We start from the raw sequence: 105,459 nt of genomic DNA on the forward strand, positions 1-105,459 counted from the left end.
GAGGACATCCGCTGCCGAGTCTCCCTCGATTTCGCTGTCGAACATCGTCCGGAACGGGACGTTCGCCAGCAACACCGTATCCTCCGGATCGAGTACTGCGACGGGCTCGTCGAAAGCGTTGATCAGTCGCTCGGAATCGACGGGTTGCTCGCCCGATTCCGTGCGGATCAACCAGAGGCCGAGCGCTGCACCGATGATGAGAAGCACCAGAACGAACGCTGCCAGATAGTACGCAAGTGAGAATTCTCCGGGTGCAAGTTGCAACGCTGACGCCCAGCCCAACCGACTCATTACCCGATGTAGGTGCCACAGACTCATATATGTTCAGCAACCGCGCCGAGCGCTATACAGTGGAGTACCCACGAGGGAACTGCTGTTTCCGTCGACCGGAGTGTTTACCAGTTCCTTGCTATTACGGGTCGGTATGCCCATCGACAGAGAGTCAGCCGATGATTTGCGCTCGCTCGAATTCCGGGACCCCGAGGAGGTCCTCGACCCGGACAAACTGTACACTGTCTACGAGATTGGTCGACTGCTGCAGGGACTTGACCCAGAGGAGGAACTCGACGTCGAGACCGAAAACGTCCTGCTCGACTGGGCGATTCCGTGGATGATGAACCACTCCGAGCAGTTCGTCTTCGCGGAACCGACCGACGACACTGACCCCGGCTACTACGGACTCGCCCAATGACACTGCTGGTCGTCGGCTCGGACCGGGTCGATGCCGGGAAGACGACCTTCTCGACCGGGCTGGTCGCCCGGACGACGGCAGTCGGATTCAAGCCACGGGCCGGCAACGACTACTGGTATCACCACGACGATTACCGCAGCGCCATCGAACAGGGCGGGATCTACGGCAAGGATGCCCGCCGACTCGCAAAGGCCAGCCCCGGCAGTCTCGATCCGGCCGATATCAACCCTGTCCACCGCCTCTGGCGACCCGCCGACGGCAGCGGACTGCTCGGCCAAGAGGGTCGGGAGTTTCTGCTCGACCGCGCTGGTGAACAGTATATTCTCAACGCACAGGCCGACCTTCCCGACTCGGCGCGGGAGCATCTCCCGCTGTCGGATGCAGTCGTCGTCGACTCGGTCGGGCAACTCAATCAGGTGATGGAACGGGCGCACGTGCCGGCGTTAACTGCGCTCGGCCAATCCATCGAGGCGACCGACCGGGCCGTCGTCGAATCCTACAGCGATGTCGCCCGGCCAGTTCAGGGGATCGACCCCGACGCCGTGGCGGTCGTCGACCCGGGCCGCGCCCGGATTTTCGACGGCTCGCGCTTTATCAAAGCCTGTTCGGTCGCCTCTGGTGCGGAGGGATCCTTCCACGGCCAACTCGAAGAACGCGTCTCGTCGGTGATCGATCTCGCCGACCCGGTCGACACTGTGACACTGCCTCCACTCACCTCCGAGCAACGCCACGACTCCGATACCGTGGCGACCGAGTACGGCGACGCCTACGACGCACTGCTGGCAGTAGCAGACGAGTGGTAAGCAGCGTCGTCCCTGACTGACCGAACCTGACAATCAAAACTGACGGCACGCTTTTTACTGATCCGTCCGATCATTCGCTGCATGAAGACAATCGACCTCGACGGTCTCGATCCGCAGTCGAACCCGATGAACAGCGAGAGCGTCACCGACCCGCTCGATGCGACCGACTTCGCGATGAACTACTATGTCCTCGATCCTGGTGAGGAGTTCACCGGCGGGTTACACGCCCATCTCGACCAGGAGGAAGCGTTCGTCATTCTCGAAGGCGAGGCAACCTTCGAGGTCCAGGAGTCCCCGACTGCGGACAGCGAGACGGTCACCGTCGGCGAGGAGGAGATGATCCGGTTCCCGCCGGGCGAGTACCAGCAGGGTCGCAACGAGTCCGACGAGCAGGTGCGCGCACTCGCGCTCGGCGCGCCGCAGGAATCGACCGATATTCGGGTCGCGGCCCCCTGTCGGGCCTGTGGCGACAGCGAATATCTCGAATTCGTCATGACCGAGGAGGGCGCGATGATGGAGTGTCCCGAGTGCGGGAAGTCCTTCGAGGCCTGATTACTGCATCTGAGCGGCCTGAAAGGCGAGTTCGATATCCTGGACCGGATTCGTCGTCACGCTCGGGCCGTGGCCGGTGTACATCTCCGAACAGTTCTCGTCGACAGCGTCGAGGAGTCGCTGGATGCTGTCGATCAGCACCTCCCGGTTTCCCTCCTCCAGATCCGTCCGGCCGAATCCACCGTTGGCGAAGACGAGATCGCCAGCGAAGAGCACGCCAGACGCCGGGGAATACAGACAGATGTGGTCGTTTTTGTGTCCCGGCGTGTGGATTGCTTCGTAGCTGTGGTCGCCGAGCTTGACCTGCTCGTTGTCTCCGATTTCGTAGTCGACACCTGGCTGGCCGGGATCGAAGCCCCACACGTCGACGCCGAAGGTGTCGGTCACGTCGCCGAGATTCCCGATGTGGTCGGGGTGGGTGTGTGTCAGGACGACGGCGTCGATATCGTCGACGTACTCTCTGGTCTCGCTGACGACATCGAACTGCATGCCGACATCGACCAGCACTGTGCGCTCGCCGTCGACCAGGAAGACGTTGCTCGTCATTCCGGCCTGTCCCGCCGCAAGATTCTGAATCATACCCGCAGGTATGATCGGCGCTGGTTTGGGTATATCGGTCGATATCTGCTCGTTCGTCCCGAAACTCAGTCCGCTCGCTCGCCAACCGTGGGGTTCGTCGTCGGATCGTCGTCGCCGGACTCCGTATACCACAGCGCCCACGCCACGAGCACGGCCTGCAACGGCAGTCGACCCCACTGGACGAGTTCGCTGCCCATGACATCCCCGACGGCCATGTAGATGTTCGCGGGGTAGACCGCGACCAGTAGCGCGACTGTCGCCAGCGCGGCGTAGTGTCGCGTCTGCGGAATCAGGACGCCGACGCCAACGACAATCTCGGCGACTCCGGAGAGATAGACCAGCGCCAGCGGCGCCGGGAGAAATGGCGGTACGATCTGGAGGAACCACTCGGGACTGAGGAAATGTGTCACGCCCGCGGTGATGTAGAACAGCCCCATCACGTAGAGCAACGGCATCTTGAGTCGGCGGAGGTGAGTGCGCATTGGCAACCAATAGCTCCTGCCGAAATAAAATCCGACCGGTTACCAGAAACCCCGGCGTCGATCCTCGATCTCTTCGAGGACCGTCGAGAGGACATCCCGCCAGTCCGCCGGATGTGATGCGTCGTCGCCCGGCGTCGGTGCGTCCGGCCCCGGATGGACGTGGTCGCGCGTGTTGTGTTCCGATGGATGTCGGTCCCATCGGTGATCGAAGGTCCCGGAATCGTGTTCCTCGTGGTAGTGAATCGAGAAATCCCCGTTCTGGAACCACGTGATCTCGATTCGAGCATCCTGCACACGCTGTGGATACAGGCCTGGCTCGTAAACACAGACAACCCGATCCGGGGCGAATTCCGGCTCTGACTCCACTCGCTGGAATCGCTCGCTCGACGCGAGTCGGTCTGCGATGAGATCGAGTCGATCCCAGTCGACGGGCGCGCCGCTGTCTGTCATACCGCCGGTTGACTTCCGCTCGCTTTGCCGCCAGTTCCGGTCAGCGCCCGTTCGAGCAGTGCGATCCGCCGACGGGTCGTCTGCCACGCCGTCACGTCTTCCCAGACTGCCGCGACCGACTGACTCGTTTCGGACGCGTACTCGGTGATCGACAGCGCGTCGGGAGAGTCGACACCGAACGTCTCGGCGAACTCCTCATCTTGCTCAGCGGCCCGTTCGAGCATCTCGACAAGCTCGTCGTCGGTGTATTCTTCTCGAAGGCGCTGGACTCGACGCCAGTCCAGATACTCCTGGTTTCGTCTGTACGTGGCTGGCGACTCTCCGACCTGTGTGACGATTCCCATCCGCTCGAACCACTCCAGATACTCCCGCGCGGCATCCACACCGTGGCCCGCTCGGTCGGCGACCTCACTGGCCGTCTGTGGGCTATCGAGCGTGAGCACCGCATCGAAAAAATCGTCCCGGGTCCGCTCGCCGCGGACGAGTTCGTCGGCTGGCGATAGCTCGAAGTCCGGTGGCTCTGCCCCCTCGTCTGCCTGTACCTCCGGGCGTGGCTCTTTCATACACAACGTTACGTCTCCAGACGGAATAAATCCTCGTACAAACGGATTATTCACGATACACTACAGCTACAATCCACAGTATCGGCTCGCACTACTCACGAAACAATCTGAATCCACAAAGCCGCGAGCGTGCAGTAGCGCGCTCGCGGAACTACTGATAATCGACTTCGCCTTCCCCTTCACTGACCCACCACCTTTTTTCCGTTCGGGATGCTCGCTCCGCTCGCACCACTCACGCAAAAAATCTGGACCAAAAAAGGCCGCGAGCGTGCAGTGGCGCGCTCGCGGAACTACTGATAGTCGACTTCGCCTTCCCCTTCACCGACCCACCACCTTTTTCCCGGTCGCAGTGCTCCCTGTGGGAACCCTCCCGGCAAAAACGTGGGCGAAAAAGGCCGGACGCTCGCTATGCTCGCGTCCGGTTGAGTAACTCACCGGTGCGAGTAGTTTTACTGATAATCGACTTCGCCTTCCCCTTCACCGACCCACGCCTCCCGATCAGGCTCACGGGTCTGCACGGGGTCGATATCGTTGTACCACGGCACGTTTTTCAGTTCCTCCTTGTTGAGTGCGAACTCGTCTTTCGTGTCGGCGACGAACTCGAAGTTCTGTGTGAGGACGATGGCCTCGACGGGACAGACTTCCTCGCAGAGTCGACAGTAGATACACTGGCCGATGTGGAGGTTGTACTGCTCGCCGTTGCGCTTGTCGTCCATCACGATCTGGATGGTATCGTTCGGACAGACGTTCTCACACTGGCGACACCAGATACAGCGCTCCTGGCTGAACTTGTGGACGCCGCGGAAGCGCGGCGAGACTTCCGGCTCGTCTTTCGGGTAGGCGACGGTGAACGTCTCCCCGTCGAGGGCGTGTTTCATCGTCGTCGCCATTCCTTTCAGGATCCCGATCATGGCTCGATACCTCCGTCTACGGAGTCAGTCGTTGAATAGTTCACGCTCATGATGGGAGCACCCCCACGATGATCGCGGTGAGGAACAGATTCGCAATCGAGAGGACGAGCATCCCCTTCCAGCCGATGGTGATCAACTGGTCGATCCGAACCCGCGGCAGCGCTGAGCGCAGCCACTGGGTGAAGAGGAACACGCCCCAGATCTTGATCAGGAACCAGATGAAGCCGGGAACGACACTCAGCGCGGCGATCGGCGCCGCCGGGCCACCGAGGAAAATCGTCGCGATCAGCGCACCGCCGAGGAAGATGTGGACGAACTCCCCGAGGTACAGCAGGACGAAATAGACCGAGGAGTACTCGGTCTGGAACCCGGCGACAATCTCCGTCGGTGCCTCCGGAATGTCGAAGGGATTTCGCCCGACCTCTGCGACGTTCGCGATCATAAAGAGTACGAACGCGAAGGGATTGACCAGCGCGAACCACGCCGGGATGCCGAGTGCCCCGACGAGTGGTTCCTGCTGAGCGGCGACGATTTCGCTCATCTGCAGCGATCCGGCGAACAGAACGACCGACAGGCCGGTCAAGATGAGCGGAATCTCGTAGGCGAGATTCTGCGCGACGGCGCGCAGTCCGCCGAGGAAAGAGTACTTGTTGTTCGAGGAGTAGCCTGCCATCACCAGACTGACCGAGGCGATGGAGGCGACGGCGAAGACGAAGATCAGTCCGACCGAAGGATCCGCGAGATGGATCCCGCTGCCCATCGGGATGACCGCGAAGCCAAGCAGTGCCGAGAAGACCAGCACCACCGGCGCGATGTCCCACGCCGGGCGGTCGACGCCCTCGGGGACGATCAGTTCCTTCGAGAGCAACCGGACCGCGTCGGGGATGATGATCCCGATGCCACCGGGGCCGAACTTGTTGACCGAGATTCGGTCGGTGAAGGCGGCCGTGATCTTTCGTTTGGCCCACGGTCCCGCAAGGGCGGCGTTGGCGAGCATGATCGTTCCGATCAGTGCCGCGCCGAGAAACGAACCGATGACGGTCCCGAGTAGCCCCTCGATGCCGAGCAGGCCGCTGATGGTGTCCGGCAGTGTCATCGGTCCACCTCCCCGAGGACGATGTCGAGACTACCCAGCGCCGCGACCATATCGGGGACGTACTCGCCTTCGGCCATGACTTCGAGCGATTGGAGGTTACAGAACGCGGGACTGCGGATCTTGAACCGGGCCGGCTTGTCCGTCCCGTCTGCGCGCATGTAGATCCCGAGTTCACCTTTCGCGGCCTCGACGGCCTTGTAAATCTCCGTGTCCGGTTCGGGTTTGAGCGTCCGCGGAACGTTGGCCTGAATCTCGCGTTCCTCTTCCGGATACGCTTCGAGCGCGTCGACACACTGTTCGATGATCCGGGCCGACTGGCGCATCTCTTCGAGTCGAACGAGCGCCCGCGAGAAGTTATCACAGCCGTCGTCGGTGATCACGTCGAAATCGACCTCCGGATAGTAGCCGTACGGATCGTCCCGGCGCAGGTCGTAATCGATGCCCGACCCGCGTGCGACCGGTCCCGTACAGCCGTAGCTTTTGGCCTCCTCCGGTGGGAGAATGCCCGTGTCCATCACGCGCATCTGGAACAGTTCGTTCGACGAGAGCAGGTTGTGGTACTCCTCCAGGCGCTCTGGGATGTACTCACAGAAGTCCCGTACTTTCTCGAAGTATTCATCGCGGGGTTCCGGCAGATCCCACGCTGTACCGCCCAGTCGGAGGTAGTTGAACATCAGCCGCTGGCCGGTCAGATCCTCCAAGAGGTTCTGGAGCTTCTCGCGATCGGTGATGGCGTACATGAAGATTGCCGTAAAGTCACCGTAGATGTCCAGCGCGAAGGTCCCGACGGCGAGGAGGTGTGCGGCGATTCGGCACATCTCTGAGGACATCGTCCGCAGGATCTGTGCGTATTCGGGCACCTCGATATCGGCCATCTCTTCGGCCGTGCGGGCGTAGGCCCACTCGTTGAGGATCCCGGCCGAAATGTAGTCCCACCGGTCGGGGTAGGGCATGATCTGGTGGCGGTAGGTCGACTGCTGGCACATCTGCTCCTCACACCGATGGAGATAACCGATATCCGGATCCACGTCGACGACCTGCTCGCCGTCCAGCACGGTCTTCAGGTGGAGCACGCCGTGGGTTGCGGGGTGGTGCGGACCGATGTTGATGAACATCGTATCGGACTCGCCCGGCACCTGGGTCTTCTCCTCGACCGGGTTGGCGTGTTCTCGCAGCGGCACGACCTGCGGTTTGTTCTGGTTGTAATCCAGCCCCATCGGGTGGCCCTGCCACGTTTCGGGCAGGAGAATCCGGCGCAGGTCGGGATGGTCGTCGTACTCGATGCCGACCAGGTCGTACGCCTCTCGTTCGTGCCAGATCGCAGTGTCGTAGACCTCCGCTCCGGTCTGGCTCAGCGGGGCATCCGACGGCGTCGGCACGATCACCGACAGCTCTTGTGTCGGGTCCTTGTACTTCTTGAGGTGGTAGATCGATTCGTAGCGGTCCTGATACTGCTGAGCCGTGACGCAGGAACAGTGGTCGAAGCCAGCCTCACGCTTCAGCGTTGCCAGCACCGTCTCGACTTCGTCTGGACGGACGACGAAGCCCTCGGCGTGGACGTGCTGTTCGCGTTCGAGGACATGGTCGCCGAGTAAGTCGGCGAGTTCGCCGTAATCTAACTCGCCGTCGGGTGTCTCACCGAGATCGAGGTCGGCAGCGGGTTCCTGCAGGCTCATGGCGAATCAACCCAGTTGTACCGCATCACGAGGTCGTTTTCGTCGATCTCGCCGGCGAGTTCCTGGACGAGTTCGTCGCGGTCGAGATCGCCGAACTGTTCGAGTTCGTACGGCTTGACCGTCACCGGTGCGCTCTCTCCGTTGCGGATCTGCTCTTGCAGTTTGAGGACGCCGTAGACGAGCGCTTCGGGTCGCGGCGGACAGCCCGGTACGTGGATGTCGACCGGAATGATCTCCTCGACGCCCTTGATGACGTTGTAGCCCTCTTGGAACGGCCCCCCCGAAATCGTACACGAGCCCATCGAAACGACGAATTTGGGCTCGGGCATCTGGTCGTAGACGCGTTTCATCCGCGGGCCGAACTTCGAGACGATGGTCCCCGGGACGATGATCACGTCCGCCTGTCGCGGCGAGGCCCGCGGAACGCCGGCCCCGAACCGGTCGAGGTCGTGTTTCGTCGCGTAGGTGTGCATCATCTCGATGGAACAGCAGGCGATTCCAAAGAGTAGCATGAACATCGAGTTCCCCCGCACCCAGTTCATGAACTTGTCGAACTTGGTGAGAATGAAGGGCGTACTCCCGAAGGCCTGCCGGAGCTTCGAGTTGAACCGCTCGTCTGCCCCCGATCCCATCCGGTCGGTCTGGGTCGACTGTCCGTTCGACTGTGCCTGTTCCAGCGTGTCGTGAAGTTCCTGTTCCTTGCTCATGGTTACTCTACCCGCTGGCGTTCGGCTCGCGCGCTGCGAACCCATTGCACTGCGCCGTTGCGCCACGCCCACGCGAGGCCGACGACGAGCAGTCCGATGAACACTGCCATCGGAACGAACGCCTGCACGAAGCCGACTTCCTCGACCGCGCCGTCGAAGATGACCGTCCACGGGACGATGAACGCGGTCTCGATGTCGAAGATGACGAAAAGCAGTGCGACCATGTAGTACTGGATGTTGAATTTGACACGGCGACTGCTCCCCGTCGGCACCTCGCCACTCTCGTAGGTGGCGCGTTTCCCCTGTTCGGGCACGCTCGGCCGGATCAGCCACGACACGACCATCATCGACATCGGAATCGCCACTGCGACGACCGCGAGCGCCCCGATTGCGATCCAATCACTCATTCGAGTCTCTGTTGGGGAGTTTGAAGCGGGCGCACATAAGGGTTCAGTGTTTCCGTTTTCTGCCCGCCACGCGTCCCCGATTTTCCCATGAATATCCGTGATCGTTCACTCTCCGCTCGGATTCTGTCCGAATACCCGGCTTTGGCTGTCGCGGCGGAGTCCGGCAGCAAATTCGAGTAACGAGCTGTGAACCTGTGTTGCTGGAGGGCCGAAGACACTCTTCGTTTGGCCTTGTGGTGCCTTGTTCCGTCGGTGGCTCAAATCACGGTTTCACCGACCGCAATCGTTCATACTCTCGTTCTCATACGCCCCGTCGATCCGTGCCGACCGACGCCATTTTCACAGGGGCACCCATAGCCCGTGGTGTGACTGCGGTCGATGACTGGGAACGACGGCTGGCCGACGCGGGGACGCTCACTCCCGAGGCTGTCGACCAGATCATGCAACTGCACGGCGACCGCGGCGACCGAGCCATCGAGGCCGTCTCCGAGAATCGTGTCAAAGAGTACCGCGATTTTACCGTCGTCGTCGGCCGCGCCGAGGAGTACATCGTCGAAGACGACGGCTGTGACTGCAAGGACGCGGAGTACAACCTCGATCCCGACGATCCCGAGGAACTTTGCTGGCACGCCATCGCCGTCAGGATCGCTCGCGCCATCGGCGAAACCGACGAACACGACATGTGGTACTCGGACGTTCGCGAGTTTCTCTGAGTCCGAACGGAGTCGCTTATGGACATTCGACCCAAACCGTGAGCTATGGCTGCCGAAGCTGGCGAGGGTGAGTCCGCGGATGGGCCAATCTGCCCGGAGTGTGGCGAGGAGATAATCGAGGGCAGCGACAAGTGTTACAATTGCGGTGCCGCCGTCGACTCCGGTGAGGGTATCTCTCTGGCGATGTGGGAGTACGGCGGTGGACTCATCGCCGCCTTCGGCTTCTTTCTGACGCCGATTCTCACCGCGCTACCGGCGCTGTACTGCGCCTACCGCATCTACGACCGAAAACCGACCTCTACGTACGGGATTCTCGCAGTCGTTCTCGGGACGGCCATCTTCTGGATCATCCTGCCGACTGTGATCCTCCCTGGCTGACTCAATCTGTCGCAAAGACGTTGATGATCTCCTCCAGTTCCGGTGCGGCCTGATCGACCAGATCAGTCGTCGTCACGATCCCGACGTATTCCTCGCCCTCAGTGACGAGGAGTTTCTTGATGTCGTGTTCAGTCATCAACTCTGCAGCATCCAGTAAATCCGCCTTTGCCTCCACGGTGACGACCGGACTGCTTCTGAGTTCCGCAACGGTTGCCGTTTCGGGATTACGTCCCTCCTTGACTGCTCGAACGATATCGGTGTCGGTGAGGATCCCATCTGGCGTTCCCCGAACGAGGATAGAACCGATCCGCTCCTCACAGAGTATACGGGCGGCCTCCGTCGCCGGCACTGTCCCCGCCGTCTCCCGAACCGGCGTCGACATCACCTCCCGGACTGGTATGTCTTCCCAATCCATGACACGTATTTGTTGGGAGTACGGCATATAATCTCTTTTCACGTTTCTCACCCAACTGGGCCCGATGGTGCGCAGTCGTTGCCTCCTATCTCTCTACGATGAATATAATCAAACCAATATTAGGAATTAATGGCCATACATCCAAAAGAATTTAATAGTATTGTCGACTTCACAGTGATATGGCGCGAAATACTGACCGAAGTTGGCTCGCTCCCCACACCGAATACGCCCGGACGCACCGTTCGACCGAACCCGAGTGCGACGACGAGGAGTCACGGACCTGATTCACAGATGTCGATACAGGAACAGCCAGCAGTAGACGAACAGCTCGATGCCGAACCGGAGTTCGAGCTCGAATGTCTGTTCGACGATATGGAGGAACCGACGGAACTGACAATCTTCACGCCGGAGGGAAGCGCAACGGTCTCCGAGTGGATCACCATCGACCGCCCGAGTGCGGTGTCGGTGACAGAGATCCGCTGAGGCTACTCTGTCTGCAGCAGTCCGGAACGGATGGTTTCAAGTCCGACCGGCGGATACTCCGGAGTATGAACGAAGGCGATAGGGTTCACGTCGAACGCGGCAGCCAGGAGTTCGAGGGTGTGCTGCTGCCCTCCTCGACGCCCGAGCAACTGGTCGTGAAGCTTGAAAGTGGGTACAACGTCGGCATCGACCGCGAGGACGCGACAGTCGAAGTCCTCGAATCCGATGTCTACGACGTCGAGAGCGCACAGGACGAAGACGGCCAGTCAAGCATCGAGTTCGAGGAGGATCTGCCGACGGTTTCGCTCATCTCGACCGGCGGCACCATCGCCTCGACGGTCGATTACCGGACCGGTGCGGTGACCGCCCAGTTCGACGCCGAGGACGTGCTGCGAGCAGTCCCGGATCTGGCTGGCCGGGCGAACTACCGCGGCCGCGTCGTCGCGAACATCCTCTCGGAGAACATGACGCCGGACGTCTGGCAGGATCTGGCCCACGCGATTCACGAGGAAATCGAGGCCGGCGCGGACGGCGTCGTCGTGATGCACGGGACGGACACGATGCAGTTTTCTGCCAGCGCCATGGCCTTCATGCTCGATACCCCGGTCCCTATCGTCTTCACCGGCAGCCAGCGCTCGGCTGACCGACCCTCCTCCGATAACGTGATGAACGCGGTCTGTGCGGTCGAGGCAGCGAAAAGCGACTGCGCCGAAGTGCTGATCTGCATGCACGCGAGCCAGTCCGACGATCACTGCGCCTTGCACCGCGGCACGCGCGCACGGAAGAATCACACCTCCCGGCGCGATGCCTTCGAGACGATTGGACAGCGACCGCTCGGCACCGTCGAGTACGGTGCCGGCGACACCGAGGTTACGTTCCGCCGTGAGTACCAGCAACGCGACGACGCCGACCTCGATATCGCGCCCGAACTGGAAACCGAGGTCGACCTCGTCAAGTTCACGCCCGGCACCGACCCGTCGCTGCTCGACGCCGTCACAGACAGCGCCGGTCTCGTCATCGAGGGCACGGGGCTGGGCCACGTGAACACGTCCTGGATCGACAACATCGAAGAACTCACTGACTCCGGCACCGACATCGTCATGACCAGCCAGTGTCTCGACGGCCGCGTCTGTGACCGGGTCTACGACACCGGCCGTGATCTGCTCGACGCCGGCGTCGTCGAGGGCGAAGATATGCTCCCTGGCACCGCGAAAGTCAAACTCATGTGGGCGCTGGCAAACGCAGAATCCATCGCCGAGACGATGCGCACGCCGATTGCCGGCGAGATTACCGAGCGCTCCGTCTCCGATCCGGAGTAGCACGAACGCTCTTTACTTCTCAGTCCAACGTCGCACTGTGACAGTCCGGTACCGCGACGGGATCGAGATCGAACTCTCTGACGGAACCCGAATCGTCTGTGACGCCGACGATCCAGACGGCGACGTGACGGTCGTCTCCCACGCCCACGGCGACCATCTTCCCGACGGCGAGACGACAGCCGTCTGCTCTGCACTCACTGCGGCGCTCGGTACCGCCCGCCGCGACGAGGCACTCCACAGGACGACCGACGACCGCGTCGAACTGCTCCCGGCGGGCCACGTCGCTGGCTCGCGGGCCGCGGTCGTCACCGACCCGGACGGCACTCGCTACTGCTATACCGGCGATATCTGCACCCGGTCGCGCTTCTACCTCTCTGGATTCGAGGCCCCGGATGTGGACGTACTGATTACCGAGGCGACCTACGGCGAACCGGAATACCAGTTCCCCGACCACGACGATATCGTGGATCAGATTCTCGACTGGCTGGCCGACACCGACGCTCCCGTCGTGCTCTTTGGGTACGCCCTCGGCCGCGCGCAGAAACTCCAACTACTTGCCGAGCAGGCGGGCCGAACCGTCTACACGACCGACGCGGTCCAGCGAGTCAACGAACCCATCGCCGAGCATCTCGGTGTCGAGTTCCCCGCCGCGAACTTCGACGAGTCGGTCGAACTCGACGTGGGCGATGCACTCGTCCTTCCGATGACGACCGCTCGCATCGGCTGGATCGAGGACCTCGCCGAGGAAGCCGACGCGAAGACAGCCGGCTTCTCGGGGTGGGCGGTCGACTCCGCCTACCGATTCCGCGGAAACTTCGACACTGCCTTTCCGCTCTCGGATCACGGCGATTTCGCGGAACTCTGTGCGCTCGTCGAGACGGCCGACCCGGACCGGATCTACACGCAACACGGCTCCGGTGATGCCTTCGCCGAGCATCTCACGAGCGAGGGCTACGACGCGACGACAATCAAGCAGAATCAGACGAGTCTCAGTGAGTTCTGAGCCACTCACTCACCCGCCACAACCGACAGGTGTTCGTCGACGGTGAGTGTTAGCTCGTCCCCGTTGACGGTGAAGGTCGTACTGGCTCTGAGTGGCTCTTCGCTCTCGATGCGTTCAGATTCGCCGGCAAAGACGGGAAATTCCCAGACTGAGCGCTCGCGAATGTCGATACCGTGGTCGTGATAGAAGGCGACGACCGCCGGGTGAGAAAACAGCGCGAGCGTCAGCCCGCTGGTCGGCTCGGTGATGCACTGCTGGCAGTCGTATCGAACGATCGGAAACGATTCGTCAACCCCGGATAGCGACTCACCAGGCGGCGGTGAGGGGAGGCCGACGCGGCACTCGATGTGGCCGCCACAGTATGGACAGAAGCCGTTCTCTAGGCGGGCGAGTTCTGCCCGGAGATACCGGCCCGCAACAGCAGGAATCTCTTCGCGCGCTCGCCCGGCGAACACTGCTGGCGGGACGCCAAAGGCCGCAACCACGTCACAGGAGTCACACTCGACCCGGAGGCGTTCGTCCTCGTAGGTGAGTGTACGCTGCCCGCCGCAGGTCGGACAGGGTGGATCGAGCTGAATCGGCTCCATCGAGCCCGCGGCAGTGTAGGTGCCGCCGTCGATTGCGCCGTTGATTTGCCGACCCGGTTCGGTGAGGCTGTAGCCCCCCGCAGTTTTCTGGACGAACTGTCCGGCAAGCTTGTCCAGATGGTAATTGAACTGTCCCGAGTCCTTGATATCAACCGCGCTGTGTAACTCCGAAAAGCTGAGCGGGTCCTCTGTCTGCCAGAGTGCACGAAGAATCCCGACGCGATTCTCGTCGGCGAGCAACGAAAAGACCGACCCCGGTTCTGCCTGTTCGACGAACGATGGCATCGTTCCGGGTTCGGAGAGACGACACTAAAAGTCCCCGCTGACTCACTCCTCCATCCCGACCAGCGTCAGAATCTCTCGCAGGTCGTCGACGTGATAATCGACTGCGGGGCCGTCCTCGGCACCGTAGGAAATAGTCGTCATTCCGACTGCGTCTGCCCCCTCGATATCGTTGGCGTAGCGGTCACCGATCATCACGGCCTGCTCGGCCTCGACACCCGCCTTTTCGAGTGCTGTCTCGAACATCCGCCGGTCGGGTTTCTTGTATCCGACTGCCTCGGAACTCGTGTAGGAGTCGAAATGCTGCCGGACGCCGAAGGTCTTCAGTAGTCGTTCGCCCTCCTCGTCGTCCACGTCGCTGATCACGCCGAGATGGAACTCACCCTCCGAGAGCCGTCGGATCGTTTCGACTGCACCGTCGTTCGGTTCGGCATGGTCGTCGTGGATTCGCTGGAAGAGCGGTTCCCAGTCGGCCTCGTCGGCGCTTCCGGACAGAATCTCGTCGATGGCGACGTGATACCCTTCTCGTGCCGTGCGATACTCGGTGCCCTCGCCGCCGCGGAAGTACTCGCCGAGGGCGCTGCGCCACGTCTCCAGCGCCTCCGCCGGCGGGAGCGGGGACTGATACTCCTCCAGTAGCGACTCGACAAAACTGCGGTGGCCCGACTGGATACTCTCCAGATTGACGATCACGCCGCCGATATCCCAGAAAACCGCGTCCGGATCGATTGCTGCCATGCAGGGGCGTTCCGGACGGTCAGACATGAAGCTACCGGCCCGTCTCCTTCCCGGTCGGGATGCTCGCTTCGCTCGGCGGTGGAACCCGCCCATAGCGCCGAAGCGACACGACCGATATACTGTATCAGTATATTTATTACTTTTATCTGTCTGTCTTCGCTATGGATCGACGGAACGTGTTACGCGCGGCCGGTGGCTCACTCGCCGCGTTCGCTGCGGGCTGCCTCGGTGGCGGGCAGCCAGACGGGTCAGATTCTTCTGGTAGCAACGGAGATGGCGGTATGCCCGAACTTACGGACTCGTGGCGGACATTTCAGGGCGACACCGCCAACACGGGGACCGGAACGGGGACGGTGACAGGCCCGGCCGAGGAACCGTCCGTCGAGTGGTCAGTGACAACGGACGACGAACTCCAGGGTGATCCAGTCATCGTCGACGGAACAGTACTCGCGACCAGTTGGGACGACCAGTTGTACGCAATCTCGCTGTCGTCCGGAGACCAACTGTGGCGCTACGAGACCGGCGGCGCGACGGCCCCGGTCGCGGTGGCGTCAGATACCGTCTTCGTCGCAGGCAGCAAGGGGGCCGCGGCACTCGACTTGGAATCTGGGAAACCGTACTGGACGACCGACATCCGCGTGTTCACCGACGGCGGTCCGGTGATTGCGGACGAGACACTCTATGTTCCGAGCAACGAACACCTCGTTGCACTGTCGGCGACAAACGGCGGGGAGCGATGGCGGGTCAGAACCGCCGCCGGAGTCGGATCGACACCGCACGTCACCGAGACAGCTGTCTATTTCGCGAGCAAAGACGACAACCTCTACGCCGCCTCGACCGACGGCGAAAAACTGTGGCAGGAGCGCATCTCCAGTCAGGGTGGGATTCCGTCGCCAACTGTCGTCGACGGAGTCGTCTACTTCGCCTGGGGCGATGGGGTGTTGTACGCACTGGATGCCGAGGACGGCACCGAACTGTGGACGAGCCAGGTGGGCGGCAAAGAGACCATTGCGATCACAGACGGAATTGCCTACCTCGCTGGCTACCCGCTCAGAGCAGTCGACCTCGACACCCGGGAACCACTCTGGACGGCCCAACGGCCCGAGGAGATTCCGACGAACTTCACCGTCGGGACCGAGCGAGCGTACCTTGGGACCTGGGGCGCGCAACTGTTCGCTCACGACCGGGAGACCGGTGAGCTGGTGTGGAACTATCAGGACAACTACCAGGTGACGACCTCCGTCGCAATCGCAGACGACCGACTCGTCTACGGCGACGAATTCGGCAATCTCACCTGTCTCTCGTAACGACCAGCCCTCGTGCAAGCCGGTGAAGCAGAGTCTGCGTCTCCAGTTGGCTTGTGTCCTGAATATCTGCCCGTATAAATACTACCCCCCATTACGGGGTATGTTGATTTACATTGTACAATACATAGTGGTATAGACACACCGATGTTCGAGTTTAACGATTCAGATAAAGCAGAGGAACTGGCCGAGCGCGCCGAGGCCCTGATGGAAGAGGTCGTCATTCCGAAAGAGCGAGAGCTAGAGGGGGGGACGACAGTCTCGGACGGGACGATTTCGGAACTGCAGGCCGCGGCAAAGGAGTACGGCGTCTACGCCCCACAGATCGACGAGGAGTACGGCGGGATGGGCTACGATTTCAACGACTGTCTGCCGACCTTCGAGCAGGCCGGGCGGAGTCTCCTCGGCCCGCCGGCGATGCGCGTCGACGCCCCCGACGAGGGGAACATGCACCTGCTCGAACTCCACGGGAGCGACCTCCAGAAAGAGGAGTATCTCGAACCGCTCGTCGAGGGCGAGATTCACTCCGGCTTCTCGATGACCGAACCGATGCAGGGCGCGGGATCGGACCCGAAGATGATCCAGACCACAGCAGAGAAGGACGGCGACGAGTGGGTCATCAACGGCCACAAGTGGTGGACCTCTAACGGTATCCGCGCGGACGTGCTGCTCGTGCTCGCCCGGACCGATCCCGACGCACACCCCTACGAGGCCTGTACGGTCTTCGTCGTGCCCGTCGAGGCCGACGGCGTCGAAATCGTTCGCAACGTCCCGCATCTGGGCAGTGAACTCCACGGCACCGGCCACGCCGAAATCAAATACCACGACGTGCGCGTCTCCGAGGAGAACGTCCTCGGCGAAGTCGGCGAAGGATTCACCCACGTCCAGGAACGACTCGGCCCGGCCCGACTCACTCACTGCATGCGATTCTCGGGGATGGCCGAGCGCGCACTGACGGTCACCCGGAGCTATCTCGAAGAACGCGAGGGCTTCGGCAGTTCGCTCGCCGAGAAACAGAGCGCCCGCTTCGAGATTGCCCGCCGCGAGGCAGAGGTGAACGCTGCCCGATCGCTGGTTCGGCACACCGCCGACAAAATTGCCGCCGGCGAGGAGGCTCGCATCGGCGTCTCGATGAGCAAAGTCTACGCCGCGCAGGCGACACAGGACGCCATCGACACCGCGCTGCAGTATCTCGGCGGCAACGGGATCGGCAAGGATCTCCCGATCGCGGACTTCTACGAGTCGATCCGACCGTTCCGTATCGTCGACGGGGCTGACGAGGTTCACCTCCGGACCATCGCCCGCGAAGCCTTCGACGAGAACACCGATCCTGCGGAACTCGACCCGATCACGCGGTTCGGGGAGTAACGCCGCGCTAGCTCTGGCGGTCGGCGACAGCGTCGGCAATCTCTTCGACCGCCTCGATAGACACGTCGTGTTCTTCGGCCAGCGTCTGTGCCGTTGCGGCCGAGAGGTGTCCATTTTGCCGCACTTGTGCTGAGCCGTCTTTCGCCCGAGCGGGTTCGAGCGTCTCGTCGCTGATCGACAGCGAAACGGCGTCCCACCGCGTGTAGTGGCCCATCGCGTCGAAGTAGGCCTTCGTCGCGCGGCGCTCGTCGCGCTCGAAGTCTGCGGTCAGCAGCCCTTCCTCGCCGATCAGCGGCCCGGCCTTGACGATTCCGGCGGGATTGATGAGCATGCTCCCGCCGGCGGCGACGTTGAATCCCAGTTCCTCCTCGGTGAACCCCTCGGGCACGTCCTCGCTCATATACGCTGAACAGGCCGCGACAAAGGACTGCGTCTCGAAGGCGTATTCGCGCATTGCCGGATAAATGTCACACGTATCGACGGCCTCGGCTGTCTCCGCTCTGCTCTTGTCGCCCGGATGGCCGTGCTGTTCCCAGAAGCCTGGCCAGACGGCCGCGTGGATCTCCTCACCCATCGCCGTCAGCGCAGCCTTCGAGAGGGTCATGTGGTTCTCGAAGCAGATCAGTCCCCCCAGTGTGCCGATATCTGTGTCGTAGGTCTGTAGGCTGGAGGGATCGCCTCGCCCCCAGATGGCTCGTTCTTCTTGGGTCGGCATCAATTTCCGGTGTCGCCCCACGAGGTCGCCGCTGCGGTCGAAGTAGAAGATGCTGTTGTAGATGGTCTCGCTACCGCTTCGGTCGCTCAACTCGTTCGTGCCCAGCGCGACGTGGACATCCGCTTCGGCGGCGGCCTCGCCCAGAACCTCGACGGCCTCGTCCTCGACGTGGAGGCTGTTCTTCTGGAGGTCGACCATCAGATCGGTCCAGCGGGGAATCGAGACGCTGCCTCGCCAGTAGGGGTAGCCCGGGAAGTACGTCTCCGGGAAGACGAGCAGGTCGACGCCCTCCGCGCCCGCCTGTTCGATATACCGGCAGGTCTTGTCGAGGGTCCCCTCCTTGTCGTGATAGACTGGTTCGATCTGTGCCGCCCCGAGTGTGAACGATTCGGCTGGCATACGCCGGAGTTCGCTGGCCTGTTACTTAATCCCAACCGGTGGTAACATGTCACAGAAAAATCTGCTATCGATTCACTGTTCGCCCATCGCCTCGCCGGCGACCTTCCGACCCTGCGGCGTCAGCGAAACTTCCTTGCGCTCGCGGACGACCCGAATTACGTCAAGTTCGATCAACTGATCGTAGATTTCCTCGACGCGCTCGACATCGACACCGACGAAGTCGCTGATTGCAAACGGCGAGACGCCCGAATACAGTGCCATCACGACCCGCTGCTCGGTCGCGGTGAGATCGAGATCGGCGCGGTTGCGCTCGGCACCCTCTTCCAACAACTGCTTGAGCACGGAGATGTGATACTGCCGGCCGGAGAGGTAGGTTTCGACGCTGGTTCCCTCTTCGTCGGTGTGTTCGACTTCGACCACGCCGCGTTCCTCGCCAGCGACTTCTCGTTCGTCGACTTCCATCTCACCGATATCGTCCCGTTCGATGATGAACTTCTGCCCATCTTCGAGCACCATCCGCACCGTCTCTTTGGTGAGTTTCAGGCGACCGCGCTGCCACTCACTTGATTTGACGACGCCGCCGACGACCGCGGGATGCTTGACGTAGATGACGGCCTCGTCGAGAATCGCTCGGAAGAAGTTCGTCCGAAAGCCCTCGTAATCGGCTGTCGTGATGAGTAACACGTCCTCGCCGACATCAAGAGCGGTGTAGTAGGATTCAGAGGCCGCGTTCCGGTTGACGTCGACCCGTTCGTCGAGGACATCGATCTCTTCGAGCGGGACCGAGATTTTCGAGTCCGTGATGATCATCACCCGCTGGTTCGTCAGGACGATTCGGCAGTTCTCCCACTCGGCGTCGGTCAGTTCCCGACCCCCCTTGATCGCGTGGAGATATTTGCCCTGCGTGTCCTCGATTTTCTTTTCTGTGTCACTCATGACAGCAACGCTGTTGTCGAGCGTACGGCACAGGGGCAATTATAGGTTTTGTCCGGCTATCGGGGATTTCGCCCGCAAAACCGCCTCACTTCTCGTTCATCGCCTCGCTCGCGAGATTGCGCCCTTTCGCGTTCAGGCTGACCTCGGTCCGTTCGCGGACCTTGTCGACGGCCCCGGCGTCCAGCAACTTCTGGTAGATCTCTTCGACTTCCTCGACATCCGTCCCGACGAAGTCGGCCATCTCGAACGGCGAGACGCCGGAGTACAGCGCCATCAACACCTGACTGTCCAGATCGTCGAGTTCGTACTCGTTCTGGCGGTTCTCGATGGTGTTGCGCAGGAGTGTCGCCAGCGCCCGGGGATGCCACGTCACGCCCGAGAAGTGTGTCTCGACGCTGCGATCCTCTTCGTCGGTGTGTTCGACTTTGACGACCTCGCGCTGCTCGCCGGCGACCTGCTCGGTCGCGGTTTCGACGGTCCCCACGTCGTCGATGGGGAAGGTGACGGTCTCGTTGTCGGGTAGACCGAGGACGATTTCGTCGTCATCCAGGCGAAAGCGAGCCTTCGACCAGGAGGCATCCTCCTGGACGACGCCGCCGACGATGGCCGGATACTTGACGAGAATGACCTCGTCGTGCAGCGCGGCCCGGCAGTATTCGGACTCGAAGTCCCCCATCTCCTGGGCGTCGACGAGAATGACGTTGTTGCCAATCTGGAGTGCTGTCGCGCCCGGTGCGGTCATTCCGTCGGGGACGAGATCTTCGTCTTTCTCGGGGACGAGAATCTTCGAGTGGGGAATCGCCTGCTTGTTGCTACTCGTCGAGAGCACCAGTCGCTCGCTGCTGATCACGATCCGGCAGGAGCGCCACTGTGCGTCTGGCAGTGGCTCGCCGTTTTTGACGGCGTAGAGGTAATCCCCCTGTGTGTCGACGAGTTTTTCTTCCCCTTCGCTCATGGACGACTGTTCTGTGAGAAGCTAACGCGTCCACCTACATAACTCTCCATATCTGCTAGGGGTTGTTGTTTGCTGGTGAGTTGTTGGGGAGTCGGTGACTGCGAACAGCCAGAAAGCCCCGGTGGGCTACGCTCCCGCGACTCGCTGCGCGCCGTGGGTGCTTGCGTCACCGGGAGACACCGTCTCCCGAGGCCGCGGCGAAGCCGCGACCGTCGGGGTTCGCGTAGCCCACCGCCCCTTTCAGTCCCACCCCACGTGGCCTGTGACACAATCTACGGGGCTTTCTGGCTGTTCTAACCTGCAACATCTGGATTTCAATGAACGTGTTCCCATACAAATCATCGCTCCGAAACTGAATTACGGACCGGGGACAACCTTCGGGTAATGGACGTTCTTTCGCTTACACGCCGCGCGCTGGAGACAGGGCCGCTCTGTGATCCCTGTCTCGGCCGCCTCGTCGCCGACCGGAGCTTCGGACTCACCAACCGCGAACGGGGCCGCGGCCTCCGCACCGCCGTCGCGCTCGCCGACGACGACGATTTCGAGGCCGGCGACGACTGCTGGGTCTGTGAAAACGAATGCGAACGCTACGACTGGTGGGCCAGACAGGCCGCAAGCGCCGTCCGCGGCTACCAGTTCGAGGGCTACCAGATCGGGACCCGCGTCCCGCCGCTGATCGAGGAAAACGACCGTCTGCTCCGTGAGGATGTCGGGCTCGACCCCGAAGCAGGTGAACTGCTCAAAAGCGAGTTCAACCGCGAGGTCGGCAAGCGATTCGGACAGGAGACCGACACCGAGGTCGATTTCGGCCGGCCGGACGTGCTCGTGCTCTGTGACCTCGCCACCGACGATGTCGAGGTGCAGGTCAACTCCGCGTTCGTCTACGGCCGCTATCGAAAGATCAAGCGGGATATCCCACAGACTGAGTGGCCCTGCCGGGAGTGCAACGGCACCGGAATCAACCGCGACGAGGAGTGTTCCGGGTGCGATGGCACCGGTTATCGCTACGACGAGAGCGTCGAACAGCTCACCGTCCCGCCCGTCGAGGAGGCGATGAACGGCGAGGACAGCACCTTTCACGGCGCGGGTCGGGAAGATGTCGACGCGAAGATGCTCGGCACCGGCCGCCCGTTCGTGATCGAAATCGACGAACCCCGCAAGCGCAACGTCGATACCGATGCTCTGGAGGAGGAGATCAACGAGTTCGCCGACGGAAAGGTCGAGGTCGAGGGACTCCGACTCGCGACCCACGAGATGGTCGAACGCGTCAAGGAACACGACGCGAGCAAGACCTACCGGATGGACGTGGAGTTCGGTGAACCAGTCGATGCCGAGGCGTTCGAGGCGGCTCTCGACGCGCTGGAGGGCGCAACCATCGAGCAGGACACGCCACAGCGAGTCTCACATCGCCGGGCCGCGAAGACGCGAATTCGCGATGTCTACGAAACTTCGGGTGAACTCGACGACGGGACGACTGCGACCGTCGAAGTCCACGGCGAGGGAGGGCTGTACGTCAAGGAACTCGTCAGCAGCGACGAGGGCCGGACGGAGCCAAGTCTGGCTGGCGAACTCGGCGTCGAGGCCGAGGTGACCGCGCTGGACGTGCTCCGCGTCGAGGGCGAGGACGAACCGTTCGCCAAACCCGAGTTTTTCCGCGAGGAGTGAGCCAGACGCCGCGGGGATCGGCCGGCCATTAGGTCTATTTTACTCGATGGTTGAGTAGGGGTGTGCGCAGTCGAACTATTCACGTCGTCGTCGTTGTGCTCGCAGTGGCGGGACTGCTGACCGTCGGGGTCGGCAGCGTCGCCGCTTCCCATGGCGAGGATGTCGACGACAAGGAGATTGTCGAGGTCCAGACCGTTTCTGACGACCCCGAGCAGGGAATCGTTCAGGTCGAATTACGGTATCATATCGGCTCTGACGTGGCCGGGATGCAGACCGAACCTGCCGGGTCGAACTACGAAGTCGTCGGGACGAACGGATTCGAGATTACCGACGGAGCCGGCCCGAAATACGAGTGGGACAAAGAGACCAGCGATCCCACGATCGATTTCCGAGTGCCGATCAACGAGACCGCGGGCGATGCGTACGATTACGTCGACGCCGGTGACTGGGTACTGACGAAACGTCCACTCCGTACGGACATTCTCCGCGGGGCCATCGGATACGATCCGGCGCAGATCGAAATTAACCGACTCACCACCGCCGGTGAGGAAGGCGTCGCCGCCGACGGTATGATCTACCTTGGAGCCTACGAGTCCTACGAGTTCAGTTCTGCCGACGAGCAATTCGAACTCGTCGTCAGCGATGCCGCAGATCCCGACTGGACGGTCGCGGAGATCCGCGAGCGACTGATCGCAACATCGGATCGGTTCGACGTGGGCGCGAAATCCGACCGAGTGACTGTCTTCGCCGTCACCGATCCGCTCCGAGAGGGCGGGTTAGCGACGAGCACGAACGCAGCCTTTTGGGTTCACCAGGCAGGCCTCACCGAGTCGCAGACGACCCTCTTTCACGAGTACGTCCACAGCAGACAGGACTACGACCGCACCGAGGCTGTCGAGTGGACGATCGAGGGCAGCGCTGACTACTACGGGAAACTGCTCGCGCTGAAAGACGGCACCATCGAGTATCACCGCTTCCACCACCTGCTGGAGCAGGGCAACGAGTACGACGACGCGATTCTCGCCGACCGAGACTCCTGGGCGGGGACGAGAGCCAACTACGAACTCGGCGCACTGACCATCGCCACGATGGACGAACGCCTCCGCGACGACGGCGCAACCTACGCCGACATCTTCCGCGAAAAAAACGCCGTCGACAGCCAGATCACCGACAGCGACTTCGAGTCGCTGGCAGTCGACCGTGACGGCGACATGGCTGACTTTTTCGACCAGCATATCCGCTCGACACCACCCGAAATGTCCGTCCCGGACCCGACGGTCTACGACGGACCGAACACCGGTGCAACGCTCGCTCTGTCGGTCCCGGAACTCGATCTGGCGACCGGTGAGACCGAGCGGGTGACCGTCACGCTCGCAAATACTGGCTCGGAGTCGAGTCTCGCTCCGCAACTGTCGGCCGATGCGTCCGACGCTGTGACCGTCTCACTCGCCGATTCTGATGGCTCCGGCGTCACCGAGACAGACGAGGGCTGGGTGTTCGATCATCTTCCGGCCGGCGAACGCTACGAACTGACGCTGACTGTCGAGGCCGAGGCGACCGACGGCGAGCAGATCCAGTTCTCAGCCGGCGATCTCAGCAAGCAGCGCGATTCGGTGAGCGTCACACTCGATTCGTCCGAATCGATCGCCGCGACGCTGGACACGCCAGCAGAGGGGACGGCAGGAGAGACGATCAATGCGACAGCAGCGACGACACCTGCGGATGCCGATATCGCCGACTACTCCTTTACGATTACCGGGCCCGGTGGCGAGCAGACGCTCGACACCAGCGTTCCGACGGTGACGTTCACTCCCGAGGAGTCCGGCGAGTACACCGTCTCGGTCACGGCGACGGCCGCTGATGGCCGAACTGCTACTGCGAATCGTTTCGTCGACGTTGCGCCTGCGGAGACAGACGACGAGAGTACCGGTGAGGAGTCTACTGACGACGGGACGACGGACGACAATTCGACCGATGACAGCACTGACGGCGACTCGACCGATGACGATACTGGGGCCGACGGATCGGACGAGACCGCAGACGACGGGATGACCGAAACCGTCGACGGCGAACCAGACGAACCAGACGGAACCAGCGATGGCTTCGGCGACGGGTTCGGGCCGGCCGTCGTCGTCGGCGGTATCCTCGCGCTGACGCTTCTGGCCCGCCGTCGCTCTCACTGATCGACGACGGTTTCTCCCGACAGCGGGTCGTGTGCGCGTTCGACGGCATCGAGTAAATTCTCTCTGGTCGCCGCGTAGAAGAGATGCGTCTCACAGCCGCAATCTGAACAGCCGAACCCGGACACTGCAGGACCGTCGAGCGCTGCAGCGACCGAACACTCACCGTCGACGCCACTCGTTCGGACCACACCTGCCAGTCGACTCTCGGGGTGGCCCAGCAGATAATCGATATGCCAGTGTCGGGTCGCTCGCTCGCCGGCCGCGAGTTCGCGGTGACGGTCGATCCGTGAGAACCCACCCGATCCGAGTGCACTCCCGACGTAGGCGTACCAGCCAGCGTCGAAGGTCTCCGTACCAAGTGCTCCGACGCCGATATCGGCCGTCTCCGAGAGTTCGACGACGAGCGTATAGGTGCCGCCAGTCTGCTCGCTCATCAGGCGCAGTTTCGGTCTGATTCACTTAGGACCACTGTCTGGGAGAAAAGCCGCCGAGCCACAGAACAGAGCTATCCGAATTTGCCGGTGATGTAATCCTCGACGCGCTGGTGTTCGGGATTCTCGAAGATTTTCTGCGTGTGGTCGTACTCGACGAGTTCGCCGCCGGTCAGGAAGACAGCGGTCATATCCGAGATTCGGGCGGCCTGCTGCATGTTGTGCGTCACGACGACCACCGTGTAGTCCTTCGCCAGATCCTCGATCAGATCCTCGATTTTCGAGGTGGCGACGGGATCCAGCGCCGAGGCGGGTTCGTCCATCAGGAGGACCTCGGGGTCGGGTGCGATGGCGCGGGCGATACAGAGCCGCTGTTGCTGGCCGCCGGAGAGATCCAGTCCCGATGTGTGCAGTTGATCTTTCACTTCGTCCCACAGCGCCGCCCGCCGGAGCGCGTCCTCGACCTGTTCGTCGAGATTTTCGACTTTGTCCTGGACGCGCAGGCCGTAGGCGACGTTGTCGTAGATGCTTTTCGGGAAGGGGTTGGGTTCCTGGAAGACCATCCCGACGGTTCGGCGCAACGCGACCGGATCGACATCCTCGTCGTAGAGATTCTTGTCCCGGAAATGGAGTTCTCCCTCGACGCGAGCGCTCGTGATGAGGTCATTCATCCGGTTGACACACCGCAGAAACGTCGATTTCCCACAGCCAGACGGGCCGATTAGCGCGGTCACCTGCTGTTCGGGAATCGGGAGGTTGATATCCTTCAGCGCCTGCTCCTCGCCGTAGTAGACATCTAGGTTCTCCGCCTCGATGATCGTCTCACTCAGCGATTCCGTTCCGGCGTCGTCCGGGACCTCTGTCTGTGGCTGTGTGATCGATTCGGTTGTCTCTGTGGTCTCGTTCTGAAAGCTCATAGTTCAGGGATCTCCGTGTGTGACTGCCGTTGCTGACTGCGCTTGTGTTGTCGTGACCAGTCTGAACGCCGCGTGGGGAAAAAATCGAGTCCGGCTCTGCCATTCGAACGCTCGGTCAATCGGCGGTGTGCAAAATCGCCGCTTGCTGTTCTCACACCAGCACGATCTGCACGCGTTCCCATTGACGACACTTACCAGCGAATCGCATAAATACTGTGCTATTAATTATATTGAGGTGCCAGAAGTGGAATATAGAGCTATATAGAGTTCTCGGCAGTGCCCGTCGTCAACTGCTCGCCGGTTCGTCGTCGCCACGGTTCCGGAGTTGTCGAGCACCCGGAAGCCTGGCGACGAGTCCGGTCACCCAGCCGAGTTTGAACAGTCCGAACTGTGACAGCACGCCGAGAGCGAAGAGGACGAGGAAGATAGGCGCAGTCGCCTCGAAGATCAGCGGGTCGATCGTCAGATCGCTCTGAGCGGTCCGGAGACCGCTGATCGTCAGCTGTCGGGAGACGAGTGCAGCACCCATCGCGGAGGTGATGAAGACCATCATCGTCTTGGTCATCAGCGAACCCAGCACTGCCGCGGCCAGTCCGACGCCGACTGCGATTCCGGCCGCCGCCAGTCCCGTGTTTCCGAGTGCTGGCGCGACGGCGACCATCCCGAAGTAGCTCCCGACCAGAAAGCTGATCGCGGCGACGGCGAAAGACAGCAACAGATAGGTCAGGAGAATTCCCCCAATCGCGCCGATTGGGATCGCGATGATCGTCGCGATCAATCCCTCTACCCCGACGAAACCGCCGATCGTCGGTGCGACGAGATACCCCCCACCTGCACCAACGATGGCTCCGAGCAGGCCAACGCCGTACACCGAGAGCACCGCTCCGAAAAACAACAGTACAGAACCTCCTAACACGAATGCGACATCGAGTAGTTCGACCATACTCACGTTCTTTCCAACGAGACGAGAAAACCTTTGTGCCTCCCGGGGTCTCGGCGCTATAACTGCTCTGCCGCATCGCGGTCGATGAGTATGGAGGCGTTACTCTCCGGCAGTGTTACGATATCGTCTCGTTCGAGATCGTAATCGCGCTCGTCGGAGCCGACGAAGGTCCCGACATCGTCGGTGATCCGCACTGTCTGGCGCTGGATCGCCGGCGGCTCGCTGTCAGTCCCGGGGGATGTTCCCTCGGTACTGGCGGCGGTTGCCGGCTTCCCCCCGTCGTTTCTGACTGCATCCCCCTGGTGAGTCGGCGCCTCTGGGTGGCCCGGATCGGCCGTGTCCGGTGCTCTCTCTCCGACGTGGTCGGACTCCTGGGGAGGCATCTCTCGGTCGGCACCCTGCTCTGTCGGCGGCTGGTCACCGCCGGTTGGTGGCCGCTCTGCGGGCGGCTCTGGATCTGCGTCGGCCGGCGGCTCTGTCGGAGCCGAAATTTCTGCTGGTGGCTCCGAATCGGCCGCCGTCTCGTCGCCCGTCCCCATGAGATCGGCAGCCGACACGTCCGGCTCTGGAGCCGTCGTCCCCGCTGTCTCGTCCGTCGGCGGCTCCTCGCCGTCGAGTACCGCGAGGACGTGCTGGCGGTTGGCTTTGATGTTCTCGACCAGCGTGTCGAACAGATCCTGCTCTTCTTTGGTCATGCCCTCGGCCTCTGCGGGGAGGTCGGCCGCGGCGAAGGAGGCGGCCTTGACAATTTTGCCGACGCGTTTCTCGTAAATCGCCTCGACAGTCTGTTCGGCGGTGTTGATCTCGTCGGTGAGTTGGCTGACCTCGGGCGAGTCGAACGGATCGTCCGCGCGCTCAGCGGCGCGGTCGCGTTCGGTCTGGAGTTGCTGGATGAACTCGCCAGCGTCGGCGTAGAAACTCTCGCGCAGCTGCTGGAGCTTGTCGGTCTGGCGCTCGCGGTCGCGCGCGGCCTGTAGTTCTTCCAAGTTCATTCCTGTTCTCCGGTCATTCTTCCCCCTTCTCGGCCCGTCCCCGTGCCATCAGGAACACGCCGGCGTACTCCGGAACGGTATGAACTCCCTCCTCCAGTGTAAAACTATCGCCTGCCAACTCGACGGTCCCCGGATCGGCCACCTCGACGGTGATTTCGTGGTTCGTAAACGTCTCCGGGACGGCATTGACCAGCGGGTCGAACGCCTCGATATCATCCCGCTCGATCCGTCGAACGGCGAGACCGCTCCCGCCGTGGAGGCTCCCGGGAAGACGGATCAGTCGGTTCGTGTCCGTCGAGACAGGTTCGTCGATCTGGGCGTTCTCTTCGGCGACGACTTCGTCGGCGAATTTTCTTGCTAACTGTGCGAACACGGCGTGGGCCGAGAGATTACCCCGCTCGATCTCGACGAACCGATTCTGTGTGAGGTTGTAGGCGGCCTGTGCCCGCCCCTCGCCGATGCCGTCGTACTCTTGGAGGCGTTCGAGTGCCTCTTCCTCGGGCAGATCCCGAACTTCTGACAGCACCGCGATGAGTTTCTCGTGGATCCGCTGGCCCCACCCGCCTTCCGTCGGGAGATAGCGGTTCTCTGCGGGGGTCTTGCGGCCGAGTCCGGCGACAGTCTCCTCTTCGACGAGTTCGTCGAACTCCAGTCCGATCCCGCGGACGTAGTCGACGATTTCGCGGCGGGCGTCACTTTCGAGCTGTTGGATTCCCGGATCGCGGACGTGGACGTGATACCCGCGACTGCCCGAGAAGACGATCTGCATCTCCTCGAAGCCGAAGTCGTTCTCCAGAAAGTCGAGCAGTCGGAACAGCGCCTCCTTGCAGTCCGCGAGCATCTCCGCGTAGCTGTCGTCGGGCGTCGTCGAAGGGAGATGGTCGGCGTCGAGATCGAAGATGAGGTCGGACGAGCGCCAGCCTTTCTCGCTCATAGTCGTCGCGCCGGGGTCGTCGTAGCGGCCGGCGGAGTAGTAGACGTGTTTTGGGCGCTCGCGCGCGAGAAAATCGTCGAGATTGCCGAGGTCGATCATGGCGTTGTGCCGGCTGTAAGTCTCGCCGGGCCCCTCGGTCCAGGGGACGTAGCCCCACTCGCGCTCGTTGGCCTCCGGCGGCGGATCGATCGACTGGTTGCGGTAATGATCGCCGAACCGACCGCGGAGGTACGCCTGTGTCCGCTCGTGCACGACCACCACTTGCTGGAGTACTCAAATAGGCGTTGCGCTTGGCTCAACTATCGTGACAGCAAATTCGCAAGTCGGTCACGGATCCCGTCGCCATCTCCGAGTTTGAGATAGAAGGCGTCGCCGCCGTCCTCGTAGTAGTTGTCGATCCGTCGTTTCACGTGAAAGCCCAGCGAGCGGTAGAAATCGAGCGCTTCGCGGTTTGTCGTCCGCGCGTGACAGGTGACGGAGCCGTACTCGTCGGCGACGTTGGCGACGAGCCGTTTTCCGAAGCCTTGTCCGCGATACTCGTCGGCGACGGCGAGAAAGAGGATGTAGCCGTCCCGGCGGACCGCCGCGAACCCGACGAGGCGGTCGTTCGCCCGGTCGGCATAGAGGTAGACAGTCGAGCGCTGGTAGGCGTTCTCGAAGAAACTGCGTCGCTGCCTGAGCACGCCCTCGTTCTTCCGGATTTGCTCTTTTAGTTGCCAGGCTGCGTCGACGTGATCGTCACTCCCCGGCCCCACGACGTGTCGCTGGACGTTGACGCTCACTACATGTCTGTATGTGGTGGGGGAATAATAATTCTGCTGAGTGCGAGGCCGAGCAACGCGAGGCCTCGTTAATGCGAGCGGGGAACGAAGTGACCCGCGAGACGCGACGACCCGCGAGCCGGGGGACGCGACCAGCGGGAGCGTCCCAAACAAGCGAACGGGGAGCGGGAGACCGACCGCAGAGAGGTCTCCGAAGCGCGAGCGGCGACGGTAGGAGCCGCGAGATCGATCGAAGGGAGACCTCGAAAACGCGAGCGGGGAGTGTAACGATCCGCGAGCAGTGAGGCCGAGCAACGCGAGTCGCTTACCACGCCACTCTCGCCGACTCAGGACGAGCGGAGCAGCCAGTAGCGCGCCGAGAGATAGACGATGACGAGTCCGAGCGTCAGCGCACCCAGCATCTGTCCCGTTTGCGCTGCGATCACGAGCGCAACGAGATTGAGCGCGATGCCGGCGACGTAGACCCAGCGCAGCAGGCCGCTCGATATCGGCAGCGATCCCGTGGTCTCCTCAGCCATGTACGGACCAGTCCATACCACACCTTGGCCCGCGCAGGAAAAATCTCTGTCCTTCGATCAGCGGAAACAGAACCCATTAGCCCGTCGGTGACGGACCTCCGTACATGGGCTACGAACTTCGCGCGCACACCGCCGACGTCGCTGTCGAGGCGACTGGCGAGACACTCGGTGGGGCCTTCGGCGCGGCCGCCGACGGGATGGCTGCAGCGATGGCCGACGACTGGCCCGACGGCGGACAGCGCCATGAAATCACCGTCCGCGCGGAGGGCCGGGAAGCACTCCTGTTCGACTATCTCGACGAACTCATCTACGAACGGGACGTGCGCTCGGTGCTGCCGGTCGACAACGAGGGAACAGTTACCGAAGAGGAGTCAGGCTGGCAGTTCGAGGGTAGCTACCGCGGAGTCGATCTCTCGGCCGTGAACGGCCGGGATCTGAAGGCGATCACCTACTCCGAAATGGCCGTCGACCGGCGACCCGACGGCTGGCGAATCTACGTCGTCTTCGACGTATAGCTTCCGGATACGTTCCACACGATAACGACGTACCTTCATCTGAAACCAAAAAATGGTGTACAATGGTGTTTGCTGGCAACAGTTCTTTATTCGTACGCGATCAATTTTGTAGTAATGTCACTCATCCAGAGCTGCCTTCCCGTCGAGTTCAGCGAGACGGAGCAACCGTTGCACGAGCGGCGGAAGGCAGTACTCACCTGCCCCCGCTGCGCACACACGAGCCCTCCCGACGGTGACTGGAACTGGACGGCCCATACGCACGGAAGCGAGATTCACTGTCCCGACTGCGAGCATCTGCTGACCGTCCGCGAACAGTTTGACGACAGCGACACACCGAAGTAGATCTGCCCCAAAGAGATAGTCGTGAGCGAGGACCCGCCAGCCCGCCCCGAGCGATCAGAACGCGACGATGTCGTCCGCCCGGACGGCGGTGAACCCGACGGCGATCCCGTCCGGAAGTTCGAGCGCAAGCAGTTGCTCGAACGGATCGAACGCGAGAGCGCGACTGTCGGTGCTTCAATCCCCGACGAAATCACGATTCAGGGCGAAGAGATCAATCTACAGGAGTTTGTCTTCGAGATTCGCCGCCGCGAGACCATCCCGCAGGGTGAACGCGAGCGCGTCGAGCGAGCGAAGAAGAATCTCCGCCGCGAGCGACTCCAGCGCAAACAGCGGATCGAAGACGAGCCGATCACCTTCGAGGAAGGCGAACGCCTCGCCGAGGCAATCATCGGCATCGACCGCGCGCTGAACGAACTCGAATCGCTCGGCCCGGTCGATATCGAAGGCGAAGCACAGGCCCAAGAGGCTGCCGACCGCAAGCGCTGGATGAAATTTCTCAAGAAGGCGCTGGGTCACGCCGACGACGACAGCAGCCACGGTGTCTCCCGCGGCCGCGGACGCTGATTAGTCGACGAGCGAGCCGACCATCTCGCTGACGTACTCCAGTTCGTCCTGATTGACACCGTGACCCATTCCCTCGTAGATCCGTGTCTCGACATCGCCGTTTAGCTGTTCGAGCACCGTCGCTGTCGTGTGGACGCGCTCCTCTGGGATGTGGGGGTCGCGGTCGCTACAGCCGAGAAAGCCCGGTGTCCCCTCCAGTTCGCCTTCGTAGTCGTCGGTGTCGATGGTCTCGCCGATCAGGCCGCCGCTGAGTCCGACCACGCCGCCGTAACGGGTCGGGTTTCGCGCGACGAATTCGGTCGCGAGACAGGCTCCTTGCGAGAAGCCCAGCACGATGATCTTCTCGGTCGGAATCCCGGCGTCGTTCGCGCGGTCGATGGCTGACTGGATGGCCGCGAGTCCCGAACTGCGTCCGGGTTCGTTGCGCTCGACCGGGGCGGTGAAGGGATTCGGATACCAGGTGTTGCCCGCCGCCTGTGGGGCCAGCAGGGCGAGGCCATCCTGGTGAAACTCCATCCCGGTCTGTGCGATGCTTCGGGCGGTCGCACCGCGGCCGTGAAGCAAGATTGCGGCTGCCGAGGCGTCCGCGAGGTCCGTCCCGGCCGCGACGAGTTGCTGATCGCCGTGAGGGTCGTCCTGATTGCGGTGTGGATTACGCATTGACTCTCTGTACGTGCGCCCGCCTGATAAGCGCCGTCGCGTCGACGACCCAACCAGATGACACTGCTGTTATCGGCTGTGCTCAGGCTTTTCCGATGGCAGTCAGCAAGGAGAGAAAGAGAATCATCGGGAGTTGACAGAACAGGACGAGAATGAGCAACAGATCGAACGACAGCCCCACCTCGAACCGGAAGAGCAGTTCGGGAACGAGCCACCAGGCGGTCGCTGCGAACAGAAAGGAAAGCGCGACCAGCACGGACAGTAGATCCGTCGGTGCGGCCAGAAACCGGTTGTACCGGCTGACGCCTTCCCGTGCCAGCACCAGCGCAGTGAGTACGAGCAGTCCCACCGTTCCCGCCACCGCGACAGCGACCACGTCGACGGGCGCGAGCCGCTGTCGGACCTCCGAAAGGACCTCCTGATTGACGAGCAGAAACGGTGGCAGGGAGAGAAACAGATACAGGGTCGTGAACACCACGACATCTGTGATCTGACGACGCATGTGTCATCTTGAACTGATACGGTGATGTACCTTTTGTCGAATTTACAACAATCTGTGGTCGGATCCCGGCACTGATATCGTTCAGTCCCTTACTGGAGGTATGACCGACGATCAGCAGGCGGCGACCGACGGCGGCACCGAATCAGAGTACGTCGAGACGCTGCGGGAGAACCGCGCGGAGAAAGACGACTTCTTCGCCGAACATCCCCAGTCGCCGATCCCACCCGAAAAACGAGACGGGTTCGACGGACTGGCCTACTTCGATCCCGACCCGGCCTACCGCGTCGAGGCGACGGTGACGGTCTTGGACGATCCCGAGGAGATCGACTTCGAGACCTCGGACGGTCGAACTATTACCTACCGGCGGCCGTTCCGGTTCAGCTTCGAGATCGACGGCGACTCCTACGAACTGAGCGGCTATCGACAGGAGCCGACGGATCCGATCTTCGTTCCGTTCCGTGACAAGACGACCGGCCAGCAGAGCTACAAGGACGGTCGGTACATGGAATTGGAACCCGAAGAAACACTGTCCGACGGCACGACTATCGAGATCGATTTCAACCTCGCGTACTCGCCGTTCTGTGCCTACAGTGAGACCTTCTCCTGTCCGTTGCCACCCGAGGAGAACTGGCTCGAAACGACGATCCCAGCCGGCGAACGGAAACCGCCGCTGTGACGCCCGGACGGTCCCGAACTGTAACGCCTTTAGGCGTCCGACCGTATTGATAGCTAGATGGACGGAGTCCAGTTCCGGCCCGCCCGCTCGGCGGACGCCCGGACTGTGCTCGGGATCAAGCAGGCGGCAATCCGGGGGATCGACGACGCCGCATACACGGATCGACAGCTCACGGCCTGGCGACCTGACGAAGACGCTGTCTCGGATTTCCGTCGTGCGATCGAGAGCGATACGTTCGAGATATTGATTGCAGATGTCGACGACACGGCAGCGGGCTACGGCGTGGCTCACACCGACCACGACCGGATCGACGCGGTGTTCGTCGATCCTGGGTACGCCGACGGTGGCATCGCTTCCTCGCTCGTTCGACAGTTCGAGTCACGCGCCCGGATGCGCGCGGTCTCGGAGCTGAAAATCATCTCCTCGCTCAACGCCAAACCGTTCTACGAGTCGCTGGGTTACTGGGATTTCGGCCGGAAAGACCGAACCATCGACGGCGTCGAACTCGAGTTCGCGATCATGCGAAAACTGTTCGACGGCTGAGTGACCCAAAGATTCAGAACATCTCTCCCCGTTGTACTGATAATCGGATGGCAGAGCCTCCGCTCGACACTGTCTGTGTCCTGTATGTCGGCTGTGACGAGGAATCTGCCGACAAACTGGCGACAGAGCTGGAAGTAGCAGAGCCGTCTCTCGATTCCGCCGTGGTTCTGTCGACGGCGAGTGCAATCGAGTACATCGAGTCACACCACGTCGACTGTGTCGTCTCCCGGTACGACCTGCCGGGATCGGACGACGGCATCGCACTTCTCGAAACTCTTCGGGACCGGGATGTCCGGTTGCCGTTCGTACTCGTGCCGGACGGATCGGTCGACGTTGCGAGCCGTGCCGTCGAGGCGGGGGTCGACCGGTATCAGAAACGGACGACCGTCGAAGAGACGGCCGAATCGCTCGCGACAGAGGTCACCGCTGCTGTCGAAGAACAGCGACCCCAGACCGACCTGCTCGACCGGATGACCGACGCGCTTCTCGCCCTTGACGACCAGTGGCGGTTCACCTATCTCAACGAGCAGGCTCGTGAACTGCTGGTCGAGGCACTGGACGAGGATCGGACGCTCTCGGAACTCCGCGGCCGCTCGATCTGGGAGACTGCGCCCGGCGTTGCCGGCACCCAGTTCGAGCAGCACTGCCGGGAGGCGATGGCAACCCAGGAGTCTCGCTCGTTCGAGAGCTACTACGAGACGCTCGACTGCTGGTTCGACGTTCGGCTCTTTCCGTCTCCGAGTGGGCTTTCGGTGTACTTCTACGAAATCACCGACCGCCGGGGATACGAACGGACGCTCGAACACCGCGAACAGATGCTCCGGGATATCTACAGCATCATCTCCGACAAGGAGGTGCCGTTCGCACAGAAGGTCGAACAGTTGCTCGAAATCGGCCGCGAGGAACTCGGGATGGCCTACGGCAGCCTCTCCCAGATCGAAGGGCGGGAGTACACGCTCTCGGTCGTCGCGGGACCCGACCACGAAGTGATCGCCGAAGGGACGACGGTGGATCTCGGCGAGACGAACTGCCAGCGCGTCGTCGAGACGAGAGAACACCTCGCGCTCAGCGACACCGCCGAAGAGACGCCGGAACTCACGGATCGACTCGTCTACGAACTCGGCGTCGACAGCTATCTCGGCGCGCCGATTTTCGTCGACGACGATGTCGACGGCACGTTCTGTTTCTACGACTTCGAGCCACGCTCGGAGCCGTTCTCGCGGTGGGAACTCACTCTCGTCGATCTGATGGGTAGCTGGGTCAGCTACGAGCGCGAACGCGAGCGCCGGCAGGCAGACCTCGAACGCGAGCGCAACCGACTCGACTCCGTTGCCGGCACGCTCTCACACGACATCCGCAACCCGCTGACGACCGCGAACCTCCGGCTGGAACTGGCCGCCGAGGACTGCGAGAGCGAACATCTCGGAGCCATCGAGTCGGCGCTCGAACGGATCGACGAACTCATCGAGAACACCCTCTCGCTGGCCCGACTCGGTCCCGACGCACTCGATCCGACGCCGATCCAACTCGAAGTGCTCGCTAACCGAGCGTGGGAGACTGTGGCGGCCTCTGATGCGACACTCCAGATCGAGGACGACTTCGGCACGATTATCGCCGACGAGGCGACACTGACACAACTTCTCGAAAACCTGTTCGGCAACGCCGTGGAACATGGATCGACAGATGACGGTGAACTGGCCGTCCGCGTTGGCAGACTTCCAGACGACGACGGCTTCTACGTCGCCGACAACGGCACGGGAATCTCGCCAGAACACCAGGACGAAATCTTCGACCGGGGATACTCGACTCAGTCGGACGGAACCGGATTCGGACTGTCAATCGTCAAACGGATCGTCGACGCCCACGACGCCACCGTCACCGTCACAGACAGCGCCGACGGCGGCGCACGCTTCGAGATTCGCGGCCTGTCGATCCAGTAATCGGCCTTACTGGCCATACAGGGGTCTGACCGTCACGCCGTCGGGGAGGTCAGCCAGCACAGTTTCCGGCCAGCCGTCGTGGACGACGGTAAGTGATGTGTCCGGATTTGCCGCGGCGAGCCGCCGAATACCTCGGACTGCTGCCTCGTAGGCGGGCCGTTCGAGTGCGTCGGGGCGCTGTGCGGTGAGGGGATAGACATCCGACAGCGCGGGCGGAACCGGGCCAAAGGGCGGGATCAGTCGCCAGCCGTCGTCGCCGGGAGAACCGACGGTCAGCCGCAGGTCGTCGGGGGCGTCCAGTCGGCCCAGCCGTTCGTGATGCCGGCGCACCTCCGGCCGGCGGGCGCTCTCGCCGGAGACGTAGAAGAAGGCGTCTTTTGCGACCGGATCGGTCCGGCGCAGTTGGTCGGCGTAGTGCAAGAGTGTGCGGTAGCCATCGAGCATCGCTGGATGCCCGCGTGCCCGCGCGTCGACGAGTTCGAGCAGGTTGCCGCCGCGGATCGCCTGCCGAACCCGTCGGATCTCGCCGAAACTGACCGCGAGGTTGTGTTCGGCGAGCAGGCGGTGTCGCTCGGTTTCCTCGGCCGCACGCAGGTCCTCGGGCGTGTGGGCCATACAGACTGAACACTCACACGGGAAGTGATCGAGTTCGTCGAGATGCTGCGTCCCGCGAACAGTCAAGTATCGCTCGTCGCGGGCGTACAGCGCGTAGGCCGCGGAATCGAACAGATCACAGCCCATCGCCGCCGCCAGCGCGAACATCATCGGATGGCCCGCGCCGAACAGGTGGACCGGGGCGTTCTCGCCCAGGCCGCGCTTGGCCGCCGCGACGACGTGGACCAGGTCGTCGAAGCGGTACTCGTTCATCAGTGGCACCATCGCGCCGATTGGGAACAGATCGAGGTCTGTCTCGTCGGCCTCTCGTGCTGCTCGCTGGCGGATGTCCAGATGCGTCGAGCCCTGCACCGGCGCGGTGACGAGCATCTCGCCGGTGTCGACAGTCTCGGCGAGTTCGATGCGCTCCTGTGTCGTTCGCTGCTCCTCGTCGGCCTGCTCGCGCGACACGTCGGGCGGAGTCGGGATGTCGATTGGCGTGCCGATGTCGGAGCCGATCTCCTGTTGGAACTGCAGAATCTCCTCGGTCGTCACGTCGATCTCGCCGTACTCCGAGAGCTGGAAGGAGCCGGAGTCGGTCATGATCGCGCCCGAGAAGTCGAGCAGTTCGTGCAGTCCCTTCTCCAGTACTGGCTCGCGGAGTTCGTCGCTGCCGTGGAGCACGTAGCTGTTCGTGATCAGAATCTCCGCACCGAATCTCGATTCGAGTTCTGCCGGCGGCACCGTCTGGACGTGTGGATTGACGACGGGCAACAGTGCCGGCGTCTGGATGGTCGTGTCTGCTCGCGGAACGTCGAGCGTTCCCAGCCGACCAGCCCCGTCGTAGTCCTGCACCTCGAAAATCTCTCTCATCGTCGTCCCTCCATCTGTTGTTCTCGGACCATCACTCCTCCCCCGTGTCGATGACGATTCGGTCGCGCTCGATTGCCAGCCGGAAGGTCGGGACGGTCTTGCGCACCCGTTTGACCAATCCCTTGTCGGTCAGGCTGTGCAGGGCAGATCGAACGTCGTCCACCTCTGCGTCGGTTTCGCTCTCGACCGCGTGGAGGGTCGCGACGACACTTTGCGGTTCCTCGTCGGGACCAGGGAGGACGCCGACGATCTGTCGCTGCAACTCCGTCCCCGCGACCTGTCGTTCGCCGGTGTCGACATCGCCGCCGCCGACTATCTCTTCCGCTTCGGGCGTCGCACAGATCATCGAGTTCTCGTCGCGGTAGTAGTAATCACCGAGTTCAGATTCGAGATACTGGTGGACCTCGCTGCCGCCCTCCATCCCCCACTGATCCTGTAACTCCGCGTTCTTGGTGGGCTGGAGTTCGACCACGTCCGCGAGACGCTTTTGTGCCTCCTCGGAGAGACTCATTACCCTCTCTACTCGATAGCCTGTAAAGCGCGTTATGGATTCGAGTCGCCCGTGGCCGCTCCCACGATGGCAGTCACTCGCTCCCAGTGGCTGCCTTTCCAGAAGTGCTGGCCGCACTCTCGGCACTGCCAGATGGGCTCGATGCCGTCCGGCGCGTGCTCCGGCCGCGGGTCGCCCTCTCCCAACCTGTCGACCCGCCCGTTGCAGACGCTACAGCGCTTTGGCTCCTCGGGCAGTTCGATGGCGAACCCCTCCTCGGCGAGTTCGCGGAGTTGGTCGCCGACCTCGCGGGTGGTGAGCAGGACCGCCCCGTCGGTCTGGTCGGCGAGTTCTCGATCCCGCGTCACCAGCGTCCGCCCCTCTCGTTCGGCCAGTCGTCTGGTCGCATCGTCGGCCTCGACACCCTCCTCCTGTGCGTACAGCGTGTCGTAGCCGCACATTCGCAGGTAGGTGGCGAGTTTCCCGAGCATCACGTCGAGCAGCAGTCGGTCTTCGGTCATCAGTCCAGAAACGCCCGTACTTTGTCGACCGGTCGGGTATTGAGTACGTCCTCGGTTTCGGCCCATCCGCGCCGAGCAGTGTGGACACCGTATCGGATGTACTCGAGACTCGACGGTTCGTGGGCGTCGGTGTCGATGACGACCGTCGCACCCGCCTCCTGAGCCTGTTTCACCGCCTGACCCGACAGGTCAAGCCGTCCGGGGTTCGCGTTGATTTCCAGAGCGGTGTCGTGTTCTGCGGCGACCGCTCCTAGCCGTTCGATATCCAGATCCATGCCCGAGCGCTGGTTGAGTCGCCGTCCCGACGGGTGACCGAGGATATCCACTTCGGGGTGGCTGGCTGCCTCGACGAGACGGTCGGTGCCGTCGCCGTCGAGACCGCTGTGCGGCGAGGCGACGACCAGATCCAGCGCTTCGAGCACATCCGCTCCCACTGAGATTGTGCCGTCGGCCTCGATGTTGGCCTCGACGCCGGCGAACACCTCGATGTCCGCCTCTTCGCGGGCGGCGTCGATCCGGTCGATCTGCTCGCGGAGTTCGTCGTCGTCCAGACCGACGCCGCTCAGGATTCCCGGGCCGCTCGCGTGATCGGTGATGGCGATGTACTCGTGGCCGAACGCGTCGGCGGCTGCGATCAGTTCGGGGATCGAGTTCCCGCCGTCGGACCACTCGGAGTGCATGTGCAGGTCCCCGCGGATCTCGGAGTGGTCGAGCAGGTCGGGCAACTCACCGGCGGCCGCCCGTTCGACTTCGCCGCGGTCCTCGCGCATCTCTGGGGGTATCCACTCCATTCCGAGGGCGTCGTACATCTCCGCCTCGTCGACGCCGGCGACTCGCTTGCCGACCCGCTGGCCGCTGTCGGGATCCTCGACCTCGGCCACGTCGTCGTCGGACTTCGTCCGACTGCCTGAGGCGCTTTGCGCCTCTCTGAACACGCCGTACTCGTTTACCTTCAGGTCCTGATCCAGCGCCCGGTTGCGAACGGTGACGTTGTGCTGTTTGCTCCCGGTGAAGTACTGCAAGGCCGCCCCAAACTCCTCGTCGTCGACGACGCGCAGATCCACCCGAACTCGCTCGATCCGCAGACTCGCCTTCGAGGTGCCAGCCTCGATGATGTCGTCGGCAAACTCCAGACCAGTGAACGCGTCGATCACTCCCCCCGGGTCGTCGCTGCCGACCAGCACGTCCACGTCGCCGACGGTCGGTTTCCAGCGCCGGATCGACCCGGCCAGTTCACAGCGCTGGACGGCGTCGTGTTCGAGCAAGGCCTCTCGAACGCGCTCGCCGCGCGGGCGTGCTCGATTTAACAACTGGCGTTCGTGGGCCGTCCGGGCGAACTCGATGCCGTCGAGGATATTCTGTTCGGTCTTCGGGCCAAAGCCCGAGACATTCTGGATCTCCTCCGCACGGGCGGCCGATTCCAGGTCGTCCAGTGTCTGCACGCCCAGCGCCTCGTAGAGCGCTCCGACGGTTTTCGGCCCGACGCCCTCGACGCGAGTGAGCGCCGCCATCTCGACGGGCATCTCCGCGCGAAGTTCTTCGAGTTCCTCGATCTCGCCGGTCTCGAAATACTCGACAATCTTCGCAGAGATGGCGTCGCCGACGCCCTCGATTTCGGCAACGGCGTCCTCTCCGTCCGCCGCGAGGGCCGCCACGTCGTCCGGATAGTCGCGGATATTCTCGGCGGCCCGGCGGTAGGTACGGGGTTTGTACTCCACGTCCTGGGCCGCCAGCAGATCGGCGAACTCTTCGAGGCGTCTGGCGACCTCGTCGTTGCGGCTCATACCTGCCTTCGGGGCGGAAGGAAAATAAAACGTCTCTCCGGGTAGCCAGCGCGTACTAATAGGCCAGGATCACCGACACGAACTCATGTTTCCGTCTCTCGTGCTGGCGTCGATCGAGACGGCGGACTGGCTGCATCTCTCGGACGGCGAACAGATCCAGTGGACGGGCCGTCCCTCGGTGTACACCATCGCTCTCTCGATTGCGACCGGCTTCATCCTCGCAGTGCTCGGGATCACCCTCTCGCTGTGGCTGTTACCGAGAGCCGACGCCTCCGCGCTGCCGCGCTGGCTGGGGTATCTTCCGCTCGCGCTCACGGCCGTCGGTTTCGGGAGAGCGGCGGTCACGTATCTGCACTGGATTCGACTGCGCTACGTGATCACCGACGATCAGGTCTACGTCAAGTACGGCCTCATCTCTCGGGATGTCACGCAGATCCGTCTCGACCGGGTCCAGAACACCTCTTACGAGCAGTCGATTCTGGAGCGAGTACTGAGTTTTGGAGACGTTCGGCTCTACACGGCCGGGACGGACGCCGAGGACATCACGCTCAGTAACGTCCCTGATCCGGAGGTCGTCAAACGAATCGTCACCTCCCATTTGAGCGATCAGACCGAAGCGGACAGGTAAGCAGTATCCTGATCGGACGATTGCGGACGATCATAAGAGCCTTTGATTTGCCGAGCCAACAGTCGGATATGGAGCTGACAGTCACCGGAATGTCCTGTGACGGCTGTGAACAGAACGTCGAAGACGCCGTGTCGGAACTGGACGGCGTGACCGGCGTCGAGGCTGACCACGAGTCCGACAACGTCGTAATCGAAGGCTCGGTGTCGGACGCGGACGCCCGGGCGGCCATCGAAGACGCCGGCTACGAACCTGCTGACTGATCGTTTCTGAGGACGACCTCGACGCCGGTGTTGAACGCTCGTTCAACGATTACTCCTTCTCCGGGTTGTCTTCGAGCAACAGCTCTCGGACGTACCGCTCGAACTCGGCACGGGACTCTTCGAGGCCCGCGTCGTTGCTGGTCACACGCTGAGTCAGCGTTCCGGTGAAGGTAATCACGAACAGCGCCGCCGTCTCTCGCGGATTGACTTCCTGAAAGACGCCTTCTTCGATGCCGGACCGGATGATGTGTTCGACCTGTTTGCGAATGAAGCGGTCGGCCCGGGTGAAATATTCGCGGTACTGTTCGTCGTGGGCCGCCTGTGCGCGGAGTTCGACCAGCGCCTGTGCGAAGTGGTCGTCGTTCGCGACATCTTCCGGCGGAAACGTCTCCTCGACGATGCTCTCGATGTGGTCTTCGGCGGTATCTCCGGTCAACGGCGGCAGTCCGTCCATTCGGTCGAGCATGAATCCGAGAAAATCCTGGAGCAGGTCGTCTTTGCCGTCGTAGTGGTGATAGAGGAGCGATTTGCTCTTCGGGAATTCGTCGCTGATTCGCTGAATCGTCAGATCGCTGTATCCGTGCTTGCACAGCGCCAGGTAGGTCGCTTTCAGAATCTCTTCGCGCGTGCCCTCTGGCTCCTGTAAAAACGGCGGGACACCGTTCATCGTCTCCGTCCGCCTCCCGAAGCCGAGAACTGCCTACGTGTCGGTTCGATACCCACCGTATTCGGTCCCCGAGGACTGTTCTCTCCGATGCTCATACTAAACCAGTTCGACCCCAGGTACTAAAGTTGATTGAATAATCAATCAGTTACCGGCTATTTTCGCCCTCTGACTGTGCTAATTCGACATTTTAGGGACGAAAACGTCATTGTTGGGCTTCGACAGGTATAAGCCGTTGAATGAACATTCAGTCAATATGGGCCAGACAGAACTCACGCGTAACATCCGGTATCCACCCGTAGGTTCGTCGCTGAGGTGGTGTCGGTGAGTCTTCCGGATCGGTTCGCGACGCTGATCACGCGGTATAGCAAGGTCATGATCGCCGCTATGCTGGTCGTGACGGTCATCGCGGGAGCAGGGGCCGGCATGATCGACCAATCGTCCTCGCTGGAGCAGTTCCAGAGTGACACTGTCGAGCAGGAGAAACTCACGTACATCGAGGAGAACTTCCAGACCGGTGCAGAGAACACGTCGACGGCACAGGTGATCTTGCGTGGTGAGAACGTCCTCACGCAGGACGCGATGGTCGAGAATCTCCGTCTCCAGCAGGAGTTCCGCGACAGCGAGAACATCAACCAGACCCTCGTCAGCGAGCGGCCGACGGTCAGCGTCGCGAATCTGGTCGCCACGTCGTCGATCATCGGCGACCAACGGCAGGAACTCGAAACGACCGCCGCGGAGTTCGAGCAACTGAACGCGACCGTTCGCGAAGAGGGCGCTGCACTACAGCGCCGCAACGCCGAACTGAACGCGACGACCGACGCGCTTCGGACGGCGCTCGAAACACTCCAGCGAAACCCCGACGCCGAACCGCGGGCCCAGTTCGAGGCGATTCGGGAGAACACATCGGTCGAACTCGACGAGGGCCAGTACGCGACGTTCAACGAGTCGGTCCAGTTGCTCCGCAGCACCGACAACGAGACGCGGATCGAGCAGGCGTATCGGCAGGGGACCCAAGGCGTGCTCGCGCCCGAGTACGAGGACCTCGAACAGCGACGGACCGACCTCCAGTCCCAGCAAGAACGCCTCCGGGAACTCGGCTCGCAACTCGAACGACAGCAAACCAGACTGGAGGGCCTCTCCCCGACGCTGGACGAACAGATCGAGACCCTCCAGTCGCTGAACAGTACTGCCTACGACAGTGCGGTTCGATCCGTCCTCAGTGAGGACGCCAGCGGGCAGTTGAACGGGCTGGCGTTCATGCCGATTGGCTACGAGCCAGGCTCGACGAGCGCGAACGCGACGATGATGCTCGTGACACACCAGTCCGAGGGAACGACTCAGACCGGCTCTGCGTCTGACGCACTCGTCGACGCACAGCTCGAAATGCAGTCACTCGCCGACGACAGAGCCGAAGACAGCGGTTTCGAGACCATCGTCTTCGGGACCGGGATCCTCTCGAACGAGATCGACAACTCGATGGGCGACAGCCTCGCCATCGTTGGACCGCTCGCGCTGCTGTTCGTCGTGCTCGCACTGATCATCGCCTACCGGGATATACTCGACATCCTGCTCGGACTCGGCGGGATCGGTGCCGTACTCGTCTGGACGTTCGGCTTCATGGGCTGGGCCGGCATCGACTTCAACCAGATGTTCATCGCGGTTCCGGTCCTCCTCATCGGGCTCTCGATCGACTACGCGATTCACATCTTCATGCGTCACCGCGAGCAACGGCAGGCGAGCGAGGGTGAGGGCGTCCGCGGATCGATGCGCGTCGCGCTGGCCGGCGTCGGCGTTGCCCTCGTCTGGGTGACGGCGACGACGGCCATCGGGTTCCTCTCGAATCTCACGAGTCCGGTGCCGCCAATCCAGGACTTCGGGATCGTCAGCGCCGTCGGGATCACGGCTGCCCTTCTCATCTTCGGCATCCTGGTTCCCGCACTGAAGGTCGAAGTCGACGAGTTCCTCGAAAGCCACGGCATCTCCCGCGACAAGCGCGCCTTCGGCACGGGTGACGGCCGATTCAGTTCGGCGATTTCGCTCGGGGCAACGGCGGCCAAGAAGGCACCCATCGCAATCTTGCTCGTGGCGATTCTCGTGAGCGCGGGCGGTGCGTACGGGGCCACGCAGGTCGACACCAGCTTCAACCAGGAGGATTTCATCGCGGAAGAGCCACCTAACTGGACTAACCAGCTTCCCGAACCGTTCAAGCCGGGCGAGTACTCGATGAAAGAGAACCTCGACTACGTCAACAACAACTTCGTCCGCGAAGACTCCCAGGCACAGATTCTCGTCGAAGGAAACGTGACCGATCCGGCAACGTTACAACGACTCGACGATGCCGAACGGCAGGCCGCTGACAGCGATGTCGTTGTCACGCTCTCGAACGGCGAAGCCGACGTGCAGAGTCCGCTTCGCACGATGCGACAGGTCGCGAGCGAGAACGACTCCTTCAACGCGACGTTTACGGCCGCGGACACCGACGGTGATCGGATTCCGGATCGGAACGTCAAGGGCGTGTACGACGCGCTGTTCGCCACCGCACCTGAAGACGCCGGAAACGTCATCTCCCGGACTGACGACGGCGAGTACCCGGCGGTCCGGATGGTCGTTTCGACGAGCGGGACCGCAGCGATGAGCGACGTGACCGACGAGATGCGAACGATCGCGTCGGGCCTCGATAGCAGTGGCCTCGAAGCCACCGCGACCGGACAGACGATCCTGTTCGATATCATCCAGGATCAGCTTCTCGATACGGTCATCGAGAGTCTGTTGATCACACTGCTCGCCGTCTTCGCGTTCCTCATGCTCATCTACCGGATCACGAACGACAGTGCGACACTGGGAATCGTGACCCTGCTCCCGGTCCTGTTCAGCGTGACGTGGATTCTCGGGACCATGTATCTGCTCGACATTCCGTTCAACATCATGACAGGGATGATCACAAGCCTCACTGTCGGACTCGGGGTCGCCTACAGCATCCACATGAGCGAACGGTACATTCTCGAACTGAAACGGACGGGCTCGGTTTGGGAGGCGATGTCCCGAACGGTCACCGGCACCGGCGGCGCTCTCCTCGGGAGTGCTGCCACGACCGTCGGTGGGTTCGGCGTCCTCGCCTTCGCCATCCTCCCGCCGCTGCAGCAGTTCGGGATCATCACTGGGATGACGATCATCTACGCCTTCCTCGCGAGCGTGCTCGTCCTTCCGAGCCTGCTCGTCCTCTGGACGAAGTATCTCGGACCGGAGGCGAACTTCAGTGACGCCGCCGAGGACGTGACGACACCGGCAGCCAGCGACGGCGGCCGCGTCGAAGACGCAGATCAGTAATCACCCGAGTTTGCAGTTTCGACCTGTGGTTTTACAGTACTGTCCGTCGCAGCCGGAGGTATGAACAGTTCGACGGAGATGGACCACGGACTCGCTCGCATCGACCGCGACGGCCACCGTGCGGAGGTTGTCATCCAGCGCGCGGAGAAACGCAACGCGATGAACGAGTCGCTGATGCGGGACCTGAATCAGGCCTTCCGAACGCTTGACGAGGATACGGAGATCCGCGCGGTCGTCCTCCACGGCGAGGGACCGGTGCTGAGTGCGGGGATGGATCTGGAGATGATGCGCGGCCTCGCCGACGAATCGACTGACGTGTCGGTCACGGAGTCGCTGTTTCCTGACCTGCTCGAAACCATCGAGGACTGTTCGGCCCCGACGATTGCGGCGATCCACGGCGCGGCCCCGGCCGGAGCCTTCGAGTTGACGCTGCCGTTCGACTTTCGGATCATCGACAGCGAGGCCAAATACGGCGTCGTCGAAGTCAAACTCGGCACCTTCCCGCACGGCGGCGCGACCCAGCGCCTGCCCCGGCTGGTGGGCCTGGCCAAGGCCAAAGAGATCGTTCTCACCGGCGAGTACATCGATCCGCAGACCGCCGCCGACGCCGGACTCGTCCGGGAAGTCGTCGAGCCTGGGGATGTCGTCGAGACGGCACGACAACTGGCCGACGAACTCGCCGAGAACGCACCCATCGGGATGTCGATGGCAAAACAGGCGCTCAACGCCGCTGGTGAGATGGCACTCGACGAAGGATTGGCGTTCGAGCGCGCACTGGCCAAGGAGACCTACCGGACCGAAGATTATCAGGAGGGCGTCCAAGCGCGACTAGAGGGCCGCGACCCGGAGTTCCGAAACGAGTGATCACTTCCGTTGTAGCCGGTCGGTAATCTCGATGTCCGGCTGTTTGGTTTCGCCGAGTTCACACGCTCGATCAGTGGCACGGAGCGCGGTGATGATCGCCTCAGCCTGTTCGGTCTCCGTTTCGAGATCCAGCGACTGCAGAGCGGCCTCCAACCGCGCCGTTGCACACTGGAGCTGATACTCCGGCTCCGTCGGCGGCGCGGTTCGGTCGCCCTGCGTTCGGTTGCTAAGTTCTTGCGGCTCTGACATAGACTGCTCTACTAGCTGTTTCCACGTAGTTATACGCTTGCTAATTGGTAGCAACCCTCAGTAAATCCACTGCAAACTACTAGTCGGATACGATCTGATCCAATTGTTTGATATCGCGGTATACGATTTATTAGATGCGTTCAAGCGACCTACTCAAAAGTCACGAATCCAGCGCTACCGGCGAAAATCAGGAGGAACAGACCGATTCGACCAGTCGAAGCGCGTCGGGTCCGTCGCGGCGCTGGACGACCACGAGAATCGCTTCTGGATCGTATCCGGACCCGCGAACCTCGATATCGGCAGTTTCACAGCGAGCGAGCACACGGCGAAACAGCCGGATCGAGACCGCCCCGCTGACCAGAATTGCCGTGAGGGTCCCCTCGCCGGACACGAATCCCGTCTCGCCGACAGTCAACAGCCCGCCCTCACCGCGGCCGAGTCCGGTCTCCATCGTTACCCGCACGTCCGTCTCGTCGGCATCGTAGCTGAGTTCCTCACCGTACCGCCGGAGCGCGGCCGCGACGGCCTCCTCGTCGCCGATGTCGAGAAACCGGGCCGCCGCCGAGTAGTTGAGCACCCCGGCTTCGAGTGCGTCGTGGATGAAGGGATATTCACACGCCGCTTCGCGGGCCTGTTCTGCGAGGGTCATACCCGATGCAACTGGCGGAAGTGGCTTAATTATTCGCAGGCCCTAAGCCGCTCTCGCCCCAACTGCGGCGTATGTCAACCGCCCTCGTCATCGCGGCCCACGGCTCGCACAAGAATCCGGGGTCGAGCGCCCCTGCCTTCGATCACGCCGATCAGATCCGCGCGACGGGTGCCTTCGACGAAGTTCGGGAAACGTTCTGGAAAGAAGAACCCTCGTTCCGTGAAGTTCTGCGGACCGTCGACGCCGACGAGGTGTACGTCGTCCCGCTGTTCATCAGTGAGGGCTATTTCACTGAGGAGGTAATTCCCCGAGAACTCCGCCTCGACGAGTGGGATCCTGAGCTGTGGGATTCGGACGGCACGAGCGCCGACACAGCAGTTCTCACTGCCGGCGATACCGGTCAGACGGTCAACTACTGCGGTCCCGTCGGGACCCACGACGCGATGAGCGACGTGATCGTCCAGCGCGCAAAATCGGTGACCGACGATCCATCAGTGGGAGACGGCTTCGGCCTCGCTGTCGTCGGCCACGGCACCCGCCGCAACGAGAACTCCGCGAAGGCCATCGAGTACCACGCCGACCGCATCCGCGAAATGGACCGCTTCGAGGAGGTGCAGGCGCTGTTCATGGACGAGGATCCCGAAATCGACGACGTGACGGAGTACTTCGAGACCGGCGATATCGTCGTCGTCCCACTCTTTATCTCCGACGGCTTCCACACGCAGGAGGATATCCCGGAGGATATGGGACTGACCGACGACTACCGAACCGGTTACGAGATTCCCGAGACGGTCGACGGCCACCGCATCTGGTACTCCGGAGCCGTCGGAACAGAGCCGCTACTCGCCGATGTCGTCCTCGAACGGGCCGACGAGGCCGGGGCTGCTGTCGAACAGGCACACGCTCAGGTCCGTGCACGGACGAAGACGACTCCCGAGGAGCCACCGTCCGCTGGGCTGCGGTGACCTGCCCGCAACTCCCGGTGCGACCGGACTCCAGTATTCCCCGGAATCGGCCGACTTTTCCGCGCTCACGTCTTCTCGTTGTGTATGTCACACGGGTACGTCGACGCGCTCGTCGAGACTGCCCCCGACGGGATTTCCTTCGACGGGCTCGAAGTCGAATTCGACGGTGCGTACAGCTACCGCACGCCCGAAATGGAGTTGACGGGCCTCACAGAACCAGCCGTACGGGAGCTTGCAACCGGCACACCACACGTCACGAACTGGTATTTCTGGCACGCCGTCGCGCCGCAGAAAGACGACCGATGGGCGTTTCTCCGCTGGCTGGAGGGCGACGATCCGGTCCCCGACCGGTACGATCGGCTCGCGGACGGTATCACTACGGAGTGGGGCCAACTCCACATCACGGCTCGTCTCGATGGCGACGGTCGCCGGCGATATCGACTCTGTCACGTCGACGATGCCGGAGCAGACGCACTGGAACGGTACGACGACCCGTTGGCGGCCCGCGAACTCGCGACACATACTGACGACGGGAGCTACCGGCCGCTGAAGACCGCGCCGACGCTGCGAACCGGCTGGGAGTTCCCCGACCTGGGTCCCGCAGAACTGGTCCAGGCGGTCGATTTCTTCTATCCAGCGACGATTACGAACTGGCAGCAGGAGCGGACCGGCCAGTTGGACGTGAGCCACTGGCGGGAGACGATGGCGCGCCAGACTGGGATGTACGGCGTCATCGAGACGTGGGACCGCGGCGAGGGTCACGACCACGTCGAGTGGGTCGCCGAGAGTTGCTGTCGAGACTCGCAGTGTCTCAAACGTCGCCGCTGGCAGTACGACGACGAAACTGAACTGGAGACGCCCGGTGGCGACGGCCCGTTCCCTTGTCGGGAACCGTGTTCGCTCGTGATCACGGCCGCCCGGAAGTTCACCAAACTCGACGCCGAACAGACCCAGAGCTACGAGTTCGAGCTGACGCCGAGCGAGAAGGAACAACTCGAAGCACTGGTCGACGCTGTCGCCGACGGAGAGATCGAGAATGTCCGCGACGCGGACCTCGGTGAGGGTGCAAACCGATTCCGTGCCCGGTTCTTGCGTGCCCGGCGGTTCGACGACGAGGGAACTCTCGGTCGCCCGACCGAAGATAGGGCAAACGATTAACGGCCTCGGTGAGCCAGTAGAGGTATGACAGAGGCCGCAGATCTCGTCTTGCGCAACGGCCGGATCCGAACGCTCGCCGGCGATACTGCCGAGGCGGTCGCCGTCAGGGACGGCCGGATCGCAACAGTCGGCCGCACCAACGAGGTCGACTTTCTCGTCGGTGTCGAAACGACTGTCGTCGACCTCGACGACCGCGTCGTTCTCCCGGGATTTATCGACGCTCATACGCACATGGACCTGCTCGGCAAACAGCAGGTCGAGGCCGACCTCTCCGACGCCGAGTCGCCCAGTGATTGTCTCGACGCACTCGCGGCCAGATGCGAGGAGACCGACGGCTGGATTCTCGGCTTCGGCTACGACGAGAGTCGCTGGAACGGCGCGTATCTCACCCGCGAGCAACTCGACGAGGTGAGCACGGACCGATCGGTCGTCGCCTACCGGGAGGACCTCCATCTCGCCTCGGTCAACAGCGTCGTCCTCGACCAGTTCGGCGACCAACTCCCCGGCAAGTACGTCGACCAAGAGTCGGGTACGCCGACCGGTGTGCTCCGCGAAGACGCGCTTTCAGTTCTGCGCGAGCAGATCGATCCTGGCCCGGAACGGATCCGCGAGTATCTGCGCACCGCCCAGGCGTACGCCCACCGCCACGGCGTGACGAGCGTCCACGACATCGTTCGTGACCCCGACGTCGCCCGCACGTACCGCGAACTCGATCGCGACGGCGAGCTCACACTCCGAGTTCGCCTCAACTACACTGCCGAGCATCTGGATGCCTTCAAAGGTATTGGACTGGTGAGCAACCACGGAACGGAACACCTCCGGACTGGTGCGATCAAAGCCTTCGCCGACGGGAGTTTCGGGAGCCGAACGGCCCGCCTCTCGGAGCCGTACGCCGACAGCGAGGACCGCGGTGAGTGGACGACGCCACCGACGGAGCTGGCGGAACTCGTCGACCGAATCGACGAGGCCGACCTGCAAGCCATGATCCACGCTATCGGCGACGACGCGGTCGATGCCGTCGTCGATGCCTACGAGGAAACGATGGGCCAACGGCATCGGATCGAACACGCAGAACTGCTCTCGACGGAGCGGATGGCAGACGTCGCAGCGGAAGATATCGTCGTCTCGGCGCAGCCGAATTTCCTCAAGTGGGCCCGCGAAGGTGGCCTCTACGACGACCGGCTTGGCGAACAGCGGCGACGGCAGACCAACCAGTTTCGCCGCGTTCTCGACGTCGAGATTCCGCTGGCGTTCGGCAGCGACTGCATGCCGATGGATCCGCTCTTTGGCATCGAGCAGGCGACGAGCGCGCCCGAAGAGAGCCAGCAACTCGACACCAGCGAGGCGGTCCAGGCGTACACGCTCGGCGGTGCCTACGCTGGCTTCGACGAGAACTGGCTTGGCACTATCGAACCCGACAAACGCGGTGATTTCGTCGTTCTCGATCAGTCTCCATGGGAAAAGTCTGACATCGGCTCGCTCGCCGTCGAGATGACGATTGTGGACGGTTCCGTCGTCTACCAGCGGTTCTGAGACTTATCATCTCCTATTGTAATCAATACTGATAACCAATGTCCATGCTTTCTTATACCATGAGGTGTACAGTCAGCGTGTATGCTCGAGCCGTTGGTCCTCGCATACGTCGGTGACGAGAAACGTGGGCTCGACATCGTCCGTGCCCTCGATCAGCGGCTGCACCGTCCTGTTCACCTCCTCACGACGACGCCGGCGGAAACCGCCGAGATCATCGAGACCTCCTTTCTCGATGCGGTCGTCTGTGGGATGATCGAGGGAGACGACCTCCAGCAGGTCGTCGATGCCGTCGCCGACGGTAACCCCGACGTGCCGGTATTCGATCTGAGCGGCGCGATCGCTGCCGTCCCCGAGACGGTCGAACTCCACCAGATCTACCCCGGGGAGAGCCGTGCGGAGGCCGCAGACGAACTGGTTGGACAGGTGCTCAGCGCCTCCAGCCAGCGCGACCAGCACGTCCCGCGCTCGCTCGGTCAGTATATCGCGCTGGACAACAACTGGGTCGTGACCGACTGGGATCCACGGCTCGAAGCCTGGACGGATCTCTCACCCGCAGCGGCGACCGGCAACCGCCTCTGGGAACTGCTCCCCGAGTGGGAGGAGACCGAGTTTCAGGAGCTGTGCCGGCGCGTCCGCGACTCCGGAGAGCCGACGACGACGGATATCTACCACGAACCAGCCGACGCCTGGCTCGATGTCCGGGCGGTTGCGCTGGACAGCGGCGGTATCGAGTGTTTTCTCCGGGATATCACCGACTACAAACAGGCCGAGCAGTTCGAGGGGCCAAGCGAACGGTTCGAGAACACGCTCGAACGCATCACAGACGCCTTCTTCGCGCTCGACAACGAGGATCGGTTCGTGCTGTTGAACAGCCGTGCCGAACAGGTGCTGGATGTCGAGGAATCTGAAGTCACGGGCGTCCGCTTCTGGGACGCCTTTCCGGCGGCGATTTCGACCAGCTTTTACAGCAAATTCAACGAGGCGATGCGGAGTCAGGAACCGACCAGTTTCGAGGAACATTACCGGCCCCGGGATCGGTGGTTCGAGGTCAACGCCTATCCCTCCGACGACGGCCTCTCGGTGTTTCTCCGGGACGTGACCGAGCAGGTCCAACTCCAGCAGAAACTCGAATCGCTGCACGACGTGACCCGAGAGCTCATCGTCGCCGAGTCTGACACCGAAATCGCTGAAGGGACCGTCGAGGCAACCGAAGAGATCCTCGACTTTCAACTCGCGGCCGTCTGGCGGTACAACGACGCGACAGACAAACTCGATCCGCTGGCGTGGTCCGAACAGATCGACGACCGCGTCGAGGAGATGTCTCCGCTCGGCCAGGACAGCGAGTTCATCTGGGAGGTCTACGAGAGCGGCCAGTCCCGCGAACTCGGCTTCGTTCCGGCGACGACCTCGACCTCCCATCATCCCGGGAAAGTCACCTCCGAACTGCTCGTCCCGGTCGGCGAATACGGCGTGATCGGCGCCTACTCCGATCAGCGCGATGCTTTCGACGAGACTGACGCCGAGTTGTTTCGGCTGCTCGCGAGTACGGTCGAGTCCGCCTTCGCCCGGACACTGCGGGAGCGACAACTCGCCCAGCGCAACGAGCGACTCAACGACTTCGCGAGCGTCGTCAGCCACGACCTGCGCAACCCGCTCAATATCGCCTCAGCACACGCCGAACTCGCGCGAGACGCCGAGGACCCGCAGCCCCACATCGAGAAAATCGACACCTCGCTCCAGCGGATGGAGGATCTGATCGAGGATCTGCTGGCTCGGGCCCGCGGCGATCAGGACCTCGACCGCGAGCCCATCTCGCTGTCGGCCATCGCCCGAGACGCTTGGGAGAGTGTCGATACAGCCGAGGCGACCCTCGATCTCGAAGGGGACGCCCGGTTCGACGCCGACCCCGACCGCCTCCAGCAGTTGTTCGAGAACCTGATCCGAAACAGCATCGACCACGGCGGCGAAGACGTGACCGTTCGGATCGGCGTCACCGACGACGGCTTCTTCATCGCCGACGACGGTCCCGGCGTCCCTCCGGAGAAACGCGACGACATCTTCGAGCAGGGCGTCACCCACTCCGAGGAGGGGACCGGCTACGGCCTCGCTATCGTGACCGACATTGTCGACGGCCACGGCTGGTCGATCACCATCGACGATAGCTGGGCCAGCGGCGCTCGCTTCGAGATCTGTGACATCCGCTCGCTGTCGGACGTTGCTGAGGCGCAAACCGGCTGAAACGGCCTCATTCTCCGAGAATGGCTGTTCGACTGTGATCTCTCTCGCGTGACCTCTGTTTAAGTAATAAATCAATAAACGATATATCGAATGGGCTGCCCCGCTGTTGAAATCGACACGCTCGGTGTCGCTGCTTTGTCTCTCGCTGGAGCGGATCGTTACCCAGTCCGGGTTTCATCTCCTGTGGACCACTCATCCTTTGATGTGTGATCCAGTCGAACGTTCTACTAGTAGCATGTTCGATAACATCCTCGTCCCGACCGACGGTAGTGAGTGTGCAGAGGCAGCCGTTGGGTACGCCGAAGACCTGGCGACACGAACTGACGCGAGCATCCACGTGCTGTGCGTGGCTGATTCCCGAACACTCGAAAATGCCCCACAGCACGACCTGTTCAAGAAAGAACGAACGGAAATCGCGGAGAGAACGTCCACCGAACTGTCCGAGAGTGGCGTCTCGACCGAACAAGCCGTCCGTACCGATATCCCCCACAGAGCAATCCGCGAATACGCTACCGAAGCAGATATTGATCTCATCGTCATGGGGACACACGGTCGAACCGGCGTCGAACGATTTCTTCTGGGGAGTGTCACCGAGAAAGTCGTCCGGCTGTCGGACGTGCCAGTGTTGACCGTACCAGCCCAAGAGAACGGCGAAGTCACCTATCCCTACAGCGATATCCTGGTCCCGACTGACGGGAGTCAGGGGGCTGAAGTCGTCATTCCCTCTGCCGTCGAGATTGCAACCACCTACGATGCTCGCATCCATGCGCTCTCGGTTGTCGATACGATGGGGCTGGGGGTCGAACGCTCCTCTGGTGAAATCCTCAACGCGCTCGAAGACTCGGCACAGTCGGCGGTCGACGCTGTCGAGGAGCAGGCGACCGAGTCGTCCGTCTCTGCGGTCGAGACCGCAACCGACCACGGAACCCCCTCCCGCAGGATCCGGTCGTACATCGAAGATCACGACATCGACCTCGTGGTGATGGGAACCCACGGACGCAGCGGGATCGAGCGATACCTCCTGGGCAGCGTCGCCGAGAAAATCGTCCGCACGTCACCCGCCCCCGTAATGACGGTGCGACAGCCAGAGTAACTCACGACTGTGGACCCCCCAGAGAAGCGCCTGTTCTTTAGAAAGCACTGTCTTGCGGAACCTCGACTTTGCTCACTGCCTGCAGTCGTGCTCGACCCCAACTGAATCAGAGCGAAAGTTCCTCCCCGTCGTCGGGGACCAGCACGTCCTCGACCGCCGACCGAAGTTCGTCACGGGAGAGCAGACAGTGGTTGATCGCTTCCATGTGGACGACGGCGACCGTGGCGTCGGTGGCCTCCCGGACGGCGGCGATGTCGTCGACCCCCATGGTGATCGGCTCGTGACCCTCGAACTGTGCCGCGCCCCCGTTCAGCACGACCGTCTCTGGATCGAATCGATCGAGGACCTCCGCGACCGGATCGTACCAGATCGTATCCCCGGCGACGTACAGCGTCTCCGACCCCTCGAAGACGAACCCAGAAACGGGGCCCATCATCTCGGCCAGCTCACCGTGGCCGTGCTGGCCAGGCGTCCGGTGGATGGTAATTCCCTCGAACGATGCTTGATCGTTGACGCGCCGCACGTCGGTGAATCCCTCCTCGACGAAGGCCTCTTCGTCGGCGGGCTGGCAGAACAGCGGCACGTCTGAATCGAGTTGTTCCACCGCGGCCTCGTCGAAGTGGTCGTCGTGGCGGTGTGTGACAACTACCGCATCATGTGAGAAGTCGACATCCGGCATCGGAACCATCGGGTTCCGCCGGTCGTTTTCCGTTTCGAGGTAGTCCGGGACGCCGGGCTTGTTTCCGATCGAGGGGGCGCTCTCCGCCTCCGCGAACATCGGGTCGATCAGAAACGTCGTCCCATCGAGTGAGACCGTCAGGGTAGCGTTGCGAACGAGACGGATGCTGTCGGGTTCTGTCGACATACACGCTCGTTGGACGGGCAGCGGATTGGGGCTTGCGCTCGGTTCAGCTCTGACGGCGCGGGCGTTCCCAGTCCTGGCCGGGTGGCTCGCCCCGGACGGGCTGTCGGCCCTGTGAGAATGCTCGCCGGACTTCAGTTGAACGGAAATTCAACTACGGCTGTGCAATGATCGATCCGTTTCGGCCGATCAGGGCGGTGTTTGACTTGTCGAACGAGCAGACAGCGAACGAAACTGCGGACAGTGTGTACCCGAGTGCGTATTCGCAGACTGGTCACTTTTCGATTACTAGCACACGGTCCACCGAGAGCACGTAGGGCGTCTGTGGGTCCTGAAACTCCGCGCCGGATCGATCTTCTGACTCCCGGCCGCTGCCGGCCGAGACGGCTTCGTCGCACGGTACTCCAGTTGTGATTGACGACTGATCCCCGTTGGAGCGCGACGACTCACTCCCAATTGCGCTGATTCCGACTCCGACCACAATTTTTAATTGAGCAGCTATTCAACTATCTGTCGATGGCCCAAGCAACAGAACGACTTCGACGCTACCTCGACGACGAACTCGGCGAGTGTCGTAGCGAGGATGTCGAGCGCCGGCTCGACGAACTCACCACGCTGGAAGCGACACTCGGCGAGACGCGAGTCGAGGCCGAACTCGACGTGCTCTCGGCGCTGGCCAACGAGACGCGCTACACGCTCGTTCGCGTACTCGTCGCGGCGGGTGAGGAACTCTGTGTCTGTGAACTCAACGCCGTCGTCGACGTGAGCGAGAGCGGACTCAGCCACGCGCTCTCGGAACTCGTCGATGCCGGACTGGTCGACGGGCACAAAGACGGCCGCTGGAAGAAGTACCGCGCAACCAACCGCGCTGTGGCGCTCGTGACTGTCCTCGAGGGAACGATCACAGATGAGTGAGACGGTCCACGATCACGGCCCAAACTGTGGGTGTGAAAGCTGTGGCGACCCGCGGTCGATGGACTTCCTCGATAAGTATCTCACCGTCTGGATCTTCGGTGCGATGGCCGTCGGCGTCGGACTCGGCTTCGTCGCACCCTCGGTAACTGCACCGATCCAGGAGTTTCACCTCGTCGAGATTGGCCTCATCCTGATGATGTATCCGCCGCTGGCGAAGGCGGATTACTCCCAACTGCGGGCTGTCTTCAGCAACTGGCGGGTGCTCGGGTTGAGTCTCGTCCAGAACTGGCTGATCGGCCCGACGCTGATGTTCGGGCTGGCAGTCTTCTTTTTCAGCGGACTCGTCCCTGGGCTCCCCGCCCGTCCCGAGTACTTCCTCGGACTGGTGTTCATCGGGATGGCTCGCTGCATCGCGATGGTGCTCGTCTGGAACGAACTCGCCGAGGGTTCGACGGAATACGTCACGGGGCTGGTCGCGTTCAACAGTCTCTTCCAGATCATCACCTACGGCGTCTACGTCTGGTTTTTCGCGCTCTTTCTCCCGCCGCTTCTGGGGATGGAATCGCTCGTCGCCGGCATCACGACCTTCGACATCACGCCGATGCAGGTGTTCGAGGCCATCGTCGTCTTCCTGGGAATTCCGTTCGCTGCGGGCTTTCTCACCCGCTACGTCGGCACCCGCGCGAAAAGCGAGCAGTGGTACGACGAGGAGTTCGTCCCGCTGATCGATCCGCTGACGCTCGTTGCCCTGTTGTTCACCGTCGTCGTGATGTTCGCCACGCAGGGTGACGCCATCGTTGCCTCCCCAGCCGATGTGCTGCTCATCGCCGTCCCGCTGACGATTTACTTCGTCGTGATGTTCCTCGTGTCCTTCGGGATGGGGCGAGGTATCGGCGCGGATTACTCGACGACCACCGCCATTGGCTTCACCGCTGCCTCGAACAACTTCGAACTCGCCATCGCCGTCGCCGTCGCGGTCTTCGGTGTCGGCTCAGGTGTTGCATTCGCGACTGTCGTCGGACCACTCATCGAGGTGCCAGTGCTTCTCGCGCTGGTCAACGTCGCGCTGTACTTCCAGCGCCGCTTCGACTGGGGCGGGTTCGACACCGGTAGCCTTGACTCCGCTGCGCCCGAAACTACTGACGATTAACAATGTCATCCACAACCGATCCAACAGACACGATCCGTATCGCCTTCATGTGCGTTCAGAACGCCGGCCGGTCGCAGATGTCGACCGCCTTCGCGGAGCACGAACGGGCCGAGCGAAACCTCGGCGACCGCGTCGAAATCCTGACCGGCGGCACCCATCCCGCCGACAGCGTCCACGACGAAGTGATCGAAGTCATGGACGAGGTCGGCATCGACATCTCCGACCGACAGCCCCGGGAGATCACCCTCGACGAACTCCGTTCCTGTGAATACGTCGCGACGATGGGCTGCTCGACGCTCGATGTCGGTGATGTCGGTGAGGAGGTTGACGTCCGTGACTGGGCACTCGACGACCCGGACGGCCAGGATCTCGACCGCGTGCGCGAAATTCGCGACGAGATCGAACGCCGTGTCGGCGCGCTGTTCGAGGAAGTCGAGGAGACTCACTGACCTGCGGTGCGCGGCCAGATCACAACTGCTGATCGATCTGCTCGGCGGTTCGCTTCCCGATCCCCTCGATTTCCCGTAACTCCGTGACCGTCGCCTCCCGCACGCCGTCGACGCTGCCGAACCGACCGAGCAGCCGCTTTCTCGTCTCTGGACCGACGCCGCTGATCTCGTCGAGTGCGGTCGACACCTCGTCCCGCAGCGTCTCGTGGTACTGCACCGCAAAGCGGTGGGCCTCGTCGCGCACCCGCTGGAGCAGTTTGAGTTTCTCCTCTCCGCTGTCCCAGTTGTAACTTCCCTCCACGGTAATAACACGTTCCTCGGCCTTGGCGAGGGCCACAGCGGGTAGGTCCCAGCCCGTCGTATCGAGAGCTTCCCGGGCTGCCCCGAGTTGGCCCTCGCCGCCGTCGATCAACAGGAGATCCGGATCCGGTCGGTCGTCCCGGCCCTCGACCGCTCGCTCGGCGCGCCACTCGATCAACCGGCGCATATTCGCGTAATCGTCGTTTTCATCGTCGAGTTTCTTCCGACGATAGCCGCTCTTGTCCGGCGAGCCATCGACGAAACAGACGTTACTTCCCACGACGGCACGACCCTGTGCGTGGCTCACGTCGAAGCCCTCGATCCGGTCGGCGGCGTCGATGCCGAGGGCGGCGGCCAGTGCGGTCGTCCCGTCACGATCACGTTCTTGCCGACGAGCGTTTTTCATCGCGAGATCGATCAGCGTCGCTTCCCGGCCTGCGCCCGGAACCGACAGTTCGACACCGACGCCCGCGAGCCAAGAGTCCAGCCCGTCGCCGACAGGGTGTTCGGGACAGAGAATCCGATCCGGCAACTCCGTTCCGGCGTAATACTGCGGGATGAAGGCACCGAGGACCGCGCCGGGGTCGGTGGGGTCGGGCAGATCGAGCGCCGCCTCGCTCGGTTCGTCACCGTCGGGGACTGCGAGCGTGTGCTGTTCGCGGTCGACCAGTTGCCCATCTTCCGCGCGCAGTAGCGCGACAGTCGGTTCGCGGCCGGCCAGCGAGACGCCGAGCACGTCGGTCCGCCGGCGCTCGCTCCCGGCGCTCGTGACCGCCTCGCCGCTGGTCTCCCGGAACTGCTCGACGGCGTCGAGCATATCCCGGAGATTTGCCGCCCGCTCGAAGCGCTCGTCCTGTGCGGCCTGTTCCATCTCCTGGCTGAGTGGCTCGGTCAGCACGCCCGTCTCGCCGTTGAAAAATCGGGTGATAGATTCCACGTCTTCCAGATAGCCCTCCTTGCTGATCTCGCCGGTACAGGGGGCCGAGCAGAGGCCGATGTCGTAATCGAGGCAGGGTCGCTCGCGGTTGGCGAACTTGTGATCCGAACAGCCCCGCAGGCCGTACACGTCACGGAGAGCCTTGCAGACTGTCTCGACGGTCCCCTTGCTAGTGAACGGACCGAAGACCGTCGACCCGCTTTCGGGGTCGCGAGTGATCCGGATCTGGGGGAACTCGTGGTCGGTCAGCGCCACCAGCGGGTAGGATTTGTCGTCTTTCAGCCGGACGTTGTACTTCGGGCGGTGGCGTTTGATCAGGTTCGCCTCTAGCAGTAGCGCCTGCGACTCGGTGTCCGTGACGGCGATGTCGATGTCGTCGGCGCGGGCGACCATCTGGCGGATCCGCTCGCTGCGCGGATCAGCGTACGACCGGACGCGGTCCCGCAACTCGACGGCTTTACCGACGTAGAGCACCCGCTCGCCGTCGAGAAACTGGTAGACGCCGGGTTCTGCGGGGAGGGCGGCGGCGCGGTCGCGGACGGTCGTTTCGTCCATTACTCACTCGTAGTGGCTCCCCGGGCTTTGATCCGTCGTTAGAAGATGTCCTCGGGCAGCACCGAGGCGAGTTTGCCGGAGGAATCTTCGTCGTTGTCGTCGATGATGATCGCCTCCTCCAGCGCCGTCACGGCGAGATCCGGATCCTCCGGACGCGGGACGTGCAGATCCTCACGGTCACCAGCGATTTCGATCGCGAGCGTCGGCGTCCGCAACAGCCAGTAGACCGCGAAGATGACGACTGCGACGAGCAACCCGAGCGCGCCGATCATCTGCATGTACTGGTCGAGGCGGCCGAAGAAATTCAACATTCCCTGTGCCATACCGACGATTCCGCCAGCACCCGTCTGCTGTGTGGCCTCGGAATCGAACTGGATGTCCCCGATCAGGGCGTCGAAGTTAATGAACAGGCCAGCCAGCATGAGCATCAGGCTGTAGACGCCGTAGCGGATGCTCTTGGCCGCCAGTCCCGTCCGGGAGCGCGCGCTGGTCGACACCCCGGTGACGTTCGGCCGCTCGACCTGCTCGAAATTCTCGCCGTCCATCTCGGGGGTAAAGGTCAGAACGCGGTGGCTCGTCACGACGACTCGCGCGGTGTCGATGTCGACGACCTCCTCGACCGATTCGCTCTCGTAGAGGAGATCTTCGACCTTCGATTGCCACCCCATATCTCCGTCTATGCGAGCTTCTGATATGAGTTCGACGGCCCATTATCGCTGTTGAGAAACGCGTGCGCGGCGCTGTCTCATCCCGGAGCATACAACAGGGTCCGCGGTCAACGGGATGTATGGCCGACGACGACATTCGCCTCTGGCTGGTCGAGCGCAGTTACGGCCACGACGAGGATCTCGTGACGCTCATCTTTGCGACCACCGACGGGGAAAAACAGCTGAAAAAACAGCTCTCACACAACATGCTCTACGGTAAGACGATCACTGCGGCCCGGGAGGAAAAGCCGGAGAATCTCGACGAAGTGAAAGACGAGGAGACACGGGGGCGATACGCCAGCGAAGCCTCGCGGATGGCCGAGAAACACGACCCCGACGACGAAGTGTGAGCTGTGATCTGCGTCCCTCTCACCGGTAGCGACGCCGTTAGATTTCGATCAGCGAACGTCTCTCATCTTTCAGGCTGAAAGCCAGGCGTACGTCTGGATAGCACCGAAGAGTACCGCAAATATGCCGTTTTCGACGAGTAAGAGGGTATTGTCGGCCAGGATTGCCCGAGAGCCGACAGCAAGTACACCAAACAGTGTTGCTAGCAGGAGATTGTACTTCGCCAGCGCAATCCAGCAGTCCTGATCGAGTTCGATGAGTCCGTCGGTGCCCATACGGATTGTTCGTCGCTCGATACCAAATAATCGGGTTACCGTCAGCCCCCAATTCCGCGTTCGTCGAGCAACTCGTAAAACTCCGCTTCCGAGAGCATCGGCACCCCCTCGCTGTCGGCGTCGTCTCGCTTGGTCTGGCCCGGATTGTCGCCGACGACGAGATAATCCGTGTTCCCCGAGACGCTTCCCGTCGCGTTCGCCCCGTGTTGTTCGACGAGATCCTGTGCCTCGCTGCGAGTCATCTCTTCGAGCGCTCCGGTGAAGACGAAGGTCTCGCCGTCCAGCGCATCGCTCCGTTCGATCTCCGCTCGCTGCGGGTCGACGTGATCGAGGAGTCGGTCGATGGCCGCGGCGGTCTCCTCGCTCTCGAAAAACGCACGGATCGACTCGGCGACTTTCGGGCCAATGTCGGGTACCTCGCGCAACTGCTCGGCGCTCGCCGTCCGGACTGCCTCGAATGTCTCGAACTCGGCGGCGAGTGCGCGGGCGGTCGTCTGTCCGACTTCAGGAATCCCGAGCGCGGTCAGGAAATCAGCGAGTGGTGGTTCGCGGGTTGCTTCGATCTCTTCGAGCAGGTTCTCCGCGCTCTGTTGGCCCCACCCCTCAAGTTCTGTCAACTCCTCGGCGGTGAGTTCGTACAGATCCGCCAGTTCTTCGACCAGTCCGGCCTCGGTCAGTTGCTCGACACGCTGCTCGCCCAGTCCCTCGATATCCAGCGCGTCCCGGGTGGCGTAGTGCTGGATCGACTGCTCGCGCTGTGCCGGACAGCCCAGTCCGTCGGGACAGAACGCCAGCGGGCCGTCTTGCTGAACCGCTGCGCCACACACTGGACACGTTTCGGGAAACTCGAACGACCCGTCGTCGCCGTCGAGCACTTCGCTCACGTCGGGGATCACGTCGCCCGCTCGTTTGACCCGAACTCTGTCACCGACGCCGACGCCGAGGCGAGCGATTTCATCGGGATTGTGCAGGCTCGCCCGCGAGACCGTCACACCGCCAACGTCGACGGGATCGAGCAGCGCGACGGGGGTGAGCCGACCGGTCCGGCCGACTTGGACGGTGATCTCCCGAACCGTCGTCTCGCCGCTTCGGGCAGGGAACTTGTAGGCGAACGCCCACCGCGGAGCGCGGGCGGTCGCGCCCAGCCGCTGGCAGGCCGCGCGGTCGTCGACCGAGATCACCGTGCCGTCGATCTCGAATTCCAGGTTGTCCCGTTCGGCGAGCATCCGGTCGCGGTACTCGATGGCGGCCTCGATATCGTCGACGAGTTCGGTTCGGTCGGTGACGCGCAGGCCCCACTCGGGAAATCGCTCGTAGATCTCGCTCGTTCGCTCGACGGGATCCGAGGAGTCGAGCACGGAGAAGAAGTAGACGGTGAGCGGTCGCTCGGCGACGACACTCGGATCGAGTTGGCGAAGCGTCCCTGCGGCGGCGTTGCGGGGGTTGGCGAACGGTTCTTTGCCCGATTCGACGCGTTCGCGGTTGTGCTCCTGAAAGGCCTTCCGGGGCATCAGCGCCTCCCCGCGAACCGCGAGAAACTCGGGGTAATTCCCGCGGAGTCGTTCGGGGACTGCCGGAATGGTCCGGACCTGCTCGGTCACGTCGTCGCCGCGCTCGCCGTCCCCGCGGGTGGCGGCCCGCTGGTAGATGCCGTTCTCGTAGACGATTTCGACCGAAAGCCCGTCGAATTTCGGTTCGCAGAAGTACTCGATCTCACCCTCCCAGCCGCTCAGATCCGACCGAACTCGCTCATCGAACTCCCGGACCTCTTCGGCGTCGCCGCTCTGGTCGAGCGAGCGCATCACGGCGACGTGTTCGACCGTATCGAGTTCGTCCAGCGGTTCGGCCCCGACGCGCTGAGTGGGGCTGGCCTCGGTATCCAGATCGAACCGCCCTTCGAGTGCGAGCAGTCTGTCGAACAGTGCGTCGTAGGTCCGGTCGCCGATCACCGGGTCGGCCTCGACGTAGTAGCGGTAATCGTGGTACCGGATCGCTTCGCGGAGCAAGGTGGCCTGCTCGCGTGCCGCCTGCTCGTCGAGAACCTCCACCGGTTCGAAATCCGTCTCGGGATCGCTGACGTAGGGGTTGTCTTCTGGTTCCTGCTCGGCGGTTTCCATCGGCAGCAACGTGGGATGGCTCAGTGAAATGTCCAGCGGGATCGAGACGGATCTCTCGGATCGTCGATCGAATCCCGTTAAAAAGACCGGACGACCGGACCAACACACACCCTCTCCGAGAACCCCGTTACTCCTCGTCGTCCTCGTCCCCGCCGTCGGTCACGAGTTCCGTCTCGGCACTGCCCTCTTCGTTCAGGAACTCTGGCTCTGATTCGGTTTCCTCCTCGATGCTATCTTCCCGGTATGAGAACCCATGGCACATGGTTCAGGCTCTAGTTGGCTTGATTTCTATTGAAACTTTCGCAGGAGGCACACTTTCGGGAGAATCGATCAGCCCCGCTGCCGGAGAAGTGAGTTGACCGGCGGGATCTGTCGTGTTATTCGGCTACGCTCCTGCTACAGACACTCACAATCCGCTGTCGGTGTTTCTCCGGTCAGTATTTTAATGGTAGTTTAGTTTGTGGATGAACGTACGAAATGGGCCGCCTACAGTCGAACGTAGCACCGACACTCATCGAATGGCTTTCACGAGCGAGTCGAATTGAGGCGCTCAGTCGGTCTCTGCCAATCTCTTCAGCGTATCCGTCCTACGTCTACGTTCTGCTATTCATCGTCTTCGACGGTGCCGTCCTCAACACGTATGCCCACCTGACGGGCGGAACTCACGCAGTCGTTCGAAACCCGTTCTATGTGGTTCTCTATCTGGGCATCTTGCTGGCCGCCGTCGGTACCAGATATATGCGCGAGGGACATCTCGATTCGATGGAACTGCTTGTCGAGCGCGGAATCTGCGACCCGGAGCGCGCGGACGATTACGCGCTGTCGTTCCGCACGCGGGTCGCCCTCTACGCCGTCGGACTGCTCGGCTTTTTCTCCTATCAGGTGTTCATCATCGGTATCTCGACGGTCGTTCAGACGCAGGGGTTCGCCGGAATCGTGTTCACGCTGGTTATCCTCCCGGGTTGCTATCTCCCGGTGGCGATAGATTTCGTCAGCGAGTACACGACCCTTCACGTCGGGATCCCGCGCTGGCTCCGGAAACAGAATGCTAACCTCTTCTTTTTCGATCCGCAGAATATGGGCGGCTTCCAGCCGATTGGCGCGCTTCTGAAACGGTCGTACTACTTTTACACCGCCGGTCTGTTGCTCTATCTCGCATTCTACTACGGGCTGTTCATCACGCCGTTAGAGGGTGCGGTCGCTAATCCGCCCGGGGCGGCAGAGGCGGGGATGTTCACCATTCTGTGGTTGTTCGGACTGGGGACAATCGGCTATTCGATGTACGAGATCCACAGGATCATGAAATCCGAACGGCGGCGACAACTCCGAGTCATCGAACGGGAAATTCACGAAATCATCGAGAACCCCCACGACATCGCAGAAGCAGAGATCACCGATCAGGATCGACTCGACGCGCTCGAATATCGGCTCGGACGGATTCAGGGCACTAGCGAGTACCCGACGACTTTCACGATGTGGGCCCAGATCGGCATCAGCGTCCTTCTGCCGCAGGCCTTGCAAATATTGTTACAGGCGACTGTTTGAGACGCTTCGTCCCCGTTGGTGGTCGACCAACCACAGGGTAACTCTCAGAGGTCGGCCACGTCCTCGATGGCGTCGGTGAGTTCCTTGATGCTCTCGACGGTGTGTTCGCCCATGTGGCCGATTCGGAAGCTCTCCTCGCTGATATCGCCGTATCCGCTGGAGAAGACCATGTCGTACTCCTCGGAGACCTGTTCGACAGTCTCCGCGACGTTGATCCCTTGCGTGTTCTCGACGCAGGTCACAGTCTGGGACTCGTAGCCCTCCTCCGGGAAGAGGCCGAAGTGCTCGCGTGCCCACTCGCGGGTGTACTCGGCCATCTCCTGGTGGCGTTCGTGGCGGGCCTGGTGGCCCTCTTCGAGCATGTGTTTCATCTGCTTGCGGTAGGCGAGCATGATCGGAATCGCGGGCGTGGAGTGGGTCTGGCCCTTCCGGTCGTAGTAATCGAGCGTGCGCTGGAATCCGCCGTACCACGAGGCCGAATCCTTCTCCAGTTCTCGCTCGTAGGCGTCGTCGCTGACGGTACAGACTGCCAGTCCCGGCGGCATGGCGAAGGCCTTCTGCGTGGAGGTGAAGATGGCGTCGATGTTGTGGCCCTCGATGTCGATGAAGTCGCCGCCGAGACAGGAGATTGCGTCGACGATGAAGTAGGTGTCAGGGTAGTCACCGAGCAGATCGCCGATCTCCTCGATAGGGTTGCGCACGCCGGTCGACGTTTCGTTCATCACGGCACCGACCGCGTCGTAGTCGTTCTCCTCTAGGGCATCGCGGATGTCCTCGGGTTTGACGGCGTCGCCCCAGTCGTATTCGATTCGGTCGACGTTTTTGCCCAGTCGTTCGGCGACGTTTGCCTGTCGTTCGCTGAACGCGCCGCTGGTCGGGACCAGCATGTCATCCTCGACGAGATTCAGCGTCGTCGACTCCCAGAACTCGGTGCCCGAGGCGGTGAGGATGATAACCTCCTGGTCGGTATCGAGGAACTCCTTGGTGTCCTCGACGATGGTCGTATAGAGGTCGGTCATTCGATCCATCCGGTGGCCGAACATCGGTTCGGCCATCGCGTCGATCACGTCCTCGCGGACCTCGGTCGGCCCCGGGAGATACAGCGTCTTGTTCGGGTAATCGCCCGTATATTCCTGTTTTTTTGTCACGGAAACCACCTGCTCGTGTGGGCTATGCTGGGAGGCCGGGGGGTATGGTAGTTTTGATCCCGCGCAACCTCATCGCGGTGACTCCTCGCGCCAGCCAACTGTTGGCACGTCTAACCGCAGCAGGAAGGGAACCGCGACGATGGCGATCAGCACCTCCGCCAGGCCGACCGCGAGAAACGCGGTCTCGAATCCTCTCGACCCCGCGACCGTCGCGCCGCCGACGATTCCCGCGAGAAAGCCGAGGCTGCCGAAGACGTTGAACCCGCCCATCGCGACGCCGCGCTCGTCTTCGCTGGCGAGGTCGGTCACCAGCGCCATCGTCGCCGGCGCGACCAGCGCGCCCATCACGCCGACCAGCACCATCGCGACCGCGGCGGTCGACACCGTCGGCGCGTAGAAGACGCTCACGATTGCGACCCCGTAGGCCAGCGACCCGACCGCGACAGGGACGATCCGACCGATTCGATCCGAGAGTCGTCCCAGCGGATACTGAAACAGCGCGAACGGGACGAAAAATGCGCCCAAGAGAAGTCCGGTTCCCGCGGCATCGAGACCCAGTTCTGACTGGAAATAGACGGTTCCTACGAGGGCAAAGAATCCGGCAGTGAGGCGGTCGACGAAGCCGAAGGCGAAGGGAACAGCCAGTGACCGTCGCCTGCGGAGCGTTTCGAGTGCCGCGAGCGGTCGCCGACCTCCGCCCGACGAGCGGTCCGAGGCGAACAGGACGAGTCCGCCGGCAACGAACAGGACGCCTGCGGCGACGTACAGCGGGACGAAGGGACCGACGCCGTAGAGCTGGCCGCCGACCGGCGAACCGACCGCCGTCCCGAGTCCAATCGCGAGGCCAGCAGTACCCATATTCCGACCGTGGCCGCCGTCGAGATCCATCAGCGTCGTAATCGCCAGCGAGAACGCGCCGATGGTGGCGACGCCCTGCAGAAATCGGACGACGAGAACCGCCTCGTAAGGGACAGCCACGAGTGCGGGGGCGACGGCGAGGACGAGATAGCCGGTCGCGCCGAGGGCCGCGCCGGCGGCGACCAGCGGCGTTCGGCGTCCGGTCGCATCGCTCAACGCTCCCCAGAGGCCGGCACAGAGGACGAAACCGACGAACTCGGCGGTCAGGAACCACTTGCCGGCCGCGAGAATCGCGCCGACATCCCCACCCCACGACGCGGGGCTGGCACCCAACGCGACCACCAGATCAGGAATGCCGGGATACAGCAACACCTGTGCGAACAGGACGGCGAAGACAACCGCACCGAGGACCAATCGGTCAGAGTCGGCAGACTGCACACCGCCGAGTAGGGTCGCCGACGACAAGCACCTGACGGTCGCTCACGCTGAGCGAACGAGCAAGCGTGCGTCCTCGCCGTCGTCGTAGTACTTCTCGATGGTCCGTCGGTGCTCGAAGCCGTGGGAGCGATACAGGTTGATCGCTCGCTCGTTGCTCTCCCGGACTTCGAGTTTGATCGCGTGGACTCGCTGGGCTTCGAGCATGGTGATCGCCCGTCTGAGCAACAGCCGTCCAATTCCGTTACCGCGGGCGTCCTCTCGGACGGCAACATCTTTGATATGACCGAGTGGAATCCCCTGATTCGAGACGATGTCGGCGATGATATAACCCACCACCGACTCGCCGGCGGCGACGAAAAAACCGGGTTCGCCGAGATACTGCTCGAAGGCGCTGAACGGCCACGGCTGTGTGAACGAGTCGGTCTCGATTCGATAGACGTCGAGGAGGTCGGCACGCTCTGCCGGCCGAACGTTGATCCCCGTGCGTTCCGTCGACGGTGCCGTCGTCACAGCCAGAGATAGGACTTCCCGGCGTATATGTGTGATGGCAGTTCACACGACATCGCCGCTCCCGTCGAACAGAACTGGTTTCGCTCCCCGGCCCCTACGGCCGCCCATGGCCGAATTCAACCTTCACGTCCGAATCGACAAGAACGAAGAAACGGACCCGATGGCGGTCTACGGACCGTATGCCGACGACTCGGAGGACGTGACCGTCGAGGAGACCGACGAGATCGACGCCGACTCGGATTCCGACGTGCTCACCCCGACCGAGTTTCTCGAAGTCGAGGGGATCGAGACGTTCGCCGACATCTACACCGATCTCGTCGACGATCCCCGGGTCGTCCATCTCTCGCTGCGCGGCCCGACGGCCGAGCGGTTCCCGATTCCGGTTCAACACCACGCGCTCCAGCAGATCGGCGACCCGACGCTGTACGAGTTTCACGCACTCGACGGGCAGGTCACCCTCGTCATCGCCGAAAGTGAACTCGAACTGAACCAGGTCCACCAGGAGGTTCCGGACGGCGCACTCGGCTAACTCCGGAGCAGCGCCACCGGCCCGTCGCGGCCAAAGGTAATTGTGTTGTAACCCGCAATTGCGAGTATGTCCGCGGAGTCAGGGGGGATTGCTGTTCTCTGCGTCGAGGCCGACGCGGAACGAGCGGAGCGCACCGTCAGACTGCTCGAGGCGGCCGACGAGCAGTTCTCCGTCACAGCCGTCACGACGGCCCAGGACGCGCTGAACAGCACCGACATCGACTCGGTCGACTGCATCCTCAGTTCGTACTCGCTGCCAGAGATCGATGTCCTCCAGTTTTTGCAGGCCGTTCGGGCCAACTACCCTGCGCTTCCGTTTATTCTGTACACGACGACGGCCTCTGAGGAGATCATCAGCGCGGCCGTTTCGGCGGACGTCTCCGATCACTTCGACAAACCACAGCAACCCAGCGGATATCAGGAACTCGCCAGTCGCATCCGGGCGGTCGTCGACCGGGAGCGCGCCCGGCGAGCGGATTCGACCGAACACGAACGGGCGACATCCGTGCTCGAAGCCTCCCCAGACGGGATCGTCGTCAGCGTCGACCGCGAACTCGTCTACGCGAACCCCGCCGCAGTCGACCTGTTCGGCGGGGCGGAGGCGGATCTGCTCGGTGTCGACCCCGTCTCGCTGACGGATACCGATCCCGCCCTCTGGGAACCGGAGACGGCACAGGCCGCCGACGAGGTTCTGACTCGCCACCGCGAGTCGGTTCCGACGTGCAACGGCGACCGCGCCGAGGTCGAACTGACGACGAACACGATCCGCTGGCGGGACCGCCCGGGAACCGTCGCCGTCCTGCGGGACGTAACCGAACCGACTGCCGAAGAGACCGACGCGACACAGGCCCGGGCCCACCTCGAAGGCATCGTCAACAGCGTCTCGGCGATGATCTTCTTGAAAGACGCTCAGGGGCGGTATCTGCTGATGAACCGCCGCTGTCGCGACCTGCTGGGGATCGACGAGTCGACGAACGTCACCGGGATGACCGACGAGCAACTGTTCGACGACGAGATGGCCCGCCGGGTCGCAGCCGACGACACCGAGGTCTTCGAGACTGGTGACACCGTCGAGTTCGAGGAGACCATTCCAACGACAGAGGGCGAGCGGACCCTTCTCACCCGCAAGACTCCGCTGTTCGACGACGGCGAACCTTACGCGATCTGTGGCGTCTCGACCGACATCACGACACAACAGCAACGCCAGCACGCTCTCAGCGAACGCATCAAAGAGCTCTCGACAGTCCACCGGATCGTCGACCTGTTCTCTTCCGAGGATCAGCCGACAGCCGACCTGCTGGATCGGTTCGTCACCACGTTGCCCAGATCGTTCCAGTACCCCGCTGATACGGATGTCCGCGTTACCTACGGAGACCGGGAGATGGCGACCGATGGGTTCGAGTATGGGCTGCCAATGATCGACGCTGTCGGACGGACACAGAACGGCTCGGATCTTCACGTCGAGGTCGTCTGCCAGCCCCCAGCGGGCGAAGACGATCCGTTCCTTCCCGAAGAAGAGAATCTGGTCGAGACGCTGTCGAGTGTGGTCGCGGGCTATCTCGAACGTCGGTCCTACATCGAGAAGTTACAGCGATACGAGACGACGCTGCGCGCGCTGGGCGACCCGGTCTATGCCCTCGATTCGGATGGCTATTTCACGTTCGTCAACGACGCGTTGCTCGACCGGACCGGCTACGACCGCGAGGACCTCCTCGGCGAACACGCCTCGAAACTCCTGACCGAAGCGGGGGTCGAACAGGGACAAAGCGTCATCTGGCAACTCCTCTCGGAGCACGCAGAGATCCAGACCGCGAAGTGGGAGATGAAGATGACGACGGCCGACGGCGACCGGATCCCGGCCGAGAATCACGTCGCCTTGCTCCCGTTCGACGGCGAAGGGTTTCGCGGGACTGCGGGCGTCATCCGCGATATCACCGAACGGACCGAGCGCGAACGCGAACTCCGTCGCCGGAAGGACCTGCTCGTTCGGACCGAACGCATGGCCGATGTCGGTGGCTGGGAACTCAACCTCGACGCGGGACAGATCTACTGGACCGAAGGTGCGCGGCTAATCCACGAGGTCCCCGAAGAATACGAACCGACTCCAGACAAGGCGATTGATTTCTTCCACCCCGAAGATCAGATAACTCTCAATAAGGCGGTCGCACGGTGCCGGGAAACTGGTGAATCGTTCGACGAAGAGGTGCGGCTGATCACCGCCAAAGGCCGAGAGCGCTGGATCCACATCCGCGGTGAAGCCGTCAGCGAGAACGGGACCGAGAAAGTCCGGGGGACGCTGCAGGACATCACCGAAGTCCGCGAGAACGAACAACAGCTTACCGTCCTCAACCGCGTTCTTCGACACAACTTGCGGAACAACCTGAACGTCGTGACAGCAAACGCCGAACTCCTCGCCGAACAACTCGAACAGCTCCGTCCGGCGGTCCGTGCCAACTCCCGAGACGGCGCGGCCGATTCAGCCCAGATGCAGGACGCATTCGCAACCTTCCCGTTCGAGGACGCCCTCGACAACGTCGAACAACTGGAGGCGAAAGCGTGGGAACTGCTCGCAATCGCCGACAAGTCCCGCGAACTCGCCGGCGTCATCGGGCAGATCCACCAGACAGCACCGATCGATCTCCCCGCGATGTTGTCCAAACTCGCCGAGGAGTACCGGCAAAAATATCCTGACGCAACGATTCGCCTCGATGCGCCAGCGATAGAAGCGGAGGTCAACCCCGAATCGGTCCATCTTGCCATCGAAGAGCTTCTCGAAAACGCACTCAAACACGCCGGTCCGGAACCGGTCGTCGACATTGCCGTCAGCCGGCCCAGAGAGAGCCGCGTCGAAATTACGATCGAAGACGACGGGCCGGGGATCCCCGAGATCGAACAACAGGCGCTGGAAGAGGGTGAGGAAACGGCGCTGAAACACAGCAGTGGGTTCGGCCTGTGGACGGTCAACTGGCTGCTCGGGCGAACCGGCGGCGCAGTCAAAATCGACGAGACGGAGACGGGAACACTCGTCCGCGTCGATCTGCCGGCGGCCTGACCGTCGCTCGAACCCGACATTCATAAACCGCGCGGCGGAGTAGCGAGGGTATGTTCCTTGCGATGCGTGCAGAGGTCGAGGAGGCGCTCACTGCGGCCCTCGACCAGCGCGGCTATCCGACTGACGATCTCGGTATCGAGGAGCCGCCGGAGGACCTCGACGCTGTCCTCGCCTCAAGCGTCGCCTTCCGGCTGGCCGGCGAGGCCGGCGCACCGCCGCCGGAAGTCGCCGACGAACTGACGGACGAAATCGATCCCGAGCCGTACACCTACATCGGACGTGTCGAGACTCGCGGCCCGTATCTCAATTTCTGGCCCAGCGAGCAGTACTTCGCCGAAACGCTCGACGACGCACAGGATGATGAGTTCGGGGCGCTTCCGGATCGCGACACCAGCGTCGTCGTCGAACACACGAGCGCGAACCCGACCGGCCCGGTCCACGTCGGTCGTGCCCGGAATCCGATCATCGGCGACGCGGTCGCCCGCGTCCTCGACTATGCCGGCTACGACGTGGAGCGACACTACTACGTCAACGACGCCGGCCGGCAGATCGCCGTCTTCACCTGGGCCTACGACTTTTTCGACGAGTCTGAGCTGCCCGAGCCAGAACGTGACTCGCCGGAGTACGAGATGGTCCGGTACTACCGCGAGGCCAACACCTACCTCGAAGAGCAGGCCTCCGAGGAGGAAGTCGAGGCCGCCGAAGCCGAGATCCAGTCGATCATGCAGGGGCTGGAAGAGGGCGACGAGTCCGCCTACGAGCGCGTCGGCGAGGTCGTCGATACCGTTCTCGGCGGGATGCGCGGCACGCTCGAACGCCTCCCCGCGGAGTTCGACAAATTCGTCAAGGAGACCCAATTCATGCGCGACGGCTCGACCGACGACATCGTCGACCGCCTGAAAGAGACCGAATACGCCGTCTACGACGAGGAGGCCTGGCAACTCGACCTGCCCGAGATCGATAAGAATCTCGTCTTCGTCCGCGGCGACGGCACCTCACTCTACACGACGCGAGATCTGGCCCACCACGAGTGGAAGTTCGAGAACTTCGACGAGGCCGTGACGGTGCTCGGCGAGGATCACGAACTGCAGGCCCGCCAACTCCGCTCTGCGCTGGAGATTCTCGGCAACGACACCGACCGCCTCGGAACGGTTCACTACTCGTGGGTCACCCTGCCCGAGGGTGGGATGAGCACGCGAGAAGGCACGGGCATCGACCTCGACGACCTACTGGACGAGGCCATCGCTCGTGCTCGCGAGGAAGTCGAAGACCGCCTGGAAGACCGAATCCGCGACGACGACCTCGCAGAGGAGGACATCGAGCGGATCGCCCATCAGGTCGGCATCGGCGCAGTCCGATATGACATCGTCTCGAAACAGCCCACCAAGGGAATCACCTTCGAGTGGGAGCGCGCACTTGATTTCGAGGCCCAGAGCGCCCCCTACGTGCAGTACGTCCACGCCCGCGCGTCGGGGATCATCGCCGAGGCCCACGAGGACAGCGCCGTCGATCCCGACGGACTCGATATCGATCTCGACGCGAGCGAACTCGACACCGACGCCGAGCGGACGCTGCTGCGAGAGATCGCGCGCTTCCCGGCAGTGATCGAGGAGGCCGCCGACGACCTCCAGCCACACGTCGTCGCCACCTACACGCGGGAACTGGCCGAGGCGTTCAACGCCTTCTACCGGGAGTGTCCGGTGCTCGACGCCGACGGCGAGACGCGGGACGCCCGCCTTGGACTGGTCATCGCCGCGCGGCACACCATGGGGAACGCTTTGGACGCTGTCGGTGTGCAGGCCCCCGACTCCATGTAACCCATCTTTTTCAGCGTCGCCCTTCCTCGCTCGCTTCGCTCACTGCGGGAGGGCTCCTCGAAAAACATGGGTGAAAAAGGCCGGACGCGCCAGCGGCGCGTCCGGTGTCCTCAGGAGTGAGTACCGCGAACGACTGAGCGCTCGGAAGACGCGACGCATCTTCCAGCGAATCGCCTCACTTCGCGCTCACGGCTCCGCCGTTCACGCACTGCTCGGCGTCAAACAAGCTCCTGCGGTCAATTGTCTTTCTGCCCTCGTAGAGCGACCGCAATTCTCCTTGTTACTCTGCGGCACAGGTGCCATCAGAGGGTGAATACCACAGACTGATTGTTGGCTGGCCGTCTTGTGATTGCACGATTGCCTGGACAGCAATCTGCTCGGAATCGAGTTCGGCCAGGCTCAATTTAGCCCACTCGCTCTCGTTTACCTGCGCCCGGATGCGGTAATCTCCCGATTCCTCCGGCAGTTCTGCCGACGGGACAGTGAACCCGCCTGTGACATCTGCGCTGCCGGCCTCGACCTGTCGAGTCTGTGTATATTGTTCCTCCCCGTCGTCAATCACTTGGAGTGAGACATTCTGTGGCGTTCCTTCTCGGTTAGACACGGACAGCGCACAGAGTTCGGTTGGATTGCTGCCGTCCTCGCTGCTGAGACAGCCAGCCAGCAGACCGGTCCCGCAACCGACGGTTGTTCCGAGGAAGGCCCGTCGCTTCATTAGAAAATTGTTCTACAAAGCCTGTATTAAATCTTCTGTACGAGAAATAAAGCTGCTCGGTGAAGGCTGCCGATTTCAAGCATTCGCCGAGCGTAGCGAGGCGATTCACCGACGGCGAGGCTGAAAACCGAGCCGTCGGCCTTTTTCACCACCGGGAGAGCAAGCTCTCCCGAGCCGTTGCTCGCTTCGCTCGCAACGACCATGTTTTTGCCGCGAGCGGTCGCCGTCGGCGACCCGACCGGGAAAAAGATGGTGGCGTTAGCCAAAGATGCCGCCGAAGACCCCGCCGTCTTCGTCGTCTTCTTCCTCTTGTTCTTCTTCGTCGAGGAACCACTGGCTGTCGAAGACGCGGTCGAGGTCGGTACTGGGCGAACCCTCGAAGAAGACTGCTTCGAGCGAGCCGGCAAGTTGACGGTAGGCGTCTGCTGGATCGCTCTCGGAGGCGTTTTCGAGGAGTGGTTCCTCTTTGGTGGCGTCGACATCGACCGGAATTACACCGAGCAGTGGCACGTCGAACTTGTCGGCAATCTCTTGGACGTAGGTGTCCCGGTTGACCCGGGTGATGATCGCTCCGATCACGTCGCCGTCGACGCGTTCGGCCAAGTCTGCGGTCTTGATCGTATCGTTGACCGCCACGTCGTCGGGCGTCGTCACCAGCAAGACGCCGTCGGCGAGTCCGAGCGGGACGGTCGTCTCGTGGCTCAGCCCCGCGCCAGTGTCGACGAGCACCACGTCGAAGGTGTTCTTGAGCGTGTTGATCACCTTCCGAAGTTTCGCCGGGTCGGCCTCGGCGAAGGCTTCGAGACTCTGTTCGCCCGGGATGACAGTCATCCCCATCTGCGCGTCGTTCAGTGCCGCGCTGACTGTTTCGCCGCCGGCGAGCACCTCGTGGATGCTCGTCTCGTAGTCGAGTCCGAGCATATTGCCGAGATTCGCCATGCCCAGATCCGCATCGACGACGACGGTATCGTAGCCGTTCTCCTCGAGTGCTGCCGCGATGTTGATCGCTGTGGTGGTCTTCCCGACGCCTCCCTTCCCACCTGCGATCGTACAGACGTACCCCGCCATATTTGAGTATATAACACCTGTACTTGCCGCGATATAAAGCCATTCGTCTATCTTACGGTCGTCTGACACGTGGCTGCCGCACGCGTGACAGCAATCGCGTTCCCCGCGGCGACTCGGAAATGGCAGGTCAACAGGTACTTACAGCAGACCGGCCAAATACAGCCAATGAGCGAGTCCGAGCACGAGCAGACGGACAAACAAAAATACGAGTTCCAGAAGGTGATCGAGGAGCTCAAAGATTACCGTGGCTCCGGGACGCAGTTGGTCACCATCTACATTCCGCCGGAGCGAAACATTAGCGATGTCGTCGCCCACGTCACGCAGGAACACTCAGAAGCGAGCAACATCAAGTCCAAAGAGACTCGAACGAACGTCCAGGACGCCCTGAAGAGCATCAAAGACCGATTGAAATACTACGATGTCAAGCCGCCCGAAAACGGGATGGTGATCTTCTCGGGTGCCGTCGACTCCGGCGGCGGACAGACCGAGATGATCACTCGCGTGCTGGAGAGTCCACCCCAATCCATCGAGTCGTTCCGCTATCACTGCGACGCGGAGTTTTTGACCGAACCCCTGGCGGAGATGATGGGCGACAAGGGCCTCTTTGGCCTGATCGTCCTCGACCGACGAGAAGCCAACGTCGGCTGGCTCCGTGGCAAACGCGTCGAGCCGGTCAAATCCGCCACCTCGCTGGTGCCGGGCAAGCAGCGAAAAGGTGGCCAGTCCGCCCAGCGATTCGCCCGACTCCGACTCGAAGCCATCGACAACTTCTATCAGGAGGTCGCCGGGATGGCAGACGACCTCTTCGTCGACCAGCGCCACGAGATGGACGGTATCCTCGTCGGCGGTCCCTCACCGACCAAAGACGAGTTCCTCGACGGCGACTACCTGCACCACGAACTGCAGGATATGGTGCTCGGCAAGTTCGACGTGGCCTACACCGACGAGTCCGGCCTCCACGACCTCGTAGACGCGGCTGACGAGGTGCTGGCCGAGCACGAAGTCCTCGAAGACAAACAGACGATGGAGCAGTTCTTCGAGCAACTCCACGACGGCAACAAGGCGACCTACGGATTCAACGCCACCCGTGAGAACCTGATGATGGGTGCCGTCGAGACGCTGCTGATCAGCGAGGATCTGCGGAAAGATGTCGTCGCCTACGAGTGCCCGAACGGCCACGACGAGTACGAGTTCATCGACCGGACCGAAGACACCCCGACACACGAGTGTTCGCGCTGCGGTGAGACCGTCGAGGAGGGCGAGCGCGAGGACGCTATCGATCACCTGATGGAACTGGCCGAACAGCGAGGGAGCGAGACGATGTTTATTTCGACGGACTTCGAGAAGGGCGAGCAACTGCTGACGGCCTTCGGCGGCGTCGCGGGACTGTTGCGGTACTCGACTGGCGTCTAAGGACTTTCTCCGCGAGAAACGCGGGCTACATACTCAAGTTTTCGACCTGTGTAGTGTTACGTATGCAACTGACGACCCGCACCAGATTCGGGCTGGCTGCTGGCTTCGTCGTCCTGGGGGCCGTCGCGAGTCTGCTCGCCGCGCCGGAACTGCCAGCGGAGTTGGTCACCAGTTGGGATGGGACCGGTGAGCCGAACGATACGCTTCCGAAAACGACGGCGCTGGTGTTCGTTCCCGCACTCAGCGCGGCGATGATCGGGCTGTTCGCGATCCTTCCGCGGATCGATCCACTCGGGGAGAACGTCGAGTCGTTCCGCCGGTACTACGACTGGTTCGTCGTCGTGTTATCGGCGTACCTGTTCGGGGTTCACGCCGGCATTATCGCCTTCAATCTCGGCTACGAGTTCGAGTTCATTCTCCTCGTTCTCGCCGGGGTCGCTGCGCTGCTCTACTATACGGGCATCCTGTTGGGCCACGCCGAACGCAACTGGTTCGTCGGGATTCGCACGCCATGGACGTTGAGCAGCGACGAGGTCTGGGAACGGACACACGACCTCGGCGGCAAACTGTTCAAACTCAGCGCGGTCGTGACCCTCGCCGGACTGGCCCTCGGTGACGCAGCAATCTACGTCCTCACCGGAGCCGTTCTGTTCACGAGCGCGACGACGCTCGTCTATTCCTACTACTGTTACCGGCAACTTGACGACAGTAGCGATGTCGCCGCCGGGATGAGTTGAGCTACAGCAACTGTTCGAGTTGGCGGCGTCGGCCCGACAGGTCGAGATCTGTCTCGATATCTGAATCCTGTGCCAGACGATCCAGCGCGAGCAGCGGGTCGGTCCCGGCCCGTTCGACGGCGTCGAGCAACTCGGTAATCTCGCTGCGGTACAGCGCGAGATTTTCGAGCAGGCCGAGCAACAACGCCAGCGGAATCGCAGCCTCCCCCGTGGGGAATCCGTCGCTGACGCGCTCGAAGTCGGGCGCTTCCGCCGGCTCCGTCGCAGGCTGGATCGCGAGACAGCCCGTACACAGCGCGACGACGTCCTCCTCACCGGGCAGATATGAATCGTACTCGTCGGGGACCGCGAACCGCACCGTCTCCGCCGAACACTCCTGACACTCCATACTCCGGTTTCGACGGGCACGGTCAAAAGCCCCAGCGGTCCCGATTCAAACGTCCGTTTGACTCTCCGGCGTCTGTTTATATATGGGGGTGGACGTATCGTATATGCAGCAACTCACGAGACGGCAAGCACTCGTCGGTGCCCTCGGTACCGGGGCAGTAGCACTTGCAGGCTGTGTCAGTGGTAACGGAGACGACCCCGACGACGAGTCGGACGACCAAGGCGACGACTCCGGAACGGCGGAACTCGACTCGTCGATCGAGCGCGTCGGGAGCGGGTGCGCCGGGATGGGGCCCGGCGAGGCACCGGTCTTCCTCGACGACGGCGAGTACGTCGTGCAGGGAACGATCCCCTCGCCCACACCGTGTTACGAGCCAGTGATCGACTCCCAGAACTTCGAGAACGGAACTCTCTCGGTGACCATCGATGTCACAGAGACGGATGACGGCCCCTGCACCGACTGCGTCGGCGAGGTTCTGTACGACGCGACTGTATCGGGGCCGGATCCATCAGAAGTCGACAGCGTGTCGATCACACATGCGGGTGGCAAGACACACGAGACGCCCGCGGAGGATATCCCGGAGGGAGTGCCGGCACTGGTTGACGCCGAGATCACCGACTCCGAGAGCAGGCCCCGAGACGGGAAGTCAGAGGGAACCGCGGAAGTCGATGAGATCGACGACAGCAGCGACACCGGAACGATTACGATCACCGGCAAAATCCCGACAGAGCACCCCCACCACGAGGCGGTGCTCACCGATGCCAGCGTCCGCGCCGGCACGCTCAGCGTGAGCGTCGATGTCGAGTCGACGCTGGAGGACGAGCAGATGGGAACGATGCCGCTGGGCATGGTCGAGTACACCGCCAGTGCCGAAATCGAACAGCCGGCGGCTATCGACAGCGTCCAGATCAGCCATCCGAACGCCGGGTACGGCAGTTCGTGGGCGAGTGACAGCGCTTCAGCGAGTGAGAGCGCAACGAACAGCCACGGCGAGTCGAGCAGTTCCGACGGCAGCAGCTGAGTGCGCTCGACTACTCCGCCTGTTCCAGATACTCGGTGACGATCACGTCCCCGCTGGACGCGCCGATCCGTTCGGCTCCCGCCTCGAACAACTCCTCGGCGAAGGCCCACGAGCCGACGCCGCCGCTGGCTTTGACCGGCGCGAACTCGGCCATCAGTTCGACATCTGCGACGGTCGCTCCGCCCTCGGCAAAGCCTGTCGCGGTCTTGAGAAAGTCAACGTCGGCCTCGGCAGCGTCTCGGCTGAGCGATCTGAGCGTCTCCTCGTCGAACAGCGACGTTTCGAGGATTGCTTTCACCGGAATCGGGACTGCCGCGACGAGTTCGTCGATCTCCGAGCGAAAAGTCTCGGTGTCCTCGCTGGCCTGGCCGAGATTCGGAACGAGATCGATCTCGCTCGCACCGGCTTTCCAGGCCTCCGTCGCCTCGGTACACTTCGTCGAGACTGTGTGTTGGCCGTGCGGAAAGCCGATTACGGTGCTAACCTCGGTGTCGGGTGCGTACTCCGTCGCCTCGGCGACGTAACACGGCGGCACGCAGGCGCGCATCCCGTACTCCTCGGCCTCGTCGAGGACCTGCCGGACATCCTCCCACGTGGTCTCCGGCCCGAGGACGGTGTGTTCGATCCGCGATGGGATATCGTCCATACGCCTGCTCGGCGGGCTCAGCGGTTAAAAATACCGCTCGTGACCGGAACTGTTTTCAACGCACAGGTAGCACCTTGGCGACATGGTTGTGCCATTTAGCGATTTCGTCGTCCCGGGGCCGATCCAGTCGGCGGCGCTTCTGATCGGGACGGGGACGATTGTCGTGTTGCTGTACGCGCTTCGGCCACCACTGACACAGAAAATCGTGCTCTCTTTCATTCCGTGGGTCATCAGTGGCAGCATCTTGCACGTCTTCTGGCAACTCGGGAAAATCCAGCAGCGCCAACTCTATCCCGAACCGATCGAGCCGCTGTTTTCTGCCCCAGCAGTCTATCTCACGACGTTTATCGTCCTCGGTGCGATCTGGACGCTCTCGGCGATCATCGTCCCTAGCTACGACCGTAGCGACAGAATCGCGACCTACATGCTCGCGACTGGCGTCGGGGCGTTAATTCCGTTGCTCGGCCTCGTCGTCTGGCAGGGCCAAGACCCCCAGATCGCGCCGATGGAGCCGATCTGGCCCGTCCTCGGACTGATCATCTCTATCGTGCTGACGTTCATCGTCTACATCGCGATCGGTGCCTGGCGGACCTACGTTATCGCACAGGCCCGATCCGTCGGTGCCTTCGTCCTCTTTGCCCACACCTTCGACGGCGTGACGACCGCCATCGGCGTCGACGTACTGGGCGGGGGTGAACGGTCGGCGCTGCCCGCTGCCATCCTCGACTTCGCGGCTGGCCTTCCCGTCGCAGATACCATCGGCGTCGGCTGGCTGTTCGTTCTCGTGAAAGTCACTCTTGCGTCGGCGATTGTCGTCCTCTTCGCCGACTATCTCGACGAGGAGCCGACGCAGGCGAATCTCCTGCTCGCACTCATCGCCATCGTCGGACTGGGGCCCGCGGTCAACAACTTCTTCCTGTTTCTGCTCTCGCCCTGACCGCCGATCGCTGCTTTCGCTTCCTTTACTACTGCGGCCCGAGACGAACCGACATGGCGAAACAGCCACATCTACTCGTCGAGGACGGCGATCTGACCGATATCGCACTCGTTCCGGGTGATCCCGGCCGAGTCGACCGGATTGCGAGCCACTGCGACGATCATACTGTCGTCGCGACCAACCGCGAATACAAACTCGTCAACGCGACCTACGAGGGCCGTGAGCTGACGATCTGTTCGACAGGAATCGGCTCGCCCTCGGCGGCGATTGCGGCCGAAGAACTGGAGGCGGTCGGTGTCGAGACCCTCCTTCGCGTGGGGACGACCGGCGCGCTCCAGTCCGGCATCGAGATCGGTGACATGATCGTCGCCACCGGCGCGGCCAAAGACGAGGGGACGACCAAACGCTACGAGGACGCGACGGTCCCCGCCGTCCCCGATTACGAGGTGCTCTCGGCGCTGGTCGACGTCTCCGAGCAGCGCGAGGCTCCGGTCCACGTCGGTCCAGTTGCGACCGACGATGCCTTCTACGCCGAAACCGAGGCGTACGTCTCCGACTGGGAGGACGCCAGCCTGCTCGCCGTCGAGATGGAAGCGGCGGCGCTGTTTACCATCGCTCGCCGGAAGGGAATGCGCGCCGGGGCGATCTGTACCGTCGACGGCAACCTCGTCGAAGGCACACAGAAAGGCGAGACCGAGGAGGACGAACTGCCCGCAAAGGCTAAAAACAACGTCGAACGAGCTATCGAGATCTCGCTAGAGGCGACCCGACGGCTGTAGTCACTCCGGGAGCAGGAGCACGGATGTCGTGGCGTTGTGATAGCCGCTCGCAGAATCCGGCGGCATGCAGACCTCGCCGTAGGTCTCGAAACCGACAAACTGCGCCGGGAGTACGTCGGCTATTCCTTCGACTGCGCGGTCGAACTCGGAGCCGAGGATGATCTCTCGACAGCCGCAGTCGAAGACGAGCGCGCCGGCGAGCCCATCGCCCTCGAATTCTGCCAGCGCTTGCTCGGCAGCGTTCTGGGCGGAGTCGATCTGTGCCTCCGTCGGACTGTGGGTGATCCGGACTTCCGTCCCCTCCGGAACGGCCGTCGCGACGGCGAGCGGACCGGTGGTCCGGTCGGTCATCCCAGGCCAGCGGATCTTGTGTGCCCCGTCGGCGATGGGCACGCCGAGTTCGAATCTGGTCAGCAGATCGAACAGCTCTCGGTCCTCGGCCGTCAGCGAGTCCACGTCGATTCCGTATTCCGCCGCCGCGACCGCGGCGACCTCGCGCTTCCAGACATCGAATGCGGGCTCGCCGCCGAGTTCGTAGATGATGTTCTCCTCGGCGCGGGTCACCTCGTAGGTCTCGGAGATGGGTTCGTGCCCGTGCTCGACGCCAAGCCCGAAGGGCTGATCGCCACTCAATACGGCGATTGCGACGCCGTCATCGGCGATTCCGTCCTCGGTAAAGACCAGCGTCTGCTCCATTCCGAGGTCGTCGCCCGCCGATCCGCCCGCCAGCGGAATATCGCCCAGTACCTGATTCGTCACGAGGCTGATCTGCTCGCCTTTGCCGGTCAGGCCGCTGTGGACGGTCACGGCGGCGGTGTACTCCCCGTCCATCTCGGCTGTCTCCGGCAAGTCCGCAACTGCTCGCTCGACGGTCCCGAAGATGTCTTCGGAGACGCCGTCGGCCAGTGCCGTCTCGATATGGAGGTGGTCGGACGCGATCAGGCCGACTGCGAGCCCTCCGCTGGTTACGCGGTCGTCGGTGAACTCCCCGGCCGTCGTCGAGCCGAATAGTTTGATCGGTCCCAGCTGCTCCCGTACTGTGTCGACGATGGTCTCGACATCGTGGATCGCGGATGCGAATACGACCGCGAGTTCGACCGAGTCGGGGTCGGTAAGCTGACCGCGGGCCGTCCGCACCGCTTCGCTCGTCGCGGTCGCTGTGTCGGCCGCTGTCGTGATTCCGCGAACCAACTCGGTGCTCTCCATATTCCGGTCCCCCGCTCTTCGCAGAGAGTTCTCGACACCAGTGTATAAAAGTACTGCCGACAGCGGCACTCAGCAGTCCAGTTTCCGTTTCGCCGTCTCGGCGGCCACGGTCACGAGACTGCTTTCCCCTTCGTGGTCGGCGATCGCTCCGAGCACTCGCTGTGCCGTCTCGTGATCGAATCGGGTCTGATCGATTTCCAGTTCCGTCAGCGCGCCGTCGACGAGTTCGGTCGCTTTCTTGTTGCCGAGCGGTTCCGCCAGTTGGTCGATCAGATCGCCGCTGGTCAGCGCGAAATTCACGCCCCTGATCTCGAACCGTGCGCCTCCGTCGCTCCCCTCGGTGACGGCAATCTCCCAGCCGTGGGCACGAACGACATCCCGGACGATTGCGAGCCCGAAGCCCGTTCCACTTTGCTCGGTCGTGAACCCCTCCTCGAAGACCTGCTCTCTGTCCTCTTCGGGGATCCCTGGGCCCGTGTCCTCGACGAAAAAGCCGTCTTCCAGCAGGCCGAGGGAGACTGTCAGCGATTCAGTGCCGTCATCGAGTCCGTGCTCCACGGAATTGCGAAACAGGTTCTCGAAGACGGTCTGGAGTCGTTCAGGATCGGAATCGATCTCGACAGGATCGCAGAGTTCCAGTGAGGCGTCTTCGGTCTCGACGTTCGCCCACGCCTGCCTCGCCGTCTCGGTGAGTTGGGTTCGCTCCGTCTCGGTGATCGCTTTCCCCTCTCTGGCGAGAGTCAACGCCTCGTCGATGATGTCGCTCATTCGCCCGTGTGCCCGCTGGATCTGCTCGATGTCCTCCGAATCGACGGTTGGGTCGTCGGCCTCCTCGACCGTTCGTGCGAGCAGTTCGAGCCGTCCACTGGCGACGTTGAGCGGGTTTCGCAGGTCGTGAGAGACGATGCCGGCGAACTTGTCGAGCCGTTCGTTCTGGTATTCGAGCTTTGCCGTCTGTGTCTCTAGTTTTGCCGTGCGCTGTTCGAGTTCGCTCTCTCGCTCTCGAAGTTCTTCCTCCCGGCGTTTCGTGGCCGTCACGTCCCGGACGAGGACGACGTACCCGCCGTGCTCCCGGTTCGTAACGCTGATCTCGTAACAGCTCTGTCCCGATTCAGTGTCGATCCACAGGTGATCGCTGACGTGGTGCTGTTCGCTCGCGGTATCGGTGATCTCTGCGAACAGTGCCCGGATCCGTCCGGATTGGTCGGTCGTCGCCGCAGTCGGCTGACCTGCCTCCTCGAACAGGTTCTCGACGGGAGTCCCTTCCACAGGCTGTCCGATATCCGTGAACAGCGTCTGTAACTCGTCGTTTATCCGGCGGATCCGCAACTCGCTGTCGACGACGAGTAACCCGACCGGCATCGTCTCGATGATCTCGCCCGCGTGGTCGCGTTCGGCCGCGAGTCGCTGGCGACGGCGAAACTCGCTAGCGTAGGCCCGAACACGGTGTGCCAACAACCAGGGATCACGGGCGATATCGACCGGTCCGTCGTCGTGATCGAGCGGTGGCTGCTGTGTCTCGGTCACCTCGAAGATGATCGGGGGCTGTCTGTCCAGATCACGGATCTCCGTGCGAACAGTCTCGAAGTCCTCGGTAGCGACGACACAGTGCGGCTGACCGGCTTCGAGTTGTTCGGTCCACTCACTCCCCCCGGAGAGCGCTGTGACAGTCAGGGAGTCGTCGTCGACGAGCGACAGCGGTGGCTTCTCACTCCCCACGTAGACCACGCGCAACGGCTCCCCCATATCTCCGTATATGCCCCGGTAGATACATACATCCTCCTGAAAATGCCACTCAAGTCACAGAAATCGCGGGCTACAAATGGGCTCGGTTCAACCGGATCCGTATGGGAGCAGAGCTTGCAGTTATCGAGTGCGATCCGGCGGCGCTGTCACGGGCGATCAGCACCGCTGCGCTCGCGACTGACGAGGAGGATCCGTACACCGAGATGTTCGTCCGAATCGACGGGACTGGAATCGATACGCCGGCCAGTACCGTCGATGCGCCGCTCGCCTCGTTCTGTACGCTCCATCCGTCACTGTTCGAGTCGTTTACTGTCTTCGAGTCGACCGCTGCACTCTTTCCGATCGAACCGATGCTCGACTGGCTCGCGTACTTCGACGACGAACAGTCTCTGACGCTCACCGTCATCGGCGAAGCGGGCGCGGAGTACGCGAGTGCCTTCCGGTTCGAGAGCGACCGCCGGGAGCTACGTTTCGAGTGTCTCGATGCGCCGGAGTTGATCGAAGACGTGGAGATCACCCTCCCCGACCGGTTCGTCGACACGCAGTTTCTCGCCGAATCGGGCGAGCCGGTTCCGACGATCGTCGAGACGACCGCCGCGGAACTCGACAGGCTGGTCGAAGCGGCCGCACGCTGTGCCGGTGTCGAGAGCTATCCGTTATCCTATCGTGAGGGACGGCTCACGTTCGAACTCTCCGGGGAGCGAACGGCGGTTTCAGGGACGCTCGACGGGACAGTCGACGGGCCAGCGTTCGAGCACCGCTACGGTACCGAGTTCGCCCGCGTCGTTCGGGCTGTCGAGGGGCAGGTCACGCTCCAGACCGGTCCGAACCACCCGCTTGCGGTCCGCTGTACGGACCCCGGTGTAACCTATCGATACGTCCTCACAGCGGGCCAGTAAGGGAGAACGGAAGCTTTACACTCGGTTCGGTCGGGCCTATTGGTATGGACGAGACAGTGCTGCTGGTCGGGGGCGGTGGCCGCGAACATGCGGTTGCGCGTGCGCTCGCTGACTCCGAGGCCACCCTCTACGCCTGTGCGGGGAACCGGAACCCAGGAATCGCTCGACTCGCCGCGGGATTCGAGACGCTCGAGACGACGAACCCGACGGCGGTGCGAAGCTACGCCGAAGAGGTCGACGCAACCCTCGCCGTCATCGGTCCGGAAGCACCGCTGCAGGCCGGTGTGGCCGACGCGCTCGACGAGGCGGGCGTCTACGCCTTCGGCCCGCAGGAGGCCGAAGCCCGCATCGAGACGGACAAGGCCTTCCAACGCCGGTTCATGCAGGAACACGACATCCCGGGCTGTCCCCATTTCGAGACCTTCGAGGATATGGACGAAGCGTGTGAGTACATCGACGAGTACGACGGCGACCTGGTGGTCAAACCCGCCGGCCTCACCGGCGGCAAAGGCGTCCGCGTCATCGGCGATCAGGTGACCGAAGCAGAAGCCAAGGAGTACATCCGCGAGTCGGAGTACGAACGCATCGTCCTCGAAGAGCGACTCGTCGGCGAGGAGTTCACCGTCCAGGCCTTCGTCGCCAACGGCCAACTCCGCGTGACGCCCGCCGTGCAGGACCACAAACGTGCCTACGAAGGCGGCGAAGGACCGAACACCGGCGGGATGGGTGCCTACAGCGACGCCTCGCTCGCCCTGCCGTTTATGTCCGACGAGGAGTACAGCGATGCAGTCGACGTACTGGAAGCGACGGTCGATGCCCTCGACGGATACAAAGGTGTGCTCTACGGGCAGTTCATGCTGACGACGGAAGGAATCAAAGTCGTCGAGTTCAACGCCCGGTTCGGTGATCCGGAAGCGATGAATACGCTGCCGGTGCTCAACACCGATTTCCTCGATGTGCTCGTCGCCGCCCGCGAGGAGGAGTCACTCCCGCAGCTCTCCTTTGCCCCGCGAGCGACGGTCTGCAAATACGCCGTTCCCGACGGCTACCCGACCGACCCCGAGGCCGGCGCGAAAGTAACCATCGACGAAGACGATGTGGCGCAGATTGCCGACGAACACGGCGACGGCGAGGCACTGCTGTACTACGCGAGCGTCGACGAACGCGACGACGGCATCTACACGACCACGTCGCGGTCGTTCGCCGTGGTCGGCGTCGCGGAGACGATTACGGACGCCGAGGAGGTCGCCGACGCAGCGATCAGCGAGGCCGGCGAAGATGGCCTGCGCGTCCGCCATGATATCGGAAAACCTGATCTCGTCCAGCAGCGAATCGACCACATGGCCGAACTCCGCGGCGAGTAGCGCTCCTGCCGTTCGCTTCGAGACGATTGTTTTTCTGCCAGACGAGCGCCGAGACCAGTCTGTGTGCCGAGTCGTTTGTCCGCCCGTATTGGCGAAACAATTATACGACTGTGTATTGTTTTCCCACCTGAGGGCAGAGAAAACCCCAGATTGGTATGAGAGAGCAACCACAGGACAACAGCGACTCAGAACGACAGTACGAGGCAGTCGAGGCCGGGGACGGTGAGTTCGTCATCTACGAGAAGTCGAAAAAGACGGCGTGGATCCAGTCCAGTCACACGGTCGACGTACGACAGTAGGTCAACCGGCCAGCGCAGTCGCTGGTCAGGGTGAAGACCGCATTCAGTCGCCTCGAGAGAAAATCAGTTCGCTTCCTGCGGCGCCGCCATCTTCCGGGTTACGTAGCCCGCGATCCGATTTCGGACCCCCTTGGACTCGATGTTCGTCAGTTCCATCACGACCTCTTTGTTGTGCTCGAAGTCCGGTCCGAACGCGTCCGGATACTGCTCCATCAGCGTCCGACCCGTCTTCTTGACGTATGCAGGTTTGATCGCCATCGTTGTCGTTGCTAACGCGGTCATCCTTTAATATCATTCGACTTCGGTCGTCACACACCCTCCTGCAGTTCCTCGTAGCGCTCCCGGAAACTCGCCGCGCAGGACGAACAACAAAAGTGATACCGTTCGCCGTCGATCTGTTCGCGTTCCCCTTCGGGTGTGACGGTGTTCCCACACTCGACACACTCGGGGGCGAGTGTCGACTCCTGTACCGTAGGCTGCCACGACGTGCCGCCGAGTAACTGGACCTGATAGTCGCTGATCTGTTCGCGGTCGAGGTGTTGATCGATCAGATTCTCCACACCGCTTTCGTCGGTGACGAGCGTGCAGACGACGGTGTCGTCGACGGTTCTGAAGACGTGTTCGGTCCGTTCGTCTCCATCGAGGGCGTCGGCAATCGACCCACCGCTGCCCGCCGTTCCCTCGATGGTCACGAGTAGCGAGTGGCCGCCCCGGAGCAACTTCCGGTCGATGTCGACAGTGAACTTCTCGATCAGACCGATTTCCCGGAGTCGCTCGACCCTGTCCGAGACGGCCGGGGCCGAGAGGTCGACCGCCTCGGCGATTTCGCTGTACGGCCGGCGGCCGTCTTCGAGCAGTAGCGTCAGAATCTCTTCGTCGGTGTCGTCGATATCACGCATGGTTATTCACTCGCTGAGGCTCGTTCGACGTGTTCGCCCGGCGGGCGAACGCGGATCGCTTCGGCAATCGAATCCGGCAGCGAGACCGTTTCATCCTCGCCGAGTCGAAGGGTGAGCATGCCGATCGGTGCGACTTCTTCGACGGTCACGACCGTTCCCGGTGTGATTCCTTCCTCCTGGAGATAGGCGAGTTCCTCCGGGTCGCGGTCCCGGACGCGAGTGACGACGAGTCGCTCTCCTTCGTCGTGGTTGCTCAGCCGTCGGTCGTCGTCTTCGGTGACCGGTTCGAGCGCGTCGTTCGGGATCGGATCGCCGTGGGGATCGACTTCGGGGTCGTCGAGCACCTCTGCGACCCGCTGCTCGAACTCCTCGCTGATGTGGTGTTCGAGTGTATCCGCCTCCTCGTGGACCGTCGCCCAGTCGTAGCCGAGTTGTTCCGCGAGATAGGTTTCGAGCAGGCGGTGGTGGCGAATCACTTCGAGCGCGACCGTCTCTCCCTCTCTGGTGAGTTCGACGCCCTTGTACTTCTCCCGCTCGACCAGCCCCCGCTTCTCGAGTTTTTCCATCATGCTGGTCGCCGTCGGCGGCGTCACGTCGAGCACCTCGGCGATGCTCGATGTCGACACGGGCTCCCCTTCCCGTTGTTTGATCTCGTAGATGGCCTTCAGATAATCCTCCATCTTCGCGCTCAACATACTCCGGATTAGCAGAGACCCGGGTATAAGCATGCCGACTGTCCATCTCGCTGACGTTCGCGATCAGTCACCGGAGACGCTCGCCGACCGCATCCCGCCCAACTCTTCCCGGATCGCCTCGCGTTTGATCAACACGAACCCACAGCAGATGAGGCCGAATCCGACGCCCGTGAACACCGTCGGCGTCTCGCTGAGGAAGACGACGCCGGTGACCGCCGCCGCGAAGGGTGCCGCGTAGGAGACGAGGTTGATCTCGATAGGCCCCAGTCGATCCAGCAGATCGAAGTAGATCAGAAAGCCGGCGGCGCTGGCGACGAGACTTAGATAGGCCAGTGCGATCAGTCCCTCGCCGGTCCACTCGACGCTTCGAATCGGCTCGCCCAGCCCGACGCTGAGCCCGTGCATCAACAGCGCACCGAGACACATCGACCACGCTTCCATCGTCTCGATCGGTAGATTCTCCTCGACTCGGCGGGTCAGCACGCTCCCCAGCGCGAACGAGACGGTGGCGAGAAAGACCAGTCCGAGCGAAATCGTCCGGGTCGTCGCCAGATTGTCCGGGTCGGGATTGCTCAACACGGCCACGCCGACGAACCCGATGGCGAGTCCGACCAGCCCCAGCGTCGTGAGTCGCTCCTCTGGCAACAACAGGCGAGCGAAGCCGGTCGTCAACACCGGCGAGAGGCTGACGACGACCGCTGCGGCGGCGCTGGTCGTCCCCTGCTCGCCGACGAACAGGAAGGCGTGATACGCCGCGATCAGGAAGACGCCACCGATGGCGACGACGATCCACTCCTCGCGCCCGCGCGGGCGCCAACGGTCGGTCGCGTAGGCCGCGTAGCCGAACATGATGACTCCCGCCAGATCGTACCGCAACGCGGCGAACAGCACCGGCGGGAAATACTCCAGTCCCGCCCTGATGGCGGTGAATGCACTCCCCCAGACCGCCGCGAGCACGACAAACAGGATTGCATTTCTGTACTTCACACGTTGCCCGAACATTCTCCCCGCCGCAAATCAATGAGGCGATTTCCGCTCCGGACGGCGGGTTTATGAGCGGATCTTCGTGTCGGCTCGGAGAACAGAATTCCGCTCGCCTATCGATTCCCCTGATTTCGAGCCGGAGGTGTACTCTCGGGCGCGGTCTCCGAACTGACCCACTGTCTCCGTTCGGACCTGTCGTGTTTATTGAGTAATTGATATATAGTTGAATGAGAAACTTTCGCGTGTAGGGGTGTCACTGAGTGACATGATGATCAACAAGCGGTGTACCGTCTGCCACGGCGAGATCGGGGAAAGTGAGATCGAACACTGCGGAAACTGCGGACTTACGGTTCACACGGAGTGTGCGGAGTTCGTCCGGACCTTCGACTGCCGGGAGTGTGCCGACGAACTGGCCGTCGGTGCGGCCGAACTCTGAACCGAGTGAGCGCTGCACTCACTCGACGATTTCGGCGAAGCCAAAGCGCGGTTTCACGTCGTCGACCGCCACGCGGTACGTCTCACCTTCTTTGGCGCCGGGGATGAACAGCGTAAAGCCATCGACGCGGGCGATGCCGTCGCCTTCTTCGCCGGTATCGGTGATCTCGACCTCCAGTCTGTCGCCCGGCCGGACCGGCGCGGTCAGGAAGTTCTTGGCGACGAGATAGAGCTCTGAAGAGGAATCACGGGAGGCGTCGGGACGCATCTGGCGGACGTACTCGAACTCCTCGGCGATGTCGTCTTCGAGGTCGGTCAGATCCCGGCCGTCGAAGACCTTGACCGCGAGGTCACCGCCCGATGCGAGCACCTCTTTGGCCACGTCGAACGCCTGTCGGGCGAGGTGGACCGATCGGGCATGATCCAGATCGTACTCGCCGCTCATGTTCGGGGCCATATCAGAGACGACCACGTCGACCGGTCGCTCCTCCTCGCCCGATCCGACGACGCTGCGGATCTCGTCGCGAGTCCAGTCTTCGGTGATGTCACCGCGGATGGACTCGACGGTCGCCTCGGGGTCGTCGAGATCTTTGATGTTCTGCCGGTCCACGCCGATGACGGTGCCGGTCGGGCCGACCTCTTCGGCGGCGACCTGCATCCACCCGCCGGGTGCGGCCCCGAGGTCGACGACAGTGTCGCCGTCGCCCAGCAGCCCCGCCTCCTTGTCGAGTTGCTGGAGTTTGTAGGCCGAGCGGGCGCGATAGCCCTGCTGTTTGGCCTTGTTGTAGTACATGTCCTTGTTGCTCATAGCTACGAACAGACGGCCGAGACTGGTAAGCGTAGCGAACTGTCTCTCGACGGTCACGCAGCAGCCCGCTGATCGAGCGGGTCTTCGAGTTCGCCCATCACCGCCTCCAGGGCGTCCGTCGCGGTCACCAACCCGACGACCTCGCCGTCTTCGACGACCAGCGCCAGCTCTTGATCCTCCACCTGGAACTGGTCGAAGGCGTCGCTGACACTCTTTTCGGCCGACAGCGTCATCGGCGGCGCCGCGATGTCGGTGAAATCGATCTCCTCGTGTCGGAGGTCCTCGAAGTGGTCGATGATCGACGGCGCGTAGACGATACCGTGGAACTCCGTGAGATCAGTGCCGACGAGCGGAAACCGTGTGTGCGGCGTGTGCCGGATTCGGTTGAGATTTTCCTCGGGCGAGACGGCTGTGGACAGCGAGACGATTTCCTCGGCGGGATTCATGACCTCGCGGACGGGAAGCGTTCCGACATCGAGCGCGTTGAGGATCTCTTCTTGTCGCTCGTCGGGGATCTCTCCCTCTTCGAGCAGGGAACCGATCCGGGTGCGCAGTTGGGCCCGCGACTCGATAACGTCGGTTTCGGTCTCCAGCCACGCGCCGGTCATCTCGATACCGAACAGTCTGAGCGTGGCCTTCGCAACCCAGTCACCCAGCGTGATGATCGGCGAAATGAGTCGGTGAAACCAGTACAGCGGCGTCGCCCCGTACCGACAGACCTGCCGGGAGCGCTCGACGCCGAGATAGGTCGGAGTCTGCTCGCCGTGCGTGAGATGCAGGAGATTGATGATCAGAAAAGCGATGACGGCTCCCGCTCCGACAGAAGCCAGCGGCGTCGTGGCGAACACTGGCTCGAACAGCGAGGCCAGCGCTGGCTCTGCCACGATACCGACCGCGATACTCGACGCCGTAATCCCAACCTGACAGGTCGTCAGATACACCTCCAGGTTCTGGGTCATCGCCCACGCTCGTTCGAGTGCCTGCGAATCTCCGAGAAACTCCTGTTCGCTGTACTGCCGGGCCCGGGTCAGTGCGAACTCGATCGCAACGAAAAATCCGTTCGTCAGAATGAGCAACGCACCAGCAACTAACCGAAGACTCACTTCGAGTGAGTTCATCACCAGTGTTTGCCGGTGATCTTACATAAATCTCCCCAAAGTTCTAACCAACCTGCGGGGGATTTACGACATCGATAAAACTCCCCTCCTGTACGGTCTGCCTCGGACGTTCGTCTGTGGCTCTTCCCGCCGATTCTATATAGATGTATATAGCCAAAAATATCATGATATAGTAGTGCCTACTCTATCACATGAGAGAGCGCAGGCGGGTCCTCGCAGTTGCGTCTCTGGCGCTCTTTCTGTCCGTCCTCGTCTGGTTCAACTACTCGGCGGTCCTCCCGTCGATCGTCGAGGAGTGGGGGTTGTCCGGAACCGAAGCGGGGATCATCTTCGGAGCCTTTCAGGCCGGCTATCTCGTCGGCATCCTGCCGGCCGGGTGGCTATCCGACCGGTACTCTCCGCGGTGGGTGATCGCCGTCGGCGCGACTGGGACGGGGATTCCGAGTCTCGTCTTCGCCGGCGTCGCTGACGGGTTCGCCCTCGGCACGTCCCTTCGCTTTCTCTCGGGTGTCTTCGTCGCGGGCGTCTACGTCCCGGGGATGCGCCTGCTCAGCGACTGGTTTCACGAGGGGATCCGCGGTCGGGCGATGGGTATCTACGTCGGCACCTTCGAGGTCGGGAGTGGACTCTCCTTCGTCTTCGCAACGACGGCGGCGGAACTGATCGACTGGCGGGCGGCCGTTGCTCTCACCAGCGCCGGAGCGGTGTTCGTCGCCCCGGTCGTCCTCGGATTGACCCGAGATCATCCCGACAGAGTCCGAGACGGCGGGCGAGCAGTCGACCGCTCGTTCGTCCGGGACGGGGAGTTTCTCTGTGCGGTCAGCATCTACTCCTGGCACAACTGGGAACTGTTCGGCGCACGCAACTGGCTGCTGCCGTTTTTGATTGCGACGCCCGCCTTCGCGGCGACTGGCTCGGCCGTTCTCGCTGGTCTCGTCGTCGGTGCGATGATCGTGATGAGCGGTCTCGGCAACGTTGTCGGTGGCTGGCTCAGCGACCGCATCGGACGACTCCAGACGATCAGTCTCGGCCTCGCGTCGAGCGCTCTCTTGAGTGCCTTCTTCTGGGCTACCGTTGGGTTCGGCCTCGCTGCGCTTGTTCTCGTGACTCTCCTCTATGGATTCGTGATTGCGATGGACAGCGCGCCGACATCGACACTCGTCACCGAAGTCGTTCCCGACAACCGGGTCGGGACTGCCCTCTCCGTCCAGTCGTTCGTTGGCTTCTCGACGACAGTCGTCTCTCCGGTGGTGTTCGGAATCGCCCTCGACCGCGCTGGCTACGTCGCCGCCTTTCCGACGCTCGCTGCTGGCGCGGCGGTTGGGTTACTGTCGGTTGGCGCGCTCGTCTGGGTCCGGCGACGGTAAGGGGTCGGCCAGACTGGCGCTCACTCGATGATATTCAGGCTCTCGTCGACAGTGAGCGACAGCGAGTCACCGTCGATGCGGAAGGTGTACTTGACGCGCAGGGGGTCCGTCGAGAGCACCGTTTCGTCGTAGTTCTGGTGGGCGCGATTGACTGCGGTCATCGAATCTACCCCGACCGGATTGAGCCCGTGACCGACGAGAAACTCGACGAACGCGTCGGCCGTGAGCAGTGCCAGTCCGCCGCCACCGCCGGCCTTGTAGATGCAGTTCGTACAGGTGAAACTGACTCCAGTCGCATAGCGGCTCTGACAGTTTTCACAGAGAGTCTCACCGGTGGTGTGGTCTTCACAGACCGAGACTGTCTGTTCGATTGTGCCGGAACAGCGGGGACAGAGGCCCTCGGAGAGTGCGTACACTTCCAGGGTGCCGGCGATGCGGGCGGCGTGCAGAACTTCGCTCGGGCTGCGGTTGCGGACCCCCGCGGGCGGCAAGGGTAGTCGGCCGAGATACCCCTTCGGCGCGTCACTCCCCGTCCCGCCGTCGTATGCACGGCCGTACTGCCCGGCACACTCCGTACAGAACATCCGGACGCTCCCTTCCGTCCACCCAACTTCGATGGGCGCGCCACAGTACTCACAGGGCTCGTCGATCTCCGTCCGTTCGAGCGCCGGCGTGTCGGTCACTGCCCCCGACAGCACGGCTTCGACGACCCGCCGACCCATCCGGCTGAGTGTGTATCCGTCCTCGGTCTTTCTGACGAACTGTCCGACCAACTTCGTGAGATGATAGTTGAACTGCCCCGAATCGTCGACGTCAGTCCTGTCGTACAGTTCGGAGAACTGAAGCGGCTCCGCTGCGGTCCCGAGATGTTGCAGAATCTCGACACGCGTCTCGTTGCCGAGCTGAGCGAATGCCTCGTCGGGCGTCAGTATCTCTGCTTGTTCGGCCTCACCTGCCATAGGACCCCCTACACGCTTCGAACACCTAAATCTCCGAACTTCTCGGAATTCATACAGAAACTCCTTTCAGAAAATACGTTTACAGAAATATCATTCAGATTATCCTTTAATGTGCGTAGCCCCTTGTCTCTAACACGATGAGACAAATATCCCCAGAACTCGCAGAAGCCTCACGTATCGACCGGAACTCGTACACGCTCGATGGACTGCTCGTATTCACGGCACTGCTGCCAGTCCTGCTCGTGTTACTGACAGCTCCACAACTCGTCGTCGCGTACGTGCTCGGGGCGTTTTCCGTGCTCGCTCTCCGGAAAGCCTTCCTGCTCGTCCGCACAGCACTCGACGACCACGAACAGTCCGAAAGGCGGCCTGCGAGCCGAAGCCGCCGTGCGCAGTCCCGCTAACGGTCAGTCGATTCTCACGAGTGTTTATTTTCTCTTTGTTCGTACGCAATTTCATGCGGTATGGCACTCGATCACGCCGTCGAGTCCTCTCCGGTGTCGCCGTGAGTCTCGGGCTACTTGCCGGCTGTACTACAGACGACGACATCCCGGACGAGGGGGGTACGCCCGATACTGACGGCGCTGAGACTGACCCCTCTGAGCGGCCAGAACTGGATCTCCGCGAGGCGAACGTCGTCGACCTCTCCTTCGAGGCCGATGGTCGGACGTACACGTTCGATGTCTCGCTTGATCACAACGACGACGGTGAAGACGGCTACGCGAACTGGTGGCAGGTCGAACGCCTCGACGGAACGAGACTCGGCCGCCGGGACCTCCTTCACGCCCACTCCCAGCAGCCATTCACCAGGTCCGAAAGCATCGATATCCCTGATAGCGTTTCCTGTGTCGTCGTTCGCGGCCACGACCAGACCCACGGCTACGGCGGACAGGCGGCCGTCCTCGCGCTCGACACCGGCGAGACAAATTTTGTCGACCAGGGCACGTCGAAACAATCTTTCGCATCTGCAGACTGTCCCTGATCACTCCTCGTCGAGTCGCTCCGAGAGGCGGTCAAATCGGTCCTGCGCCCGCTCGTGGCGCTCACGTTCTGTCTCCGGCCGGTATTCGATTCTTTCGAGTGTCTCGCCGGACAGTTCGACCTCGAAGACGGCCCCCTCGTGATATCCGGCGTCGGGAATCGCCGCTGGGTCGAGTTCCAACTGTTCGCGTGTCTCTCCGGCTTCCAGTAGCAGTACAGCCGTGTCCTCCTCGATTCGGTCGATGACGCCCGTGTAGCTGTCAGTCATGAGTCGTTCGGTTTCATCCCGAGCAGTTCGGTCGGATCCGTCGGACCGTCGGTCTCGGTGCGCACGCTCACCTCGTTTCCGTTGGTCGTGACGACGATATCACCGTGGGCACCGGTCCAGTAGGTCGTGATGTCCAGTTCGCCGAATCGCCTGAGCGTCGAATTGTGTGGGTGACTGTGTGGACTATCACGGGCGCTCGACACGACGGCGATATCGGGGTCAGCGGTCTCGAGGAACTCTCGATTCGAAGACGTCGAGGACCCGTGATGTCCGGCCTGGTAGATGTCGGCGTCGATCTGCCCGCCGAACTCCTCGACGAGGCGGGACTCGGCGACTGCCTCGCTGTCGCCGGTGATCAGGTAGCCGGTCTTTCCGAACTCGATCAGGAGGGCGAGGCTCTCGTCGTTCAACTCGGCTGCGGTGGCGTTTTTCGGCGGATGCAACACGCTCGCGTCGACGGCGTCGCCGAACGGGATTGCCGCGCCCTGCTGGACCTGATATAGCGTGACGTTGTGTCGTTCGACTGCGTCGAGATACTCGTCGTACGTCTGGGTCGTATGGGTCGCTCCGGGGTCGTAGATGGCACCGATGCCGCCACGCTCGCGTTCGTAGGTCTCGATAACAGCCTCGTGTCCGCCGATATGGTCGGCGTGTGGGTGTGTCGTGACGAGGTGATCGATCCGGTCGACTCCCTGCTCGTCGAGATACGCGAGTACCTCGCTGCCGTTATCTTTGAACCCGCCGCTGTCGATCAGCATCGTCTCTTCGTCCGGCCCGACCAGCAGCGTCGCGTCTCCCTGACCGACATCGATGTGATGGATTTCGAGTTCACCCGCTGGCGCGGCAGTTGACGGATCTTCCCCCATCGATAGTGGACCCCCAAAACCCGTGATGACGAGTGTGCCGGCGAGAGCGACGACGAGCAGTGCCCGGCGCATAGCACTGCATTGTCCCGGACTCGGATTACCGTTGTGGCGGCTTTGCGCCCTATTGACGGATATCTGCCACTCGACTGATCAAAAGAGCCAATGCCGGGGGAATCCAACTCCTCGTAATGAATCATGCGGCCCGCCCCTGTTCACGATGTGCCGTCGGTACCCCGTTTTGCCGGTCACCGAATCAGTACATCTCCCGCTACCGAGGTGGACCAGCGTGAGCCAGATCGTCCGCAACGCCGACGAAGCGCGTCATCAACTCTACGAGATCATGAAACGCGACGGCTCCTTCGAGCAGAAAGCGAAGGAGGCCCTCGAACTCGGAAAAGCCTATCTCGACGTCGATAGCGGCTTTCTCACCCGTATCGAATCCGATACCGACCACTGGGAGACCATCGTCAGTACCGACGGCACCGACGGACTCGTTCCGCCCGGAATGAAATCGAACCTCAGCGGGACGTACTGCCGGCATACGCTGGAACGGGACTCACCGCTTGCCCTCCACGATATCCCGGGACAACAGACCGCCGTCGAGGCGGAGAAATTCGACTGCTATCACGGCACGACGCTGACGGTCAACGACGAAATATACGGGACGGTCTGTTTCGTGGCCGTCGATGCCCGTAGCGACCCCTTCTCTGAGGCAGAGACGATGTTTGCCGAACTCGTGGGTCGCCTGCTCGAACACGAAATCGAACACGAACGCCAGCGCGACCAACTCGCCAGACAGACGAGTCTGGTCAACGTCCTCGACAGAGTTCTTCGACACAACATCCGCAACGAACTGACGATCATCCGGGCGAACGCCCGCCTGCACGGCGAGAAACACGAGGACTGCTCGGAGTGCGAACAGATCGTCGAATCGACCGACCAACTGATCGGGATGAGCGAAACCGCGCGACAACTCGGCAAGAGTATCAACGCCGAGTTCGACCGCCGACCGATCGATCTGGTGGCGCTCGTCAACGACCTTGCCCAGCAGGCCACAGAGTCGTACTCGGAGCTTTCGATCACGGTCGATGCCCCCGACCGCCTCGTCGTCGTCGCATACCCGAGCGTCGAGACGGCACTCTGGGAACTGATCGAGAACGTCGCTAAACACGCCGGCGAGTCCCCAACTGCCACCCTTCGACTCCGTGACGACGACGAACACGTCGCAATCGAGATTGGCGACGACGGGCCCGGACTCCCCGAGGCCGAACGCGATGTCCTCCAGACCGGGACAGAGACCCAACTTGCCCACGGCAGCGGACTGGGGCTGTGGTCGGTGTACTGGGTCGCGGTCAACCACCGCGGTGACCTCGACATCGACACCACTGACGGGACTCGCATCACGCTCTCGCTGCCGCGACAGGACGCCGATCTCTCGGACGGGGGCGCGATATCTGCCGGCGAGTTACAGGTCGCACGTGCTGGTGACCGGTACGAGACTGCTTTCGACGCCGCGCCGATCGGAGTCGTCATGCTCGCCGAAAATGGCCAGATTCTCGAAGCGAACGACCACGCTGAAACGCTGCTCGATTGCCCGGTTCCGGAGTCGGCCGGCAAGCAGATCACGAGCGTGCTCGAAACGGCGACCGGCCCGCTCGGAGACGGCTCACTCGCCGATGGCACCGGACAGATCGAACACCAGGGCCACGCCCTCGATTACCGCCTGACAGCAGACGTGGGTTCGGGCCAGCATCTGCTCGTGATCCAGGAATGACTATCACGCCAACTGTCCTCCAAGAATACGACGGCTCGATGCCCGACTCCGCGGTGACGGAGACGGCAACGTTCGGACTGGGTTGTTTCTGGGGTCCTGATGCGGTTTTCGGGGCTCGCGACGGCGTCGTCCGAACGCGGGTGGGCTACGCCGGCGGGAGCAAGGCCGATCCGACCTATCGAGCGCTCGGCGACCACACCGAAGTCGTGCAGGTCGAGTTCGATCCCAGCGAGATCAGCTACCGCGAACTGGTCGAGGTTGCCTTTCACGAGCACGATCCGCGCAGGCGCGCCCGAAAGCGACAGTATCAGGGCCTGATTCTCACCGAAAGCGAATCCCAGCACGAGACGGTCCTCGACTATCTCGACGAGAGCGACTTCCCTCGCGAACAGATCGAAACGCGGATCGAGGGGCTGGGCACGTTCTACGCGGCCGAGGACTACCATCAGAAGTTCAACCTCCGTAGTCACGCCGCAATGCTCGGCGAGTTCGAGGACGCGGGCTACGACGACACTGACATTCGTGAATCGCCAGCGGCGGCGAAACTCAACGCCCATGTGACGGGCAAAGAGGTCTCCTTGCCGTTTCTCGACGCTCGGAGTCGGTCGTGACGTTTGGGGTACTCATCGATACGGACAAAAGCGCTTTTGCGTATCGACAGCGGACACAGGGATAATGGGGCTCGAAGAGGAGATCGAGGAGATCGAGCAGGAGATCCGCGATACGCCGTACAACAAGTCGACCGAGGCGCACATCGGCCGACTGAAGTCCAAACTCGCGGAGAAAAAAGAAAAGCTCGAGCGCCAACAGTCCTCCTCCGGCGGCAGCGGTGGCTACGCCGTCGAGAAACACGGCGACGCGACCGTCGCGCTGGTTGGCTTCCCCAGCGTTGGCAAATCGACACTCCTCAACGCCCTCACGAACGCTGACAGCGAAACCGGATCCTACGAGTTCACGACGCTCGATGTCAATCCTGGCATGTTGCAGTACCGCGGCGCGAACATCCAGATGCTCGACGTGCCGGGGATGATCGAAGGTGCTGCGAGTGGTCGCGGTGACGGGCAAGAAGTCCTCTCTGTCGTGCGGACTGCCGATCTCATTGTCTTTGTTCTCTCGGCGTTCGAAATTCAGCAGTACGACCGCCTCAGCGAAGAACTGTACAAAAACGGCATCCGTGTCGATCAAAAGCCGCCACGGGTCACCGTCCGCAAGAAGGCCAAAGACGGCATCTCGGTCAACGCCAGCGTCGATCTCAACCTCGACGAGCGAACGATCTCGGACATCCTGCGAGAGCACGGCTACACCAACGCCGACGTGACCATCGGCGAGCAGGTCGATCTCGACCGCTTTATCGACGGCATCCGGGACAACCGCGTCTATCTCCCCTCGCTCGTCACGGTCAACAAGGTCGATCTGATCGAACCCTCCTACGCCGAGACGGTCAACGAGAACCTCCGCGAGCGGGATATCGACCCCGACGACGCCGTCTTCATCAGCGCCGAGAAGGAGAAAGGCCTCGACGCCCTCCGCGAGCGCCTCTGGAAGGAACTCGGCCTCATCCGGATCTACATGGACAAACCCGGACGCGGGGTCGACTACGACGAACCGCTCATTCTCTTCGAGGGCGCGACCGTCGAGGACGCCTGCGAGAAGTTGGGCGGAGAGTTCGACGAGCGGTTTCGCTTCGCCCGCGTCAGCGGGTCGAGCGCCAAACACGACGAACAGCAGGTCGGACTGGATCACGAACTCGCCGACGAGGACGTGCTCCGCATTCTAACGACGAATTAATTCTCCGGTCGATAGACGGACTCACAGTCCAGACAGACGATTTCCTCGCCGTCGTCGAGCACTTCGTAGCGGTCGGTCTTGATGCCGAGCATCGTCCGTCCGGACCACACCGCATCACAGCCCTCCTGCGGACAGCGGGCGGGAATCTCGTGGCCCGCCTCGGTCTCCTCGACGACGGTTTCGAGCCCATCCAAGTCCTCCTGCATCGTTTCGTCTTCACTCAACTCCGTCTTGAGATGTTCGAGATGCTCGCTCAGCCGTGCATCGGGCGTCTGGTCTTCGATTCTGCCGGCGCTCCCATCGCTCTCCTCGAACAATTCGGCAGAGACTGCCGGATGATTCTGATACGCTTCCGGAATCTCCGGCTGTTCGTCCTCCGCTGTGTCGCCCTCCTCCCAGACGCTGTCTTTCTTCCGCTCGGCTTCCCAGAAGCCCTCACTGCTCTGCTCGCTGGTCTGTGCCGGCTCTGTTCTCGTCTCGGGCGTGTCGCGCGATCCGGTCGGCAGGCCGTCACCGCGGATCACGGCGAGGACTGCGAGCACCAGCAACAGCCCCGTAACCGCCAACAGTGGGAGATACAGAAGCACCTGTGGCCACTGGAGAATCTTTTCGACGCCCACGTTCGTGATCGCTGGATTCCGCAGCAGCGGTCGGAGCGCCGTCATCGCGACGAAGAAGCCGACGACGAACAGGCCGCCGAGGCGTCGGACTGATACCATCGCTCAGTTGTAGCGACTCGACTGGAATAAATACCGCAGTCCCACAACGGTCTTGGCCGATCAGTCCATATCGGCGGGCGTGACACGAACGCCAACGTTCGACCGACGGTCGGTTCTGCGGGCGGGCATCGCTGCAGGCGCGCTCGCACTCGCCGGGTGCAGCGGCGGGAGCGACGACGACCCCGCCTCGGTCGACGAAGTCGAACCCGACGGCCCGTTCCAGATTTCGGAAGTCGTCTCCGGACTCGATGCACCGTGGGGCATCGCCTTCCTCCCCGAGACGAGCCAACTACTCGTCACCGAACTCCCGGGTGGCCTGCAACTCGTCGACCGCGAGGACGAGACGATGACGGAACTCACTGGCACGCCCGAGGTCGTGGCGGCCGGACAGGGCGGCCTTCTCGACGTGGCTGTCCATCCCGATTTCCCGGCGGAGCCGTGGATCTACCTGACCTACGCTGGCGCGAACGACGAAGGCGAGACCGCCACGCACCTCGGTCGCGGCCGCCTCGACCTCGACGGCCCCGAGTTCAGCGAGTTCGAGGCTATCCACGTCGCCGAACCCTTCCTCGATCGAACCGCCCACTACGGCTCCCGGGTCGAGTTCGGAACCGACGGCATGATCTACATGACCGCCGGCGACCGCCAGTTCAAGAACTTCGATCAGTCGCACGTCGCACAGGATCTGACAAACGAACTCGGGACGACGCTACGACTCGCCCCCGACGGCACCGTCCCCGCGGACAATCCATTCGTAGACGATTCGGAAGCGGTCGACTCGATCTTTACCTACGGCCACCGCAACCCGCAGGGGATCGACGTGCACCCCGAGACGGGCGAGATCTGGGTGAGCGAACACGGCGAGAAGGGCGGCGACGAGATCAATCGCCTGCGTGCGGGGGGAAACTACGGCTGGCCCATCGCCGACCAAGGCTGTGAGTACGGGACCGAGGAGCCGGTCGCGCCCGATCCGCAGGAGGGTGACGGCACTATTCCGGCGGCACACGTCTGGGCCTGCGGTGTCGCCCGCTTTCCGCCAGCCGGTATGACATTCTACGAAGGCGATACCTTCCCCGACTGGCAGGGCGACCTCTTTGTTGGGAATCTCGCCGGCCAGTATCTCGGTCACCTCACCGTCTCCGATCCCGCCGCAGACGACCCGACACTCGAAGAAGTGGATCCCCTGCTCGACGGCAACGACTGGCGGGTTCGTGACGTTGCCGTCGCACCTGATACCGGCCATCTCTACGTCGCGATCGATAGCGAAGACGCGCCGCTCGTTCGCCTGCATTCCGAGTGAATACTTCTTTTTTGCTGGCGCTCGAAGGTCACTGCGTATGAACGGGATACTCGATCACACGATGATGCGCGTCGGAGATCTGGAGGAATCGCTCGAGTGGTACCAGACGAACCTCGAATACGAAGAGAAAGACCGCTACGAGGGCGACGGCTTCACTATCGTCTACCTCGGTCCTGAGGAGATGCACGAGGACGGTGCGTTGCTCGAACTCACACACAACGAGGGCGACGACGACCTCGAACTCGGCGACGCCTGGGGGCACATCGCCGTCCGCGTCGAGGACGTGAACGACGCGTACTACGAACTGATGGACAAGGGCGTCGAAGATTACCGCCCGCCCGAGGAGAATCCCGGCTACGCCTTCGTCAAAGATCCTGACGGCCACGAGATCGAAATCGTCGAGCGCGACCACGGCGCGCGCTGGAGCCTCGATCACACGATGATCCGCGTCGAAGACGCCGACGAGGCGCTGGGCTACTGGACGCGCAAGTTCGAGTACGACGAGGTCGGCCGCTGGGAGGCCGATAGCTTCGCCAACTACTTCGTCGAACCCGAAGATGCGCCACAGGAGGCGATGAGTCTCGAACTAACCTACAACTACGACGGGCGCTCGTACACGATGGGCGATGCGTGGGGGCACGTCTGCATCCGCATCGACGATCTTCACGACGACTGGGAGCGACTGATGACCCGGGAGACCGCCGACTATCGGGATCCAGAATCCTGCGACGACCTCTACGCGTTCACCAAAGATCAGGACGGCCACGAGATCGAACTGATCGAACGCGACCCCTCCGCGGACTCGCTGTTCCCGTTCTGACCGCCGACAGCCGACTGTTGTTCAGAGGCCGTCGAAGCCCTGCGATTTCACCGAGTCGATTACGTCCTGTGCGGCGTCGTTGACCGACTCGTCGGGTTCGACTGGCTGGTAGCCGTCGAAGATTTCGTGCACTTTCCGAACGCTCTCGGAGAGTGTGTCGAGTCCGTACCCGCCTTCGAGGACGAATCCGAGTTCGGCATCGGCATTGTCCGCAATATCGCGGACAGAAGTTGTCAGACAGCCGAATCCTTCCGTCGAGACGCGCATCCGTGAGATCGGATCGTGCTCGTGGGGATCGAATCCAGCGCTGACGAGGAACAGATCCGGGTCGAACGCCTCGATAGCCGGGCCGATGGCCTCCTCCAGTGCCGCGAGATACGCTGCGGTCGTCGTCCCCGGCGCGAACGGGAGGTTCATCGTCGTCCCCTCCCCGGAGCCAGTTCCGGTTTCCTCGATCTGACCGGAGCCCGGATAGAGGCCGTCTTCGTGGATGGAGGCGTAGAAGACGTCTCCCTGGTCGTAGAAGATGTCTTGCGTGCCGTTGCCGTGGTGGACGTCCCAGTCGAAGATGGCGACTCGTTCCGCTTTCCCGCTGTCGATCACTGACTGCGCCGCGACGGCGACGTTGTTGAAAAAGCAAAAGCCCATCGCGTCGTCTTCGACTGCGTGATGGCCGGGCGGCCGACCGATCGCAAAGGGCGTCTGGCGGCCGTCTGCGCCCGACAGTGCGGCTTCTGCTGCCCACTCGGCGAGGCCCGCGCTGGTGAGTGCGGCCTCCCACGTCCCCTCGCTGACGACGGTGTCGGCGTCCCAGTTGCCGCCGCCGGACTCACAGAACGTCTCCAGGGAGTCGATGTAGTCGTCGTCGTGGACCGCATGGATCCGTTCGCGCTCGCTCGGATCGGCCTCGACATATTCGACACCGTGACCGTCAGCGAGTCCGCGTCGGATCGCCCGCAGTCGGTCTGGACTCTCGGGATGGCGCGTGCCGGTCTCGTGATCGAGGCAGGTTTCGCTGTAGGCGAATTTCATTCAAAGTACTGCTTGAGTTCGAAGTATCCTTCAACATCCTCGGACTTGATAGTTCGCCTCCCAGCATGCCTGGCGAGAAACGCCGCGGCGGCCGCGATGTCCTCCGCGTACGTTTCGAGTTGCGCCGCCAACACGATACGAGCGTCCATCGACACACGATACCGGTCGTCGATATCCAGCCGCGCGACCCGATCGACCGGCGCAATTGGCAAATCGAGTTCCCCCTTGTCCGGCACCGATTGCGCCCCGAAATCGCCGACCATCAACGTCTTCCGCCCGTCCTCGTCGGCCAGTTCGGCCGCTCGCGTCGCCCGTCTGGCCCCTTCCTGCTGAATCCGCCGTGCGAGAGTCTCCCCTGCCTCTGCACTTACTCGAAGCCCGTCTGCACGACGGCGAATGACGTCGTCGACCGGTGCAACCGGTAACTCGACACTCATACGCCACAACGAGGCTGTCCGACTCTTAAACGTTCCGAACAGCGTGCTCGCTCGCTCACGCGCTACAGGATCTCCTCGGCGTCGAGGGTCTCACCGTCGAGGGTTCCTCGGGCCGTGACCTCCTCCCCGAGTTGGAGATGGTCGCTCGTCTCGACTTTCATCGTCTCCGTTCCGTCGTCGAGCACGACTGGATTGCCCGTCTGGACGACCGTGCCCGTGAATTCCGTCGTTTCGCCGCTCGCTGTCCCCGCGTCGTCGCCTCCGCTGGCGTCGGTCGTCGGCTGGTCGCCGTCGGCAAACGCATCCAGCCCGGTGCTGTCGCCACCGTCGGAGACTGCCCCCGACGTATCTCCGCCGGCGTCGGAAGTCGTGTCGACCGATCCGTCATCGCCATCGATGGTCGCGCCTTCGAGGATCACGACTGTCGAGCCCCAGCCAGCAGACGCTTCGAGGTCGTCCTGCCAGCCGTCCTGAATCTCGACATCGGCGAGGAAGAGTTCGTCTCCCGGTCCGATGTCGAAGTCGGCCTTCTCGCCCCACAGTGCGACCCGAATGTCGCCGGTATCGTCCTGTACTCTGACGTTGCGGACCTGCCCCTCCGAGCCGTCGTCGCGGTCGAACGTTCGTTTCGGGTCCGTCGAGCGGACGACGCCAGCGATATCGATCGTCTGGTCGATCTCGGCAGCTTCGATTGGCGTCGCGTCCGGCTGGAAAGAGACCTCTTCGTCGATTTCGTCGATGGCTCCGCGGTCACCGACGTGCAGTTCGAGTGAGCCCTCTCGTTCGCGGACGTAGCCGTCGACAATTTCGACTGCAACGCCGGAGTCTAACTCCGTCGCGCGGTCGGCGCGGTCGTCCCACAGCGTCACCCGGATGCGGCCAGTTTCGTCGCCGAGGGTGATGTTCGAGACCTTTCCCTCGGAACCGTCGTCGCGGCTGAACGTCCGGACGCTCTCGGTGCCCAGAACGAGTCCCCGAACACTCACATCAGACTGGCCCAATGTCAGCGAATCGATCGTCGACTCGTCGCCGACTGTCACGTCGATTTCGACCTCGTCGTCCGGTTCGGCCTCGTCGACGCTCACTTCGAGTCCGTTGTAGCCGTCTTTCGCTCGGCCCTTGACCCGGAGCACGTCGCCAGGTTCGAGTTCACCGTCGTCGATCGCCGCGGCTTCCTTGTCCCAGAAGGCGAGGCGCACAGTCCCGGTTTCGTCGGCGGCCTCGACATTGATGACCCGGCCGTCTTCGTCCTCGTCGTCGCGCTCGAAGGTGCGCAGGTCGCCGACGGAGAGCACCTTGGCGATGAACTTCACCTCGTCCATCGCGGGTTCGATGTCTGAGATCGTCTCGACTTCGTTGTCGGCGATCTCGTGCGCGATGATCATCGCGGCGGTCTCCTCGTCGGCCAACCCCTCCATCTGCTCGACTTTCTGCTCGACGGCCTCCCGGAACCGCTCCTCGGAGACGTCGGCCTCCAGATCCGCATAGATCTCTTCGATCGCTCCCATTACTGTCAGAACAACACGGCTGGTTGCCGCTTAAGCGTTGTCGTTGATCGATTTCGCCGCCCGATTCGACCGCTCGGCCTGCGCTGTCGGTCCATCGTGGGCCGAAGTGGTCGCACTTCCGTATAAAAACCTGCGGGCTACTGTTGGATCGTGATCGAGCCGTCGTCTTCGACCTCGATCACCGCGTCGAACAGGCCCTTGAGCGTCGCAAGCGTCTGTGGGTCGTGGGCTTCGGGATCGAGATGGAAGTGGCCGATCCCGCCGACGGTCTTGACGCGGCCGGTGACGACGTGGAGGAACCGAAACGCTCGCTGGAGGTCGGCGTACTGCAGCAGCGAGGTGATCCCGTCGAAGCAGACCGCGATGTATTCGTCGTCGTCGGCGGCGGTCGCCATCCCCGAGAGCAGTTCGCTCAGTTCGATTCCGATGCCGGTGAGATCGGATGGATTCTCGACGGTTTTGACGGCCCACGACGGATCGTCGATTTCGGTCTCGGCCTGCCCGATCGAGACGATGCCGCCGCGGACCGGCGAGACGCCTGCGTGGTCGAGCCAGTTTTCGACCCACTCCTGTGGGGTATCTGTGTACGAAATCGCGAGCATGTTCGTCTCGCTAGGTGCGGTCTGGGTGAGAAGGTCGAGACAGACGTCGTTTCCCTGTCCGCCGAGGGATGGAGCTAGCAGTAAGACATTCGACACTCCGGACAGTTCTGAGAGGTCCGGCCTGTCTTCCTCGGCTGTCCCTGCCCGCTCAGACATACCATACCCTCTGTGTCGGCGGACCAAAAGAATGCTGATTGTTATACCGAACGGCTTGACCGGTAAAAAATGTCGTATGAGTCTGTTTGCCGGCCGATCTCTCTACTGAGCGTAAGCGAACCGAGGGCGCGGTGCAGAACCCCGAATCGTAACCCCTATGAGTACCTCCCCGCTACGGGTAGATGAGTCCTGATAGGGTAGTGGACTATCCTCTTGGCTTGCGGAGCCAGGGACCGGAGTTCAAATCTCCGTCAGGACGCTTTTCCAAACACAACGACGACGAGCGTAGCGAGTCGTCCGTGTTTGGTAAGCGTCCAACACAGAGATTTGAGCAGGGAGTGGGAGGTGAGCGAGCGTTGCGAGGCGCTCCGCGCCTCGTTCGACGAGCGGCGAAGCCGCGAGTCCGCGAGCGAACGGGAACGACCGAGTTCAAATCTCCGTCAGGACGCTCACTTCCTTTGGTGCCTCGCTTCGCTCAGCACCGGCAGTCGTTCGCGTCCTGACGGGCCCCACGCTCGCTCTGCTCGCGTGGGACCCCGTCAGGAACCGCAACGCGGAGATTCGAGCAGACGAGTTGCAGCCCGGAACGGCGCATCGCGCCGCATGCCCGGACCATCTCGGCCAGTTCAAATCTCCGTCAGGACGCTCACTTCCTTTGGTGCCTCGCTTCGCTCAGCACCGGCAGTCGTTCGCGTCCTGACT

General features: G+C 62.4%; 115 protein-coding genes and 1 tRNA gene (1 of these 116 only partly in view). 53 read left to right on the plus strand and 63 right to left on the minus strand.

All coding sequences use genetic code 11. The features are described 5' to 3' along the window. A protein-coding gene (locus tag V8P86_RS14240) for a sensor histidine kinase (protein ID WP_336327951.1) crosses the window boundary here: on the minus strand, positions 1 to 291 show its beginning. The gene continues 852 nt to the left of window position 1, outside the view; 291 of the gene's 1,143 nt are visible here — the first part of the coding sequence; its start codon is at positions 289 to 291; its stop codon lies beyond the left edge, outside the window. Positions 292 to 424: 133 nt separating this feature from the next. On the opposite strand from V8P86_RS14240, the gene V8P86_RS14245 reads away from it, so the two are divergent. The 3 genes from V8P86_RS14245 (at position 425) to V8P86_RS14255 (ending at position 2,046) form a co-directional block, all read left to right on the plus strand. Then, complete coding sequence (locus V8P86_RS14245) at positions 425 to 691, plus strand: DUF5827 family protein (RefSeq protein WP_336327952.1); 267 nt, start codon at positions 425 to 427, stop codon at positions 689 to 691. Further along, a complete protein-coding gene (locus V8P86_RS14250; protein ID WP_336327953.1) occupies positions 688 to 1,494 on the plus strand; it encodes an ATPase in 807 nt (268 codons plus the stop codon). Before V8P86_RS14245 ends, V8P86_RS14250 begins: the two co-directional genes overlap by 4 nt. Positions 1,495 to 1,575: 81 nt before the next feature. Continuing rightward, entirely contained in the window at positions 1,576 to 2,046 is a 471-nt protein-coding gene (locus tag V8P86_RS14255) for a cupin domain-containing protein (RefSeq protein WP_336327954.1), read from the plus strand. Here the strand turns inward: V8P86_RS14255 and V8P86_RS14260 are convergent, their stop codons facing one another. The 9 genes from V8P86_RS14260 to V8P86_RS14300 form a co-directional block, all read right to left on the minus strand. After that, positions 2,047 to 2,625, minus strand: a complete 579-nt coding sequence (locus V8P86_RS14260) for an MBL fold metallo-hydrolase (RefSeq protein WP_336327955.1) — start codon at positions 2,623 to 2,625, stop codon at positions 2,047 to 2,049. Between the two features lie 65 nt (positions 2,626 to 2,690). Further along, positions 2,691 to 3,107, minus strand: a complete 417-nt coding sequence (locus tag V8P86_RS14265; RefSeq protein ID WP_336327956.1) for a DoxX family protein — start codon at positions 3,105 to 3,107, stop codon at positions 2,691 to 2,693. A 39-nt stretch (positions 3,108 to 3,146) separates the two neighbouring features. Then, entirely contained in the window at positions 3,147 to 3,557 is a 411-nt protein-coding gene (locus V8P86_RS14270) for a toxin-antitoxin system TumE family protein (protein ID WP_336327957.1), read from the minus strand. Next, a complete protein-coding gene (locus tag V8P86_RS14275; RefSeq protein WP_336327958.1) occupies positions 3,554 to 4,120 on the minus strand; it encodes a DUF7342 family protein in 567 nt (188 codons plus the stop codon). The genes V8P86_RS14270 and V8P86_RS14275 overlap by 4 nt, the downstream gene beginning before the upstream one ends. Before the next feature lie 449 nt (positions 4,121 to 4,569). Beyond that, complete coding sequence (locus tag V8P86_RS14280) at positions 4,570 to 5,031, minus strand: NuoI/complex I 23 kDa subunit family protein (protein WP_336327959.1); 462 nt, start codon at positions 5,029 to 5,031, stop codon at positions 4,570 to 4,572. 46 nt (positions 5,032 to 5,077) lie between these two features. Further along, positions 5,078 to 6,127, minus strand: coding sequence for a complex I subunit 1/NuoH family protein (locus V8P86_RS14285; protein WP_336327960.1), 1,050 nt, complete (start codon positions 6,125 to 6,127; stop codon positions 5,078 to 5,080). Continuing rightward, positions 6,124 to 7,803, minus strand: coding sequence for an NADH-quinone oxidoreductase subunit D (locus tag V8P86_RS14290; RefSeq protein ID WP_336327961.1), 1,680 nt, complete (start codon positions 7,801 to 7,803; stop codon positions 6,124 to 6,126). Before V8P86_RS14290 ends, V8P86_RS14285 begins: the two co-directional genes overlap by 4 nt. Continuing rightward, the gene (locus V8P86_RS14295; protein WP_442909410.1) at positions 7,800 to 8,435 is read right to left on the minus strand and encodes an NADH-quinone oxidoreductase subunit B; all 636 of its coding nucleotides are present in this window, start codon (positions 8,433 to 8,435) and stop codon (positions 7,800 to 7,802) included. The genes V8P86_RS14290 and V8P86_RS14295 overlap by 4 nt, the downstream gene beginning before the upstream one ends. 77 nt (positions 8,436 to 8,512) lie before the next feature. Further along, positions 8,513 to 8,917: an NADH-quinone oxidoreductase subunit A gene (locus tag V8P86_RS14300; RefSeq protein WP_336327963.1), complete on the minus strand. Its 405-nt coding sequence runs from the start codon at positions 8,915 to 8,917 to the stop codon at positions 8,513 to 8,515. 365 nt (positions 8,918 to 9,282) lie between these two features. Between V8P86_RS14300 and V8P86_RS14305 the strand changes: the two genes are divergently transcribed. Together V8P86_RS14305 and V8P86_RS14310 are read left to right on the plus strand one after the other, a co-directional pair. Next, on the plus strand, positions 9,283 to 9,630 hold the full coding sequence (locus V8P86_RS14305; RefSeq protein WP_336327964.1) for a hypothetical protein: 348 nt from the start codon (positions 9,283 to 9,285) through the stop codon (positions 9,628 to 9,630). A gap of 45 nt (positions 9,631 to 9,675) precedes the next feature. After that, positions 9,676 to 10,008 (plus strand): zinc ribbon domain-containing protein, encoded by a 333-nt coding sequence (locus V8P86_RS14310; protein WP_336327965.1) that lies wholly within the window; start codon positions 9,676 to 9,678, stop codon positions 10,006 to 10,008. Position 10,009: 1 nt separating this feature from the next. Here V8P86_RS14310 and V8P86_RS14315 read toward each other — a convergent pair whose 3' ends face one another. Continuing rightward, entirely contained in the window at positions 10,010 to 10,423 is a 414-nt protein-coding gene (locus tag V8P86_RS14315) for a CBS domain-containing protein (protein ID WP_336327966.1), read from the minus strand. A gap of 291 nt (positions 10,424 to 10,714) precedes the next feature. Here V8P86_RS14315 and V8P86_RS14320 point away from each other — a divergent pair, with 291 nt between their 5' ends. The 3 genes from V8P86_RS14320 (at position 10,715) to V8P86_RS14330 (ending at position 13,228) form a co-directional block, all read left to right on the plus strand. Then, positions 10,715 to 10,906, plus strand: a complete 192-nt coding sequence (locus tag V8P86_RS14320; protein WP_336327967.1) for a hypothetical protein — start codon at positions 10,715 to 10,717, stop codon at positions 10,904 to 10,906. Between the two features lie 65 nt (positions 10,907 to 10,971). Further along, a complete protein-coding gene (gatD, locus tag V8P86_RS14325) occupies positions 10,972 to 12,225 on the plus strand; it encodes a Glu-tRNA(Gln) amidotransferase subunit GatD (RefSeq protein ID WP_336327968.1) in 1,254 nt (417 codons plus the stop codon). Positions 12,226 to 12,262: 37 nt separating this feature from the next. Continuing rightward, entirely contained in the window at positions 12,263 to 13,228 is a 966-nt protein-coding gene (locus V8P86_RS14330; RefSeq protein WP_336327969.1) for an mRNA 3'-end processing factor, read from the plus strand. A gap of 5 nt (positions 13,229 to 13,233) precedes the next feature. Here the strand turns inward: V8P86_RS14330 and V8P86_RS14335 are convergent, their stop codons facing one another. Together V8P86_RS14335 and V8P86_RS14340 are read right to left on the minus strand one after the other, a co-directional pair. Continuing rightward, positions 13,234 to 14,100 carry a winged helix-turn-helix domain-containing protein gene (locus V8P86_RS14335; RefSeq protein WP_336327970.1) on the minus strand — a complete coding sequence of 289 codons (867 nt, stop codon included), beginning with the start codon at positions 14,098 to 14,100 and terminating at the stop codon, positions 13,234 to 13,236. A gap of 42 nt (positions 14,101 to 14,142) precedes the next feature. After that, a complete protein-coding gene (locus tag V8P86_RS14340; protein WP_336327971.1) occupies positions 14,143 to 14,835 on the minus strand; it encodes an HAD family hydrolase in 693 nt (230 codons plus the stop codon). 161 nt (positions 14,836 to 14,996) lie between these two features. On the opposite strand from V8P86_RS14340, the gene V8P86_RS14345 reads away from it, so the two are divergent. Together V8P86_RS14345 and V8P86_RS14350 are read left to right on the plus strand one after the other, a co-directional pair. After that, positions 14,997 to 16,142: an outer membrane protein assembly factor BamB family protein gene (locus tag V8P86_RS14345; protein ID WP_336327972.1), complete on the plus strand. Its 1,146-nt coding sequence runs from the start codon at positions 14,997 to 14,999 to the stop codon at positions 16,140 to 16,142. 144 nt (positions 16,143 to 16,286) lie between these two features. Then, positions 16,287 to 17,507 carry an acyl-CoA dehydrogenase family protein gene (locus tag V8P86_RS14350; RefSeq protein ID WP_336327973.1) on the plus strand — a complete coding sequence of 407 codons (1,221 nt, stop codon included), beginning with the start codon at positions 16,287 to 16,289 and terminating at the stop codon, positions 17,505 to 17,507. 7 nt (positions 17,508 to 17,514) lie between these two features. Here V8P86_RS14350 and V8P86_RS14355 read toward each other — a convergent pair whose 3' ends face one another. From V8P86_RS14355 to V8P86_RS14365, 3 genes are all read right to left on the minus strand, one after another. Next, entirely contained in the window at positions 17,515 to 18,621 is a 1,107-nt protein-coding gene (locus V8P86_RS14355; RefSeq protein ID WP_336327974.1) for a carbon-nitrogen hydrolase family protein, read from the minus strand. Positions 18,622 to 18,693: 72 nt separating this feature from the next. Further along, positions 18,694 to 19,557 (minus strand): CheF family chemotaxis protein, encoded by an 864-nt coding sequence (locus V8P86_RS14360; protein ID WP_336327975.1) that lies wholly within the window; start codon positions 19,555 to 19,557, stop codon positions 18,694 to 18,696. Between the two features lie 85 nt (positions 19,558 to 19,642). After that, positions 19,643 to 20,512, minus strand: a complete 870-nt coding sequence (locus V8P86_RS14365; RefSeq protein WP_336327976.1) for a CheF family chemotaxis protein — start codon at positions 20,510 to 20,512, stop codon at positions 19,643 to 19,645. Positions 20,513 to 20,896: 384 nt separating this feature from the next. Here V8P86_RS14365 and V8P86_RS14370 point away from each other — a divergent pair, with 384 nt between their 5' ends. Both V8P86_RS14370 and V8P86_RS14375 read left to right on the plus strand, forming a co-directional pair. Further along, positions 20,897 to 22,177 carry a tRNA pseudouridine(54/55) synthase Pus10 gene (locus V8P86_RS14370; RefSeq protein ID WP_336327977.1) on the plus strand — a complete coding sequence of 427 codons (1,281 nt, stop codon included), beginning with the start codon at positions 20,897 to 20,899 and terminating at the stop codon, positions 22,175 to 22,177. Between the two features lie 62 nt (positions 22,178 to 22,239). Further along, entirely contained in the window at positions 22,240 to 24,360 is a 2,121-nt protein-coding gene (locus tag V8P86_RS14375) for a PKD domain-containing protein (protein ID WP_336327978.1), read from the plus strand. Here the strand turns inward: V8P86_RS14375 and V8P86_RS14380 are convergent. The 7 genes from V8P86_RS14380 to V8P86_RS14410 form a co-directional block, all read right to left on the minus strand. Continuing rightward, positions 24,354 to 24,794, minus strand: coding sequence for a GIY-YIG nuclease family protein (locus V8P86_RS14380; protein WP_336327979.1), 441 nt, complete (start codon positions 24,792 to 24,794; stop codon positions 24,354 to 24,356). The genes V8P86_RS14375 and V8P86_RS14380 overlap by 7 nt on opposite strands. A 71-nt stretch (positions 24,795 to 24,865) precedes the next feature. After that, on the minus strand, positions 24,866 to 25,708 hold the full coding sequence (pstB, locus tag V8P86_RS14385; protein WP_336327980.1) for a phosphate ABC transporter ATP-binding protein PstB: 843 nt from the start codon (positions 25,706 to 25,708) through the stop codon (positions 24,866 to 24,868). A 286-nt stretch (positions 25,709 to 25,994) separates the two neighbouring features. After that, positions 25,995 to 26,651 carry a hypothetical protein gene (locus tag V8P86_RS14390; RefSeq protein ID WP_336327981.1) on the minus strand — a complete coding sequence of 219 codons (657 nt, stop codon included), beginning with the start codon at positions 26,649 to 26,651 and terminating at the stop codon, positions 25,995 to 25,997. Positions 26,652 to 26,707: 56 nt separating this feature from the next. After that, positions 26,708 to 27,643, minus strand: a complete 936-nt coding sequence (locus tag V8P86_RS14395; RefSeq protein WP_336327982.1) for a DNA replication complex subunit Gins51 — start codon at positions 27,641 to 27,643, stop codon at positions 26,708 to 26,710. A gap of 13 nt (positions 27,644 to 27,656) precedes the next feature. Then, positions 27,657 to 28,829 (minus strand): DNA primase small subunit PriS, encoded by a 1,173-nt coding sequence (priS, locus tag V8P86_RS14400; protein ID WP_336327983.1) that lies wholly within the window; start codon positions 28,827 to 28,829, stop codon positions 27,657 to 27,659. Between the two features lie 47 nt (positions 28,830 to 28,876). Beyond that, positions 28,877 to 29,359, minus strand: a complete 483-nt coding sequence (locus tag V8P86_RS14405) for a GNAT family N-acetyltransferase (RefSeq protein WP_336327984.1) — start codon at positions 29,357 to 29,359, stop codon at positions 28,877 to 28,879. Positions 29,360 to 29,685: 326 nt separating this feature from the next. After that, positions 29,686 to 29,877: a hypothetical protein gene (locus V8P86_RS14410; RefSeq protein ID WP_336327985.1), complete on the minus strand. Its 192-nt coding sequence runs from the start codon at positions 29,875 to 29,877 to the stop codon at positions 29,686 to 29,688. A 104-nt stretch (positions 29,878 to 29,981) separates the two neighbouring features. Here V8P86_RS14410 and V8P86_RS14415 point away from each other — a divergent pair, with 104 nt between their 5' ends. The 3 genes from V8P86_RS14415 to V8P86_RS14425 all read left to right on the plus strand — a co-directional run bounded on the left by V8P86_RS14415 (position 29,982) and on the right by V8P86_RS14425 (position 31,298). Further along, a complete protein-coding gene (locus V8P86_RS14415) occupies positions 29,982 to 30,392 on the plus strand; it encodes an archease (RefSeq protein WP_336327986.1) in 411 nt (136 codons plus the stop codon). A gap of 114 nt (positions 30,393 to 30,506) precedes the next feature. Further along, positions 30,507 to 30,734, plus strand: a complete 228-nt coding sequence (locus tag V8P86_RS14420; RefSeq protein ID WP_336327987.1) for a DUF8106 domain-containing protein — start codon at positions 30,507 to 30,509, stop codon at positions 30,732 to 30,734. A gap of 21 nt (positions 30,735 to 30,755) precedes the next feature. Beyond that, positions 30,756 to 31,298, plus strand: a complete 543-nt coding sequence (locus V8P86_RS14425; protein WP_336327988.1) for a DUF5788 family protein — start codon at positions 30,756 to 30,758, stop codon at positions 31,296 to 31,298. Here the strand turns inward: V8P86_RS14425 and V8P86_RS14430 are convergent, their stop codons facing one another. Both V8P86_RS14430 and V8P86_RS14435 read right to left on the minus strand, forming a co-directional pair. Next, complete coding sequence (locus V8P86_RS14430; protein WP_336327989.1) at positions 31,299 to 31,958, minus strand: alpha/beta hydrolase; 660 nt, start codon at positions 31,956 to 31,958, stop codon at positions 31,299 to 31,301. 82 nt (positions 31,959 to 32,040) lie between these two features. After that, positions 32,041 to 32,460, minus strand: a complete 420-nt coding sequence (locus V8P86_RS14435; protein WP_336327990.1) for a hypothetical protein — start codon at positions 32,458 to 32,460, stop codon at positions 32,041 to 32,043. Positions 32,461 to 32,560: 100 nt separating this feature from the next. Here V8P86_RS14435 and V8P86_RS14440 point away from each other — a divergent pair, with 100 nt between their 5' ends. From V8P86_RS14440 to V8P86_RS14450, 3 genes are read left to right on the plus strand one after another with little or no spacing between them, the layout of a single operon-like run. Further along, the gene (locus tag V8P86_RS14440; RefSeq protein WP_336327991.1) at positions 32,561 to 33,136 is read left to right on the plus strand and encodes a DUF1684 domain-containing protein; all 576 of its coding nucleotides are present in this window, start codon (positions 32,561 to 32,563) and stop codon (positions 33,134 to 33,136) included. Between the two features lie 57 nt (positions 33,137 to 33,193). Beyond that, positions 33,194 to 33,679 (plus strand): GNAT family N-acetyltransferase, encoded by a 486-nt coding sequence (locus V8P86_RS14445; protein WP_336327992.1) that lies wholly within the window; start codon positions 33,194 to 33,196, stop codon positions 33,677 to 33,679. Positions 33,680 to 33,726: 47 nt separating this feature from the next. Further along, positions 33,727 to 35,619: an ATP-binding protein gene (locus V8P86_RS14450; RefSeq protein WP_336327993.1), complete on the plus strand. Its 1,893-nt coding sequence runs from the start codon at positions 33,727 to 33,729 to the stop codon at positions 35,617 to 35,619. A 6-nt stretch (positions 35,620 to 35,625) separates the two neighbouring features. On the opposite strand, the gene tgtA is transcribed toward V8P86_RS14450, so the two are convergent. From tgtA to polX, 4 genes are read right to left on the minus strand one after another with little or no spacing between them, the layout of a single operon-like run. Next, positions 35,626 to 37,086 (minus strand): tRNA guanosine(15) transglycosylase TgtA, encoded by a 1,461-nt coding sequence (gene tgtA / locus V8P86_RS14455; RefSeq protein ID WP_336327994.1) that lies wholly within the window; start codon positions 37,084 to 37,086, stop codon positions 35,626 to 35,628. Between the two features lie 31 nt (positions 37,087 to 37,117). Next, complete coding sequence (locus tag V8P86_RS14460; RefSeq protein WP_336327995.1) at positions 37,118 to 37,597, minus strand: DUF5797 family protein; 480 nt, start codon at positions 37,595 to 37,597, stop codon at positions 37,118 to 37,120. 32 nt (positions 37,598 to 37,629) lie between these two features. Beyond that, positions 37,630 to 38,097, minus strand: coding sequence for a Mut7-C RNAse domain-containing protein (locus V8P86_RS14465; protein ID WP_336327996.1), 468 nt, complete (start codon positions 38,095 to 38,097; stop codon positions 37,630 to 37,632). After that, positions 38,097 to 39,881, minus strand: a complete 1,785-nt coding sequence (gene polX / locus V8P86_RS14470) for a DNA polymerase/3'-5' exonuclease PolX (protein ID WP_336327997.1) — start codon at positions 39,879 to 39,881, stop codon at positions 38,097 to 38,099. Before polX ends, V8P86_RS14465 begins: the two co-directional genes overlap by 1 nt. Positions 39,882 to 39,966: 85 nt before the next feature. On the opposite strand from polX, the gene V8P86_RS14475 reads away from it, so the two are divergent. Both V8P86_RS14475 and V8P86_RS14480 read left to right on the plus strand, forming a co-directional pair. Then, positions 39,967 to 40,509, plus strand: coding sequence for a PH domain-containing protein (locus V8P86_RS14475; protein WP_336327998.1), 543 nt, complete (start codon positions 39,967 to 39,969; stop codon positions 40,507 to 40,509). Positions 40,510 to 40,577: 68 nt separating this feature from the next. After that, positions 40,578 to 40,769 (plus strand): heavy-metal-associated domain-containing protein, encoded by a 192-nt coding sequence (locus V8P86_RS14480; protein WP_336327999.1) that lies wholly within the window; start codon positions 40,578 to 40,580, stop codon positions 40,767 to 40,769. A gap of 49 nt (positions 40,770 to 40,818) precedes the next feature. Here V8P86_RS14480 and V8P86_RS14485 read toward each other — a convergent pair whose 3' ends face one another. Then, positions 40,819 to 41,436, minus strand: coding sequence for a TetR/AcrR family transcriptional regulator (locus V8P86_RS14485; protein ID WP_336328000.1), 618 nt, complete (start codon positions 41,434 to 41,436; stop codon positions 40,819 to 40,821). A gap of 321 nt (positions 41,437 to 41,757) precedes the next feature. Between V8P86_RS14485 and V8P86_RS14490 the strand changes: the two genes are divergently transcribed. Together V8P86_RS14490 and V8P86_RS14495 are read left to right on the plus strand one after the other, a co-directional pair. Continuing rightward, positions 41,758 to 44,763 carry an MMPL family transporter gene (locus V8P86_RS14490; protein ID WP_336328001.1) on the plus strand — a complete coding sequence of 1,002 codons (3,006 nt, stop codon included), beginning with the start codon at positions 41,758 to 41,760 and terminating at the stop codon, positions 44,761 to 44,763. A gap of 60 nt (positions 44,764 to 44,823) precedes the next feature. Then, positions 44,824 to 45,627 carry an enoyl-CoA hydratase/isomerase family protein gene (locus V8P86_RS14495; protein WP_336328002.1) on the plus strand — a complete coding sequence of 268 codons (804 nt, stop codon included), beginning with the start codon at positions 44,824 to 44,826 and terminating at the stop codon, positions 45,625 to 45,627. Here the strand turns inward: V8P86_RS14495 and V8P86_RS14500 are convergent, their stop codons facing one another. Both V8P86_RS14500 and V8P86_RS14505 read right to left on the minus strand, forming a co-directional pair. Next, entirely contained in the window at positions 45,628 to 45,876 is a 249-nt protein-coding gene (locus V8P86_RS14500; protein WP_336328003.1) for a hypothetical protein, read from the minus strand. A 187-nt stretch (positions 45,877 to 46,063) separates the two neighbouring features. Then, positions 46,064 to 46,525, minus strand: a complete 462-nt coding sequence (locus V8P86_RS14505) for a DUF7523 family protein (protein ID WP_336328004.1) — start codon at positions 46,523 to 46,525, stop codon at positions 46,064 to 46,066. A 71-nt stretch (positions 46,526 to 46,596) separates the two neighbouring features. Here V8P86_RS14505 and V8P86_RS14510 point away from each other — a divergent pair, with 71 nt between their 5' ends. From V8P86_RS14510 to V8P86_RS14530, 5 genes are all read left to right on the plus strand, one after another. Continuing rightward, positions 46,597 to 47,490: a CbiX/SirB N-terminal domain-containing protein gene (locus tag V8P86_RS14510; RefSeq protein ID WP_336328005.1), complete on the plus strand. Its 894-nt coding sequence runs from the start codon at positions 46,597 to 46,599 to the stop codon at positions 47,488 to 47,490. Positions 47,491 to 47,574: 84 nt separating this feature from the next. Beyond that, positions 47,575 to 48,648, plus strand: a complete 1,074-nt coding sequence (locus tag V8P86_RS14515) for a DR2241 family protein (RefSeq protein WP_336328006.1) — start codon at positions 47,575 to 47,577, stop codon at positions 48,646 to 48,648. Positions 48,649 to 48,672: 24 nt separating this feature from the next. Continuing rightward, complete coding sequence (locus V8P86_RS14520; protein WP_336328007.1) at positions 48,673 to 50,181, plus strand: amidohydrolase; 1,509 nt, start codon at positions 48,673 to 48,675, stop codon at positions 50,179 to 50,181. An 81-nt stretch (positions 50,182 to 50,262) separates the two neighbouring features. After that, complete coding sequence (locus V8P86_RS14525) at positions 50,263 to 52,419, plus strand: sensor histidine kinase (protein WP_336328008.1); 2,157 nt, start codon at positions 50,263 to 50,265, stop codon at positions 52,417 to 52,419. A 235-nt stretch (positions 52,420 to 52,654) separates the two neighbouring features. Then, positions 52,655 to 53,512, plus strand: a complete 858-nt coding sequence (locus tag V8P86_RS14530) for a universal stress protein (RefSeq protein ID WP_336328009.1) — start codon at positions 52,655 to 52,657, stop codon at positions 53,510 to 53,512. A gap of 106 nt (positions 53,513 to 53,618) precedes the next feature. Here V8P86_RS14530 and V8P86_RS14535 read toward each other — a convergent pair whose 3' ends face one another. Further along, complete coding sequence (locus V8P86_RS14535; protein WP_336328010.1) at positions 53,619 to 54,377, minus strand: MBL fold metallo-hydrolase; 759 nt, start codon at positions 54,375 to 54,377, stop codon at positions 53,619 to 53,621. A gap of 513 nt (positions 54,378 to 54,890) precedes the next feature. On the opposite strand from V8P86_RS14535, the gene V8P86_RS14540 reads away from it, so the two are divergent. The 3 genes from V8P86_RS14540 to V8P86_RS14550 are packed head-to-tail and all read left to right on the plus strand — an operon-like array spanning position 54,891 to position 56,888. Then, positions 54,891 to 55,289, plus strand: a complete 399-nt coding sequence (locus V8P86_RS14540) for an ArsR/SmtB family transcription factor (protein WP_336328011.1) — start codon at positions 54,891 to 54,893, stop codon at positions 55,287 to 55,289. Then, on the plus strand, positions 55,282 to 56,439 hold the full coding sequence (gene arsB / locus V8P86_RS14545) for an ACR3 family arsenite efflux transporter (protein ID WP_336328012.1): 1,158 nt from the start codon (positions 55,282 to 55,284) through the stop codon (positions 56,437 to 56,439). Before V8P86_RS14540 ends, arsB begins: the two co-directional genes overlap by 8 nt. Positions 56,440 to 56,441: 2 nt before the next feature. Further along, positions 56,442 to 56,888, plus strand: a complete 447-nt coding sequence (locus V8P86_RS14550) for an arsenate-mycothiol transferase ArsC (protein ID WP_336328013.1) — start codon at positions 56,442 to 56,444, stop codon at positions 56,886 to 56,888. 19 nt (positions 56,889 to 56,907) lie between these two features. On the opposite strand, the gene V8P86_RS14555 is transcribed toward V8P86_RS14550, so the two are convergent. Together V8P86_RS14555 and V8P86_RS14560 are read right to left on the minus strand one after the other, a co-directional pair. Next, complete coding sequence (locus V8P86_RS14555) at positions 56,908 to 58,680, minus strand: excinuclease ABC subunit C (protein WP_336328014.1); 1,773 nt, start codon at positions 58,678 to 58,680, stop codon at positions 56,908 to 56,910. Between the two features lie 38 nt (positions 58,681 to 58,718). Next, positions 58,719 to 59,348, minus strand: a complete 630-nt coding sequence (locus V8P86_RS14560; RefSeq protein ID WP_336328015.1) for a hypothetical protein — start codon at positions 59,346 to 59,348, stop codon at positions 58,719 to 58,721. A gap of 119 nt (positions 59,349 to 59,467) precedes the next feature. On the opposite strand from V8P86_RS14560, the gene V8P86_RS14565 reads away from it, so the two are divergent. Then, a complete protein-coding gene (locus V8P86_RS14565) occupies positions 59,468 to 59,737 on the plus strand; it encodes a DUF7967 family protein (RefSeq protein ID WP_336328016.1) in 270 nt (89 codons plus the stop codon). A gap of 69 nt (positions 59,738 to 59,806) precedes the next feature. On the opposite strand, the gene V8P86_RS14570 is transcribed toward V8P86_RS14565, so the two are convergent. The 3 genes from V8P86_RS14570 to V8P86_RS14580 form a co-directional block, all read right to left on the minus strand. Then, the gene (locus tag V8P86_RS14570; RefSeq protein WP_336328017.1) at positions 59,807 to 60,010 is read right to left on the minus strand and encodes a hypothetical protein; all 204 of its coding nucleotides are present in this window, start codon (positions 60,008 to 60,010) and stop codon (positions 59,807 to 59,809) included. A gap of 41 nt (positions 60,011 to 60,051) precedes the next feature. Then, positions 60,052 to 62,127: an NAD-dependent DNA ligase LigA gene (ligA, locus tag V8P86_RS14575; RefSeq protein ID WP_336328018.1), complete on the minus strand. Its 2,076-nt coding sequence runs from the start codon at positions 62,125 to 62,127 to the stop codon at positions 60,052 to 60,054. A gap of 127 nt (positions 62,128 to 62,254) precedes the next feature. Then, positions 62,255 to 62,389, minus strand: coding sequence for a hypothetical protein (locus tag V8P86_RS14580; protein ID WP_336328019.1), 135 nt, complete (start codon positions 62,387 to 62,389; stop codon positions 62,255 to 62,257). A 215-nt stretch (positions 62,390 to 62,604) separates the two neighbouring features. On the opposite strand from V8P86_RS14580, the gene V8P86_RS14585 reads away from it, so the two are divergent. After that, on the plus strand, positions 62,605 to 63,672 hold the full coding sequence (locus tag V8P86_RS14585; RefSeq protein ID WP_336328020.1) for a hypothetical protein: 1,068 nt from the start codon (positions 62,605 to 62,607) through the stop codon (positions 63,670 to 63,672). Positions 63,673 to 63,716: 44 nt separating this feature from the next. Here the strand turns inward: V8P86_RS14585 and V8P86_RS14590 are convergent, their stop codons facing one another. The 3 genes from V8P86_RS14590 to rimI all read right to left on the minus strand — a co-directional run bounded on the left by V8P86_RS14590 (position 63,717) and on the right by rimI (position 66,626). Next, positions 63,717 to 64,820: a pyridoxal-phosphate-dependent aminotransferase family protein gene (locus V8P86_RS14590; RefSeq protein WP_336328021.1), complete on the minus strand. Its 1,104-nt coding sequence runs from the start codon at positions 64,818 to 64,820 to the stop codon at positions 63,717 to 63,719. A 69-nt stretch (positions 64,821 to 64,889) separates the two neighbouring features. Further along, entirely contained in the window at positions 64,890 to 66,116 is a 1,227-nt protein-coding gene (locus tag V8P86_RS14595) for an MFS transporter (protein WP_336328022.1), read from the minus strand. A 42-nt stretch (positions 66,117 to 66,158) separates the two neighbouring features. Continuing rightward, entirely contained in the window at positions 66,159 to 66,626 is a 468-nt protein-coding gene (gene rimI, locus V8P86_RS14600; RefSeq protein WP_336328023.1) for a ribosomal protein S18-alanine N-acetyltransferase, read from the minus strand. Positions 66,627 to 66,732: 106 nt separating this feature from the next. On the opposite strand from rimI, the gene V8P86_RS14605 reads away from it, so the two are divergent. From V8P86_RS14605 to argS, 3 genes are all read left to right on the plus strand, one after another. Then, on the plus strand, positions 66,733 to 67,155 hold the full coding sequence (locus V8P86_RS14605; protein ID WP_336328024.1) for a hypothetical protein: 423 nt from the start codon (positions 66,733 to 66,735) through the stop codon (positions 67,153 to 67,155). A 66-nt stretch (positions 67,156 to 67,221) separates the two neighbouring features. Next, positions 67,222 to 70,206, plus strand: a complete 2,985-nt coding sequence (locus tag V8P86_RS14610; RefSeq protein ID WP_336328025.1) for a PAS domain S-box protein — start codon at positions 67,222 to 67,224, stop codon at positions 70,204 to 70,206. A 50-nt stretch (positions 70,207 to 70,256) separates the two neighbouring features. After that, positions 70,257 to 72,023, plus strand: a complete 1,767-nt coding sequence (gene argS, locus V8P86_RS14615) for an arginine--tRNA ligase (RefSeq protein WP_336328026.1) — start codon at positions 70,257 to 70,259, stop codon at positions 72,021 to 72,023. Positions 72,024 to 72,303: 280 nt separating this feature from the next. On the opposite strand, the gene V8P86_RS14620 is transcribed toward argS, so the two are convergent. Genes V8P86_RS14620 through V8P86_RS14630 form a run of 3 tightly spaced genes read right to left on the minus strand, consistent with a single transcriptional unit; the run spans position 72,304 to position 73,806 of the window. After that, complete coding sequence (locus tag V8P86_RS14620) at positions 72,304 to 72,738, minus strand: hypothetical protein (protein WP_336328027.1); 435 nt, start codon at positions 72,736 to 72,738, stop codon at positions 72,304 to 72,306. Positions 72,739 to 72,764: 26 nt separating this feature from the next. Beyond that, on the minus strand, positions 72,765 to 73,004 hold the full coding sequence (locus tag V8P86_RS14625; RefSeq protein WP_336328028.1) for a hypothetical protein: 240 nt from the start codon (positions 73,002 to 73,004) through the stop codon (positions 72,765 to 72,767). Further along, complete coding sequence (locus V8P86_RS14630) at positions 72,997 to 73,806, minus strand: MinD/ParA family ATP-binding protein (protein ID WP_336328029.1); 810 nt, start codon at positions 73,804 to 73,806, stop codon at positions 72,997 to 72,999. Before V8P86_RS14630 ends, V8P86_RS14625 begins: the two co-directional genes overlap by 8 nt. Positions 73,807 to 73,971: 165 nt before the next feature. Here V8P86_RS14630 and prf1 point away from each other — a divergent pair, with 165 nt between their 5' ends. Both prf1 and V8P86_RS14640 read left to right on the plus strand, forming a co-directional pair. Continuing rightward, positions 73,972 to 75,219, plus strand: a complete 1,248-nt coding sequence (prf1, locus tag V8P86_RS14635) for a peptide chain release factor aRF-1 (RefSeq protein WP_336328030.1) — start codon at positions 73,972 to 73,974, stop codon at positions 75,217 to 75,219. A gap of 62 nt (positions 75,220 to 75,281) precedes the next feature. Further along, positions 75,282 to 75,956 carry an SdpI family protein gene (locus tag V8P86_RS14640; protein ID WP_336328031.1) on the plus strand — a complete coding sequence of 225 codons (675 nt, stop codon included), beginning with the start codon at positions 75,282 to 75,284 and terminating at the stop codon, positions 75,954 to 75,956. A gap of 1 nt (position 75,957) precedes the next feature. On the opposite strand, the gene V8P86_RS14645 is transcribed toward V8P86_RS14640, so the two are convergent. Beyond that, the gene (locus V8P86_RS14645; RefSeq protein WP_336328032.1) at positions 75,958 to 76,344 is read right to left on the minus strand and encodes a DUF6276 family protein; all 387 of its coding nucleotides are present in this window, start codon (positions 76,342 to 76,344) and stop codon (positions 75,958 to 75,960) included. Positions 76,345 to 76,447: 103 nt separating this feature from the next. Here V8P86_RS14645 and V8P86_RS14650 point away from each other — a divergent pair, with 103 nt between their 5' ends. After that, positions 76,448 to 77,365 carry a hypothetical protein gene (locus V8P86_RS14650; protein ID WP_336328033.1) on the plus strand — a complete coding sequence of 306 codons (918 nt, stop codon included), beginning with the start codon at positions 76,448 to 76,450 and terminating at the stop codon, positions 77,363 to 77,365. 10 nt (positions 77,366 to 77,375) lie between these two features. Here the strand turns inward: V8P86_RS14650 and deoC are convergent, their stop codons facing one another. After that, on the minus strand, positions 77,376 to 78,011 hold the full coding sequence (gene deoC, locus V8P86_RS14655; protein WP_336328034.1) for a deoxyribose-phosphate aldolase: 636 nt from the start codon (positions 78,009 to 78,011) through the stop codon (positions 77,376 to 77,378). A gap of 82 nt (positions 78,012 to 78,093) precedes the next feature. Between deoC and V8P86_RS14660 the strand changes: the two genes are divergently transcribed. Both V8P86_RS14660 and V8P86_RS14665 read left to right on the plus strand, forming a co-directional pair. Next, on the plus strand, positions 78,094 to 78,948 hold the full coding sequence (locus V8P86_RS14660; protein ID WP_336328035.1) for a DUF63 family protein: 855 nt from the start codon (positions 78,094 to 78,096) through the stop codon (positions 78,946 to 78,948). A gap of 53 nt (positions 78,949 to 79,001) precedes the next feature. Continuing rightward, complete coding sequence (locus V8P86_RS14665; protein WP_336328036.1) at positions 79,002 to 79,727, plus strand: nucleoside phosphorylase; 726 nt, start codon at positions 79,002 to 79,004, stop codon at positions 79,725 to 79,727. On the opposite strand, the gene V8P86_RS14670 is transcribed toward V8P86_RS14665, so the two are convergent. Together V8P86_RS14670 and V8P86_RS14675 are read right to left on the minus strand one after the other, a co-directional pair. Continuing rightward, positions 79,728 to 80,933 (minus strand): FIST signal transduction protein, encoded by a 1,206-nt coding sequence (locus tag V8P86_RS14670; protein WP_336328037.1) that lies wholly within the window; start codon positions 80,931 to 80,933, stop codon positions 79,728 to 79,730. It lies immediately after the preceding gene. Positions 80,934 to 81,002: 69 nt separating this feature from the next. Then, the gene (locus V8P86_RS14675) at positions 81,003 to 82,679 is read right to left on the minus strand and encodes an ATP-binding protein (RefSeq protein ID WP_336328038.1); all 1,677 of its coding nucleotides are present in this window, start codon (positions 82,677 to 82,679) and stop codon (positions 81,003 to 81,005) included. A gap of 101 nt (positions 82,680 to 82,780) precedes the next feature. Here V8P86_RS14675 and V8P86_RS14680 point away from each other — a divergent pair, with 101 nt between their 5' ends. From V8P86_RS14680 to V8P86_RS14690, 3 genes are all read left to right on the plus strand, one after another. Continuing rightward, complete coding sequence (locus tag V8P86_RS14680; RefSeq protein ID WP_336328039.1) at positions 82,781 to 83,578, plus strand: hypothetical protein; 798 nt, start codon at positions 82,781 to 82,783, stop codon at positions 83,576 to 83,578. Between the two features lie 44 nt (positions 83,579 to 83,622). After that, on the plus strand, positions 83,623 to 84,942 hold the full coding sequence (gene purD / locus V8P86_RS14685) for a phosphoribosylamine--glycine ligase (protein WP_336328040.1): 1,320 nt from the start codon (positions 83,623 to 83,625) through the stop codon (positions 84,940 to 84,942). A 155-nt stretch (positions 84,943 to 85,097) separates the two neighbouring features. After that, a complete protein-coding gene (locus tag V8P86_RS14690; protein WP_336328041.1) occupies positions 85,098 to 85,241 on the plus strand; it encodes a DUF7331 family protein in 144 nt (47 codons plus the stop codon). Between the two features lie 63 nt (positions 85,242 to 85,304). Here V8P86_RS14690 and V8P86_RS14695 read toward each other — a convergent pair whose 3' ends face one another. The 4 genes from V8P86_RS14695 to V8P86_RS14710 form a co-directional block, all read right to left on the minus strand. Then, complete coding sequence (locus V8P86_RS14695; protein WP_159762732.1) at positions 85,305 to 85,499, minus strand: 30S ribosomal protein S17e; 195 nt, start codon at positions 85,497 to 85,499, stop codon at positions 85,305 to 85,307. A gap of 50 nt (positions 85,500 to 85,549) precedes the next feature. Then, positions 85,550 to 86,140 (minus strand): AsnC family transcriptional regulator, encoded by a 591-nt coding sequence (locus V8P86_RS14700; protein WP_336328042.1) that lies wholly within the window; start codon positions 86,138 to 86,140, stop codon positions 85,550 to 85,552. Between the two features lie 2 nt (positions 86,141 to 86,142). Then, positions 86,143 to 86,835, minus strand: a complete 693-nt coding sequence (locus tag V8P86_RS14705) for a metal-dependent transcriptional regulator (protein ID WP_336328043.1) — start codon at positions 86,833 to 86,835, stop codon at positions 86,143 to 86,145. Positions 86,836 to 86,898: 63 nt separating this feature from the next. Then, entirely contained in the window at positions 86,899 to 87,822 is a 924-nt protein-coding gene (locus V8P86_RS14710) for a DMT family transporter (RefSeq protein ID WP_336328044.1), read from the minus strand. A gap of 247 nt (positions 87,823 to 88,069) precedes the next feature. Between V8P86_RS14710 and V8P86_RS14715 the strand changes: the two genes are divergently transcribed. Further along, the gene (locus V8P86_RS14715; RefSeq protein WP_336328045.1) at positions 88,070 to 88,255 is read left to right on the plus strand and encodes a hypothetical protein; all 186 of its coding nucleotides are present in this window, start codon (positions 88,070 to 88,072) and stop codon (positions 88,253 to 88,255) included. A gap of 18 nt (positions 88,256 to 88,273) precedes the next feature. Here the strand turns inward: V8P86_RS14715 and V8P86_RS14720 are convergent, their stop codons facing one another. Continuing rightward, positions 88,274 to 89,062, minus strand: coding sequence for an RlmE family RNA methyltransferase (locus tag V8P86_RS14720; RefSeq protein WP_336328046.1), 789 nt, complete (start codon positions 89,060 to 89,062; stop codon positions 88,274 to 88,276). Positions 89,063 to 89,115: 53 nt separating this feature from the next. After that, complete coding sequence (locus tag V8P86_RS14725; protein ID WP_336328047.1) at positions 89,116 to 90,180, minus strand: CNNM domain-containing protein; 1,065 nt, start codon at positions 90,178 to 90,180, stop codon at positions 89,116 to 89,118. Positions 90,181 to 90,371: 191 nt separating this feature from the next. Here V8P86_RS14725 and V8P86_RS14730 point away from each other — a divergent pair, with 191 nt between their 5' ends. Continuing rightward, positions 90,372 to 91,547: an MFS transporter gene (locus V8P86_RS14730; RefSeq protein WP_336328048.1), complete on the plus strand. Its 1,176-nt coding sequence runs from the start codon at positions 90,372 to 90,374 to the stop codon at positions 91,545 to 91,547. A 20-nt stretch (positions 91,548 to 91,567) separates the two neighbouring features. Here the strand turns inward: V8P86_RS14730 and V8P86_RS14735 are convergent, their stop codons facing one another. Beyond that, positions 91,568 to 92,506 (minus strand): winged helix-turn-helix domain-containing protein, encoded by a 939-nt coding sequence (locus tag V8P86_RS14735; RefSeq protein ID WP_336328049.1) that lies wholly within the window; start codon positions 92,504 to 92,506, stop codon positions 91,568 to 91,570. Between the two features lie 137 nt (positions 92,507 to 92,643). Here V8P86_RS14735 and V8P86_RS14740 point away from each other — a divergent pair, with 137 nt between their 5' ends. After that, a complete protein-coding gene (locus tag V8P86_RS14740) occupies positions 92,644 to 92,910 on the plus strand; it encodes a hypothetical protein (RefSeq protein WP_336328050.1) in 267 nt (88 codons plus the stop codon). Positions 92,911 to 92,963: 53 nt separating this feature from the next. Next, the gene (locus tag V8P86_RS14745) at positions 92,964 to 93,488 is read left to right on the plus strand and encodes a hypothetical protein (protein WP_336328051.1); all 525 of its coding nucleotides are present in this window, start codon (positions 92,964 to 92,966) and stop codon (positions 93,486 to 93,488) included. Here V8P86_RS14745 and V8P86_RS14750 read toward each other — a convergent pair whose 3' ends face one another. Both V8P86_RS14750 and V8P86_RS14755 read right to left on the minus strand, forming a co-directional pair. Next, positions 93,489 to 93,755: a DUF3006 domain-containing protein gene (locus V8P86_RS14750; RefSeq protein WP_336328052.1), complete on the minus strand. Its 267-nt coding sequence runs from the start codon at positions 93,753 to 93,755 to the stop codon at positions 93,489 to 93,491. Continuing rightward, positions 93,752 to 94,693: a ComEC/Rec2 family competence protein gene (locus V8P86_RS14755; protein WP_336328053.1), complete on the minus strand. Its 942-nt coding sequence runs from the start codon at positions 94,691 to 94,693 to the stop codon at positions 93,752 to 93,754. Before V8P86_RS14755 ends, V8P86_RS14750 begins: the two co-directional genes overlap by 4 nt. A gap of 214 nt (positions 94,694 to 94,907) precedes the next feature. Here V8P86_RS14755 and V8P86_RS14760 point away from each other — a divergent pair, with 214 nt between their 5' ends. The 3 genes from V8P86_RS14760 (at position 94,908) to V8P86_RS14770 (ending at position 98,183) form a co-directional block, all read left to right on the plus strand. Then, positions 94,908 to 96,395 carry an ATP-binding protein gene (locus V8P86_RS14760; protein ID WP_336328054.1) on the plus strand — a complete coding sequence of 496 codons (1,488 nt, stop codon included), beginning with the start codon at positions 94,908 to 94,910 and terminating at the stop codon, positions 96,393 to 96,395. Further along, positions 96,392 to 97,006 (plus strand): peptide-methionine (S)-S-oxide reductase MsrA, encoded by a 615-nt coding sequence (gene msrA, locus V8P86_RS14765; RefSeq protein ID WP_336328055.1) that lies wholly within the window; start codon positions 96,392 to 96,394, stop codon positions 97,004 to 97,006. Before V8P86_RS14760 ends, msrA begins: the two co-directional genes overlap by 4 nt. Before the next feature lie 64 nt (positions 97,007 to 97,070). Further along, the gene (locus V8P86_RS14770) at positions 97,071 to 98,183 is read left to right on the plus strand and encodes an OBG GTPase family GTP-binding protein (protein ID WP_336328056.1); all 1,113 of its coding nucleotides are present in this window, start codon (positions 97,071 to 97,073) and stop codon (positions 98,181 to 98,183) included. On the opposite strand, the gene V8P86_RS14775 is transcribed toward V8P86_RS14770, so the two are convergent. Next, complete coding sequence (locus tag V8P86_RS14775; RefSeq protein ID WP_336328057.1) at positions 98,180 to 98,902, minus strand: hypothetical protein; 723 nt, start codon at positions 98,900 to 98,902, stop codon at positions 98,180 to 98,182. The two genes, V8P86_RS14770 and V8P86_RS14775, sit on opposite strands and share 4 nt — an antisense overlap. Before the next feature lie 79 nt (positions 98,903 to 98,981). On the opposite strand from V8P86_RS14775, the gene V8P86_RS14780 reads away from it, so the two are divergent. Next, the gene (locus V8P86_RS14780; RefSeq protein ID WP_336328058.1) at positions 98,982 to 100,202 is read left to right on the plus strand and encodes a PQQ-dependent sugar dehydrogenase; all 1,221 of its coding nucleotides are present in this window, start codon (positions 98,982 to 98,984) and stop codon (positions 100,200 to 100,202) included. Positions 100,203 to 100,239: 37 nt separating this feature from the next. After that, positions 100,240 to 101,022, plus strand: a complete 783-nt coding sequence (locus tag V8P86_RS14785) for a VOC family protein (protein ID WP_336328059.1) — start codon at positions 100,240 to 100,242, stop codon at positions 101,020 to 101,022. 21 nt (positions 101,023 to 101,043) lie between these two features. Here the strand turns inward: V8P86_RS14785 and V8P86_RS14790 are convergent, their stop codons facing one another. From V8P86_RS14790 to V8P86_RS14805, 4 genes are all read right to left on the minus strand, one after another. Further along, a complete protein-coding gene (locus V8P86_RS14790; RefSeq protein WP_336328060.1) occupies positions 101,044 to 102,054 on the minus strand; it encodes a histone deacetylase family protein in 1,011 nt (336 codons plus the stop codon). Further along, positions 102,051 to 102,491 carry a histone family protein gene (locus V8P86_RS14795; protein WP_336328061.1) on the minus strand — a complete coding sequence of 147 codons (441 nt, stop codon included), beginning with the start codon at positions 102,489 to 102,491 and terminating at the stop codon, positions 102,051 to 102,053. Before V8P86_RS14795 ends, V8P86_RS14790 begins: the two co-directional genes overlap by 4 nt. 62 nt (positions 102,492 to 102,553) lie before the next feature. Continuing rightward, positions 102,554 to 103,999: a single-stranded DNA binding protein gene (locus tag V8P86_RS14800; protein WP_336328062.1), complete on the minus strand. Its 1,446-nt coding sequence runs from the start codon at positions 103,997 to 103,999 to the stop codon at positions 102,554 to 102,556. 137 nt (positions 104,000 to 104,136) lie between these two features. Then, positions 104,137 to 104,757, minus strand: coding sequence for a DUF7504 family protein (locus V8P86_RS14805; protein WP_336328063.1), 621 nt, complete (start codon positions 104,755 to 104,757; stop codon positions 104,137 to 104,139). A 186-nt stretch (positions 104,758 to 104,943) separates the two neighbouring features. Between V8P86_RS14805 and V8P86_RS14810 the strand changes: the two genes are divergently transcribed. After that, a tRNA-Arg gene (locus V8P86_RS14810) sits at positions 104,944 to 105,016 on the plus strand. A gap of 216 nt (positions 105,017 to 105,232) precedes the next feature. Here V8P86_RS14810 and V8P86_RS14815 read toward each other — a convergent pair. Next, entirely contained in the window at positions 105,233 to 105,373 is a 141-nt protein-coding gene (locus V8P86_RS14815; RefSeq protein ID WP_336328064.1) for a hypothetical protein, read from the minus strand. Between the last annotated feature and the right edge of the window lie 86 nt (positions 105,374 to 105,459).

This window comes from Halovenus anhuiensis, assembly GCF_037080055.1.
GTDB lineage: Archaea > Halobacteriota > Halobacteria > Halobacteriales > Haloarculaceae > Halovenus.

What these genes read in the sequence shown, in the direction of transcription:
- V8P86_RS14245 (WP_336327952.1), top strand. Translation starts at nt 425, where the DNA reads ATGCCCATCGACAGAGAGTCAGCCGATGATTTGCGCTCGCTCGAATTC.
- V8P86_RS14250 (WP_336327953.1), top strand. Translation starts at nt 688, where the DNA reads ATGACACTGCTGGTCGTCGGCTCGGACCGGGTCGATGCCGGGAAGACG.
- V8P86_RS14255 (WP_336327954.1), top strand. Translation starts at nt 1,576, where the DNA reads ATGAAGACAATCGACCTCGACGGTCTCGATCCGCAGTCGAACCCGATG.
- V8P86_RS14260 (WP_336327955.1), bottom strand. Translation starts at nt 2,625, where the DNA reads ATGATTCAGAATCTTGCGGCGGGACAGGCCGGAATGACGAGCAACGTC.
- V8P86_RS14265 (WP_336327956.1), bottom strand. Translation starts at nt 3,107, where the DNA reads ATGCGCACTCACCTCCGCCGACTCAAGATGCCGTTGCTCTACGTGATG.
- V8P86_RS14270 (WP_336327957.1), bottom strand. Translation starts at nt 3,557, where the DNA reads ATGACAGACAGCGGCGCGCCCGTCGACTGGGATCGACTCGATCTCATC.
- V8P86_RS14275 (WP_336327958.1), bottom strand. Translation starts at nt 4,120, where the DNA reads ATGAAAGAGCCACGCCCGGAGGTACAGGCAGACGAGGGGGCAGAGCCA.
- V8P86_RS14280 (WP_336327959.1), bottom strand. Translation starts at nt 5,031, where the DNA reads ATGATCGGGATCCTGAAAGGAATGGCGACGACGATGAAACACGCCCTC.
- V8P86_RS14285 (WP_336327960.1), bottom strand. Translation starts at nt 6,127, where the DNA reads ATGACACTGCCGGACACCATCAGCGGCCTGCTCGGCATCGAGGGGCTA.
- V8P86_RS14290 (WP_336327961.1), bottom strand. Translation starts at nt 7,803, where the DNA reads ATGAGCCTGCAGGAACCCGCTGCCGACCTCGATCTCGGTGAGACACCC.
- V8P86_RS14295 (WP_442909410.1), bottom strand. Translation starts at nt 8,435, where the DNA reads ATGGGATCGGGGGCAGACGAGCGGTTCAACTCGAAGCTCCGGCAGGCC.
- V8P86_RS14300 (WP_336327963.1), bottom strand. Translation starts at nt 8,917, where the DNA reads ATGAGTGATTGGATCGCAATCGGGGCGCTCGCGGTCGTCGCAGTGGCG.
- V8P86_RS14310 (WP_336327965.1), top strand. Translation starts at nt 9,676, where the DNA reads ATGGCTGCCGAAGCTGGCGAGGGTGAGTCCGCGGATGGGCCAATCTGC.
- V8P86_RS14315 (WP_336327966.1), bottom strand. Translation starts at nt 10,423, where the DNA reads ATGGATTGGGAAGACATACCAGTCCGGGAGGTGATGTCGACGCCGGTT.
- V8P86_RS14320 (WP_336327967.1), top strand. Translation starts at nt 10,715, where the DNA reads ATGTCGATACAGGAACAGCCAGCAGTAGACGAACAGCTCGATGCCGAA.
- gatD (WP_336327968.1), top strand. Translation starts at nt 10,972, where the DNA reads ATGAACGAAGGCGATAGGGTTCACGTCGAACGCGGCAGCCAGGAGTTC.
- V8P86_RS14335 (WP_336327970.1), bottom strand. Translation starts at nt 14,100, where the DNA reads ATGCCATCGTTCGTCGAACAGGCAGAACCGGGGTCGGTCTTTTCGTTG.
- V8P86_RS14340 (WP_336327971.1), bottom strand. Translation starts at nt 14,835, where the DNA reads ATGGCAGCAATCGATCCGGACGCGGTTTTCTGGGATATCGGCGGCGTG.
- V8P86_RS14345 (WP_336327972.1), top strand. Translation starts at nt 14,997, where the DNA reads ATGGATCGACGGAACGTGTTACGCGCGGCCGGTGGCTCACTCGCCGCG.
- V8P86_RS14350 (WP_336327973.1), top strand. Translation starts at nt 16,287, where the DNA reads ATGTTCGAGTTTAACGATTCAGATAAAGCAGAGGAACTGGCCGAGCGC.
- V8P86_RS14355 (WP_336327974.1), bottom strand. Translation starts at nt 18,621, where the DNA reads ATGCCAGCCGAATCGTTCACACTCGGGGCGGCACAGATCGAACCAGTC.
- V8P86_RS14360 (WP_336327975.1), bottom strand. Translation starts at nt 19,557, where the DNA reads ATGAGTGACACAGAAAAGAAAATCGAGGACACGCAGGGCAAATATCTC.
- V8P86_RS14365 (WP_336327976.1), bottom strand. Translation starts at nt 20,512, where the DNA reads ATGAGCGAAGGGGAAGAAAAACTCGTCGACACACAGGGGGATTACCTC.
- V8P86_RS14370 (WP_336327977.1), top strand. Translation starts at nt 20,897, where the DNA reads ATGGACGTTCTTTCGCTTACACGCCGCGCGCTGGAGACAGGGCCGCTC.
- V8P86_RS14380 (WP_336327979.1), bottom strand. Translation starts at nt 24,794, where the DNA reads ATGAGCGAGCAGACTGGCGGCACCTATACGCTCGTCGTCGAACTCTCG.
- pstB (WP_336327980.1), bottom strand. Translation starts at nt 25,708, where the DNA reads ATGAGCTTTCAGAACGAGACCACAGAGACAACCGAATCGATCACACAG.
- V8P86_RS14390 (WP_336327981.1), bottom strand. Translation starts at nt 26,651, where the DNA reads ATGGTCGAACTACTCGATGTCGCATTCGTGTTAGGAGGTTCTGTACTG.
- V8P86_RS14395 (WP_336327982.1), bottom strand. Translation starts at nt 27,643, where the DNA reads ATGAACTTGGAAGAACTACAGGCCGCGCGCGACCGCGAGCGCCAGACC.
- V8P86_RS14410 (WP_336327985.1), bottom strand. Translation starts at nt 29,877, where the DNA reads ATGGCTGAGGAGACCACGGGATCGCTGCCGATATCGAGCGGCCTGCTG.
- V8P86_RS14415 (WP_336327986.1), top strand. Translation starts at nt 29,982, where the DNA reads ATGGGCTACGAACTTCGCGCGCACACCGCCGACGTCGCTGTCGAGGCG.
- V8P86_RS14420 (WP_336327987.1), top strand. Translation starts at nt 30,507, where the DNA reads ATGTCACTCATCCAGAGCTGCCTTCCCGTCGAGTTCAGCGAGACGGAG.
- V8P86_RS14430 (WP_336327989.1), bottom strand. Translation starts at nt 31,958, where the DNA reads ATGCGTAATCCACACCGCAATCAGGACGACCCTCACGGCGATCAGCAA.
- V8P86_RS14435 (WP_336327990.1), bottom strand. Translation starts at nt 32,460, where the DNA reads ATGCGTCGTCAGATCACAGATGTCGTGGTGTTCACGACCCTGTATCTG.
- V8P86_RS14440 (WP_336327991.1), top strand. Translation starts at nt 32,561, where the DNA reads ATGACCGACGATCAGCAGGCGGCGACCGACGGCGGCACCGAATCAGAG.
- V8P86_RS14445 (WP_336327992.1), top strand. Translation starts at nt 33,194, where the DNA reads ATGGACGGAGTCCAGTTCCGGCCCGCCCGCTCGGCGGACGCCCGGACT.
- V8P86_RS14450 (WP_336327993.1), top strand. Translation starts at nt 33,727, where the DNA reads ATGGCAGAGCCTCCGCTCGACACTGTCTGTGTCCTGTATGTCGGCTGT.
- tgtA (WP_336327994.1), bottom strand. Translation starts at nt 37,086, where the DNA reads ATGAGAGAGATTTTCGAGGTGCAGGACTACGACGGGGCTGGTCGGCTG.
- V8P86_RS14460 (WP_336327995.1), bottom strand. Translation starts at nt 37,597, where the DNA reads ATGAGTCTCTCCGAGGAGGCACAAAAGCGTCTCGCGGACGTGGTCGAA.
- V8P86_RS14465 (WP_336327996.1), bottom strand. Translation starts at nt 38,097, where the DNA reads ATGACCGAAGACCGACTGCTGCTCGACGTGATGCTCGGGAAACTCGCC.
- polX (WP_336327997.1), bottom strand. Translation starts at nt 39,881, where the DNA reads ATGAGCCGCAACGACGAGGTCGCCAGACGCCTCGAAGAGTTCGCCGAT.
- V8P86_RS14475 (WP_336327998.1), top strand. Translation starts at nt 39,967, where the DNA reads ATGTTTCCGTCTCTCGTGCTGGCGTCGATCGAGACGGCGGACTGGCTG.
- V8P86_RS14480 (WP_336327999.1), top strand. Translation starts at nt 40,578, where the DNA reads ATGGAGCTGACAGTCACCGGAATGTCCTGTGACGGCTGTGAACAGAAC.
- V8P86_RS14485 (WP_336328000.1), bottom strand. Translation starts at nt 41,436, where the DNA reads ATGAACGGTGTCCCGCCGTTTTTACAGGAGCCAGAGGGCACGCGCGAA.
- V8P86_RS14495 (WP_336328002.1), top strand. Translation starts at nt 44,824, where the DNA reads ATGAACAGTTCGACGGAGATGGACCACGGACTCGCTCGCATCGACCGC.
- V8P86_RS14500 (WP_336328003.1), bottom strand. Translation starts at nt 45,876, where the DNA reads ATGTCAGAGCCGCAAGAACTTAGCAACCGAACGCAGGGCGACCGAACC.
- V8P86_RS14505 (WP_336328004.1), bottom strand. Translation starts at nt 46,525, where the DNA reads ATGACCCTCGCAGAACAGGCCCGCGAAGCGGCGTGTGAATATCCCTTC.
- V8P86_RS14510 (WP_336328005.1), top strand. Translation starts at nt 46,597, where the DNA reads ATGTCAACCGCCCTCGTCATCGCGGCCCACGGCTCGCACAAGAATCCG.
- V8P86_RS14515 (WP_336328006.1), top strand. Translation starts at nt 47,575, where the DNA reads ATGTCACACGGGTACGTCGACGCGCTCGTCGAGACTGCCCCCGACGGG.
- V8P86_RS14520 (WP_336328007.1), top strand. Translation starts at nt 48,673, where the DNA reads ATGACAGAGGCCGCAGATCTCGTCTTGCGCAACGGCCGGATCCGAACG.
- V8P86_RS14525 (WP_336328008.1), top strand. Translation starts at nt 50,263, where the DNA reads ATGCTCGAGCCGTTGGTCCTCGCATACGTCGGTGACGAGAAACGTGGG.
- V8P86_RS14530 (WP_336328009.1), top strand. Translation starts at nt 52,655, where the DNA reads ATGTTCGATAACATCCTCGTCCCGACCGACGGTAGTGAGTGTGCAGAG.
- V8P86_RS14535 (WP_336328010.1), bottom strand. Translation starts at nt 54,377, where the DNA reads ATGTCGACAGAACCCGACAGCATCCGTCTCGTTCGCAACGCTACCCTG.
- V8P86_RS14540 (WP_336328011.1), top strand. Translation starts at nt 54,891, where the DNA reads ATGGCCCAAGCAACAGAACGACTTCGACGCTACCTCGACGACGAACTC.
- arsB (WP_336328012.1), top strand. Translation starts at nt 55,282, where the DNA reads ATGAGTGAGACGGTCCACGATCACGGCCCAAACTGTGGGTGTGAAAGC.
- V8P86_RS14550 (WP_336328013.1), top strand. Translation starts at nt 56,442, where the DNA reads ATGTCATCCACAACCGATCCAACAGACACGATCCGTATCGCCTTCATG.
- V8P86_RS14555 (WP_336328014.1), bottom strand. Translation starts at nt 58,680, where the DNA reads ATGGACGAAACGACCGTCCGCGACCGCGCCGCCGCCCTCCCCGCAGAA.
- V8P86_RS14560 (WP_336328015.1), bottom strand. Translation starts at nt 59,348, where the DNA reads ATGGGGTGGCAATCGAAGGTCGAAGATCTCCTCTACGAGAGCGAATCG.
- V8P86_RS14565 (WP_336328016.1), top strand. Translation starts at nt 59,468, where the DNA reads ATGGCCGACGACGACATTCGCCTCTGGCTGGTCGAGCGCAGTTACGGC.
- V8P86_RS14570 (WP_336328017.1), bottom strand. Translation starts at nt 60,010, where the DNA reads ATGGGCACCGACGGACTCATCGAACTCGATCAGGACTGCTGGATTGCG.
- ligA (WP_336328018.1), bottom strand. Translation starts at nt 62,127, where the DNA reads ATGGAAACCGCCGAGCAGGAACCAGAAGACAACCCCTACGTCAGCGAT.
- V8P86_RS14580 (WP_336328019.1), bottom strand. Translation starts at nt 62,389, where the DNA reads ATGTGCCATGGGTTCTCATACCGGGAAGATAGCATCGAGGAGGAAACC.
- V8P86_RS14585 (WP_336328020.1), top strand. Translation starts at nt 62,605, where the DNA reads ATGGGCCGCCTACAGTCGAACGTAGCACCGACACTCATCGAATGGCTT.
- V8P86_RS14605 (WP_336328024.1), top strand. Translation starts at nt 66,733, where the DNA reads ATGGCCGAATTCAACCTTCACGTCCGAATCGACAAGAACGAAGAAACG.
- V8P86_RS14610 (WP_336328025.1), top strand. Translation starts at nt 67,222, where the DNA reads ATGTCCGCGGAGTCAGGGGGGATTGCTGTTCTCTGCGTCGAGGCCGAC.
- argS (WP_336328026.1), top strand. Translation starts at nt 70,257, where the DNA reads ATGTTCCTTGCGATGCGTGCAGAGGTCGAGGAGGCGCTCACTGCGGCC.
- V8P86_RS14620 (WP_336328027.1), bottom strand. Translation starts at nt 72,738, where the DNA reads ATGAAGCGACGGGCCTTCCTCGGAACAACCGTCGGTTGCGGGACCGGT.
- V8P86_RS14630 (WP_336328029.1), bottom strand. Translation starts at nt 73,806, where the DNA reads ATGGCGGGGTACGTCTGTACGATCGCAGGTGGGAAGGGAGGCGTCGGG.
- prf1 (WP_336328030.1), top strand. Translation starts at nt 73,972, where the DNA reads ATGAGCGAGTCCGAGCACGAGCAGACGGACAAACAAAAATACGAGTTC.
- V8P86_RS14640 (WP_336328031.1), top strand. Translation starts at nt 75,282, where the DNA reads ATGCAACTGACGACCCGCACCAGATTCGGGCTGGCTGCTGGCTTCGTC.
- V8P86_RS14645 (WP_336328032.1), bottom strand. Translation starts at nt 76,344, where the DNA reads ATGGAGTGTCAGGAGTGTTCGGCGGAGACGGTGCGGTTCGCGGTCCCC.
- V8P86_RS14650 (WP_336328033.1), top strand. Translation starts at nt 76,448, where the DNA reads ATGCAGCAACTCACGAGACGGCAAGCACTCGTCGGTGCCCTCGGTACC.
- deoC (WP_336328034.1), bottom strand. Translation starts at nt 78,011, where the DNA reads ATGGACGATATCCCATCGCGGATCGAACACACCGTCCTCGGGCCGGAG.
- V8P86_RS14660 (WP_336328035.1), top strand. Translation starts at nt 78,094, where the DNA reads ATGGTTGTGCCATTTAGCGATTTCGTCGTCCCGGGGCCGATCCAGTCG.
- V8P86_RS14665 (WP_336328036.1), top strand. Translation starts at nt 79,002, where the DNA reads ATGGCGAAACAGCCACATCTACTCGTCGAGGACGGCGATCTGACCGAT.
- V8P86_RS14670 (WP_336328037.1), bottom strand. Translation starts at nt 80,933, where the DNA reads ATGGAGAGCACCGAGTTGGTTCGCGGAATCACGACAGCGGCCGACACA.
- V8P86_RS14675 (WP_336328038.1), bottom strand. Translation starts at nt 82,679, where the DNA reads ATGGGGGAGCCGTTGCGCGTGGTCTACGTGGGGAGTGAGAAGCCACCG.
- V8P86_RS14680 (WP_336328039.1), top strand. Translation starts at nt 82,781, where the DNA reads ATGGGAGCAGAGCTTGCAGTTATCGAGTGCGATCCGGCGGCGCTGTCA.
- purD (WP_336328040.1), top strand. Translation starts at nt 83,623, where the DNA reads ATGGACGAGACAGTGCTGCTGGTCGGGGGCGGTGGCCGCGAACATGCG.
- V8P86_RS14690 (WP_336328041.1), top strand. Translation starts at nt 85,098, where the DNA reads ATGAGAGAGCAACCACAGGACAACAGCGACTCAGAACGACAGTACGAG.
- V8P86_RS14695 (WP_159762732.1), bottom strand. Translation starts at nt 85,499, where the DNA reads ATGGCGATCAAACCTGCATACGTCAAGAAGACGGGTCGGACGCTGATG.
- V8P86_RS14700 (WP_336328042.1), bottom strand. Translation starts at nt 86,140, where the DNA reads ATGCGTGATATCGACGACACCGACGAAGAGATTCTGACGCTACTGCTC.
- V8P86_RS14705 (WP_336328043.1), bottom strand. Translation starts at nt 86,835, where the DNA reads ATGTTGAGCGCGAAGATGGAGGATTATCTGAAGGCCATCTACGAGATC.
- V8P86_RS14720 (WP_336328046.1), bottom strand. Translation starts at nt 89,062, where the DNA reads ATGAGCAACAAGGACATGTACTACAACAAGGCCAAACAGCAGGGCTAT.
- V8P86_RS14725 (WP_336328047.1), bottom strand. Translation starts at nt 90,180, where the DNA reads ATGAACTCACTCGAAGTGAGTCTTCGGTTAGTTGCTGGTGCGTTGCTC.
- V8P86_RS14730 (WP_336328048.1), top strand. Translation starts at nt 90,372, where the DNA reads ATGAGAGAGCGCAGGCGGGTCCTCGCAGTTGCGTCTCTGGCGCTCTTT.
- V8P86_RS14735 (WP_336328049.1), bottom strand. Translation starts at nt 92,506, where the DNA reads ATGGCAGGTGAGGCCGAACAAGCAGAGATACTGACGCCCGACGAGGCA.
- V8P86_RS14740 (WP_336328050.1), top strand. Translation starts at nt 92,644, where the DNA reads ATGAGACAAATATCCCCAGAACTCGCAGAAGCCTCACGTATCGACCGG.
- V8P86_RS14745 (WP_336328051.1), top strand. Translation starts at nt 92,964, where the DNA reads ATGCGGTATGGCACTCGATCACGCCGTCGAGTCCTCTCCGGTGTCGCC.
- V8P86_RS14750 (WP_336328052.1), bottom strand. Translation starts at nt 93,755, where the DNA reads ATGACTGACAGCTACACGGGCGTCATCGACCGAATCGAGGAGGACACG.
- V8P86_RS14755 (WP_336328053.1), bottom strand. Translation starts at nt 94,693, where the DNA reads ATGCGCCGGGCACTGCTCGTCGTCGCTCTCGCCGGCACACTCGTCATC.
- msrA (WP_336328055.1), top strand. Translation starts at nt 96,392, where the DNA reads ATGACTATCACGCCAACTGTCCTCCAAGAATACGACGGCTCGATGCCC.
- V8P86_RS14770 (WP_336328056.1), top strand. Translation starts at nt 97,071, where the DNA reads ATGGGGCTCGAAGAGGAGATCGAGGAGATCGAGCAGGAGATCCGCGAT.
- V8P86_RS14775 (WP_336328057.1), bottom strand. Translation starts at nt 98,902, where the DNA reads ATGGTATCAGTCCGACGCCTCGGCGGCCTGTTCGTCGTCGGCTTCTTC.
- V8P86_RS14785 (WP_336328059.1), top strand. Translation starts at nt 100,240, where the DNA reads ATGAACGGGATACTCGATCACACGATGATGCGCGTCGGAGATCTGGAG.
- V8P86_RS14790 (WP_336328060.1), bottom strand. Translation starts at nt 102,054, where the DNA reads ATGAAATTCGCCTACAGCGAAACCTGCCTCGATCACGAGACCGGCACG.
- V8P86_RS14795 (WP_336328061.1), bottom strand. Translation starts at nt 102,491, where the DNA reads ATGAGTGTCGAGTTACCGGTTGCACCGGTCGACGACGTCATTCGCCGT.
- V8P86_RS14800 (WP_336328062.1), bottom strand. Translation starts at nt 103,999, where the DNA reads ATGGGAGCGATCGAAGAGATCTATGCGGATCTGGAGGCCGACGTCTCC.
- V8P86_RS14805 (WP_336328063.1), bottom strand. Translation starts at nt 104,757, where the DNA reads ATGTCTGAGCGGGCAGGGACAGCCGAGGAAGACAGGCCGGACCTCTCA.
- V8P86_RS14815 (WP_336328064.1), bottom strand. Translation starts at nt 105,373, where the DNA reads ATGGTCCGGGCATGCGGCGCGATGCGCCGTTCCGGGCTGCAACTCGTC.